The sequence below is a fragment of the Pseudoalteromonas sp. 2CM37A genome (genome assembly GCF_023161885.1).
Classification (GTDB): Bacteria; Pseudomonadota; Gammaproteobacteria; order Enterobacterales; family Alteromonadaceae; genus Pseudoalteromonas; species Pseudoalteromonas atlantica.
The window spans coordinates 115,343-230,685 of sequence record NZ_JALNTJ010000003.1 but is presented as its reverse complement, the minus strand read 5'-3'; the positions used below and the strand labels follow the sequence as shown (position 1 = coordinate 230,685).

The 115,343-nt window shown below is 39.4% G+C and carries 97 protein-coding genes and 1 tRNA gene (2 of these 98 running past the window's edge); 20 read left to right on the top strand and 78 right to left on the bottom strand.

Translation table 11 applies throughout. The features are described from left to right. Nucleotides 1–602, top strand: partial view of a prolyl oligopeptidase family serine peptidase gene (locus MTF68_RS08405; protein ID WP_248462230.1) — the 3' end only. 2,158 nt of this gene lie to the left of the window's left edge; only the last 602 of its 2,760 coding nucleotides appear in the window; the start codon falls outside the window, past its left edge; its stop codon occupies nucleotides 600–602. Nucleotides 603–708: 106 nt separating this feature from the next. On the opposite strand, the gene MTF68_RS08400 is transcribed toward MTF68_RS08405, so the two are convergent. From MTF68_RS08400 to MTF68_RS19760, 4 genes are all read right to left on the bottom strand, one after another. After that, the gene (locus MTF68_RS08400) at nucleotides 709–1,866 is read right to left on the bottom strand and encodes an ROK family transcriptional regulator (protein WP_248462229.1); all 1,158 of its coding nucleotides are present in this window, start codon (nucleotides 1,864–1,866) and stop codon (nucleotides 709–711) included. A 73-nt stretch (nucleotides 1,867–1,939) separates the two neighbouring features. Further along, a complete protein-coding gene (locus MTF68_RS08395; RefSeq protein WP_248462228.1) occupies nucleotides 1,940–3,181 on the bottom strand; it encodes a DUF4147 domain-containing protein in 1,242 nt (413 codons plus the stop codon). Between the two features lie 10 nt (nucleotides 3,182–3,191). Further along, nucleotides 3,192–4,772, bottom strand: coding sequence for a sodium:solute symporter (locus tag MTF68_RS08390; RefSeq protein WP_054982291.1), 1,581 nt, complete (start codon nucleotides 4,770–4,772; stop codon nucleotides 3,192–3,194). Nucleotides 4,773–4,957: 185 nt separating this feature from the next. Beyond that, a complete protein-coding gene (locus tag MTF68_RS19760) occupies nucleotides 4,958–7,399 on the bottom strand; it encodes a TonB-dependent receptor (protein ID WP_154944984.1) in 2,442 nt (813 codons plus the stop codon). Nucleotides 7,400–7,595: 196 nt separating this feature from the next. Here MTF68_RS19760 and MTF68_RS08380 point away from each other — a divergent pair, with 196 nt between their 5' ends. The 4 genes from MTF68_RS08380 (at nucleotide 7,596) to MTF68_RS08365 (ending at nucleotide 12,595) form a co-directional block, all read left to right on the top strand. Beyond that, on the top strand, nucleotides 7,596–8,897 hold the full coding sequence (locus MTF68_RS08380) for a trehalase family glycosidase (protein ID WP_004587937.1): 1,302 nt from the start codon (nucleotides 7,596–7,598) through the stop codon (nucleotides 8,895–8,897). A gap of 16 nt (nucleotides 8,898–8,913) precedes the next feature. Next, entirely contained in the window at nucleotides 8,914–9,891 is a 978-nt protein-coding gene (locus MTF68_RS08375; RefSeq protein WP_248462227.1) for a carbohydrate kinase, read from the top strand. Beyond that, the gene (locus tag MTF68_RS08370; RefSeq protein WP_248462226.1) at nucleotides 9,888–11,087 is read left to right on the top strand and encodes an AGE family epimerase/isomerase; all 1,200 of its coding nucleotides are present in this window, start codon (nucleotides 9,888–9,890) and stop codon (nucleotides 11,085–11,087) included. The genes MTF68_RS08375 and MTF68_RS08370 overlap by 4 nt, the downstream gene beginning before the upstream one ends. A gap of 236 nt (nucleotides 11,088–11,323) precedes the next feature. Beyond that, the gene (locus MTF68_RS08365) at nucleotides 11,324–12,595 is read left to right on the top strand and encodes a cytosine permease (protein ID WP_248462225.1); all 1,272 of its coding nucleotides are present in this window, start codon (nucleotides 11,324–11,326) and stop codon (nucleotides 12,593–12,595) included. Nucleotides 12,596–12,653: 58 nt separating this feature from the next. On the opposite strand, the gene MTF68_RS08360 is transcribed toward MTF68_RS08365, so the two are convergent. Continuing rightward, nucleotides 12,654–13,172, bottom strand: a complete 519-nt coding sequence (locus MTF68_RS08360; protein WP_024031376.1) for an Lrp/AsnC family transcriptional regulator — start codon at nucleotides 13,170–13,172, stop codon at nucleotides 12,654–12,656. A 196-nt stretch (nucleotides 13,173–13,368) separates the two neighbouring features. Here MTF68_RS08360 and MTF68_RS08355 point away from each other — a divergent pair, with 196 nt between their 5' ends. Then, on the top strand, nucleotides 13,369–15,513 hold the full coding sequence (locus tag MTF68_RS08355; RefSeq protein ID WP_248462224.1) for a TonB-dependent receptor: 2,145 nt from the start codon (nucleotides 13,369–13,371) through the stop codon (nucleotides 15,511–15,513). 114 nt (nucleotides 15,514–15,627) lie between these two features. Further along, entirely contained in the window at nucleotides 15,628–16,734 is a 1,107-nt protein-coding gene (locus MTF68_RS08350; RefSeq protein ID WP_248462223.1) for a DUF917 domain-containing protein, read from the top strand. Here MTF68_RS08350 and MTF68_RS08345 read toward each other — a convergent pair. Next, nucleotides 16,731–17,642, bottom strand: a complete 912-nt coding sequence (locus MTF68_RS08345; RefSeq protein ID WP_223230617.1) for a hypothetical protein — start codon at nucleotides 17,640–17,642, stop codon at nucleotides 16,731–16,733. The two genes, MTF68_RS08350 and MTF68_RS08345, sit on opposite strands and share 4 nt — an antisense overlap. 708 nt (nucleotides 17,643–18,350) lie before the next feature. On the opposite strand from MTF68_RS08345, the gene MTF68_RS08340 reads away from it, so the two are divergent. Both MTF68_RS08340 and MTF68_RS08335 read left to right on the top strand, forming a co-directional pair. After that, nucleotides 18,351–19,498 (top strand): IS3 family transposase gene (locus tag MTF68_RS08340; protein ID WP_248462222.1). Its coding sequence is split into 2 segments (ribosomal slippage): nucleotides 18,351–18,588 and nucleotides 18,588–19,498, totalling 1,149 coding nucleotides; the frame shifts between segments, so codons are not numbered across the junction. A 464-nt stretch (nucleotides 19,499–19,962) separates the two neighbouring features. Next, the gene (locus tag MTF68_RS08335) at nucleotides 19,963–20,271 is read left to right on the top strand and encodes an OmpA family protein (RefSeq protein WP_248462221.1); all 309 of its coding nucleotides are present in this window, start codon (nucleotides 19,963–19,965) and stop codon (nucleotides 20,269–20,271) included. A 237-nt stretch (nucleotides 20,272–20,508) separates the two neighbouring features. On the opposite strand, the gene galU is transcribed toward MTF68_RS08335, so the two are convergent. From galU to wecB, 17 genes are all read right to left on the bottom strand, one after another. Beyond that, complete coding sequence (gene galU / locus MTF68_RS08330) at nucleotides 20,509–21,390, bottom strand: UTP--glucose-1-phosphate uridylyltransferase GalU (RefSeq protein WP_248462220.1); 882 nt, start codon at nucleotides 21,388–21,390, stop codon at nucleotides 20,509–20,511. A gap of 154 nt (nucleotides 21,391–21,544) precedes the next feature. Next, on the bottom strand, nucleotides 21,545–22,342 hold the full coding sequence (locus tag MTF68_RS08325) for a TIM barrel protein (protein WP_248462219.1): 798 nt from the start codon (nucleotides 22,340–22,342) through the stop codon (nucleotides 21,545–21,547). Nucleotides 22,343–22,350: 8 nt separating this feature from the next. Further along, entirely contained in the window at nucleotides 22,351–23,430 is a 1,080-nt protein-coding gene (locus MTF68_RS08320; protein WP_248462218.1) for an NAD-binding protein, read from the bottom strand. An 18-nt stretch (nucleotides 23,431–23,448) separates the two neighbouring features. Beyond that, a complete protein-coding gene (locus tag MTF68_RS08315) occupies nucleotides 23,449–24,216 on the bottom strand; it encodes an NAD-dependent epimerase/dehydratase family protein (protein ID WP_248462217.1) in 768 nt (255 codons plus the stop codon). Continuing rightward, nucleotides 24,213–25,676, bottom strand: a complete 1,464-nt coding sequence (locus MTF68_RS08310) for a hypothetical protein (protein ID WP_248462216.1) — start codon at nucleotides 25,674–25,676, stop codon at nucleotides 24,213–24,215. The genes MTF68_RS08315 and MTF68_RS08310 overlap by 4 nt, the downstream gene beginning before the upstream one ends. 23 nt (nucleotides 25,677–25,699) lie before the next feature. After that, complete coding sequence (locus MTF68_RS08305; protein ID WP_248462215.1) at nucleotides 25,700–26,698, bottom strand: sulfotransferase family 2 domain-containing protein; 999 nt, start codon at nucleotides 26,696–26,698, stop codon at nucleotides 25,700–25,702. Next, nucleotides 26,692–30,375 (bottom strand): glycosyltransferase, encoded by a 3,684-nt coding sequence (locus MTF68_RS08300; protein WP_248462214.1) that lies wholly within the window; start codon nucleotides 30,373–30,375, stop codon nucleotides 26,692–26,694. Before MTF68_RS08300 ends, MTF68_RS08305 begins: the two co-directional genes overlap by 7 nt. Further along, complete coding sequence (gene rfbB / locus MTF68_RS08295) at nucleotides 30,369–31,463, bottom strand: dTDP-glucose 4,6-dehydratase (RefSeq protein ID WP_248462213.1); 1,095 nt, start codon at nucleotides 31,461–31,463, stop codon at nucleotides 30,369–30,371. Before rfbB ends, MTF68_RS08300 begins: the two co-directional genes overlap by 7 nt. A gap of 838 nt (nucleotides 31,464–32,301) precedes the next feature. Then, nucleotides 32,302–33,210 carry a dTDP-4-dehydrorhamnose reductase gene (rfbD, locus tag MTF68_RS08290; RefSeq protein ID WP_248462212.1) on the bottom strand — a complete coding sequence of 303 codons (909 nt, stop codon included), beginning with the start codon at nucleotides 33,208–33,210 and terminating at the stop codon, nucleotides 32,302–32,304. Between the two features lie 13 nt (nucleotides 33,211–33,223). After that, nucleotides 33,224–33,775: a dTDP-4-dehydrorhamnose 3,5-epimerase gene (gene rfbC, locus MTF68_RS08285; RefSeq protein ID WP_248462211.1), complete on the bottom strand. Its 552-nt coding sequence runs from the start codon at nucleotides 33,773–33,775 to the stop codon at nucleotides 33,224–33,226. An 11-nt stretch (nucleotides 33,776–33,786) separates the two neighbouring features. Next, a complete protein-coding gene (gene rfbA / locus MTF68_RS08280) occupies nucleotides 33,787–34,698 on the bottom strand; it encodes a glucose-1-phosphate thymidylyltransferase RfbA (protein ID WP_248462210.1) in 912 nt (303 codons plus the stop codon). 65 nt (nucleotides 34,699–34,763) lie between these two features. Then, nucleotides 34,764–36,239, bottom strand: coding sequence for a lipopolysaccharide biosynthesis protein (locus MTF68_RS08275; protein ID WP_248451572.1), 1,476 nt, complete (start codon nucleotides 36,237–36,239; stop codon nucleotides 34,764–34,766). A gap of 2 nt (nucleotides 36,240–36,241) precedes the next feature. Then, nucleotides 36,242–36,892, bottom strand: a complete 651-nt coding sequence (locus MTF68_RS08270; protein WP_248462209.1) for an ABC transporter ATP-binding protein — start codon at nucleotides 36,890–36,892, stop codon at nucleotides 36,242–36,244. An 18-nt stretch (nucleotides 36,893–36,910) separates the two neighbouring features. Beyond that, on the bottom strand, nucleotides 36,911–37,696 hold the full coding sequence (locus MTF68_RS08265; RefSeq protein ID WP_248462208.1) for an ABC transporter permease: 786 nt from the start codon (nucleotides 37,694–37,696) through the stop codon (nucleotides 36,911–36,913). Nucleotides 37,697–37,699: 3 nt separating this feature from the next. Further along, nucleotides 37,700–39,430 (bottom strand): polysaccharide biosynthesis/export family protein, encoded by a 1,731-nt coding sequence (locus MTF68_RS08260; protein WP_248462207.1) that lies wholly within the window; start codon nucleotides 39,428–39,430, stop codon nucleotides 37,700–37,702. 5 nt (nucleotides 39,431–39,435) lie between these two features. Next, nucleotides 39,436–39,828 carry a hypothetical protein gene (locus tag MTF68_RS08255; protein ID WP_248451576.1) on the bottom strand — a complete coding sequence of 131 codons (393 nt, stop codon included), beginning with the start codon at nucleotides 39,826–39,828 and terminating at the stop codon, nucleotides 39,436–39,438. A gap of 548 nt (nucleotides 39,829–40,376) precedes the next feature. Continuing rightward, entirely contained in the window at nucleotides 40,377–41,498 is a 1,122-nt protein-coding gene (gene wecB / locus MTF68_RS08250; RefSeq protein WP_248462206.1) for a UDP-N-acetylglucosamine 2-epimerase (non-hydrolyzing), read from the bottom strand. Between the two features lie 271 nt (nucleotides 41,499–41,769). Here wecB and MTF68_RS08245 point away from each other — a divergent pair, with 271 nt between their 5' ends. The 4 genes from MTF68_RS08245 (at nucleotide 41,770) to pssE (ending at nucleotide 44,758) form a co-directional block, all read left to right on the top strand. Further along, nucleotides 41,770–42,669, top strand: coding sequence for a glycosyltransferase (locus MTF68_RS08245; RefSeq protein ID WP_248462205.1), 900 nt, complete (start codon nucleotides 41,770–41,772; stop codon nucleotides 42,667–42,669). Next, nucleotides 42,666–43,724, top strand: coding sequence for a glycosyltransferase family 4 protein (locus MTF68_RS08240; protein ID WP_248462204.1), 1,059 nt, complete (start codon nucleotides 42,666–42,668; stop codon nucleotides 43,722–43,724). Before MTF68_RS08245 ends, MTF68_RS08240 begins: the two co-directional genes overlap by 4 nt. 105 nt (nucleotides 43,725–43,829) lie before the next feature. Next, nucleotides 43,830–44,312: a PssD/Cps14F family polysaccharide biosynthesis glycosyltransferase gene (pssD, locus tag MTF68_RS08235; protein WP_248462203.1), complete on the top strand. Its 483-nt coding sequence runs from the start codon at nucleotides 43,830–43,832 to the stop codon at nucleotides 44,310–44,312. Next, nucleotides 44,309–44,758 (top strand): PssE/Cps14G family polysaccharide biosynthesis glycosyltransferase, encoded by a 450-nt coding sequence (gene pssE, locus MTF68_RS08230; protein WP_248462202.1) that lies wholly within the window; start codon nucleotides 44,309–44,311, stop codon nucleotides 44,756–44,758. Before pssD ends, pssE begins: the two co-directional genes overlap by 4 nt. A gap of 16 nt (nucleotides 44,759–44,774) precedes the next feature. Here pssE and MTF68_RS08225 read toward each other — a convergent pair whose 3' ends face one another. The 9 genes from MTF68_RS08225 to MTF68_RS08185 form a co-directional block, all read right to left on the bottom strand. Beyond that, nucleotides 44,775–46,031 carry a hypothetical protein gene (locus MTF68_RS08225; protein ID WP_248462201.1) on the bottom strand — a complete coding sequence of 419 codons (1,257 nt, stop codon included), beginning with the start codon at nucleotides 46,029–46,031 and terminating at the stop codon, nucleotides 44,775–44,777. Nucleotides 46,032–46,090: 59 nt separating this feature from the next. After that, nucleotides 46,091–47,011: a glycosyltransferase family 2 protein gene (locus tag MTF68_RS08220; RefSeq protein ID WP_248462200.1), complete on the bottom strand. Its 921-nt coding sequence runs from the start codon at nucleotides 47,009–47,011 to the stop codon at nucleotides 46,091–46,093. Further along, nucleotides 47,011–48,156 (bottom strand): glycosyltransferase family 4 protein, encoded by a 1,146-nt coding sequence (locus MTF68_RS08215; protein ID WP_248462199.1) that lies wholly within the window; start codon nucleotides 48,154–48,156, stop codon nucleotides 47,011–47,013. Before MTF68_RS08215 ends, MTF68_RS08220 begins: the two co-directional genes overlap by 1 nt. 260 nt (nucleotides 48,157–48,416) lie before the next feature. Further along, nucleotides 48,417–49,679 (bottom strand): hypothetical protein, encoded by a 1,263-nt coding sequence (locus tag MTF68_RS08210; RefSeq protein WP_248462198.1) that lies wholly within the window; start codon nucleotides 49,677–49,679, stop codon nucleotides 48,417–48,419. Next, on the bottom strand, nucleotides 49,680–50,624 hold the full coding sequence (locus tag MTF68_RS08205) for a Wzz/FepE/Etk N-terminal domain-containing protein (RefSeq protein WP_248462197.1): 945 nt from the start codon (nucleotides 50,622–50,624) through the stop codon (nucleotides 49,680–49,682). Between the two features lie 109 nt (nucleotides 50,625–50,733). Continuing rightward, nucleotides 50,734–51,786, bottom strand: a complete 1,053-nt coding sequence (gene wecA, locus MTF68_RS08200) for a UDP-N-acetylglucosamine--undecaprenyl-phosphate N-acetylglucosaminephosphotransferase (protein ID WP_248462196.1) — start codon at nucleotides 51,784–51,786, stop codon at nucleotides 50,734–50,736. Nucleotides 51,787–52,313: 527 nt separating this feature from the next. After that, the gene (locus MTF68_RS08195; RefSeq protein WP_248462195.1) at nucleotides 52,314–52,607 is read right to left on the bottom strand and encodes a hypothetical protein; all 294 of its coding nucleotides are present in this window, start codon (nucleotides 52,605–52,607) and stop codon (nucleotides 52,314–52,316) included. Between the two features lie 28 nt (nucleotides 52,608–52,635). Then, a complete protein-coding gene (locus MTF68_RS08190; protein ID WP_248462194.1) occupies nucleotides 52,636–53,190 on the bottom strand; it encodes a hypothetical protein in 555 nt (184 codons plus the stop codon). A gap of 322 nt (nucleotides 53,191–53,512) precedes the next feature. Further along, complete coding sequence (locus MTF68_RS08185; protein ID WP_248462193.1) at nucleotides 53,513–54,661, bottom strand: polysaccharide pyruvyl transferase family protein; 1,149 nt, start codon at nucleotides 54,659–54,661, stop codon at nucleotides 53,513–53,515. Nucleotides 54,662–54,778: 117 nt separating this feature from the next. Between MTF68_RS08185 and MTF68_RS08180 the strand changes: the two genes are divergently transcribed. From MTF68_RS08180 to MTF68_RS08170, 3 genes are all read left to right on the top strand, one after another. Then, complete coding sequence (locus MTF68_RS08180; RefSeq protein WP_248462192.1) at nucleotides 54,779–56,086, top strand: flippase; 1,308 nt, start codon at nucleotides 54,779–54,781, stop codon at nucleotides 56,084–56,086. Further along, nucleotides 56,083–56,979, top strand: a complete 897-nt coding sequence (locus MTF68_RS08175) for a sulfotransferase family 2 domain-containing protein (RefSeq protein ID WP_248462191.1) — start codon at nucleotides 56,083–56,085, stop codon at nucleotides 56,977–56,979. The genes MTF68_RS08180 and MTF68_RS08175 overlap by 4 nt, the downstream gene beginning before the upstream one ends. A 214-nt stretch (nucleotides 56,980–57,193) precedes the next feature. Next, a complete protein-coding gene (locus MTF68_RS08170; protein ID WP_248462190.1) occupies nucleotides 57,194–59,050 on the top strand; it encodes an acyltransferase family protein in 1,857 nt (618 codons plus the stop codon). Between the two features lie 772 nt (nucleotides 59,051–59,822). Here MTF68_RS08170 and MTF68_RS08165 read toward each other — a convergent pair. From MTF68_RS08165 to MTF68_RS08085, 17 genes are all read right to left on the bottom strand, one after another. Next, nucleotides 59,823–60,410: a hypothetical protein gene (locus tag MTF68_RS08165; protein WP_248462189.1), complete on the bottom strand. Its 588-nt coding sequence runs from the start codon at nucleotides 60,408–60,410 to the stop codon at nucleotides 59,823–59,825. Between the two features lie 79 nt (nucleotides 60,411–60,489). Then, a complete protein-coding gene (locus MTF68_RS08160; protein WP_248462188.1) occupies nucleotides 60,490–61,992 on the bottom strand; it encodes a hypothetical protein in 1,503 nt (500 codons plus the stop codon). A 426-nt stretch (nucleotides 61,993–62,418) separates the two neighbouring features. After that, nucleotides 62,419–64,479, bottom strand: coding sequence for a secretin N-terminal domain-containing protein (locus MTF68_RS08155; protein WP_248451591.1), 2,061 nt, complete (start codon nucleotides 64,477–64,479; stop codon nucleotides 62,419–62,421). Beyond that, nucleotides 64,469–64,948 (bottom strand): hypothetical protein, encoded by a 480-nt coding sequence (locus tag MTF68_RS08150; RefSeq protein ID WP_248462187.1) that lies wholly within the window; start codon nucleotides 64,946–64,948, stop codon nucleotides 64,469–64,471. Before MTF68_RS08150 ends, MTF68_RS08155 begins: the two co-directional genes overlap by 11 nt. Next, nucleotides 64,945–65,508 (bottom strand): hypothetical protein, encoded by a 564-nt coding sequence (locus MTF68_RS08145; RefSeq protein WP_248462186.1) that lies wholly within the window; start codon nucleotides 65,506–65,508, stop codon nucleotides 64,945–64,947. Before MTF68_RS08145 ends, MTF68_RS08150 begins: the two co-directional genes overlap by 4 nt. Continuing rightward, a complete protein-coding gene (locus MTF68_RS08140) occupies nucleotides 65,498–66,607 on the bottom strand; it encodes a hypothetical protein (protein WP_248462185.1) in 1,110 nt (369 codons plus the stop codon). The genes MTF68_RS08145 and MTF68_RS08140 overlap by 11 nt, the downstream gene beginning before the upstream one ends. 1 nt (nucleotide 66,608) lies before the next feature. Beyond that, a complete protein-coding gene (locus MTF68_RS08135) occupies nucleotides 66,609–67,493 on the bottom strand; it encodes a type II secretion system protein GspK (protein ID WP_248451595.1) in 885 nt (294 codons plus the stop codon). Continuing rightward, nucleotides 67,493–68,194 (bottom strand): prepilin-type N-terminal cleavage/methylation domain-containing protein, encoded by a 702-nt coding sequence (locus MTF68_RS08130; RefSeq protein ID WP_248451597.1) that lies wholly within the window; start codon nucleotides 68,192–68,194, stop codon nucleotides 67,493–67,495. The genes MTF68_RS08135 and MTF68_RS08130 overlap by 1 nt, the downstream gene beginning before the upstream one ends. Continuing rightward, nucleotides 68,188–68,595: a prepilin-type N-terminal cleavage/methylation domain-containing protein gene (locus MTF68_RS08125; RefSeq protein WP_248462184.1), complete on the bottom strand. Its 408-nt coding sequence runs from the start codon at nucleotides 68,593–68,595 to the stop codon at nucleotides 68,188–68,190. The genes MTF68_RS08130 and MTF68_RS08125 overlap by 7 nt, the downstream gene beginning before the upstream one ends. Next, nucleotides 68,582–68,992: a prepilin-type N-terminal cleavage/methylation domain-containing protein gene (locus MTF68_RS08120; RefSeq protein WP_248462183.1), complete on the bottom strand. Its 411-nt coding sequence runs from the start codon at nucleotides 68,990–68,992 to the stop codon at nucleotides 68,582–68,584. Before MTF68_RS08120 ends, MTF68_RS08125 begins: the two co-directional genes overlap by 14 nt. Then, complete coding sequence (locus MTF68_RS08115) at nucleotides 68,976–70,175, bottom strand: type II secretion system F family protein (RefSeq protein WP_248462182.1); 1,200 nt, start codon at nucleotides 70,173–70,175, stop codon at nucleotides 68,976–68,978. Before MTF68_RS08115 ends, MTF68_RS08120 begins: the two co-directional genes overlap by 17 nt. After that, complete coding sequence (locus MTF68_RS08110; RefSeq protein ID WP_248462181.1) at nucleotides 70,175–71,833, bottom strand: GspE/PulE family protein; 1,659 nt, start codon at nucleotides 71,831–71,833, stop codon at nucleotides 70,175–70,177. The genes MTF68_RS08115 and MTF68_RS08110 overlap by 1 nt, the downstream gene beginning before the upstream one ends. After that, nucleotides 71,830–72,228 carry a type II secretion system major pseudopilin GspG gene (gene gspG / locus MTF68_RS08105; RefSeq protein WP_348983618.1) on the bottom strand — a complete coding sequence of 133 codons (399 nt, stop codon included), beginning with the start codon at nucleotides 72,226–72,228 and terminating at the stop codon, nucleotides 71,830–71,832. Before gspG ends, MTF68_RS08110 begins: the two co-directional genes overlap by 4 nt. Nucleotides 72,229–72,277: 49 nt before the next feature. Continuing rightward, nucleotides 72,278–73,321 carry a nitroreductase family protein gene (locus MTF68_RS08100; RefSeq protein WP_248462180.1) on the bottom strand — a complete coding sequence of 348 codons (1,044 nt, stop codon included), beginning with the start codon at nucleotides 73,319–73,321 and terminating at the stop codon, nucleotides 72,278–72,280. A 24-nt stretch (nucleotides 73,322–73,345) separates the two neighbouring features. Next, complete coding sequence (locus MTF68_RS08095; RefSeq protein ID WP_348983617.1) at nucleotides 73,346–76,063, bottom strand: SLBB domain-containing protein; 2,718 nt, start codon at nucleotides 76,061–76,063, stop codon at nucleotides 73,346–73,348. A 105-nt stretch (nucleotides 76,064–76,168) separates the two neighbouring features. Continuing rightward, complete coding sequence (locus tag MTF68_RS08090) at nucleotides 76,169–76,951, bottom strand: DUF481 domain-containing protein (protein WP_029773724.1); 783 nt, start codon at nucleotides 76,949–76,951, stop codon at nucleotides 76,169–76,171. 190 nt (nucleotides 76,952–77,141) lie between these two features. Continuing rightward, the gene (locus tag MTF68_RS08085) at nucleotides 77,142–77,960 is read right to left on the bottom strand and encodes a mechanosensitive ion channel domain-containing protein (protein ID WP_024032471.1); all 819 of its coding nucleotides are present in this window, start codon (nucleotides 77,958–77,960) and stop codon (nucleotides 77,142–77,144) included. A gap of 263 nt (nucleotides 77,961–78,223) precedes the next feature. On the opposite strand from MTF68_RS08085, the gene MTF68_RS08080 reads away from it, so the two are divergent. Further along, a tRNA-His gene (locus MTF68_RS08080) sits at nucleotides 78,224–78,299 on the top strand. Nucleotides 78,300–78,793: 494 nt separating this feature from the next. Here the strand turns inward: MTF68_RS08080 and MTF68_RS08075 are convergent. From MTF68_RS08075 to prlC, 12 genes are all read right to left on the bottom strand, one after another. After that, nucleotides 78,794–80,221 carry an NAD-dependent succinate-semialdehyde dehydrogenase gene (locus MTF68_RS08075; protein ID WP_248462179.1) on the bottom strand — a complete coding sequence of 476 codons (1,428 nt, stop codon included), beginning with the start codon at nucleotides 80,219–80,221 and terminating at the stop codon, nucleotides 78,794–78,796. 397 nt (nucleotides 80,222–80,618) lie between these two features. Continuing rightward, entirely contained in the window at nucleotides 80,619–80,957 is a 339-nt protein-coding gene (gene fdx / locus MTF68_RS08070) for an ISC system 2Fe-2S type ferredoxin (protein WP_004585776.1), read from the bottom strand. A 10-nt stretch (nucleotides 80,958–80,967) separates the two neighbouring features. Beyond that, the gene (gene hscA / locus MTF68_RS08065) at nucleotides 80,968–82,830 is read right to left on the bottom strand and encodes a Fe-S protein assembly chaperone HscA (RefSeq protein WP_248462178.1); all 1,863 of its coding nucleotides are present in this window, start codon (nucleotides 82,828–82,830) and stop codon (nucleotides 80,968–80,970) included. Between the two features lie 41 nt (nucleotides 82,831–82,871). After that, complete coding sequence (gene hscB, locus MTF68_RS08060; RefSeq protein ID WP_004585774.1) at nucleotides 82,872–83,399, bottom strand: co-chaperone HscB; 528 nt, start codon at nucleotides 83,397–83,399, stop codon at nucleotides 82,872–82,874. A gap of 96 nt (nucleotides 83,400–83,495) precedes the next feature. Then, entirely contained in the window at nucleotides 83,496–83,819 is a 324-nt protein-coding gene (iscA, locus tag MTF68_RS08055) for an iron-sulfur cluster assembly protein IscA (RefSeq protein ID WP_004585773.1), read from the bottom strand. Nucleotides 83,820–83,828: 9 nt separating this feature from the next. Beyond that, entirely contained in the window at nucleotides 83,829–84,212 is a 384-nt protein-coding gene (gene iscU / locus MTF68_RS08050; protein ID WP_004585772.1) for a Fe-S cluster assembly scaffold IscU, read from the bottom strand. 42 nt (nucleotides 84,213–84,254) lie between these two features. After that, the gene (locus tag MTF68_RS08045) at nucleotides 84,255–85,472 is read right to left on the bottom strand and encodes an IscS subfamily cysteine desulfurase (RefSeq protein ID WP_004585771.1); all 1,218 of its coding nucleotides are present in this window, start codon (nucleotides 85,470–85,472) and stop codon (nucleotides 84,255–84,257) included. A gap of 25 nt (nucleotides 85,473–85,497) precedes the next feature. Continuing rightward, nucleotides 85,498–85,989, bottom strand: coding sequence for a Fe-S cluster assembly transcriptional regulator IscR (gene iscR / locus MTF68_RS08040; RefSeq protein ID WP_004585770.1), 492 nt, complete (start codon nucleotides 85,987–85,989; stop codon nucleotides 85,498–85,500). 220 nt (nucleotides 85,990–86,209) lie between these two features. Next, a complete protein-coding gene (gene trmJ / locus MTF68_RS08035) occupies nucleotides 86,210–86,938 on the bottom strand; it encodes a tRNA (cytosine(32)/uridine(32)-2'-O)-methyltransferase TrmJ (protein WP_024032480.1) in 729 nt (242 codons plus the stop codon). Between the two features lie 99 nt (nucleotides 86,939–87,037). Continuing rightward, the gene (locus tag MTF68_RS08030) at nucleotides 87,038–87,793 is read right to left on the bottom strand and encodes a class I SAM-dependent methyltransferase (protein ID WP_004585768.1); all 756 of its coding nucleotides are present in this window, start codon (nucleotides 87,791–87,793) and stop codon (nucleotides 87,038–87,040) included. A 50-nt stretch (nucleotides 87,794–87,843) separates the two neighbouring features. Further along, entirely contained in the window at nucleotides 87,844–89,025 is a 1,182-nt protein-coding gene (locus MTF68_RS08025) for a response regulator (RefSeq protein ID WP_248462177.1), read from the bottom strand. A gap of 131 nt (nucleotides 89,026–89,156) precedes the next feature. Beyond that, a complete protein-coding gene (gene prlC / locus MTF68_RS08020; RefSeq protein ID WP_024032482.1) occupies nucleotides 89,157–91,208 on the bottom strand; it encodes an oligopeptidase A in 2,052 nt (683 codons plus the stop codon). Nucleotides 91,209–91,434: 226 nt separating this feature from the next. Here prlC and gorA point away from each other — a divergent pair, with 226 nt between their 5' ends. From gorA to MTF68_RS08005, 3 genes are all read left to right on the top strand, one after another. Next, nucleotides 91,435–92,796, top strand: a complete 1,362-nt coding sequence (gene gorA / locus MTF68_RS08015; protein WP_055254577.1) for a glutathione-disulfide reductase — start codon at nucleotides 91,435–91,437, stop codon at nucleotides 92,794–92,796. Between the two features lie 313 nt (nucleotides 92,797–93,109). After that, complete coding sequence (locus MTF68_RS08010) at nucleotides 93,110–93,694, top strand: hypothetical protein (protein ID WP_248462176.1); 585 nt, start codon at nucleotides 93,110–93,112, stop codon at nucleotides 93,692–93,694. A gap of 209 nt (nucleotides 93,695–93,903) precedes the next feature. Beyond that, nucleotides 93,904–94,740, top strand: coding sequence for a mechanosensitive ion channel family protein (locus MTF68_RS08005; protein WP_055254579.1), 837 nt, complete (start codon nucleotides 93,904–93,906; stop codon nucleotides 94,738–94,740). Between the two features lie 50 nt (nucleotides 94,741–94,790). On the opposite strand, the gene tldD is transcribed toward MTF68_RS08005, so the two are convergent. The 17 genes from tldD to MTF68_RS07920 form a co-directional block, all read right to left on the bottom strand. After that, nucleotides 94,791–96,230, bottom strand: coding sequence for a metalloprotease TldD (gene tldD, locus MTF68_RS08000; RefSeq protein ID WP_024032486.1), 1,440 nt, complete (start codon nucleotides 96,228–96,230; stop codon nucleotides 94,791–94,793). Then, the gene (locus tag MTF68_RS07995) at nucleotides 96,227–97,054 is read right to left on the bottom strand and encodes a carbon-nitrogen hydrolase family protein (protein ID WP_248462175.1); all 828 of its coding nucleotides are present in this window, start codon (nucleotides 97,052–97,054) and stop codon (nucleotides 96,227–96,229) included. The genes tldD and MTF68_RS07995 overlap by 4 nt, the downstream gene beginning before the upstream one ends. Further along, complete coding sequence (locus tag MTF68_RS07990; protein WP_248462174.1) at nucleotides 97,051–100,908, bottom strand: YhdP family protein; 3,858 nt, start codon at nucleotides 100,906–100,908, stop codon at nucleotides 97,051–97,053. The genes MTF68_RS07995 and MTF68_RS07990 overlap by 4 nt, the downstream gene beginning before the upstream one ends. Then, nucleotides 100,908–102,380, bottom strand: a complete 1,473-nt coding sequence (gene rng / locus MTF68_RS07985) for a ribonuclease G (RefSeq protein ID WP_004585759.1) — start codon at nucleotides 102,378–102,380, stop codon at nucleotides 100,908–100,910. The genes MTF68_RS07990 and rng overlap by 1 nt, the downstream gene beginning before the upstream one ends. Before the next feature lies 1 nt (nucleotide 102,381). Continuing rightward, nucleotides 102,382–102,951, bottom strand: a complete 570-nt coding sequence (locus tag MTF68_RS07980) for a Maf family protein (protein ID WP_248462173.1) — start codon at nucleotides 102,949–102,951, stop codon at nucleotides 102,382–102,384. Further along, nucleotides 102,951–103,430: a rod shape-determining protein MreD gene (gene mreD, locus MTF68_RS07975; RefSeq protein WP_004585757.1), complete on the bottom strand. Its 480-nt coding sequence runs from the start codon at nucleotides 103,428–103,430 to the stop codon at nucleotides 102,951–102,953. Before mreD ends, MTF68_RS07980 begins: the two co-directional genes overlap by 1 nt. Beyond that, nucleotides 103,423–104,265 carry a rod shape-determining protein MreC gene (gene mreC, locus MTF68_RS07970; protein WP_248443224.1) on the bottom strand — a complete coding sequence of 281 codons (843 nt, stop codon included), beginning with the start codon at nucleotides 104,263–104,265 and terminating at the stop codon, nucleotides 103,423–103,425. The genes mreD and mreC overlap by 8 nt, the downstream gene beginning before the upstream one ends. Then, entirely contained in the window at nucleotides 104,265–105,308 is a 1,044-nt protein-coding gene (locus tag MTF68_RS07965) for a rod shape-determining protein (protein ID WP_002958401.1), read from the bottom strand. The genes mreC and MTF68_RS07965 overlap by 1 nt, the downstream gene beginning before the upstream one ends. 136 nt (nucleotides 105,309–105,444) lie before the next feature. Beyond that, the gene (locus tag MTF68_RS07960; RefSeq protein WP_004585755.1) at nucleotides 105,445–107,484 is read right to left on the bottom strand and encodes a formylglycine-generating enzyme family protein; all 2,040 of its coding nucleotides are present in this window, start codon (nucleotides 107,482–107,484) and stop codon (nucleotides 105,445–105,447) included. A 176-nt stretch (nucleotides 107,485–107,660) separates the two neighbouring features. Next, on the bottom strand, nucleotides 107,661–111,341 hold the full coding sequence (locus MTF68_RS07955) for an H-type lectin domain-containing protein (RefSeq protein WP_248462172.1): 3,681 nt from the start codon (nucleotides 111,339–111,341) through the stop codon (nucleotides 107,661–107,663). Nucleotides 111,342–111,397: 56 nt separating this feature from the next. Further along, nucleotides 111,398–111,883 carry an agglutinin biogenesis protein MshP gene (locus MTF68_RS07950; protein ID WP_240452940.1) on the bottom strand — a complete coding sequence of 162 codons (486 nt, stop codon included), beginning with the start codon at nucleotides 111,881–111,883 and terminating at the stop codon, nucleotides 111,398–111,400. Beyond that, a complete protein-coding gene (locus tag MTF68_RS07945; RefSeq protein WP_064386209.1) occupies nucleotides 111,873–112,712 on the bottom strand; it encodes a type II secretion system protein in 840 nt (279 codons plus the stop codon). The genes MTF68_RS07950 and MTF68_RS07945 overlap by 11 nt, the downstream gene beginning before the upstream one ends. Then, nucleotides 112,712–113,254, bottom strand: coding sequence for a prepilin-type N-terminal cleavage/methylation domain-containing protein (locus MTF68_RS07940; protein WP_121636903.1), 543 nt, complete (start codon nucleotides 113,252–113,254; stop codon nucleotides 112,712–112,714). Before MTF68_RS07940 ends, MTF68_RS07945 begins: the two co-directional genes overlap by 1 nt. Beyond that, nucleotides 113,241–113,732, bottom strand: a complete 492-nt coding sequence (locus MTF68_RS07935) for a prepilin-type N-terminal cleavage/methylation domain-containing protein (RefSeq protein WP_121636902.1) — start codon at nucleotides 113,730–113,732, stop codon at nucleotides 113,241–113,243. The genes MTF68_RS07940 and MTF68_RS07935 overlap by 14 nt, the downstream gene beginning before the upstream one ends. 9 nt (nucleotides 113,733–113,741) lie before the next feature. After that, complete coding sequence (locus tag MTF68_RS07930) at nucleotides 113,742–114,269, bottom strand: prepilin-type N-terminal cleavage/methylation domain-containing protein (RefSeq protein WP_282448228.1); 528 nt, start codon at nucleotides 114,267–114,269, stop codon at nucleotides 113,742–113,744. A 22-nt stretch (nucleotides 114,270–114,291) separates the two neighbouring features. Next, a complete protein-coding gene (locus MTF68_RS07925) occupies nucleotides 114,292–114,876 on the bottom strand; it encodes an agglutinin biogenesis protein MshB (RefSeq protein WP_248451645.1) in 585 nt (194 codons plus the stop codon). Nucleotides 114,877–114,881: 5 nt separating this feature from the next. Further along, nucleotides 114,882–115,343, bottom strand: the end of a protein-coding gene (locus tag MTF68_RS07920; protein WP_248462171.1) for a type II secretion system F family protein. Its footprint extends 756 nt past the window's final position; the window shows 462 of its 1,218 coding nt (coding positions 757–1,218); its start codon lies beyond the right edge, outside the window; the stop codon is at nucleotides 114,882–114,884.

The following is a 115,343-nucleotide window of genomic DNA, read 5'->3' as shown; positions in this document are numbered from 1 at the left end:
TTGAAATAGGCCACCCAGGTAAATCGTCAACGCAAACCATGATCAACGCCACGCAAAAGCTTATAGACCTAGGCATTGCCGACCCTGATAAAATAGGCCTACAAGGGCATTCATGGGCAGGTTATCAAAGTGCGTTTATGATCACTCAAACAGATATGTTTAAAGCGGTTGTATCGGGCGCGCCGGTATCAAACATGACTAGCGCCTACAGCGGCATACGTTTAAAGTCGGGCCTTGCGCGTCAATTTCAGTACGAAACAGGACAAAGCCGCATAGGTAAAAATTTATTTGAAGCACCCGAGCTATACATCGAAAACTCACCAGTGTTTTTTGCCGATAAAGTAAATACCCCTATTTTAATTATGTTTGGAGACAAAGACGACGCAGTGCCTTGGCACGAAGGCGTGCAATATTACTTAGCCCTGCGCCGTGCGGGTAAAGACGCCACCTTTTTACAATACGAAGGTGAACCACATCATTTGAAAAAGTTTCCTAATCAGGTCGATTTTTCAGTGCGTATGATGCAGTACTTTGACCATTACTTAAAAGGCAAGCCAGCAGCTAAGTGGATGACAGAAGGTGAACCGTTCGTTGAAGAGTAAAACCCATTCGCAATAACACTTAGTTAAGGAGTAGGTTTAAATACTAAAAAAGCCGATATTGTATAAATCAATATCGGCTTTTTGTTTTAAAGTTTCTATTATTAAGCTACAAACACAGCTCTCTAAATGGCAAAGTGGCTGCACCAATGGAGACCGGAAAGTTATTAATGTTTGAGACCACCAGCTTAGGCATTGGGCGTTTAGCACCGCGTCTAAATTGTGCGTAAACCTCAGTACGCGCTATTACTTTTTCGGCCAGCTCTTTAGGTATATGGCCGCCAATAATAATGGCTTCTGCATCTAATAGCGCCGAGCAACAAGTTGCTACTAAATCAAACGAGTCTTGAACTTTAAATAGCCACTCTTCAACGCCTGGCCATTCTGGGTCAAAGTTATCGTGCAGATCGTAAATTGAATCAACCGCTACACCATTTTTTTTCAAAATACGCTTCAGTAACTCTAAATTGGGATGAGCGTATAACTTTGGCGGTAACATATCGCCAAGCTCGCCAGCATTACCGTAAGTACCGCGCAGTACATCGCCGTTATTTACGATTCCGCCCCCAAATGCCGCCGAGACAAACATATAAACAAAGTTTTTATACTCGCGGCCTATACCTGCAACCCCTTCGCCAGCGGCGGCGCCTGTGGCGTCATTCACCACCCACGTAGGGAGTTGAAAATGCTTAGAGACAATATCGATAATATCAACCTGCGACCACTCCTCTAGCATATGGTGGGTATTCATTTTCCCGTCCATAGAGCTAAAAAAGCCCGATATACCCACGCCCATTCCCAGTACTTTTTCGCTCGCAATGTTATGCTCTGCGCTTATATCGTCCACCAGCTTTTGCGCACTTTTAAGCACGTTATTAATACTCATGTCTGACATAAGCTGCATATGGGTGTAAATAACTTTGCCGGTAAAATCCATAACCGCTATAGAAATAGCATCAAGCAAAATAGCTAAACCAAAGGTAAAGCCGTATTCGGGGTTAAGCGCAATACCAAACCCAGGCTTACCCTTTTTATTAGGTATTAGCGTATCGGTTTGCATTATTACGCCATGCTGAGTTAACGATTTAAGTAAACGCGAGACAGTTTGCTGCGGAATTCGGGTGGCGCTCACAATATGGCTTTGTGTTACGCACTGCTCCCAAAACACCACCTTAATAATATCACGTTCAATGTCTTGAAAAAGTTTATCGCCTTTTCCAAGCTCAAATCCTGAGCGTAATAAGTTACTGTTATTTAGCGAAAACATAGCTATTAACCCTAATAAAATTGGAGCACAAGGTTACGTTAAACCACTTTAAAGAACAAGTAGGCGAGCCCGCCTACTCAATCACTATCACTCTAAAATCGTTAACGTTAGTATTGGTTGGCCCAGTAATAATTAAATCATCAATGGCTTTAAAAAACTGATGGCTATTATGGCCTTCTAACTGAGCGTGTAAGTTTTCGCCAGCATCAAGTGCGCGCGCAATCGTGCTGCTATTTATATACGCACCGGCAACATCTTTACTGCCATCTACACCATCGGTATCACACGCTATGGCATAAATACCAGCCTCGGCGTTAAGCGCCTCTGCCAATGCCATTAAGTACTCTTGATTAGGGCCACCATCGCCATAAACATCGGCTACCGTTACTGTAAGCTCACCGCCAGAGAACAACATAACGCGCTTACCTTGCGCTTTTTGCTCAAGGGCTATTTTAGCATGTGCGCGGGCAACCTCTTTTGCCTCACCTTGAATGTCGTACCCAAGTACTTGCGTATCCCAGCCTTGGTGCTGCGCTACATCAATAGCACTGTCAATCGCGTGCTGGGCATTAGCCACAATAAAGTGTTTGCCTTGGGTATCAGCCGCGCGTGGTTGCTCAGGCTTTAATAAATACGCTTCAATTTCGTTAATAACCGGCCAGTTGTACTTTTGTAAAATAGCCAGCGCATCAGCTTTAGTGCTGTTATCGCTAATTGTGGGGCCTGATGCAATATCACTTGGCTTATCCCCTACTACATCCGAAATAATCAGCGTGACATAATCCGACTTAGCCGCTTGTGCTAACTTACCGCCTTTAACAAGCGAGAGCTGTTTGCGCACAATGTTAATTTCATCAACGCTTGCACCGCTTTTAAGTAAAAACTGATTAAGCGCCTGCTTTTGCTCAAACGGTACATCATCTACCGGCAAACACATAAGCGACGAGCCGCCGCCTGATATAATAAACAAAATAGGAATATCGGCCGGGTTATTTTTTACAAGCGCCAATAACTCTTTACCTGCTGCTAAGCTGTTATCATCTGGCGTTGGGTGATTAGCACTAAGCACTTTAATGCGCCCAGTGTCGCCGGCACTTTCGTAACCATAACGTGTCACTACCGCACCAAAGCATTTATCACCATAAAAACGGTTAACCTCTGCGGCCATTTCGGCGGCGGCCTTACCGGCGCCCACCACACATAAACCATTACTGGCATCTATATTTTCCAAGTACTTACTCATACACGCACTGGGTTTACAGGCATTTACCGCCGTGGTAAATAAATCGATTAAAAATGACTTTTTAGAATCCATGGGTTAACGCTCACGAAAAAATTGATGGAATAGCAAGGCAAATTAATACCATCACAACAAACATGCTAAGCAGCATAACGATATCTTTACCGGTTAAAATTGAGTTTGAGATAGTCTCAGCGTTTTGCGCTTTAGCAACCTCGTTTACTTCGCGTGGAATCGCAATGCTTGTCGTAAGGGTAATCACCGCAGTGGCCACAAAGCCAATAAAGTTCCACCAAAACCAAAATACGTCTGGCGCAAATACCGACACCAACAAGTTAATTAACACACCACTAATTAGGCCTATATTTGCATGCAGCGCAGCACTGCGCTTACTAACTACGGCAATTAAAAATACCGCCAGTATTGGGCCATAAAATAACGAGCCTACTTTGTTAATGGCTTCAATAATAGTTGGCGCTATATCACCGGCATAAAGCGATAAAATTAACGTAATTGCACCCCAAATAAGCCCTAAGTATTTAGCCAATTTTAAGTAGGTTGGTTGGTCTAGCTCTTTATTTGAAATACGGCTGTAGTCTTCAATACTTACCGCCGAAAGCGAGTTAATAGCAGAGCTAAGTGATGACATAGCCGCAGATAAAATAGCCACCACTAATAAACCAATTAAGCCATGTGGTAAATAATCTAAAATAAAGATTGGCATCATCCAATCTGGGTTATCGGCTGGAATTTTGGCTAAAAACTCAGGATTGCTCATAGCCAGTGTGCCTACAATTAAGCCCGACACACAATATAAAATAGTAATAGGAAAACGTACTACGCCGTTGGCTAAAATCATGTAGCGTAAGTTTTTAGGATCTTTTGCACTAAGTGCACGTTGCGCTTGTGTTTGGTCACACCCATAGTAAGAGGCGTAAAGCACCACACCACCAAAAATCATAGGTAAAAAGCCAAAACCATCGCCACTAAATCCAAACGAATCAAATTTTATGGCTTCTAATCGGCTCGAATCAACATTAGCAATAAAGGTATCAACCCCACCTAAGTGATAAAGTCCAAAGCCAATACAAGCAATAGTACCTAGTACAATAATGATCATTTGAATTGCATCACCATACACTACGGCTTTCATACCGCCTTGCAGTGAATATAGCACCGTGATCACGCCGGTAAGCACAATGGCCTGCCATGCTTCTATGCCCATGGTGCCTTGGAGAATAAGCGATACCGCATAAATCATAATACCGGTGGCAAATGCGCGGCTAAACTGAAACACCACACTAATAAGCACACGGGTAGAACGACCAAAGCGCATTTCTAAGTAATCATAAATACTTACAATGCCGCTTTTATAAAGCTTAGGTAAAATAGTCGCTAAAATTAAAATCATCGCCAGCGGCACACCTAACTCATACGAGAGCCATTGCATACCACCGCCTTCACGCAAACCAACAAATGCAGGAGCCGAAATAAAGCTAATAGCCGAAAGCTGAGTGGCCATTACCGACAAAGCTAAAGGTTTCCACCCTAAGCTTTTGCCTCCTAAAAAGTAATCACTTTTATTGGTTTGTTCGCGTAGCATAAACCCCATTACCAATAAGGCACCAAGGTAAAGAGCAACTATTGAAAAATCTAATATATTCATAATTATTTCGCGTATTCACATTAAGAAAACACAGCGCCTTCTCAAAAATAAAAAACTAAACAGCTACATGCTTACTTCTAAAACAGTCCCTAAAAACAAGCCTATCGCTAACTTAGCTGAAAAATGCATCACAATGCAAAAAGCCTATTAACCCCAAAACAGGTTAATAGGCGTAAAGCATTTATTTAAAAGTCGTATTTGACTCTAAATGTAACGCGTCGTGGGAGAATTGGACGGCCTACAAAGTAAGGATTGTCTGACGTTTGGCTATTACCTAAACGCGGCGAGCCTTCGGTAACACCATCAGAGTCAAACAAATTAAATACCCCTACGCTTAAACGTACGGTTTGCTCTGGGGCGATTTGCCAGTTATAACCCGCATCAAATCTAAACAAGTGGAATGAATCAAGCTCTACAGAGTTTGCATCGTTAGCAAAGTTTTTACCTGTAAAGTTATGATACAAAGCAGCATCCCAATTATCTGCGGTGTAGCTTATAGAAGAGTTAAATAATACTTTTGGTTTACGACGTAACTCGTTACCAATAATAGAAGGGTCTGAGTCAAACTCAGTAAATTCGTGGTCAGTGTAGGTCATGTTGGCATCAATCGCCCACTCGTCGGTAATATCGTAGCGACCCGTAAGCTCCACACCCGTTGCTTTGGTTGATTGCATAACAGGCAGCTCTAATACCCCACCGTTGCCATCGTTAACAAAGTCTACGCTGCGTCTGTCTTTTAAGTCGGTTCTAAATAACGCGATACTACCGCTAAAGTCGTTATCAAAAAACTTAATACCAAGCTCGCCTTGTTCAACAATTTCGGCTTCGTAGCTGGCAGGCTCACCTAAATCATTAAACTGAATCCCTCTAATTTCTGGGAAGAAAAACCCGCGAGATGCATTCGCGTATACGTTTAAGTTATCGGTTAAGCGGTATAACGCTGCACCCGATACGGCAAATTCAGAGGTGTCTACTTCGCCGTAAGTCATTACACCACTGCCTGTGGTGTTTACCTGTAAATTAGGCGCAAGTGATGGATCATCAGAAATTTGTACAACTTGGCTGCCTTCACGGCTAATTTTGCCGTCAATTTCTTCATAACGAACACCAAAGTCGATAATCCAATCATCGCTTTCCATTTGGTCCGCTACATAAAGCGCACGGCGGGTAGCGCTAATTGTTTGGTTGGTGTAAGAAATACCTGGGCCACTAATACCATTTTGTGTGTACTGAACAACATCACCATCGGCATTGGTGTACGTTAAATCAACCAGTTCTGGGTTATTGTTAAATTCCCCCAAGTAGGTCGTAATAACGTTATCGTCATCGGCTTCACTGTGAGAGAAAAACGTACCTACGGTAATATCGTGGCTAAAATCGCCAACAAAAATACTTTTAACAATATTAAATTCGGCAGAGAAATCCTCTGCTGGGCGGTCTCTATCTAAAATACGGTTAGCAAATAATAAGTCATCGCTTGCCAGTGCCTGCCCCGATGCAGTGTAAGTAAACGCTGCATCGCTTACATCACCTAAGCCACGGTTAGCTAAAAACTCTTCTTGGCTCTCAGGTACATTAATAATACCGTCGCCATCTAAAAATAGATTAAATTCGTGTTGGTACTTTGCGTATTTACTGCGCATGTTAATAGCAAAATCGTTAGCGAGCTCTTTTTCAAACACCACTGAAATAGAGCCACCTTTAGTTACCACACCATCACTAATTGGCGATTCATAACGACCATTGGCAGTATCGTAAGAGAGGTTAGACACATTAGCAGTTTGTAATGACTCCACTTCGCGTCCATCGTTACCAGTTAAGCGTTCGCGGCTGTCGCCATCAAGCGGAATAGGCAGGTAAAACTGTGCTTGGTCATCAATGTATTGGCCATACACAGTAAATGAGCCAGAGCCGTCATCAAATTCTTTACGAATATTACCGCGCAGCTGAGTGCCTTTAGTCTCAAGCCCTGTATCTAACGGGCCTTCATCGTAACGGTAAAAGCCTGACAGCGCATAATAAAGGCCATCTTCGTTTAGCGGCCCGCTTGTAGCAAAATCTAAACGGGTACGGCCCTGATCAGAAAGCTCCATTTGCACAGTACTTTGCGGATCATCGCTGCCCGTTTTAGAAATATAGTTAATAATACCCGCTACAGAGCCTTGGCCAAATAAGTTAGACACACCGCCACGCACAAACTCTACACGCTCAATACCTAAGTCGTTTCGGTAGTACACATCAAACGCCGATGAGTTTAAGCCAAAAACACTCAAACTAGGTGAACCGTCGTACGACAGTGGCGTAAACTGAAACTGACCCGATGAAGGTAAGCCTCTTACTTGTAGGTTTGTTCCAACCTCACCACCGCCCCCTTCTACTTTAATACCAGGGATATAACGTAATACATCTGCTTGGCTACTTGATGAAAGCTTTATTAACTCATCTTCGCTAATAGAGGTTACTGACTGTGGGGTATCTGAAATAACGCGTCCTTTGCTGGTACCAGAGACGATAATACGTTCAACGTTATTTTCTTTTTTTGCTGTATCTGGCGCAGTCTCTTCTGCGGCAAACGCGCCTTGTGTGAGGCATAAAGATACAATAGAGGCGATCGTAGTTTTATTCACGGGTATTCTCCAATTGTGCTAGTTGTCTGTGTGTAATTACTCAGAGTGTGGCTAAGTAAGTGCGAAATAATCAAGTATACATGTTAGTTTTTTGTTACTTCGAACAGGATTTAAGCACAGAAAAAAAACATTTACAACCCATAATGAGTGCTTTAATATTATCCAAATCGAAGATAACACACAAAGAGCACCCAATATGACTACTACAATCAACGGTAAACTTGATGCAGCCACAGCGGCATCGCTTACAGAACTTGCTACTAAAACACTTATAGCAAACGATTTAGGTGGCTATACCGTCCCTACGCATGGCCTTTACCCGTTTCAGTGGAACTGGGATTCAGCGATTACAGCCCTAGGGTGGATGAAGTCTGACGAGAGCCGTGCGTGGCAAGAAATTGATGTGTTATTTTCAGGCCAGTGGGATGATGGCATGGTGCCACATATCTTATTTCATAAGGATTCAACTACCTACTTCCCTGGTCCAGATGTGTGGGGCTCTGATAAAAAAATTAAAAGTACGTCTATTTCGCAGCCACCCGTTGTGGCAACAGTGATGAAAGAAATGCTTGCCAGCGCACAAGATAAAGCCCTTGCAAAGCAAAAAGTTAAAGCATTATTTTCTCAAGTTGTTGATTACCATTTATGGTGGTACAACGACCGCGATCCTGAAAACACAGGCTTAGTGGTCACTTATCATCCGTGGGAATCGGGTATGGATAACAGCCCATCGTGGGATGATGCCCTTGAAGCTGTACCTGGTGTTGATTGGGAATACACCCGCCGCGACACCAGCCATGTTGATTCGTCGCAGCGCCCGCATAAAAGCGAGTACGACCGTTTCTTATACCTAGTAGACTTTTTTAAACGTAACAATTTTGATAGCAAAGTAATTTACGAAACCTGCCCGTACAAAATGAACGACCTAGGTATTATTGCTATTTTGCACCGTGCGACAAAAGATTTACTCAAAATGGGTGAACAACTCGGTTTAAACGATGCACGTACCGATTATTTAGCACAGCGTCTAGAACTTACTCAAACAGCAATTAACACGTTATGGTGTGAGCAAAGCGAATACTTTTACTGTAAAAACGTGTTAACCAACAGCCTAGCTAAAGTTAAAACATCGGCGGCACTACTAACCGTTTATGCTGGTTTAACAACTGACGAGCAAACGCGTATTATTAATACCGCGACAGAAGATTTTATTGAGTCGAGTCAATTTAGTGTGGCATCTACCCACCCTAAAGAAGAAAAATACGAGCCACAGCGTTACTGGCGCGGCCCTATTTGGTTACACATTAACTGGATGATAGCCATCGGCCTTAAAGAAGCAGGGTTTGTAACCACGGCTGATAAAATTCAGGACGACACGCGCGATTTAGTGCTTAAATCGGGTTACTACGAATATTTTAACCCAGAAACAGGCGCTGGCTGTGGTGGTAAAGATTTCTCATGGACAGCCGCTATTGCGCTGCATTGGCTACTTGATTAATAACTAAGGCAGCATTATGAAACACACAATATGTTTTGGTGAAGTATTGGTTGATTTACTCTCTGATAAATTAAGCCAAAACAACAGCGAGCACGAAGCGTTTACTAAGTTTGCAGGCGGTGCGCCTGCAAACGTAAGCGTAGCTATTGCAAAGCTAGGTGGTAACGCCTACTTTGCTGGCATGCTAAGCACCGACAGCTTTGGTGATTTTTTACATAACGCCTTAAAAAAGCAAGGCGTAAAAACCGACTTTATGCGCTTTACCGACCAAGCGAAAACCGCCCTTGCGTTTGTATCACTTGATAAGGACGGCGACCGTACGTTTGAGTTTTACCGTGATAACACCGCCGATCTGCACTTTACTAATAGTGACTTTAGCAGTGAATGGTTTGAGCAATGCGATATCTTTCATATTTGCTCAAATACCTTAACCGACGAGCGCATACGTAAAACCACCGCGTATGGGGTTGAATTTGCCAAGCAAAATAACTCAATTGTCAGTTTTGATATTAACTTACGCCTCAACTTATGGCCTAGTAATGCTAACCCGCGTGAACACATTTTACCCCTGTTAAAACACTGCTCTATTATTAAAGCCTCTAAAGAAGAGCTTGAATACTTAGCGGGTGAGCAAACGGGTGAAGAATTTATAGCCGACACTCTCAATAATGGCTGTGAGTTATTTGTGGTTACCGATGCAGGCAACCCGATGCATTGGTATACCAAAAATGCCAAGCAAACGCTTCACCCTAAAAAGGTTACTATGGTTGATGCTACCGCCGCAGGAGATGCGTTTGTAGGTGGATTGCTGTATCAACTAGGCTTACAAAACCTCACACCTAGCTCTTTTAGTAAGCTTTGCAATAACCCCGAAACACTAACAACTATTTTTGAATTTGCTTCGTTATGTGGTGCTCATGCAGCATCTTACAAAGGGGCATTTACGTCTCTTCCTAACGAAAAATCGCTTAACGATTTTAGGAGCGCACTATGAGCCTCACACCTGATAACTTTAAAAGCCGCGAATTTTTAACACAACATATTGCCGATACGCTGGCGTTTTACGAGCCAAACATAGACGACGAACACGGCGGTTTTTACCAAAACTTTTCGGATAATGGTGAGGTATTTGATAAGCAAACTCGCCACCTAGTAAGCTCTACTCGGTTTGTATTTAACTATGCACGTGCGTACCAAACCTTTAATGACGAAAAGTACCTAAACCGTGTTAAATCGGGTATTGAGTTTATTCGTAAGCACCACTTTGTTGAGCAAACAGGCGGTTACAATTGGTTATTAAGTGTTGAGCAAGGTAACGCCACTGTACTTGATGATACCAACCACTGCTATGGCTTTGCGTTCGTGATTTTAGCCTACAGTTGGGCATACCGTGTAGGTGTTACAGAGGCACGCGAATACCTAAACGATACATTTCAAACAATGGAAACGCATTTTTGGGATGCAAAAGCGGGTTTATATAAAGATCAGCACAACAATGATTTTACTAAGTGCGATCCGTATCGCGGGCAAAACGCCAATATGCATACGTGCGAAGCTCTTATTGCCGCTTATGAAGCAACTCAAGATAAGCTATTTTTAAATCGCGCGCTCACACTGGCTGATAACATGGTTAATCGCCAAGCTAATTTAATGGGTGGGCTTATTTGGGAGCACTACGATATAAATTGGCAGGTTGATTTAGAGTATAACAAAGACGATCCTAAAAATTTGTTTCGCCCATGGGGTTTTCAGCCAGGTCACCAAACTGAGTGGTCAAAACTATTAATGTTTTTAAATAAGCATAAGCCACAAACTTGGCTTGTTGAGCGCGCTCAAGCGTTATTTGATAATTCAATAGACGTTGCGTGGGATAAACAACACGGCGGTATTTGTTACGGATTTGCGCCAGATAAAAGCATATGCGATGACGACAAGTACTTTTGGGTGCAAGCCGAAACACTGTGTTGTGCGGCCTACCTTTATGAAACCACAGGGGATGAAAAATACCAGCAGTGGTATGACAAAATTTGGCAGTACTCGTGGCAGCACTTAGTTGATCATCAATACGGTGCGTGGTTTAGAATTTTAACCGTAGATAACAAAAAAATAGATACTATGAAAAGCCCAATTGGTAAAACGGATTACCATACTATGGGTGCCTGCTTTGATGTGTTGGCGTTATTAAAATAACCCAATAAGGTAAAACATTTAATTGTGTTGTGTAGACCTTTAAACCGCCTTTTTGGCGGTTTTTTTTGCCTAAATGATTACGCCTTTAACACCCTAAAAATAATCACCACAAAATATAATTTTGTGCGCCCCCTACTTTTTAAACCTCATATTTTGAATAAACACCTAATAATAAAAAATTTTGCACGCCAGCGGCGTATAGTAATATAAAAGATAATAAAAAAGAGAAACAGGCAATGCCAAACGGGAACGACCCCCACACTATTAATAGCAACGAACTTGTTGCCTGGCCGCGCATTGCAGCCATAGCCGCTATGCTCAGCTTTTCGCTGCCCACTTTTATCACCGGCCTAGAAATACATCAAAGTTCAAGTGTGAGTAATACACTGTGGGCGTTAGTTATTGGCTCACTTATATTAACCCTTATTGGTGGGGCTATGGGCACCATAGGTGTAAAAAGCCGCTTAAGCTCTTATTTATTGGTAAAAATAGCGTTTGGAAATGCTGGCGCGGGCATTGTTAATATTGCCTTTGCTTTATCATTAATTGGCTGGTTTGGCGTAAATATTGATTTGTTTTCTAATGCCGTGGTGCGCTTACTCAGTGTAGAATTTAATATTATTATGCCCGAATGGCCCATCGATATAGTCGCAGGTTGCGCCATGCTCATAACCACATTGTATGGGTTTAAAGCCATTAATGTGCTGGCCTCTATCATGATCCCTATTTTGGCTGCGGTCACCGCTATGATGCTTTTTGGCGCACTCGATAATATGCCACTGGTTGATTTTATTAATTTAGAAAAATCAGCAGCGCTTTCTCTTGAAGATGGTGTCGCTGCCATTGTTGGCGGCGTTATTATTGGCGCAATAATATTGCCCGACATAACCCGTTTTTCTAAGCAAAAACGTGGCGGCGTGTATACCTCATTTATTGCGTATATGGTTATTGAGCTTTTGGTTATTTTTGTGGCTGTGTTTGCCGCAGCCGCCATGCAAGAAACCGAAATATTAAGCTTAATGCTTGCGCTTAATTTGGGGTTTTCGGCGTTTTTTATTGTGATAGCAGGCAGCTGGATTTTAAATTCGTTAAACCTGTACAGTACAGCACTTAGCGTAGAGGCTACCTTCCCGCATTGGCATAAAAAGTGGGTTATTGTGTTATTAGGTTTGGTGGGAATTGGCGCCGCCTTTATAAATATTTTAGATATGTTTATAAGCTTTTTAGCGTTTTTGTCTGATATTTTTGTACCGGTAGCGGGCGTAATTATTGTTGATGCACTGTTTATTAAACCCCATGCTTATAACGCAGCGGCTTTGGTAAATAACGCTAACTTTTCACTTCCCGCGTTTAGCGCATGGTTTGTAGGCGCGGCATATGCGGTGTGTAATGGCGCTTTATTTAACGTATCAATGAGCGGTATTACCGTGATTGACGCTATTATATTAACGGCCGTTATTTATTCCCTGTTTGCAAAAGCCATTGCGCCCAAACCGGTTATTCAGTAATAACTTTAAACAATAAAAAGGCGCATAAAGCGCCTTTTTATTAATCTAAATTAGGGAGCTACTCTTCATCGTCTACTTTCATTTCGTCTCGCCATTTAAGTTTTTCCAACGGGTAGCCTAAAAAGAACTTAGCGCGCTCAAGCACTATGCGTGTAGTCAGCTTTTTAATTGCATACTGTGAGCTGCCGGTTAGCCTGTCGCACATTGCATTAAGCGCTTGAATATCGGCAAAGCAACAAAAAGAAATATAATCAATATCGCCACTTAATTGCATGCAATCCATTATTTCGGGAATGTTGTGTATGTCAGCTAAAAACTTACGCCGCGCTGCTAGGTTATTGTCCTCTAGGGTAAATTCCATATAGGCAAACACGTGCTCACAAATTTGCTCTAAATTTATATCAGCATGAAAGGTTCTAAAATATCCCGCCTCTTTTAATGCTTTTACTCGCTGAAAACATGCACTGGGCGACAAGTTAACTTGCTCGGCCAATTCAACGTTTGTTAAATCGGCAGTTAGGTGCAGAATTGCCAGTATTTTTTGATTGTACCTGTCTATTTTTATCGTTTTTTTCATAACCGGTTTCACATTTAATAATAATGAATTTTGTAAATTTAAGGTCAACAAATACATAAAATTACGCGCTTAAGCGTTATTTTCAGCAATTTGTGTGTGCTGTATTAAGGGTTTACAAAATATTATTTTGTCTGAAAAAGCGACAATGTTTATCACTAAGTAACATCACCATGATAGTCACATTAGGACATAGAACATGAGCAGATACAACAAAATACGCTTTCGTAAAACACTATTAGCATCGGCAGTCACCCTGTCGTGCATAAACTATGTGCATGCGCAAGAACAACAACAAACAGTAACTGACACTATAGGGAAAATTTCGGTGATATCGCGCGGGCGTATTGAGTCGATACAAAACGTGCCCGACTCTGTTACCGCATTTAGCGCCGAGACAATCGAAAAATCACGTATTACTAACTTTCGTGATGTTGCTAATTTAACTCCCAACTTATCGCAGCTCGATAATTTTAGACCCGGCCTTGCCCGTATTACTATTCGTGGCTTAATTACACCGCAGGTGGGCGATCCGCCATTAGCGTTTGTAGTTGATGGTGTTACCGCCCCCGATTTAGAGTTTATAAACCAAGACCTAGTTGATATTGAACGTATTGAAGTTATGCGTGGTGCACAAGGCGCACTGTATGGCCGCGGCGCCATTGGTGGTGCGGTTATTGTGACAACTAAAAAACCTATTGAAGACTTTGAAGGTAAAATTAAAGGCTCTGTAGGTAATGGCAACACGTATAATTTGAATGCGGTTGTATCGGGTTCGCTTAACGATGAAAACACCGCTTATTTTAGAGCCGGTGGTTACATTAAAGATACCGACGGACTGATTAAAAATACCTACACAGGCGATTACGCCGACCCGTTAAAAGAGCAATCGGTTTTTTCACAGTTAGAGTTTGAGCTAAGCGAAGACACCTCAATAAATCTTAAAGGTAAATACACCTCAAGCGAAGCTGGGTTTGCTTACTACCAAGGGGTGAGCGATGACACCATTGAAGACTTTTCAATTAATACCTCACAAAATATTATTAACCAAGATGAGCGTGATGTGTATGAGCTAAGCGCCAAGCTAACCCAACATTACGATTTAGGTAAATTTGAGTTTGTAACCGCGTACAGCAATTCAGAAAACGAGCACTTTTACGATGGCGACTACTCTGCCGATGCCACCTTTATTGACGAAGATAGCTTTTTTAGAGCCCCATTTGGTACTGAAGGGTTATACGATATTGAATCGTTAACGCTAGAGTCGCGCTTTATATCCCAGTCGGATCAGGCTTTTAGGTGGTCGGTGTCGGCGTTTTATCAACAGCGCGACCGCGATACTGCGGTATTATTTTACGATGATTTTACCGATGCCGAAATTTTAACGCGTGCAGATTTTGCCAACGACGAGCCCTACCTTTCAATTATCGACAACAACAGCAGCGATGCATGGGCACTTGCTGGGCAGTTTAACTACGATATAAACGAGCAGTTAGAGCTCACCGGTGCGATGCGTTACGATCACGATACTCGCGAGTCGTTCGACCCAACCAATAAAGACGCCACTTACGCTAAAAAATCGTTTAGCCAATTACAGCCAAAAGTTACCTTGGCGTACCAAATGAATGACGACCTACTGCTTTACACCGGCTACTCGCGCGGTTTTAGAAGTGGGGGCTTTAACGAGCCAGCCGACGGTATTAGCCGCACCTTTGATAAAGAAATTTCTGACAGCTACGAAGTAGGCTTTAAAACTGCTTTGTTTAATAACAAAGTTATCCTTAATGGCGCCGCGTTTATTATTGAGCAAGACGATGCGCAATTTACCCAATTTAATATAGATACCTTCACCCTTGAAAACCTCTCTATTGACGAAGTACAAACCAAAGGCTTAGAGCTTGAAGCCGCCTTTGCTGCCACCAGCAATTTAAGTATTAACCTCAGTGCAGGTATTGTTGATTCAGAAATTAAACACTTTGCACTGCGCCCCGAACTGGCTGGCAGGCCACAATTTTGGGTGCCTGAGTATAACTACGGGCTGTCGGCAAATCATAACTTAGCACTAAACGGTGAGTGGTCATTGTTCTCGCGCGCTGAGCTATTAATTGAAGGCCCTAAAACATTTAGTATTGATATTCCTGATGTTGAGTCGTCGCGTTATACCTACCTAAATGCCGGTGTAGGGCTTAAATCAGAGCAGTGGAGCGTTCAAGTTTACGTAGACAACCTTACGGATGAGCGCGCTATTGAAGATATTTTTCTACTGGCCGATGGGGTTACAGACCTAGTGCGCCAACCTAATAAGCCTCGTAGTTACGGTATTGAGCTCAGCTACCAATTTTAATTTTTTCACCTTCACAGCAGGTATTTTTTTAATCCCTGCTGTTTTTATACCAATCCGCTTAATTAAGTGATCTGTTTTGGGGATGGGTATGAGTTAACCAATAGCGATACACACATGCAAATTCTTAATCGTGACCAACTTATTGATATTTTATACGGCTGCGCCATTTTAGGCACTGGCGGCGGCGGTGAGTTAAGTGAAGGCATTGCCTATATTGACGAAGCACTCGCACAGGGTAAAAGCTTTAAACTAATTAGTGCCGATGAAGTCCCCGAGGGTGAGCTTGTTTGTACGCCTTACATGTTAGGGGCAATATCTGCTTTAAGTGAACAAGAAGAACGCGCGTATGCAAACCTGCCCCGCAGCACTAAGCACGCTATTTTAGCCGCTTACCAGCGCACCCTTGAATACACAGGTAACGATGCTATTTATGGCACTATTTGTTGTGAGCTTGGCGGCTCAAACACCGCAGTATCGTTTTACTTAGCTGCAATGTTTGACGGCTACATTATTGATGCCGACCCCGCTGGGCGCGCAGTACCGGAGATCACCCATTCAACCTATTATTTAAATAACTTACCCGCAGCGCCCATTATTACCGCGAATGAATTTGGTGAGTGCTTTATTTGCGAAAATGTAATGGACGACTTACGCGCCGAAACAGTCGTGCGAGCACTGGCTAAAATTAGCCGTAACGACATAGCAGCCATTGATCATATTTTACCTATTGAGCAAATGAAAAACGCGGTTATTCATGGCACCATTAGTAAAGCCCTTAAACTTGGTAAAGCAATGCGTGACGCCAACGAGCAGCACGCTAACACCGCACACATAATTGCCAAGCACGGCGGCGGCTTTATTGCCTTTGAAGGCGAGGTAAGCACATTTGAATTTAACACCTTAGAGGGGTTTACGTTAGGCGAAGTAACACTTAAAGGGTTAGGCGAGTTTATAAATAACAGCTACAAAATAACGGTTAAAAACGAAAACATGGCCGCGTTTTTAAATGATGAAGTGCACGTAACTATTCCTGATTTAATATGCTGTATTAACAGCCAAACAGGCACACCAATTACTAATCCTAATTACGAGGTAGGCATGAAAGTAGCCGTTGTAATTTTACCAGCGCCAAAGGAGTTTACAGGCCCTAAAGGTTTAGAAATATTTGGCCCGCGTTACGCAGGCGTTAACACCCCATATAAAGCAGCGATTGCAAATTAATTATTGCTAAGGGCGTGCTGCAGCTTGCTATACAATGCAGCATGGCCTTTACCAAACTCGGTGGCGTTTCTATCAATGCGACTAAGCCATTCTTTCGCTTGTACCTTTTTACCTATTTGTAAATATACCTGCGCTAAACGTAAGCTATAAATAGCATGGTAAATGCTTGAGGGCTCAGTAAATTTGAATGCGGTTTTATAATAATTTATAGCTTCTAAATACTCTTTATTTTGCTGATAACTGTACGCTAAGTTACCGCTAGCAAGCACTATTTTAGCAGCGTGGTTGGTGTTTTTTATGGCGTTATAGGCCATTAAATTACTTTTTACTGCGTGCTCGTATTGCTGCCACTTTAAGTAAATATGCGCTTTGTTAATGTGCAGCTCTAAATGAAAAATAGGATCGTTATTTTTTGCAAAGCGCTGCTCGGCATCTCTTAGTAATCGCATCGCTGCTTTTTTACTACCAAACACATAGTGTAGGTTAGCCAACTCCACTAATCTTAAAGGGTCACCAAAAGCATTATATATCCCGTCTAACTGGGTAAACGCTTTAGCGGCATACGTTTTAGCTTCTGCTTTTTTGCCAATATAGTTAAGTGCTTTCGCGTAATAAAAATACATTTGTAGCTTAAATACATCGGGCAGCTTATCTTGCTCTAAAAAAGGAGTAATAGCGTTGAGTAAGTTTTCGAACTGTTGGTAGTCGTAGTAGTAATCAAATTGGTAGGTTTTTATTTTGTACCACTGTGCAGGGTTATCTTTGACTTCATTAAGGCGCGTTTCAATATAAGTTAAACAGTGCGTTTTGGGCTGTTGCAAACAAAACGCTTCATGATCGCTGTAGTTTTCTGATGCTAATGCATTAAAACTTGTAGCGACAATACTTAACAGCAAAAATATACGCACCAATATTACACTCTTTAAAGCCACCTTTAATTAAGAGTGTAATATTTTTATCTCATCTATCACAATACGCTGAAATACTTATTGATTTATCATAATTAGACCGAAGCCAAAGTGAGGTTAAAACTCTTGCTACAACAGCCTCTTTTTAACATGAAAAATTAAATTACAACGAAGACAATCTTAACTCACTAATTTAAATTAAATTTTTTATTCAATTTCATTTCTTTAATTCATTAAACATAGTCATTTGAACAAAACTAACAATCAAAAAATTGGTGTTATATGAACAATTTAACGGAAGTATGTCCTTATACTTTAACGAAAAGAGTTAGGTAAACATCTAATAAGTGACAATACGTTTAAATTACCATAACCCATTGATTTAAATTGGACTTGACGAGATTTTCAGTGTTTACTAAAACCATTGCTATTTAGATGATAAGCAAAAGTTAACACCTGTAATTAAATAGTGCTTAGCCAAAGAACCTCTGAAGTAGAGAAGATTTGTATTTCAACAGATATATTTAGAGAGTACGCGTTCTAAAGAAGAAGTGATGGCGCTGTAAGGTGTATGTACTTTCGTACCACCAAACCGTACATCTTTGCATCAGTAGGGTTTGTGGAGCACTATAAAAGCGCTTGATGGACTTCCCATAGTTTACTAGACACCCAATGAGTTACATTGTAACTTCTAATTAGAGGTGTTTTATGAGCAAAGGCAAACGGTATACCCAAGAGTTTAAAGCAGCGGCTGTTAAACAAATTACTGAGCGTGGATATTCAGTTGCTGAAGTCGCTGAACGGTTAGATATTTGTACCAAAACGTTATATCACTGGCGAAGCCAGTTATCAGAGAAACCCAAACAAACCAAATCATCAGATGAACAGCTAAGGATCGCCAAATTAGAGGCTGAGTTAAAACGTGTCACGGAGGAACGAGACATTTTAAAAAAGGCCGCAAGGTACTTTGCCAGCAACCCCGAGTAAAGTACGGCTTCATTCGTGATCACCAAGATGAATTTTCTATCACTACGATGTGCCGCCTTTTTAAACTGCATCGCAGTGGTTTTTATGCGTGGTTAAAAAAGCCCTTAAGCGATAGAGCGCTTGAAGATAATCGTTTGTTGAAGCTCATTAAAGAGTTTTATGTAGCCAGTGGAGGCACGTATGGTAGCCCTTGGATACATGCAGACTTACGTGAAGCAGGTGAGCAATGCAGCGTAAACCGTGTTGCGAAGATCATGCGACAACATAAGCTTAAAGCGCAAATTGGGTATAAGCGTCGCCATCTTAAAGGCGGTAAGACATCGCGGATTGCAGATAACTTATTAGCGCGTCAATTTAACCCGCCAGCGCCGAACCTGTCGTGGGTGAGCGACATAACTTATATAAGAACTTATGAAGGTTTTTTATATGTGGCAACAGTAATGGATTTATTCTATCGGCGTATTGTGGGCTGGTCGATGGATAAAAATATGGACAAGCACCTTGTTATAAACGCATTGTTGATGGCTGTATATCAACGTCAACCGAAGGCTGAGGTAATGGTACATAGTGATCAAGGTAGTCAATACGGTAGCGCAGACTATCTCGCATTTTTGAAAGAACATAATCTTGTGCCTTCGATGAGCCGCGCTGGGAATTGTCACGATAATGCAGTTGCTGAAAGCTTTTTTGCGACAATTAAAAAGCGAACAGTTAAGCGTAAGATATACTCGACACGCGAAGATGCGAAAGCTGAGATATTCAATTTTATAGAAATGTTTTACAATCCAAAAAAGCGCCATTCACACACAGGCGGTGTTTCACCTGCTAAGTTTGAAGAAGCGTATTATTCTGAGTTAAAAACTGTCTAGTAAAAGCTGGGAAGTCCATACTTCTAATACAACAGAATCAACCTCCTCTGGAAAGTCCAAAACTTTGTTATTAAACCACTCCATTATACAAGCTTAAAAGCCCCTAAAAAGTAGAGGGCAAAGTTACCACCGTTAACTACCGTATAGACAAACAAGTAGGCCCCTACGCCGTATATAAAAACTATATGAACGCACTACAACAAGCAGGGTTTACCATATTGCATAACTGCAAGGCATCAACGTGTGGCAACATGGTTTTACGCGATAACTTAAAAAATACCGTATTTGCAATAAACCATAAAAGCGACATATACAATATTAGTAGAAAAGCCACTTCTATCTTTTTACAGCAGAGAAAAAGCCCCCGAAGGAAATATTTATACCTCCCTGTATAGCTTTCAGCGTAGGGGCAACGAAGAGGTAGAGCTGGTTGTTGATATAATTGAAGAGCACGAAAGAGTAAAGTGGCGCTAAATGTAGATGCCGACACCATAGGTAAGCAGATTCAAAGTACCGGGAGTATATCGCTATATGGTATTGAGTTTGACTTTGGCAGCCACACTCTTAAGCACAGTTCAAGCGAGCAACTCGCGCAAATTTCAGCATTTTTAACGCAAGCTAGCAATGTGAGTTTATACGTTGTAGGACTTACCGATAATAAAGGGGCTTACAGCTATAACCAAGACTTATCAGCACGCCGTGCTGCAGAGGTAGTAAAACAGCTTGTTAATAAGTACCAAATAGACTCAAGCCGATTACACCCCGTAGGTTAGGCCCCGTAGCGCTAGAAGCAATGAACGACACAGATAAAAACAGGCAAAAAAATCGCCGTGTAGAGCTGGTATTAAAATCGCCAGCGTATTTATAACTTGCTTTAATTGTCGCGCTTTTAATAGCAAAAAAGTCTTTATGGGCTCTGTATAATGCCCATAAAGACTTTTATTGAGGGCTAAATTGGCTCATTTTTTATTATTCATTACATGATGATCTGCATGTAACCTAACGCTAACTTATTTTGAGTATATTTTTAAGTGGTTTAAAAACTCTTTACCCATTGCTTCATCACGCAAAGTATATTCTACAACAGCCTTTAAATAACCAAGTTTATCACCACAATCATGTGAACGCCCACTCATATGAAATGCCTCTACAGTTTCTTGAGTAAGTAAAGTACCTATAGAGTCTGTTAACTGTATCTCACCACCAGCTCCTAAGGGCGTTTTTGCAAGTAGTGGCCAAATACTTTTGCTAAGTACATAACGCCCTACAACAGCAAGGTTGGAAGGCGCTAGATCAGTTGCTGGCTTTTCAACCATAGCTTTTATCGTAGCGCTGTTACCTGGCGTAAGTTGTATACCGCCTATATCAGCAATACCGTATTTACTTACATCATTCAGCGCTACAGGCTCTAACATAATTTGGCTTGCTTTGGTCTCTTTAAAGCGCTTGACCATAGCCGCCAAATTTTCAGTTTTTTGATCAGCCGTATAACTATCCAGTATCACATCTGGGAGTAATACAATAAAATCATCTTCACCAACAATAGGTTTTGCACATAAAATTGCATGCCCTAAGCCCCTAGCTTCACCTTGACGAACACTCATTATTGTCACCCCAGCGGGGCAAATAGACCGCACTTCTTCAAGTAACGTACGTTTAACACGTTTTTCTAGAGTTGCTTCTAATTCATAGCTTGTATCAAAGTGGTTTTCTATTGCGTTTTTTGAGCTATGCGTAACCAAAACAATATCTTCAACACCAGCAGCTGCACACTCACTGACAATATATTGTATTAATGGCTTATCAACTAAAGGGAGCATTTCTTTTGGTATAGCCTTAGTCATAGGTAACATTCTAGTACCCAGACCAGCAACAGGTATTACTGCTTTCATTCAATTCCTATTTAATTAAGTGTAATATACACATCTATATTCAAAGCCAATTTTAAAAAACGATTTACAATGATGTATATAAAAATTTTATACTACTCAAGTATCACTATATCTTAGAAATGCTGAGTTCCATATTTAAGAAGTTATAACCAATCTACTTAAAATTAAATATAAATTTTTCAATTGAATCTATAAAACCTTCTCTTGAAAAGCTTTTATCCCCCATTTCTAAAACACACCATTTCCCTTGATAATACTTTTTAACCACATCAGCAATATCCTTATTATATTTAGCGGGGTTAGAAAAATTATTAAGATCAACTTCTGATATATGTAGGTGTTTTGAGTTACTTATAAAATCAATACAACTATTAACATCTTCTAAATCACCTGAGAGATATTGACACCCAGTGTCAAAATGGCGTCCAACATGACTAAGCTCTATACGATTTAAAAAATTATCGGTGTCTTGAATATTATTTAATAAATTACAGCCGTAATAGTCAGGTACTGTTTCCCAAACAAAGTTAACCTTATATTTAGCAAAAATTAGATCTATTGCTTTGAATAAATTGATTAACTCGTTTTCGTCATAATTAGCATCTTTTCGCAAACCGGGGCTACCAAACACTGCATTTTCCCCACCTAACTCACTAAGTAACCAGGCTACCTTTTCCATATGGCGTAAAAAGTTATCTACTTTAGCTTCATCATTTAATAAAGCTAAATCACTTGCACCAAATGTAATGGCTTGAAATGAACTAATTTTCAAGCCTAAATCACTGTATTCTTTACATACTTTAGCTACGTTCTCAGTACTAATAGATTCCCAAGAGTCAAAAACTTTTAAAGGTGCGAGCTCTACTCCTTTAATACCGTGCTTTACCAACTGCTCTAAGCACCAACCAGCTTCTTCTAGAGGCCACGCTAAGTTACTTACAGATAATTTCATATATGTCCCTATTTATTTTTTACCAGCTTTTGCGGTGTTATTTCCCCATGTACATAACGCTCTAAATAGTCACATACTTTTTGCGCAGCAAAGAAAATAGTATCAATTTTGCCAGAGAAAACAGAAATCATTCTATCATCCGTTTTTACGTAACATGATCTGTCATCATGCTCACCTAATAATTTGGTTTTAATATTTAATTGCGGTGAGTCAAACTCAAAGTGATCACAAAAATCAGGGACAAAGCTTTTAACATGAGCTTCCATTTCGGCAATTTTTATTTTTAAGTCAGAATCAGTAAAATCACGCAGGCGCTGCTTTGCCTCAGCAGATGTATCATATTTGCCAAGCGGAGTATGCTTAACGCTCGAAAGGGTATATATCCCTTCTTTTTCTGTAGGGTAAATCGAGCATAATGGGCCATCAACCATAGTTATAGCTGGGTAATCGCCTTTACCTTTATAGCGGTAATACAGCAGTAATGTAGGTTCATAAAAACAATCGTAATCTATATCGCTTAAATGTCCCCAAGTTGCATCTATTACAAAATCGAACTTTTCGCCGTTTACTAATGCCGCATTACCCTGCTGACCTGCGCATTCTACCTTTGTATTTAAGCGTATTTTACCTGCCAGTTTTTGTTTAAAATGCTCGCGGGCTTTTTCAATTAATAGTACGTGTTCATCAACTTTTAAAACGCCATCTACATCTTTTAAATAACTAGGCCACTCATTTGGGCGCAGCTCCTGAAAATGAATACCTGATGAAAACATAATGAGCCTATAGGTATCAAAGTCGACCAGGCTATCAAACTTAGGCACCACATATAAATTGTTTTCAATAGGTTTAGAGAGTGTAGGGTATCGCTCTGTAAAGCGTGCATAACCATCGCGAGACTGTATACGTGTTCGGTTATGCCGCGCGTAGTGAAAACCTAAATGCAGCCTAAACTGGTTATTGCCAGATGCCTCACCCAAAATATTACTATTTTTTTCAAAAATGCTTACATCACAACCCATAGCATCCAGCATCATACCTAAATGACACCCATACCAACCTGCACCTATAATCGCTACTTTAGCGTCCATATATATTCCTAAACTTGTTTATGATTTAAAGTATTTTTGTATTTCAGCTAACGACTCTTCAGCACTTACAATATAACCATTTTTTCCATCAAACAGTTCAGCATACTTACTTTTTACATCGTAAAATGCTGGATTCATTGGTTTAGTGGATACAATTGCCTTTTCATCAGCGGTTAAAGGGGCAATATTGATAATGTCTTGCGTTTTTACTGGTTCAACACTTAAGTTAATTAACGGTATATTGTGCTCAATTACTTTTTCTATATCACGGTTCAAGCGGCTTAATGGGTACCACTGTAAGGCAGATTCCGGGTTTATAGTCTCAAGTATATTTTTATTTTTTAAATCAAAAACAATGTTTTTAGTTAAGTTATTCGCTACAAGTCCCTGCAATCGAATTATATGCACATCGTCAAATAACGACTTTACCTTTTCTTCTGCATATAAGCGATTTGCACCATATGCATGTATGTCTTTGTTACTTGGTGTATCTTCATCTGCATTTAGCGGAGGCTGATAAACATCAACTGTAGATATAAATACAACTTTATTTGCTTTTACTGTGGTTAAATGTTCAAACAAGCCGTCTATTAGTGCTTTGTCTTCTTCAGCATTTTGATTCGCCCACCACTTTTTTGCTTGAATAGCACATATATAGAGCACATCAAAATTTTCATTTATAATTTTACTTATATTTTTCGAATTAAAGCGTTCAAGCTTATTCTCAATGTCATTACTTAAGTTAGCACCAACAAAGCCAGTGTAACCTATCAAACCTAATTTCATATACGCTCCAATTCACTATTAACTAGTTTTAATAACCCATTCATATCAACATGAAAGTTTTCTTTCTGAGCTAAATCACTTTTTATCAGCTGACTTGATCCACCACTCGACTCACTAATATATTTACTTTCTAAAAACTTCAAATTGGGGATTTTTTCGAGATATTTAGAAGAGTTATAAATATGCAAATCTTCCCTATGCTCTAAATTCCAGCGATTCGTCATTACAATTCCATCTAAACCACAAGCCCAACTATACTTTGCTAGTCCGGCCCCCCATGGCGCAATAAAAAAGTTCGAGTCAGCTATGCGCTTAATATTTTCTCGAAGAGTTAAACCAATACAAGATATGACTTCCACATTACTAGGAGCTGTCGCCTTTAGCTCCTGGTATATATTCAGTTCTTTCTGTAAAATTTCATCATTATCAGATTCCCCACTACTTTTTAATATTTCGTTCAATGAGCTACTGTTATGACCATCTATATACACTATTACAGACTTCTTTTTTTTCGATAAAAGAGTAATCAGTTCTTTCCACCCTTGTAACTGATTGACCCACGTACGATTCTCTAACCTCAAACCAAAAGTTACCTTAAATTCTGTTCCCTTATTAGTCTTAGTTAGTAAACGTTTTTTCAATGATGAATAAATTAGGTTATCAGTAAGGCGTAGCCAGAAAAAGCTATTATAATAAAAGTTAGAAATTTGCTCATACCATTGCACATTGCTTCTTCGCACTATTCCAAGGTTACATTTTAGTTCAAATTCAAAAGGCACTAGCTCAAAAGGATCTGCCCCCTTCAAAATAACAACAGCTTTTGCTCTTTTTAATAAACCTCTCTGGTAACCCCTTTCTAAACCCGAAATATCATTCCAAAGTGAATGCCCGATATGCGCAGCACCTACAATAACTCCAATACCTTTACTAACTTGACTAAAGTACTTTACTAATTCAAATTTAAAATCTTCGATATGAGAATAGAATAAATTATTAAAATTTTCTCGAAATAACTTGTTATGTACTGGTGGCTTATTGCTTTTATCATGTATTACATCAACATAATTGTTAGTTTGGATGTTAATTACAGCTGTCAGTTTAAAATTGAAGCCTGTAAATAATAATAAATATACATTCTCCTCTACAAAAATTGGAACAACTATAGTATGTTGGTTTAAGATCATTGACTTGCTTGAAAAGTAAGTTTTTTCACCAATAGTAATCTTTACACCACCATCGATAATCATACTGTCTTGTGTATTACGTTCCCCTTTAACTTCAAAACTTTCTAAAATCGACTTTTCAATCGCAAGTTCACTTGAAAGAGTATTTTTAATACCGTAATAGTAGTTCCAGTATTTATATTTGAAATCGTAATTTTTAAATACGTAATTTAAAGCTTTTAGCTCTCCTTTAATTAAAGATTTAAGCTTTGAAGCACTACTTATATTTTCAGACATTATTGAATTACCATTATGGTTACTTAAAATTTAAATGAATAACTTTTTGAATTACTATTATCTGTAAGAACATTTATATCATCACTAAACAGACGGCTTAGTACTTTTCTAGATGAATCAGAAATAGGTAACTCACTTACCTTTTTCTTACTTACCATTTTCCTTGGTGGAGTAATTGACCTCTCAAGCCCAAGTCGTTTACTCACTAACTCCCCTAACCTATGAGAATCATTTAAGTCAGCAACACAATCATAAATATCTAAGTCATTAAAATACGCAGTCTGGGGGAGTACATGATGGAGTACATCATTGAAAACATAACAATACATATTCAAATTTTCTACAAAGTAGTCAAACGTAGGCTTAAGTGGTAAACCATACATTTCTTCTTTTTTTGTAAACAAGAGCTCCTCAAATAAACTTCCTTCTTCCTTGATATTTTTATTATAGTACGAAACAAAACGAGAAAGCGGCTCCCTTGTACTTATTAGCTTTAAGTCCTTTTCTCCTACCTCTAACTCTAATTGATTACTTTTAAAAAAAGGGTTACCAAAAACAGAGTGAGGATTGACATCAGCCTTACCATGCAGCTCCGCAAGCATCATACTCTTTAGCGAGGTTGAAGCATTCTTAGGGATTGAGGTTAAATATACCCCATTATATAACTTTTCAAAGTACACTTTAGGAAGTCTAGCTATGTAGTAAACCCACAAAGGTTCATCGCTGTTTATTTTTATAGCCTTGGAAGCGTATATTTTTGCAGCTTCATCATCTTTTTCTATAAAATAACTAAACCTCGCAATCTCTCTAAAAACTGCAGGGTTATTTATCGTAGATACTAAATGCAAAGCTAATTTGTAAAATTTATCCCTTTGCCTTGTTTTCCCATACATTCTCAAAAGATCAATGTTTGCTAAGTAAAACTCTTTTTCGGGTTTGTTTTTAATAAAACCCTCCAATAGTGAAATAACTTCTATCTCACACAGTTCTTTTTGTAGCTCTCTAACATTGGGCCTTAACATAAATATACCTCCGCTAACTCAGCAACTTGCTCATCGGCAATACGAATATCAACTTGCTGTATATTATTTTTAAATTGAGTGTGGTTAGTATCGAACTTATTAATAACTTCACTCAATGATTTTAATGTAGGGGTTACTTTAAAGCCGGTTTGGCCTTCAATAACATCTTCGCCTATCCCCCCTAATGTACTTGCCACTACCCAACAGCCACTTGCTGCAGCTTCACGGGTTACTAGGCCATAGCTTTCTGGCCACAATGAAGGAGCAAAAAGTACATCTATTTTTTGATATAGGTTTACCACACCTTGCTGATTAACTCGCCCTATAAAAGTAACAGGCACGTTACCCCAGTTGGTTTTATGCTCGTAGCCTTGCTCTTTTGAGTGATCAACTATTAGCATTTCTATGTTTTTAGGTTGCAGTTGCTCAATAGCCTGTTTTAACAAAAAGTACCCTTTATGATTAGCCATGCCGCCAATGTGAGCGCACACAACATTTTCGGTATAGTCTGTATTTTTAGGTTGCCACTGCACAGTTGAGCTAATACCATTTTTATTTACTACTATATTGGGGTAACCGTTTTGTGCATAAATGTCTGCAAAACACTCTGATACGGTCAGTAATTTAGTCGCACCATTCAGCAGCTCTTTGTAATAGTTTATACGTTCTATTGAATCACTTAACGATACGTTATTTGGTAAAACGCGTGGAGCAAACATATCTGGGTGACCATTAGGGTATACGTTGTCTTTTTGATCGATTAAAAATTGATGGTCCGATATCCACCACGCATCGTGCGCTGTAACAATATAAGGTATGTTGTTATTTTTAGTTGCTTCTACCACCGAGGCCGTTAACCGCTGCACGCAATGAAAATGCACTAAATCAGGTTGCTCAAGTTGTAAAAACTCTTCAAACAAATCGTACATGTTTTCATCTTTTGGGTGCCAATCCATATTTTCTCTAAACAATATGGTAGAGCGATATACAGTTACACCTTGATGCTGATAGGTTTCTAACTTGTATGGCGTGGCGCAGCGCTCGTCTGATGTAAATACAACCAGCTCAAAGTCATCGCCGTATTGTTTTTGTAAAATATCAAAGTTGTCTGATAGTACACGTGTTGCTCCGCCAATAGATTGCGGTGGAAAAAACACATTAACTAAGGCTATTTTCTTTTTAGGTTTCGCGGTAACACCAATTGTATGTGCAATATCATTTACCAGCTTTTCACCTAATGCCTCAGCTGTGTATTCGGTTTTAACACGCTCAAGTGCTTTAGTAGCAATATTTGCTCGCAGCTCTTTGCTGTTAATAAGCGAGGTTAACGCATCTGTCCACTCGCTTACAGTGGTAACCATTAGTGCATCTTCACCATGATTTATCACATCACGGTAATTTGCAGTACTACTTACAATTGATGGCACAGCTAAACACGCAGCTTCAAACCATTTAAGCTCGCTTTTACAGCCATTTACAATATCATCATTTAATATTGCTAGGTTTATGTCTGCTTGCTCTAACAGGTTCCAATACGCTTTAATACTTTTAACTGGTGGTACTGTTAATAGCTGTGTTTTAAAGCGCTGCTTAAAGCTTTGTGGTAACTCTAAATAACCAGCAATAATTAACCTTACACTGTTATTTGTACTCAATACTTGCTCAAGTGCAGGTAAGGCAAGTTCAATAAAGTCGGTATTATGAGCTTGTGTACCACTGCCATAAAATATATCGATAGTCTTTTTGTCAGGCTTCTTAAAGTTAGCAAAATAGTTATGCTCGTCTAAGCCATTACGATGCAATAAGCATATATTTGAACTAACTAGTTTAGCTAGTTTTTCACGAAGTAACTCAGTAGAGGCAATACCAAATCGGCAACGCTTGGCAAGTGCAGCAAAACTAGCAGGCGCTTTGCGCAGCTCTATATGGGTACTTATATCAACATAGCCACCAAAGGTTTCTATTGGTGCTGGGTAGCTAGGCTCAAACAGCAGGTCGTCAATTTCAAAAAATGACGCTTTACCATTTGCATTTACTTGCGCTAACGCTTTTAAAACGCTTGGTACTGCTGGAGTACGATAAAAAATAACAATATCGTGCAAGGCCACATGGTTATAGCTTTGCTCAAGCTCGGTCCAGTTAATTGTTGTAACTGTTTTACCTTGTGATTCTAATTGCTCTACTTTTTGATCAATCCGGTAACGAATACATTGCGGTATGTGGTAATCACCAATAATTAATACACGTTCAGTATTTAAATTGCTTTTTAGCGGAATATTTTGCTCTATTGAGTAATATTGATAATAAGCATTGTAAATATGGTCTGTGTATTTTTCGGCGCAATCTATTAAGCTTTCACGCTTGTCTAAATTTCCTAAAACTTGCATTTCGCCTAAGTTGTCGTCGTATAATTTTTTACAAAAATTATCTATCCACTCCAGTGCAACTGTTTGCTCTGGGTTGTCTTGGTTATATTTTATTAAAAAGCGTAGCCCGCTGGTTATATTTGTTAGCTTTTCAAAGCAAGCGAGTAACGACTCTAATGCACCAAAGCTCATTTTATTATTAATTGCATAGCCATGCTCATAAGCTTTTTGAGCCGTTCTAAAGTCGCTTTGCTCAAAGTATGTGCCCGCTATTATTTCCATAACTTCGTTAGACTGTTTAAAATAACAAGCAATTCTTAATGCACTACGCGCATTATGAAGCTTTGATTGATCACCCGTTGCTTTATATTGGTTGTAGATATTTAAACCTAAATGTTTATAAAACGTTGCGTTTTTTTCTGCTGACTCATAAAGCCTAATAGGCTTACCAACAACCCCTAACGCCATATCTAAAAAGTTAACAAGGGTTACTGCTAAATCCGTGTTGAGCGCTATAACACTTTCAAAATCGTACTCAACAACATCAAAAGCAAGGCCTACATGTTTATTTTTTTCAAACCAGTCTGTCAGGCTTATTAGCCTTCCTTCTTGCCGTCCAAAGTAAAACCAATGGAGTTTAGCATCATCTAAGGTAATTATACTTGCTTCAGCTAAGTCAGGATAAAAATTAGTATAGAATGCTAAATCTAGCTCAAATTGCATATCGGGCGATTGAGTTAAGAAAGCTTTTTTATTAGGGTAGCGCCCTTCTTTTTCCCCAAAGGTATACCAGTGTTCAATTACTCGCTCAGAGTTTAGTAACGATAGATCCTCATAATGACTTTGATAAAAGTCGACATCTAATTTAGCTCCCCCATCCTCTTTAGTTAGTTGCTCACCTTTTTCATTATTGTTTTTATCAACAAAAACTAACTCATTTATTTGTTTTCCACTTAACGCACATTCAATAACTTCAACTATTTCATTATCAAGTATAAACTCAGCTTTAAGAGTCAGAGTATCTAATTTTATCCATTCGGGCTTAATATCATCAGCCACTAAGTTATAGTTAAAACTTGCATTAGGGTTATTTAGTACGGCAGCTAAATCAGCCCTATAAATGCGGCAGGATACATTAGTTAATAGGTAGTCGTTTAGATAAATAGAAACAGTATCAGCATCCTGCGCCCACCCACCTATAACTTCATTGTGTAGACCATCTAAGACCGCTTTAGGTAGTTCTGGATTAATGACTTCCTTTGATCCAGTAGTACTAGTAGCTGACTGTTCCAACCCTTTTTTTTCTAGCATTTGCTACTTCCTAATAATGACTGCCACCAAGTTTCGTTATCTAGATACCAATTTAAGGTTTTTTCAAACCCAGTTTCAAAACTCTCTGCTGGTACATAGCCAAGCTCATTATTTGTTTTTGTAGCATCAATCGCATAGCGTCGATCGTGCCCTGCACGGTCTTCAACATAGGTAATTAGTTGCTCAACGTTAGTTTCTATAGCCGATTTTGCATTCGGGAAACGCTTTGCAAGTTCTGGGTTGTTTGCAAACTTTTCGCCCATTACTTTACATACCAATTTAACTATATCTATGTTGGCCCATTCGTTATTGCCACCAATGTTGTAGTTTTCACCAATGCGGCCTTTTTTAAGTACTAGCTCTATACCACGGGCGTGATCTTCTACGTATAACCAGTCACGTATTTGCTGGCCGTCGCCATACACTGGTAGTGGTTTATCGTTTAAAATATTAGTAACAATTAAAGGAATTAACTTTTCAGGAAAGTGGTACGGCCCATAGTTGTTTGAGCAATTAGACGTTGTTACCTCAAGCCCATATGTATGGTGATACGCGCGTACTAAATGATCGCTCGCCGCTTTTGATGCAGAATATGGTGAGTTTGGTGCATAAGCAGTTTCTTCGGTAAATGCAGGGTCTGTTGCGCTAAGCGTGCCATATACCTCATCGGTACTTACATGATGAAAACGATGCGCTAATGGCTCATTACTCGTAGCTTTTGGCTCGTCTATCCACTTTTTTTTAGCTGCTTTTAATAAACTGTATGTACCTAGTATATTTGTTTCTATAAAGGCATCTGGCCCGGTTATTGAGCGGTCAACATGTGACTCGGCAGCAAAGTGCACTATGGTGTTTAACTGGTGAGTGTCTATTAGGCTTTCTATTAATGCAGTATCGCAAATATCGCCGTGCACAAAGGTCATATTTGGGTTGTTTTCTACTAGGTCTAGGTTTGCTTTATTGCCTGCGTAGGTTAGTGCATCTAGTACAATTACTTTATCTTGCGGGTGGTTTGCTAACCAATAGTGTACAAAATTGGCACCTATAAACCCTGCGCCACCGGTTACTAATAGATTTTTTACTGTCATTTTTTATTCCATTTTATCTGGTTCTACAGTCCTACTTAATCATTACAAGTAGTAAGTTGCAAAACTACAAATTATTCAAAAACATTTACTTTACTCGCCTAAAAAGTAAGGTTTATAACTCATTCAAAAAACATTCCAGTACAGAGGCGCTTCGCGCTGCACTGAGAAAGATCTTCTCCTTCTCTTCTCTGTGTTCTCTGTGGTGATAATAATTTCTTAATCTCTTGAATGGGCTTAAACCAAAACAATTTTACCACCGAGAGCACAGAGGCGCTGCGCGCTGCACTGAGAAGTTACTAACGCCAGCAAGCTGCGCGTCTACAAGTAACTATTGCTTCTCTTTCTCTTCTTTGTGTTCTCTGTGGTAATAACAATCTCGTAATCACTTTATGCATTTAGCCCAAAACAATTTGACCACCGAGAGCACAGAGGCGCTTCGCGCTGCACTGAGAAAGATCTTCTCCTTCTCTTCTCCGTGTTCTCTGTGGTGATAATAATCTCTTAATAACTTTATGCGTTTAGCCCAAAACAATTTGACCACCGAGAGCACAGAGGCGCTTCGCGCTGCACTGAGAAAGATCTTCTCCTTCTCTTCTACGTGTTCTCTGTGGTGATAATAATCTCTTAATCACTTTATGCGTTTAACCCAAAACAATTTGACCACCGAGAGCACAGAGGCGCTTCGCGCTGCATAGAGGAAAAGCTCTTCTCCTTTTCTTCTCCGTGTCCTCTGTGGTAATAAAATCTCTTTCATCGCTTATTTAAAAACAAATCTACCACCGAGAGCACAGAGGCGCCGCGCGCTACACCGATAAGCTTTTAATAACGCGTCTACGGGTTAAATTTTTAGCGCTAGTTCATCTAACATATCACTTAACTGTGAACGCCAATGTATTGTTTGCACGCCACTCAACTGTTCTGCTTGCGCTTTATTTAACACGCTAAACGCGGGGCGCTTTGCCGGTGTAGGGTAGCTAGTTGCCGGTATAGGGCGTATTGGTATTGCTTTACTTAACAGCCCCTTTTCTATAGCAAGCTCTTGTATTGCTACAGCAAAGTCAAACCATGATGCTACACCTGCATCAGTCCAATTTAAAATTGTTGTTTTATTGCTATTTAGTGTTGAATTTATACCGCTTTTTTGATTTTGTTGAGTAGCTAATGCCCATAACATATTAGCAAGCCCTGCAGCCCACGTTGGTGTACCCACTTGGTCTGCTACTATACCTAATTGCTGTTTTTGTTGCATTAAATTCAACATACTTTTGACAAAGTTCCCACCAAAAACAGAGTACACCCACGCAGTGCGCACAATTATAGCTTGGCTGCCTAAAAGATTGCTCACAGCTTGCTCGCCCGCTAATTTAGATGCACCGTACACACTTAACGGGTTGGTTATGTCGTTTGCTTCGTAGGGGGTGGTTTTTGTTCCATCAAACACAAAATCGGTTGATATATGAATTAATTTAGCACCAATTGTTTTACACACAGTCGCTAAATTAGCAGCGCCCTGCTCGTTTACAGCATAGGCTTGTTTTATATCGGCTTCGGCTTTGTCTACCGCCGTATAGGCTGCTGCGTTAATCACCACATCTGGTGAGTGTGTAATTAACACCTCGTTTAACGCAGCCATATTGGTTACATCTAATTCTTTACTGCTAAATAACTCAAGCTCTACATTGCTAGGGCATAGTTTGGCAAGCTCATTACCTAACTGGCCATTTTTACCTGTTACTAATACTTTCATGCTTTGCTAACTTTTATTTATTAAACGTAGGTGCATTATTAAATGCAAGGCCAGCTTCATCTTTTGCTGAAAGCAGAGGCGCTTTACCATTTACTAGAGGCCAATCTATCTTAAGCGTTGGGTCGTCCCACTTAATTGACACCTCGGCATTTGGGTTATATACATCGGTACACTTATATACAAATTCAGCGCTTTCAGTGGTTACATAAAAGCCGTGAGCAAACCCCTCTGGCACCCAAAGCTGACGTTTATTTTCAGCAGACAGCATTACCCCTACCCATTGCCCAAAGGTAGGCGAGCTTTTGCGCATATCTACCGCTACGTCAAACACTTCGCCTTGGGTAACACGTACTAGCTTACCTTGGGTATTTTGTGTTTGGTAGTGTAAGCCACGCAGTATGCCATGCGCCGATTTACTGTGGTTTTCTTGCACAAAGGTGCGCTCGCCGCAGTGCTGGTTAAAAAGCGATGTGCGAAAGGTTTCCATAAAAAAGCCGCGTTCGTCACCAAATACTTGCGGCTCTATTATTTTTACCTCGGGGATTTTTGTTTCAATAAATTTCATTATTAACCCTATTAAAATACAGTTTGATCTAAAAGCCCCAGTAGGTACTTACCATAGCCCGACTTTTTAAGCGGTTTAGCTAACCTTTTAAGTTGCTCTGCATTTATGTAACCCATGCGGTAAGCTATTTCTTCTGGGCAATTAATTTTTAAGCCTTGGCGTTTTTCTATTGCACGAATAAAATTAGCTGCATCAAGTAGGTCATCTAATGTACCGGTATCAAGCCACGCAGTGCCGCGCCCCATAATTTCTACGTTTAGCTCTTTTTTGGCTAGGTACTGCTCTATTACATCGGTAATTTCTAGCTCACCGCGTACCGACGGCTTTACATTTTTTGCAAATTCAACCACGCGGTTATCAAAAAAGTATAGTCCTGGCACTGCATAATTTGATTTAGGTTTAGCTGGCTTTTCTTCAATTGATATTGCTTTACCGTTTGTATCAAACTCCACTACACCATATGACTCTGGGTTAGCGACATGGTAACCAAACACCGTGGCGCCATTTTCACAGCTAGTCGCATTTTGTAACGATACCGATAAGTCGTGGCCATAAAATAAATTGTCGCCTAATACTAAGGCAGCACTTTGGCCTTGTAAAAAGTCTTCGGCTAATAAAAATGCTTGCGCTAGGCCATCGGGGCTAGGTTGCTCTACGTATTCAAAGCTAATACCCCACGCACTGCCATCACCCAGTAGCTCTTTAAAGCGTGGCAGCTCGGTAGGGGTCGCAATAATTAAAATTTCGGTTATGCCAGCAACCATTAAGGTGGATACGGGGTAAAAAATCATTGGCTTATCGTATACAGGCATTAATTGCTTACTTACTACCTTTGTAAGTGGGTATAAGCGCGTGCCAGAGCCCCCCGCTAAAATAATACCTTTGCGAGACGACTTTTGTTTTGGAGCAGTTACTATGTTCATGATGTATCCGGTTTATTTACTTAGTAATTAAGTTTTTGCTAAGCCTACTCCCTTATAGCTTAACGTTATCTGAGTTCTTTTACTGTTGCTAAAATTATTTTACCAATACCAAAAAGCATAAGCTGTAATACTGCAAACAGTAAAATATTGTATAGCGTTTTAGGGTATTGATTATCTTGCGGTAGTGTAGGTGCCTCTACCACTATTAGGTATTTTAATTGGCGGTACGCCTCTATACGCGCTTTATCAAGCGATACCTCTGATGCTGTATAGCCTTTTATAGCCAGCTCAAGCTCTATTTTTAAATCCGAAAACTGCGCTAACACTTCGCTTACTGCAGTATCGTTTGTATTTAAAGGTTTAGCTGTTGCTGAATTACTACCTGTACCTTGCTGTTGCGAAAGTCTTTCTCGCTCAAGCTCTAATTGTATTTTTAATGCGCTAAGCTCGGCCTCTAGCATAACCACTTGAGGTGCTTTTTCGGTCATGGTTGAGCGCAGCCCTTTTAGTTGTGCACTTTTAGTGGCTATTTCGCTTTCTAACCCATATGTAATTTGCTGTAATGCTGCGCCTTCTGCCTCAGGGTCTAGTAAGTTGTTTTTTTGCTGAAAGGCTAAAATTTTACTTTGTGCGTTACGTAGGCGCTGCTCTACTTTAGTATGTTCTGTTTTTATAAATTTAAGCTGCGCATCTGCCAATTGGTGACCTATAGAGTTTATGTACCACTCTGCGCGGTTTACTATGGTTTGCGTTAATTGCTTTGCATACTCTGGTGTAAAACCCTGCACCAGTATTTTAATTACACCCGAATCTTCGTCAATTTCAATTGTGGTGTGCTCTTGGTAATATTTAAGTAAATCTTCAATACTTGCACTAGCACTTAATCGTGAAAAAATATCACCGCCTTCGTAATAGTGCTGCTTTATATTACTGTGGGCTTGTAAGTAGTTAAGCATGTCTTCTGAATGAATGTATGCTTTGGCTATTTCGGTATCGGCAGTCGAGCTAGAAGCAACCCCTAAACCACTTAGTATCGCCATAGAAGGGTCCATGGTTGCCATGCCATCAGGTTGCTGAATAATAAGCTGCGCTCTGCTTTCATACCGTGGTGCAGCCCACACAAGCTGATAAAACGCAAATAATATAAATGGCACTAACAATAGTACAAACCATGGTTGAGTGTATGTTTTAAAGTGTGGTTTTTTGCTTAACTCTGCATAAAAACTTTGTGCTTTTATAATATGTTTATTCTTATATAAATTATCAGCACTATTTTTTTCTGTAGATGAGCTTGTTTGTGTTTGCTTTGCCTTATTTGCTATTTTTGCAGAAAGGCGCTCAAGTTCTTTATTTATTTTCTCGCTTTGGGGTTTTAAGTTGCGGGCACGTTGCATAATTCGGCGAGCTAAATATATGTCGTTTGGCTCTACTTGTTTAGCAAGGCCAATTAATTTTTCGCCATCATCCCAAATAGCTTTATCGGTTTTTAAACCAATATCTTGAAAACGTTGTTCTATTTTATCTACCGCTTGTTGACTCATAATTATAATGCCTGGTAATGAGCAATTCCTTGCTCTAAATCGTTGTAAAAAGTGAGTTCGCCTTTATGGAGCACAATCGCACTGTCGCAAAAATGCCTTAATTCGTCCATTTCGTGGCTTACCATAATAACATTAGCGCTTTTACTTTTTTGGGTAAGCGCTTGGCGTGTTTTGTTTCTAAAATTAGCATCACCTACCGATGTAACCTCATCAATTAGGTATACGTCAAAGTCGATACCTATTGAACATGCAAATGCTAAGCGGGGTTTCATACCACTTGAGTACGTATTTACAGGTAGGTCAAATTTAGGGCCTAGCTCGGCAAATTGGCGCACCCTGCGAACATATAGGTCTAAATCGGCCACACCGTTGATCATGCCAATAAACCGAGCGTTCTCAGCGCCACTCATTTGCGGGTGAATACCTGTTGTAAGTGCTACCGGCCACGAAAGGTGTAAGTCGGTAATAATTTCGCCTTTATTAGGGTATTCGCTACCGGCTAACATTTTAAATAGTGTTGATTTACCCGCACCGTTTGAGCCTAAAATAGCAATATTGTGGCCACTAGGTATTTCAAAGGTTACGTTTTTAAAAATGTACTGGTTACCCAAAGTTGATGGGTAATACTTAGTTACATTACTTAGCTTAATCATTATTTAGCCTTATATCCGTCATCGGCTAATTGCCTGCTTCCACGACACATGGTAGATCGCCAATGCAAAAAAAAGTAACATTAAAACAGATACAAATAAGTAAAACTCACTTACCGCCTCAACGTTATAAGTAGAATAAGCAGCGTGGCGCGAAAGCTCTATTGCATGCAAAATAGGGTTCCAGTCTAAATAGGGCCAATATTCTTTTGGCACGTCTTGCAGTGAAAAAAACACTCCCGATATAAAAAATAAAGGGCGCGTTAAAACGGACTTAACTTTACCTATTTCGGGTATATAACATTGAGCTATAGCAAACAACATACCTAGCGACAACCCTATAATCCACACGCCAATAATATTTAAAAGAAGGTAAAGAGGATCATCAAGTCTAAAGTCAATATTTAAAAAATACATTATTAATATTAATAAAAAAAACACAGCAATTTTTACAAACAAGTAAAACCCGGCAACAGCTATAACACTACTAATAGGTTGTACTTGCCTAAAGGCAAATAAAGCTTTGTTTTTTTTAAAGGAGTTAGACACGTTCATGAGAGTATCTAAAAATAGCTGAATAAGCAGCATCCCATACATCATAAATTCAAATGTAGGCACTGTATGTGATTCACTACCGGCTATCATGCCCCGCAAGTAAGACAGCAAAAAAATAAAACTGAGCGGTTGAAAAACCGCCCAGGCTAATCCCAGCCTGTCGTTAAAACCTGTGCGTATTTCGCGTACAAACAGGGCAAATATAACATCACGCCATATTGCCCAGTTATTGCGTTTAATTACTGCAGTCATTGATTAGGTAGCTACATTTGCTGCAATAGCAATTTGATAAATAATTTGGGTAATATCTTTAACCGATTGCATTAGCTTAGTATCTACTTTAGGGAGCACTAAAATTTGGTCGCCCGCTTTTAGTGGTCCTGTGGCATCAAGGTCTATCATGCCATTAGGGTGAATTACCATTATTTGTTCATAGTTGGCTCGCTCGCTGTAGCCACCGGCCCACGCAACATAATCTTTAATTGTAGCTTGCTCGTTATAAACTAATGACTGTGGCATTAGTACCTCACCACTTACATGTACTAAATCGGTTTTTGCAGGTATATGAATAATATCCCCTTGCTCTAAGCGAACATTAGCCACTTTGCCACCATCAGAAATAACAACTTTACCTAATGGCACAGCTTTACGCGCTCGCTCGGTAAATTCCAATATCATTCGGCCTTCTTCAGCTCTTATTTTTGCTTCACCGTCTGATGATGCTGGCGCCGTAAATATACTACGTTCTAGCCTATCGAGAGATTGCTCAATCATTTCTTTTTGTTTAGCAGCCACACTTTTACGCTGAATATAAATCGACTGATAATCTGCAAGCTCGTTGTTAATTTCTATATTTGCAAGCAAATCGTGTAAGCGAGTGTCTTTTTTAACGGCATAGTAAGAAGGCCCTAAATAACTACCTGTGAGTTGTATATCAAGTACTTGAGCACGTATATCGTCATTAAAGATTAAACGATCACCATCTTTTAAAGTAAACGTTTTAAATTCACCATAGGGTAAGTACACCGAAAAGGGGCCATCAACCCTATCACCTACAATACCTACATGGCTTACTTTGCTCAAAGGAAGCGCAAAGTTAGCGAGTTGGGTACCGGTTGCTTGGGCATTTTTAAATTCGAACCTAAATGGGGCGCGTACACTTCCTGATACTACAACTGTTGCTTTTTGACGCTCGACCAATATTACATCGTTATCTTTAAAGTTAAATTTAGGCAGATAACCTTTTAAGATAAAATCGTATAAATCTATGTCTTGGATTACTTTATTGTCTCGTAGTACTTTTATGCTGCGGTAACTACCACGCTCTGAGTCTATACCGCCTGCACGTTTAAGGTAATATAATATGCTGTCTGATGCGATACCGGCATATTGCCCTGGGCGTGCAACACTGCCGCTTATGTATACACTTACCGGCGTTGCGGTAAGTAAATTTACGTATATTTCGACACTTTTTTTGTAAACCTGCTTAATTTTGTTGGTAACGTAACTATTAAGCTGACTCGCTTTTACATCGGCAACATGCACCGGGCCAATATTAGTTATGAATAAATTACCTTGGTTATCGACCGTGATAACTTCAGACTGGTTAATTGCACCCCATAACCATATTGATACTTTATCGCCCGGGGCTATTGTATAGTCATCATTTAATCCGTCTTGACGCTCACTTTCGTAACCGCCTGCAAATAAATTTGCGCCATAGGGGGGTGGCAAACCAGCCTCAGCTGAAGGTAACAGCTGCGAAGCAGACATTTCGCCTGGTAATAATGTGCCTGAGCGGTTTGCTTTGTTATAAGTGCCATTTTCAAGTGATGCATTTGAAGCATTTGCTTGTGCAGCCCCTGCTTGCTCTAACTGGTTAAGCGATACCGCTTGTGCTGCACTTGCCTGACTACTAAGCATTGCAATAGTTGCAAAAATTATTACCGTGCTTATGAGTCGATGACTGTAGTTTAATATGTTCATATTATTTAAACTCCAAAGCTTATGTGGCTATTTTTGTTATCGCTTACTTGAGGAGTAACTGACCATTGGTTTGAAGCTTGGTCTTTACATACTGTTCTGCGCTCTTTTTTAACTTTATTATTTTCGTTGCTTAAATAAAGTGCACGGCACTCCAATCCTAGAGCCGATGTGTATTTTTTTCCTAACGAAAATAGCACGCCTTTATAAATACTGGCATAGCCTTGAGGACGGGTTTGTAATGCCTCATTAAGTGCCGGCGGAAGTGTTAGGTTAGTTGGTTGTGATTGTATCGGCTTGTCAATTAAAGCAACAGATGCCTTAATAACTGGAGGTGACGAAGCACAGCCAAGCATAAAAACGATTGGTGAAAACAATATGATTAAACTATTTTTTTTCATATTAAAATTTTAATCCTTTGGGGGGGAACTAGAACCTAGTAACTTTAATTTTGACTTAAAATAACTTTATAACGTAGTACTAATAAGTAATACGACAGAGTTATTTATAGAATCCGTTCTTGAACTAAGCATATCTTAGCTACGATACCAACAAAGCCAATTATACTTATATTAGCCGTCTATATCTAGCCTTCCCCAAAATTCAAATAACACGTGCACTAGGTTACCGATACATCAAAAAAACGTTTAAAGTGAGTCACAGCATAATGAGGTGTGAGGTTCGGCATAAGTACAGTAATAAATAGGCAGGGTGTGCAAGCGCACGCGCTGTGAAAACTTGAGACCAAAAAGTACCCTGGTTGCAAACAAAATGAAATGGTCTTTAATAAGTTGCGAGAAGCGACTTAATTTAGTCAGTGGTGAACCTAGGACTTGAATTTGCGACAGTTTTAACCCTTTCGATTAAAACTGTCACTGTTAAACTAAAGCCTTTAGCTGCTTACTTACAACAATTTTTAATTAAAAATGTGCTGCTAATAAGGTTACTTTTACTTGTAGTCTTCAATTAAGCTTTCAATAATTCGCTGACTTGATAAACCATCTCCGTATGGGTTATGAGCAACACTCATTGTTTCATACAATTCGGGGTTTTCAATCAGTTCACTTACTGTGTTTATTATTTTATCAACCTCAGTACCAACAAGTTTTACGGTGCCTGCAGCAACGGCCTCAGGCCGCTCCGTTGTATCTCGCATTACTAATACGGGCTTACCTAAGCTAGGTGCTTCTTCTTGAACGCCACCAGAGTCAGTTAAAATTAAGTACGATTTATCCATTAAAAATACAAATGGGAGGTAGTCTTGCGGCTCTATTAGCTTAACATTTTCTTTATCTGCTAAAAGTCTATTTACAGGCTCTTGCACATTTGGGTTTAAGTGCACTGGGTAAACAAAGTTAAAGTTAGGGTATTTAGTTGCAAGTTGTGAGATAGATTCACAAATGCGCTCAAATCCTCCGCCAAAGCTTTCACGGCGGTGTCCTGTAATTAAAATAAATGGTTTAGCTATTATTTGTGAAAACTGAGCGTTCATTTGTTGCTGTATATGACTTTGCGGTAGTACATCTTGCTTTACTTTTAATAAAGCATCTATAACGGTATTACCCGTAATTGTTATAGCTTCACTTTTAATGTGTTCCCGCAGCAGGTTATCGGCAGAAGCCTGAGTTGGCGCAAAATGTTTTGCCGTGAGCACACTCGTTAAAGTTCGGTTAGCTTCCTCTGGCCATGGGCTGTATAAGTCACCTGTGCGTAAGCCAGCTTCAACATGCCCTATCTTTGCTTGTTTATAAAAAGCAGCCATTGACGCTGCAAAAGTAGTTGTTGTATCCCCGTGTACTAAAACCCAATCAGGCTTAAACTCGTCAAGAACATCACGTAAACCTAGCAATATTTTACTGGTGATATCGTATAGATCTTGACCTGATTTCATTATATTTAGATCATAGTCTGGTTTTATTTCAAATAGCGCTAGTACTTGGTCAAGCATTTCTCGGTGCTGAGCAGTTACACATACTTTAGACTCTATAGTGGGTTCTTGTGCTAAAGCTAACACCAAAGGTGCCATTTTAATAGCTTCCGGGCGAGTACCAAATACGGTTAAAACTTTCATGTGGTTTCCTAAATATCAACATGGGTCATCAAATGGCGATCATTGTTACAAGTTGTGCAATAAAATGCCTTTGATTAAATATCAATTTATGTAAGTAGAATAGCCTATTATGGTAGCCCAAAATAGCTGTTACATATGAGCTTGCGCGCATTCTACTATGAAGTTATTTAATTTAAAATGAACCCGAGTTATTAATGGCAAACTTTGCTATTTAAGCGCTAGGTAAGGTAAAATAAAACGCAATTCAAGGAAAATGCAGTGTAAGGAAAAAATGCAGTCTAAGATAATGAGCAACAGTGGACCATTGCCCGAAAAGCCGCTAGTAACAATTTACCTACCAACTAAAAATCGCTTAAATTTATTAAAACGCGCAGTGCTTTCTATTTTGAATCAAACCTACACCCGTATCGAGCTAATTGTTATTAATGACGGTTCAACAGATGGCACACAACAGTGGCTTGAAGCGCTAAGCCTTAATGAACCAAGGTTGGTAATAATTCAAGAAGTAAAAAGTATAGGTGCATGCGCCGCTCGTAATAAAGCGATTAACAAAGCAAGTGGCGTCTTTATAACGGGATTAGATGACGACGACGAATTTTTACCCATGCGCATTAAAACTTTTTTAGATAGTTACAATCCAAACGATTCTTTTATATCCCATGGTGTACTTTGGTATTATGGCCGCAAAGGTAAGGTAATTGATGCTCAAGCTCGAAGGCTTACTTTAGCCGACATGCTCAATTATAATTACGCTACTAATCAAGTTTTTACCGAAACATATAAACTTAGAGCTATTCAGGGATTTGATACTGCATTTAAAGCCTGCCAAGACTACGATACATGGACACGTTTAATTTTAAAGTTTGGCGATGCAAGAAAAATAGAAGGTTATTCTTACATTCAACACCAAGGGCATGAAGAGGAGCGCATAAGTACAATAAAAAACAAACTGCTCGGTTACTCTCAGTTTTATAAAAAGCATAGCCAATTAATGGGAAAAGAAAATAAAATAAACCAATCTTTTATGCGTGTTATTGCGAGTAAAAAAAGATACCCGCTGTTTCTTTATCTTATCCATTTGCAGGGCGGCTTTTTTATTAGAAAAACACGCTACCTCCTTTCAAGTAACTTTCCCTTTTTGGCTAAATTAAGAACTAAGGCTTTAAAATGATTGAAGCACTGATTTATGTAGTTGGCACTCATTCAACTGAAACTCAAGGTGGTATTAGCAGTGCGTTAAAAGCTTATGAAGAGGGGTTTAATAATTTAAACCAATCTTTTAAACGAATTAACACTCATAATGATCATAGAAATAGACTAGTTTACTTTTTTACCGCGTGGGTTAAATTAATGTGTCATTCGATAACACATTTAAGATCGCGCAGAGTCTATTGGTTACATTGCGGCCCTTGGTTTTCTATGTTGAGAAAGTTTATTATTGCTTTATCAGCTAGGTTACTCGGAGGCGAGGTTGTTATTCATTTTCACTCTCCGACCCTATATAAATATACAGAAAGTAAATGGGGCATGTTATTAATTAAATGTTTTCTTTTTCCTGCAAATAAAATAGTGGTCGTTACCCCATGGTGGGAAAAGCTATTACTAAAAAAAGGTATAAAAAAGAAAATATTGGTTGTAGCAAATCCGCTTTCATACAAGCTATTCAATTTTGCAAAGCAAAATAACAGTCATAAGAAACCGATTGGCAATGTCGTTAAGTTAGTCTCAATGGCACGGCTAATTGAGGGTAAAGGCATTGAATTAACAATAAAAACAGTCGCTTTATTACCTAATGTACATTTAAAAATAATTGGTGACGGACCTTTAAAGCATCAGCTTAAGCAACTTACTGAAAACCTCAACATACAATCGAGAGTAGAATTTTTAGGTTGGCTTGACGAAGAAGAAAAAAGCAGTGCGTTGATTGATAGCGATATATTTTGCTTACCATCAATATATGACTCATTTGGCGTGGTATTTATAGAAGCAATGAGTTTAAATTTACCTATCGTAGCATTTAACAACGGACCTGTTGCAGATATAGTAAAGCCTCATGTTGGCATTGTTATTAATAAATACGATGTAGAACACTTAAAAAGGGGCATTGAAAAAATAGCCACCAATTCAAGTGAATACTACTTAAATGGCAAACCCGAAGTTATTAATAATTACGACCCTACACTCTTAGCAAAGCAGGTTATTGAATACCTACTAAGAGCAAAATAATGTGCTTTACGGCTTTGCTAATTATCACTTTATTTGTAGCCAGCAAAACCGCTCTCGATTATAATATTATCGTATTTTAGTTGTAGTTAAAGCTTTGGAGTTTCTTTGAAAGACAAATCTATTACCCTAATAATTTATGGGCGTGGCGGACATAAAGAGCAAATGAAAAGGCTTTTATCTTTGATGAAGTCTCATGCTGACTTCGATTTCATATCTATATCAGATACAGAGGATCACTTTGACTCTCTAAAGCATTTTCGCTGCTCTGAACCACGAGACAAGTTTAGTGTTTGGAAAGCACCTTTTCAGTTAACTAACAATGCTATAACGACTTTAATGCAATGTGTAAGCATATTAAAAAACTTTAAAGTACAAGGATTGGTATCAACGGGCCCAGGAATGGTCGTTTTTCCTGCATTAATATTTAAATTACTTGGCAAAAAAGTTATTTTTTTAGAGTCATGGTCACGCTTTTACACCCCTTCATTAACAGGAAGAATTATGTATCATATTGCTGATACCTTTTATATTCAAAATGAAACGCTACAAAGCGCTTACCCTAAAGCCGTTTTTGCAGGTAGGTTATGAACATTTTTGTTACAGTGGGTAGCACCCGCTATGACTCACTATTTTATGAGATAGAAAAGGCCTTAAACGATAACCATAACGCTATTTTTCAAATAGCGGATGGTGAGTATACTCACCCAACAATAACAACTATTCGATTTGTTAAAAATATTAATGAGTACTATGAAAATGCTGATGTTGTTATTACCCATGCAGGCGCGGGCAGTGTATACACCCTTTTAGAAATGGGTAAAAAAGTGATTGTAGTGCAAAATACCGAACGAGTAGACGCACACCAGCAAGATCTGGTTAGGTTTGTAGAAGAAGAAAAATACGGTTTAGGCTGTTATGATGTTTCGCAAATTGCTGAAAAAGTAAAACAAATAGAACACTTTGAACCTATTACATACGTAAAGAATGAGTTTAATAAAGCTAAAGAGATATGTGAAGCTCTTCAGCTAATTTAGCAGCACTTACGCCAAGTTATTGTTTTATCAAAATATCCCGCTCTCTTAACGTCCAGTACCAATTGTTAAATAATGACTGCACAGCCAAAGATATAATTACTGGCGTTAATAGAGTTAAGTACCCTAATTCCAATGCGGCCAATATCATGATGATTGACACTGCGCCTGAAAAAACAATCGCCTTATAAAATGGAATGTGGTTTGTCGCAGCAATTAGGTTCATTGACAGCTGCCTGTTTACATCTAAAAACACCATGAGACTAAAAAAGGCGAGTACATAAATATTAGGAAGATTAGTTTTGGAGTTGATTAGACTTAGCAACTCAGGAACAATTATAAGAACAGATGCACACCCCAACAAACATGTGGTTAAACACACTAACCTCACTTTAAACTGTAGCTTTCTTACCTTAGAGAAGTCAGCATCTTGAATTGCCCTATTTAATATTGGGGTGACAACCGTCATGTATAATAAGCTAACCGAGGTGAGTATACCAAATAGATTGAGTGCTAAAGAGTAGCTTGCAGACTCTGAGGCTGAAAAATAGTACGCAACAATTAAAATAGTGGTTTTTGTTAATAAAAAATTCCCAAGAGACACAATCCCAATTCGCCCCGCGTTTGGTATTAATAAGCTAAGTGTTGTTTTTGTATCTTGCCAACTCGTTTTAACGTAGCCATAAAGCATTTTTAGCTTATTAATTTCGTAATTAGCGCATAAATAATAGGCTATAGCAGAGAGCAACCTAGCAACAGCTACAGCCATTAATGTGTAATCGTAAAATATTAATGTAATAGCAAAAACAAAAAACGCTAAGTTGCTAAAGCTAACAACCTTATAAATACTCGCCACATTGTTGGTACCAAAAAATAAGGCGTTATAAAGTAAGCAAAAAATATTTATTATTATTGCTAAGCTGTAAAATAACCATTCTAAGGAGATATCTAAGCCCGATTTAGCCGCTATAGAGCTTAAAAAGAAGAAGTAAGTAACGAGCAGTATTGCAGTGGTAATAATTGCAATAAAGAAAAAGACACATTTTGCGCTATTAATAATTTTAGAAAAAAGGAGGTAGTTAATGCTATTTTTATTAACTTCTTGACTAACCCCTACCTTAATAAGACTTTGTGCTCCAGATAATACGTAGTTGATTTGTCTTGAAAATGTAGTACTTAAACCAAAATCAAATACAACTATCAAAGCATAAAATGCAACAAAGACCATCCACAAAGAAAACTCAGCTTCAGTAAAACTCACCAAAGCAAAAGGCATAATAATCAAACTACTAGCAATACTAGATAATCGAGAAAAATATCCCCAAAATAGCGCCATTATTTTTTAATCTTGTCTAAAAATGCCAGCGCTGAGCCAACAAAAAAACTAGCAAACCAACTCAATTTAAAAAATTTAGACACCTTAAAATAAGCCTTGCAGGCTCCAAAGTAACCACTTCGATGAATTAAATAGCGCATGTAGTTGCTATAAAACTTTGTTTTATTAAGCCCTGCCGGGAGCTTAATTAAGTTATAGTTATTTAATACAACTTCAAACCTAAGTGCCATACCTTTAGGGTTTTTAATAGCTAGTGCGTTATAGTTATTAGTTAACCCGCCTGCTTGGTACTCTATTTCTTTAAATGCTAAATTAGTGCAATGATATTTATAATCTGCATCCAATAAAACAGTTACTACGGCTTCGGGCATAAACTTTTCATCTGGATAAACAGGAAAAGTTTTACCTTTAAGTAAAGACGTCCTGATAAAATCACAACGATCGCCTTTCATATTGTATTTATGAGCATTTTCTAAAAGTGTGGATTCTATCGGATCGTCAAAGAAACGTTGAGCGCTTGGTTCTTTAGTGGCCATATCTAAACATAAACCAATAATACCAGCGATATCTTTTCGCTCAGATAAAGGTGTCCAAATGCCTTTAACTTGTTTTAACGCACTTTCGACGAGAATGTCGTCCGAGTCTAAAATTAGCATTAGCTCGCCTTGCGCTTGCGCAAAAAATACATTCATACATGAGTGCTTGCCTTCGTTGGCTTTTTTTATATATTTGATATCAAGCTTAGCATCTGCTTTAACCATTGATATAAAAGCAGCTATATCATCAGTGCTCCCATCATCAACAATAAGCCACTCAAACGTTAGAGTTTCATCAATATTTAGCAGCAAGCTTGCATATAAACGAGGCAATAAGTGAGCTCGATTAAATACTGGTGTACAAATAGAAAAATCAACACTCATTAGTCTGCTTCCAACTTAGCCGTAAGCTCTTGAGTGGAAGTTTTGACTATATCTATATCAACCATAGATTTATGTGCATTAATTGCGAGCTTTTCAAATAAACTTCTATTTTCAGCCAACTCGCTAACTAACGCGCTATATTCATCCATATCATAAGGCTTAGCCATTAAACCCGTTTTGTTATGCTCGATAAATTCAGGTATTGCACACGTAGAAAAAGACACTGTAGGTAAACCTGAGGACATTGCTTCGCACATAGACACCCCTTGTGCATCCATACGTGTAACACCTAAATAAATACCTGCCTTTTGGTGCACTTTAGGTATTTCTATAGGCTGCAAAAAGCGAGAATTCAAGGTAAAGCGATCTGTGATATTTAAGCTCTTAGCGATATCTTTTATTTTTTCTTCGTCAGGGCCCATACCATAAAGGTCGGTTTGAATATTTGGTGGCATTCTTTTTGCAGTTTCAAGTACTAAATCCACAGCGTATTTACCACGATACGTTAGTGGTCTGATGCTCAATAATTTATCTCTATCAGCCCAACGATCAGTAAAATTAAAGTTAGTTGTGTCAATGCCGTTAGCAATCACAAGGGATTTTTTACTTAAATCTACCCCTGTGTTTTTAATTGCTTCATTTAGCATCCATTTAGATGGCGTTATAAATTTAACTGGAATGTCGGATTCAACAAACTCTGCAAGTGTGTTGATCATTCTTTTTATTAAGTAGTAATCTCGATATAACCAGCGTGCAATACTTTTAGGCGAACGCCAAGAGATATCATCTCGTCTATCGCTCCAAATTGTTTGTGCTTCAACACCGTGGATAAAAAACAAGGTCGGTATTTTATTATCCAAAATAAAGCGGTAAAGCACTCCCGCGTCTATCGTTTTGCTAAAACGGTGTAATAATAAATGTATCATTATACGCTCAGCATCTAACAGGTACTTAACGAGCTCATTAACGGGCCCTAAAACAACCGTTACACCATCAATGTTATATGATTGCGAACTCTCACTTGGAACTAATACAGTTACCCTATGACCCTGCGCAACATACTGTTTAGAGCGTGTATGCACAAACATATGGCTATAAGGGCTACTTTGAGATGGGTAACGCCCAGTGAGTATGACTAAATTCATATTATAAATATCCTAATGCTTTTTAAAGATAGTGCTTTAACTTAATAAACATTTTTATTACGACAAGCCCGTTGTGTTAATTAAAACAGGCAATATTTTAAATAGCGGCTCAATTTATATAATTTACGTAGTGGTATTAAATTGTATAAATAAAGCCAAATTGCATAAATTTATTTCACGTTAATGAACAAAGTAAGCTTTTCTACAAAATCGAATAGCGGAGTATTATACAACAAATAATGATAGCGCCACAAATTTGACTAGCTACTTTGATCTTTAATGTTTAAAGCCCCAAGCATAACCCCAACTAAAATACCTGCCGTACCTGACCCCCAAATATGCCCGCTTAATTGCGATAGCACTAAAAGGGTGAAACTTGCGAGTAAAATAAAAGGAGATAAAAAATTTATATTTTTAATTGTTTGTCTGTGTGCTTTAAAAAAAGTGTAGATGTAAAAACTTAAAACAGATAAAAACGTAAATATTCCATAAAAGTTGAATATATCAACTCCGTCTATCTCTGAAGTTGCAGAGCCGTCTGAACGCTTTAAGGATAACGCTTGACCTTGACCAAATAATTGCTCAAATAAACTGCTATGATGAACAACAGCATTAAAGCTGTCGGCAGCCATAATATCGCGTCCCGATAGTATAATCCCCAAGAATCCTGCTTTTTTATACAAAAAGACCATTCTGCCGTATAAACCTAAAGACTGTAGCAGCTCTACAACTAAAATTACGCCTACAACAATAATGATAATGACGGGCAAAAATATATTAATTTTTAGTAATGTGATGGAGTAAAGCTTTCGACGCTCATTTACTATTGGTACAAAAAATACAATTAACAAGGATGCTAAAATAGTCGTTTTAGTCGAAACAGTTAATCCGCATAAAACGGTAAATATGGAGAGTAATAAATACCATTTCTTACTCTTATAATTCCAGCACATATGAAGCATATAGGTAAATACGACTAAAAAAGCCCCACCTAATTCATTGCCAGCCATAATTAGCCCGGTCGAACCTGTTGTTTCTCCTTGACCAAAATCATAAGTGCTTTTGCCTAAACCCAACGCACCAATAATAAAGTTTATGCTTAAAATAACAAACCCATACTTTAAGATTTTATGGGTACTTGCTAATGCAAATTTGGGGTCGTTCTTATACCACTCTCGGTACAAGAAAAAGACACAAACGGGTGTCAAAACTTTTATCGCCGATGAAAAATCAATAATAAAAAAGTCTATTCGTGCATGTTCATAAAATTGATAAAGAGGGCCTGCGAAAATGAGGAAAATAAAAAAAAGTAAAATATTAAATTTAAATATATCCTGTTGGGCAATTAAGCCCAATATTAGAATTAGTAAAGGTACTTTATAAATAAGGGACGCTTTTATATCTATACCTAGGTATATGATAGAAAAACCCGAGAGCATATCTGTTAATAAGTACAGCGACATCATAGAAATGGCTAATTGAGACCAAAATTTGTGATAGCTCCCTATGGTAAGATCTCTCATTTAATTACCGTACAACTCGTCTCGCTTTTTGTTAATACCTAATATCAATGAAACTATGCATGCAAAAAAACCGCTAAAAATAAAACCAACAATACACAGTAGTGCCCTACTTGGTGCTGACTTTCCTTCAGGAACAATCACTTTACCAACAGTTTCAAACATGGTCTCATCTGTAGCTTGAGCTAATAAACTTGATTTGGTTTTTTCTGCAATCAAGTTATAAAATATTTCTTTTAATTCACTTAATTGCGTGTTTTGTGCTTTTTTAGAAAGTATTTCAATATACTTTTCACTTTCATTGATGGTTCTTTGCTGCCAAAAGTAATTGATATCTTTAACTAGTAGCTCCAACCATTCAGCGGCTAAATAAGGCGAGTAATATGTTAACGAAATTTTCACAATGCCCTTTTTAGACTCAAACTCAATATCAATATTTTTTTTAAGAAACTCATAAGCTTCCCAAGATGTTGGCTCAACAGCTTTACCTGGCGGCGCTTCTCTTACCCATACGCCATTTTCAACATCATAAAGCTCTGGGTTGTAGATTAATTGGTTGGTTTGTTCATCCCACTTTTCGGCGGCCATTAAAGGCGCCGTTAGGTTGTGGCGTTCTATAAAAGATTGCAAAAATGAACGTGACTTTAGCAACTCAATAGCCACTTCGGTTTTATTTTCACCGCCACCACCTAAACTCACACCAGCTAAGTTTGCGATACCACCAAACTGCCCTGCTAGTTTTGACAGTCCACCTGCAGAATCATCTGCTTTAGGCATATATATTCCCTTAGCTTCATATTCATTTGGTTTATTTATAGCGTAAAAAACAGTTGCTAAAGAGCAAATGATTGTAAACAAAATTATAAATAGTTTGTAGTTCCAGAGGATCTCGATTAGGTGAGATAACTTTATATCATCTGACTCATGAGCTTGATTTTGATCAGTCAAATTTATATCCATTTATTTAATTTTTAAGTATTGGGTGTATTTCGTAGCATATGTATTTAAGTACAATTACATGAAGCTGCACTTTAAATAGTCAAGCGGTAAGAAAGCGCTACTTTATATTTAAAAAGCGCCTAATTCTGACACTTATTCTCCATATTCTTAGCATAAAAAAATAATACAATACCGTGAGAAGAATAAAGGTATAAAACATGATGTATTCAGGCACGTTATAGGTATCACCTAACACACCGAACACTGCAAAAATCACCGAAATAAAGCAAATTACAGCTAAAGCCTGTCGGCTTGAAAAACCAAGACGCAAAAGTATATGATGCAAATGCTCTCGGTCAGGCTTAAAAGGTGATAAGCCCTTTTTTACACGCCTTAAAATAGTGGAGATTGCGTCAATAATAGGCACAGCAGCAAGCCAAAGCGCTGTTATTGGACTAAATGCACGTTCAGTTGACTGAGAGCCCTCTAATAGCAACCATACTACGGTGAAACCTATAACAGTACTGCCGGCGTCTCCCATAAAAATCTTAAAGCGCTGCCCTAAAGGAATGCCTAAATTCATTAAGATATAAGGGATAGTTGCCACAACAATAGCAGCACAAAACGCCATTAATTCGCTTTGCCCATTTAAATAAAACAAAACACCTAAAGAACTAAATGTGATTGTAGCTAATGCACCAAGTAAGCCATCAATACCATCAACCATGTTAAAGGCATTAATTGCCCCCACTACACAAATGACAGTCATAAAATAGCCAAAGTATGACAAATTAACATTTCCTCCGCCAAATATAGCGCCGACATTGGCAAGAAATAGCTCTCCAAACACCATCATTAAACCTGAAATCACAATCTGTAAAATCAAACGAAATCTGAAGCTTATATCATACAAATCGTCTAAAACACCGACAAAGAGCAGTACGCTTGCACAGCTTAAATACAGCATTGCAGATGATATTGTATTTGGGAAAATAAATAGATAAGAAAATACGACTATAAAAACAGCTAAGCCGCCAACAAGAGGAACAGAGCCATTATGATGCTTACGAGCATTAGGCTGATCGACTAAATTAATTAGAATTGCAAATTTTCGAAATGCGAAAAGGCTCATAAATGAGCAAATAAATAAAGCACAAGCTGTTAAAATCACAAAAAACAAACCTTAAACATCGTACGACTCCTGATTTTTCCTTAACGCCACTATAGATGCTTATAAAGTTAGCCATTTATTAAGCTATACCAACTTAAAATGTTCTAACAGTACATAAACTTCTCGTTTTCTACTCCATAGAGAACGCCTAAACGCAGTAAAATAAGCGTCGCAATAATATAAGAATTACCTCTATTATACAAGATTACATATACTTAAACTGCAAAACGTAAATATCATACGAGGCAGCACACAACATCTAACTAATGCGGCTTTGACGCTGCAGCTCAATTCGTATGTTATTTACAGCGTTCACCCATCATCCTAAATATTACTTTTTAGTCGAATAATTTTGAAACTTGGCACGTAATCAATCAATAATCTGTATAGCAGTACCAGCTTGGGCATCATAAAACTGGATGTATTTTAGTTGTATCCATTTTCGAACTTTTTAGTTTTGTAGTAACTGCCTACATTTTGCCATATTTTTTTAGGCTTTTAAAAGCCACCGCATCACAATAATTTTGCTATGCAAAAACACTTTGTAAATCGGGCGACATAAATACAGGCACTACTTGTTTAAAACAGCCATTAATAACTAGTGCCTCACCAGATATATAGCGACGACCTCTCGCAAAAAACGCTTCATAAAGCGTTACTTTATTATAATCGCAAAGATTTAGGCTATCGGTTTCAAGCTTAAAATCCTTGTACAAAGCGTCAAACTCGAACTCATAGAAATTGTTAAAATTACGCTTGAACTGTCTTGCAATAGGTCTATCTGCACTATTTTGCAGGTCATAACAATACCCATCTTGCATGTCACTTTGGCTTAAGATTAAGCGAGAATCAAGTCCCCCCCGACAGCGCAAGCGATCTTTTTTGCTTAGGTATAGATTCAATCAGTGACTTTATTTGGCTTGGTATTTGCTCAATCTGATTGCTGGTAGGTTTGATAAGATCATCCAAACTTTTCTTTGCAATAATTTCTCCATTTTGCAACGAGACAACACCGCCTGGCGGTATACAAACAACATCTTGATACTTGGTAGAAGTACCAAAGAGGTAGCGTCGTTTTTCTAAAATAGATTCATGCAAGTTAGAAGTAGTTAATGCAAAATTTTCTTTAATTGTTTGCAGTGTAGCTGAAATAACAACTTTACCTTGATGTTTATAAAGAAAATGAAGGCTTAGCCCCATTTTATCTATAAAAAAGTAATCATTTTTATCTAAAGTTAGAGCGTCCGAATAAACACCAAACTCGATACTTTCGATAGCCTGTAAACCTAACGCCTTAATATCATTCGACAAGTTTTCAAAATTATTAAGCTTGCCAGCATAAATGAACCAACCAGCAATCTGTATCGTGCCAGAAAAAAATAGATACTCAGATTTATGGACCACCGTAAGATTATCGCTTATCTTTGTTGAAAACAGAGACTCTTCAAAGGTTGATGAGATACTAGTGGACAAACATTAATGTAAAACCCTTTCATTTTTAATCCTGAACGTTTAAAAAAGGGCATGCATATTACAATGTCCACACAAAAAAGCGGAACTTAATATTGCAAGAATTTTTTTGTGTATAATAGCTTAATTACAAACACTCAAGACAAACCGCATAACGCTATAAACCATATACAAAGCTAGATATGTTTTAGGTTTGATGGATGTAAAAACCAAAAAAACCTAGCGAATATAATACCGCAGTGATATGAAACCCTATTTATTTTATTTCACTGAACACTTTTTCCCACATTTCCTTACTTTGCTGTTTATAAGTTACAGCTACCTTTTCTAATTCAAGCTTTTTGAACTCTAGATTATCTAAGCTACTTTCTAGTAATTGTTCAACGTCTTGTGTCGATATGCCTGAGGGCAGTAGTAGATCAGTCATTGCGTACTCTGAAAAAAGCTCTTGATATTTATGGCTCCAACCAGTAGCTATGCATGGGATTCCCTGCGACAAAGCACTTACACAGCCATGAAAACGTGAACTAATGATGAACTTACCACGCGCAATTATTGATTTAACTTGTATGGCCCCTTCTGGCTCTACTATTTGCACTTGTGTTGTTAAACTATTTGAAATTTCAGTGCATAGTTGTGCGTCATTCGCGCCACTGTGATTTAGGATTAGTACTTTTTCACCTAATGCGATGGCTTTATTAGCAAGAGAAGTTAAAGTAGCTATGTAATTATCACGCCACCATTGATCTTTATTTCTTTTACTTAGCATTTTAGAATTTGGAACTATAATTATGTAATCTTGGAAATGTGCAAATTCGTCACAAAGTGTAGGTTCTAGTAAATTAGTAAAATCAGGCGCTTGATGAACGTGTTTAGTATTTTCAAGTAATTCTGTGACGTGATTGAATGAAGGTATTTCACGCGCAAACACTAAACTTGCGTTAGAAAATGCTTTTTGAGCGTATTGCTTGTTTTTCTCTCGTGTGAATGGCCCTAACGACTGTGGCAAAAATATGTATTTTTTATTGTGTTTTTTTAGCCTAGCTACTTCATTAGCCACTTGGTGTATTATTACATCTGACCATTGATCTCCATAACTAAAGCCTGATGCATCGAGTACAACATTAACATCAGCTTCAGTAACAATACCAAAGCGATTTTTAAAGTAATGGCGAAGTTTCAGCGGCAAAAAGTAGAAGAGTTTATTAAAATCAAAAATATTTTTTCGTATATTTATTTTTTGATAAGCGCCTACCTTTGCTCTTTTTCTGTAAGGTGAGTATAAATTATGCGCTAAACAAATTTCGGCTTCAGGAACAGTTATAGCCAGTTGCTTTATGATTGCACAAAGCATTAACTCAGCCCCTTTGTTTACAAATTGAACGCCTTTAATTTCAATTAACATAATTTCCTTTTACCTAAAAGTTGCGAAGCATATACGGCAACCCTACTGCTTTCAACCTTTTATAGTCTTTTTTTATACGCTACAATAATCTGGCTTCAATTTAACTTCTGAGAAATCATGACTACCTCTTCAGGTGCAAAAAATAGTGCATTACTTATTCTAGAAAAATGTATTTTATTGGGTTTAAGCTTTTTAAATAGTGTACTTCTGGCACGTATAGCGGGTCCAGAAATATTTGGTCAATATACATACATATTATCGATGGCTGGGCTATTTTTACCTCTAAGTGTTATGGGGCTTAATAATATAGTTACTAAGTACATAGTAAAAAATCCTACTAACGCCCATTTCTATCTTAGAAGTGCGATTATTGTTCGCTTATTTGGTGCATTGCTTTCAATTATCTTAGGTATATTACTTATATTTTTTTTAAATAGTGAAAATAATATAAATATTCTTTTACTTATATTATTACAAAGCTTTAGTGCATTTTATGTAATTGAGTTTTATTTTTTAGGCAAACAACAAGTTAGTATACTTTTAAAAATCCGCCTACTAATTCTACTGATGTTAAATATTTTAAAATGTACTGCAATCTTAAACGGCGCACCTTTAAGTATACTAATTCTTTTGCAGGGGCTAGAGTATGTACTTATTGGTCTTAGTTACATATCGATTTATACCTTTGGGAAACACCATCACTTTATAAAGCGCGCAACCAATAAACAGAGCTACTTGGCACTTGCGCAAAAAGGAAAGTGGCTATTGTTTTCAGGAATTGCTGCGACTGTTTATCTAAAAATTGATCAAATCATGCTTGCCAATCTAATTGATAATCAAGCGGTAGCTTACTATGCTGCAGCAGCTAAATTATCTGAAGTATGGTATGTATTCCCTGTTTTAATTGCGAACGTATTTACGGCTCAGCTAAGCAAATTACGATTCAATAGTTACCCAAAATATCAGCAACTTTTACAACAGTTAATAAGCTTACTCGTTTTAAGTGCATTAGCACTGAGCATCTCTACATATTTTGTAGCGCCAATTATAATTAAATTAATATATGGTCAGGCGTACCAATCAAGCGCAGCAATACTCAGCATCCATATATTTGCAAGTATATTTATTTTTCAAAGAGCTGTTTTATCTAAATGGTTAATTATTGAAAAATTGTATAAATACAGCTTAATTTCAAGTCTATCTGGAGCTGCTGTTAATATTACGCTAAACGCTATTTTAATCCCGCACTATAGCGGTGTAGGCGCAGCCTGGGCAACAGTGATTTCGTACATGGTTGCTAGTTATGGTTTTTTGTTTTTTCAGCCAAAGACAAGGCGCTACGCCCTAATACTGCACCAGTCTATGATAAACTCCCCTGCAATTGTTAAATCATTATTACATCAACGATGTGCGAACAAAAAATGACTACATTCTTTAAAAAAAATATAAAACAGCTTATCAATAACCTAGGTTACGATATAAAGCTGCATCGCATAGGTAAATCACAGCAAGATCAACCAGGTTTTGTATTTATACACATACCTAAGTCAGGTGGCATTTCTATTGATTTAGCCATGCGCGAGCAGTTTGCAAAAGCGGGACAGCCAAGATTCAGCCGCGAAGGTGCAATTGAAATGAGCTTAGCTACTTTCAATCAAAAGGTTAATGATTTAGATAGTATTGCTAAATTTAGCGATCATCACGCGAAACAGTTAAGTGGGCTGCTAGCCTATTACCTATCCCAAGATTGGCAATATATAAGCGGCCACGTATGCAGTAATAAATATTTACTTGAGCAATACGGGCAACAAAAGAATTTTGTTACGGTTCTAAGAGAGCCTATATCAAGATTCATATCTAACTATATATATAATAAGTTAACCAACCCACTTCCTTTAATGGCCCCTAATAATATTAACTCTGACAATCTAATTGGCGAAGTAGATAGAATTTTAGAACATCGTAGAGGTTGGCAAATGGCTAATGTAATCAGTATGTGTATTACAGGGCGCTTTGCTAAAGATGAAACTGATGCGACTTACATGCAAACAGAGTTTTTAAATAATCTTGAAAAATTTAAAGTTGTAGGCTTTTTAGATGATTTAAATGGGTTTAGTGAACAAGTCAAAACAATCTCTAAAAAAGAGATTCTGATTGGCAATCACAATACAACAGATAGCTTTTTAGATGAGAAAAAACAGGAAGTAAAAAGCACCCTGCAAACGTATTTTAATGAGCCAAAAATAAAACAAAAAATCGAGCATTTGTGTCGTTTTGATACGCAAAATTATTTACGCGCAGAAGATAAGTACAAATAACCCTTAAGTAAGATCATCGCATGTTCTACTATTTTATTTCTGTATTAGTTGTGTAGTAATACTATTGATTTAAGGTCGTTAGTTGTGCAAAGAAAACCCTATAAATACCTGTTACATACTTCGTATATTATTGTTTTAAAATATTTATAAGGCAATTTAATGTTATTGCCTAATCGTTAGCTTGTATAATCTGGCTTCTTCAAATTAGATAAAGGTGGTTGTTTTGCAGTTTAGGAAAGATATAAATGGACTTAGGGCTTTAGCTGTTATCGCCGTTGTTTTGTACCATTTTAATGAATCTTGGATGTCTGGCGGGTTTGCCGGTGTTGATGTCTTTTTTGTTATTTCTGGTTTTTTAATGACCGCTATAATATTTAAAGGAATAGAGCAGCAAACTTTTTCTATTATTAAGTTTTATAAAGCCCGTGCAAATAGAATAATTCCACCGTTGGCCGTGCTATGTATAGCGCTATTAATTTTTGCTTGGTTTTTTGAGCTTAACTATTCTTTTTCCACTATTTCTAAACATATAATTTCTTCGTTAGGCTTTGTTTCAAATATAACCTATTGGAAAGAGTCTGGTTACTTTGACGCTGTATCCCATGAAAAGTGGCTATTACATTCGTGGTCACTCTCTGTCGAATGGCAATTTTATATACTTTACCCCTTAGTATTAGTTGCAATGAAAAAATTCATGCCTGTAAAAGTAATGAAAGCAAGTATTTTAGTTGCTACGGTTTTAAGCTTTATTTTATGCATTATTGCATCTAACAAATGGCCTACTGCTGCTTATTATTTATTGCCAGCAAGAGCGTGGGAAATGATGCTCGGTGGGTTAGCTTTTCTATACCCTTTGCAATTAAAGGTTGAGCGCAAGAAACTACTAGAATATTTTGGTTTATTGTTGGTGATCAGCAGTTACGTTTTGGTTTCAAAAGAAAGTATTTGGCCCGGTTACTTGGCATTGTTCCCTGCCCTTGGGACGTTTTTTATTATTATTGCTCATCGTGATGATAGCCGATTAATGAATAACGCTGTATTTCAAAAACTAGGTACATGGTCTTACTCTATTTATTTATGGCATTGGCCTTTAGTTGTTTTTATGAATGGCTATTTAATTTATAACACCAAAAATATTCTTTTATTGATACTGTTATCACTTTTGTTAGGTATGATCTCTTATAAATTAATAGAAAAGAAAATATCTGGCTACACCACTGCTGTATTACTGCTAACTACTTTAGGCGCTGCTTTTACCGTTAATATATATGATGGTAGCTTTGACCTGCGGGCAAAATCTCAAGGTCCAGACAATCAGTTTATAGAAACCTACAAAAATTATGAAATGGATCCCTCCGGTTTATTTTTAAAATGTAATGCTTCATACCGGATTCTTAAGACTAAAAAGCCCAACGTTGGAAATGATTGTATCAGCTCAGAGCAAGGTGGTATTTTTCTGTGGGGAGATTCACATATAGGATCAATTTCAACCGGTTTAAGAAAGTCTCTTGGGGATAGTATGCCCTTTAACCTGTTAACCTCCTCAGGTTGCGCTCCTTCTTTTGTACACCGCAAGAATGGCTTTGACCGCCATGATGTTGGTTGTGATTACTCTAACGATTTAGCATATCAGGTTGTTTTAGATAATAAACCTGAGATTGTAGTATTGGGACAACGAGGTTGGCACGAAAAAAACGATTGGGGAAATACAATTAAACAATTACATTCAATGGGTGTATTAAAAGTTGTAATAATAGGTCCTTTACCGCAATGGAAGCCTTCATTACCCGCCATTTATTTACAAAGGCATAAGGGTGAAGTCTTTATTTCAGACCCTAACTTTGATAAGAAAATTTTAAAAAGTAACGCTTATTTAAATGAGTTCCATGCGCAAAACAAAAACTTTATCTTCATAGATATGCTAAAAAACTTATGCTCTTACCGAGAGAGCAAACTTAACTGTAGAGCTAAAATCGATGATACATTGATAACATTTGACTATGGGCATTTAACAGTTGAGGGTTCTAACTTTGTAGCCGAAAATTACATTTACCCTAAAATTATCAATTAAAATCAGCCAGTTAAACTTTCAACCTTTATATACTATAAACTAAGGCGTTACTTAATGATTTGAGCAACGCCAATTTTCTAATTTATACCAATCCACTTAATTGAGTGATCTATTTTGAGGCTGGAAAAGCATGTTGATAATTAGGGGACGCAGGCCTTTACAGGTTAAAACTCGTTCAATCCAGGGCAATTAAATCGCGGCGCTAGGTTTGTAACCTAGTGGGCTCGATAACTGCTCCTGCGTTATTCTAGTGACTTACATCCTTGTAAGAATAAGTAAAAACCGAGCAAAGCTTTCGCGTCCCGCTCACGCCCCTTACCTACGTCATAGAAATAACCTAGAGGGCTGCGCATGTTTGGCATTTATGCTGCGTTATCGCCCATTTATGGGGAATAACCATACTACATAGACCCCGTATTGTTCAAAAACCAAACACAACACTGTAAATGCAACCATCATAGTTCAACACGCCCTAGGCAAAAAAGTTGCTATTTAGTTGTTCTCGGCAATTGCTACTGCATTGCTCTACCTTCTGTATCCATGCAGTCGTAAATGAGAATTTTTTAACGCGGTAGCGACGCGTTTAGCTCATAAAAATGATTAAATAACCTGAACTCTGGATAATAAATCTATCTCTAGCAGCTATTTTAAGTGCTAATTGCGTTGAATTTACTTGCAATAGGCTAAATAAAATATGCTAAAAACCTCGTAGCCAGAGTTTAGGTTAAGTATTATTACGATTGGTATTACTTGCTATATAAGACAGTAAAAACTAAAGGCTAAATGAATTAATAAGTTGCTGGTAATCAGATTTAATCTCACTTTCTACTTTTTCATTTCCGCTCACTGAAAAAGTGATTACTTGATTATTTTTTTTATCAAGTACTGCTAGGTTATGAATAATCTGCTTATTTCCACCTATATCACCTGTAAAGGTATACTCAAAATTGGGGTATTGACCCTTATAGGCAGCATCATCAGTGCCTACTTTAGTAAATTTTAAGTCTTTAAAGCCATGCTGCATCATGCCTTGTACTGCAGTATTAATAAAACCTTTCCATTCTTCTTGTGAGCCTGTGTACTGCTGACCTACCAAATGTTGGCATATCACATTACTCGCAATGTTGGCGCCTCTGTGTGTACGTACAGCAATATATTGCTTAAGCTTTAGCTCAACGCCTTGAGAAACATTCATGGTTTGTTCTTTTACTTGCGGGTCTGTATTAAAACTCACATCAAATTTGCAGCTATTGTCGCTGCTACTTGCTGATAATACTTTTGCATTTGACGCTTGTACATAAGCAGCATTCAAGTTTGCAAATGCTAGCGCACATAATAATAAACTTGTTTTTAATTTCATGGTTTCACCTTTTAAACACAAATACGAAAGACAAAAAACCCGGCCTAAGCCGGGTTTTTAACATATTGACTAAGCAATATTATTTTTGTTGTGAGCTAGATACTTCAGTACGACCTTGGTCGTTTTGGCTAACTGCGTATACGCCAACATCATTTTTGAATGCATCAAGGTTGAATGTAAGGCTTAACTTAGTAGATTGACCACCAAGACCAAATAACTCATCCATGTACTTCATAGATAGTTTTTCAACAGTGTCTGGGCGAAGGTTGAAGCCTAAGTCCATTGGACCGTACTCAACACCGTTGTTATCGATAGCAGTTACGATAACATCAACTTCACGATCGATTTCGTTTGCGAAGTGGATGAATGAGTTAGTGCTAGGTGCATTAATTGGCATGTATGGTACGTTTACGATAGTCGCATCAATAGTCCATTTACCTGCATCAACATCATTGTATAGTGGGTAACCACCAGTTGGGATAGCTTTTAAGTTGTTATCAGCATTGTAAAGTGTAACAGTTGCTTTAACATCACCAGTTACTGGGATTTCAGATGCTTGACGAGCATCAGGGTTAGCAGTGTCGTCTTCATTAGTAAATACTAATTGCTCATCAGCAGCAAGCTTAGTACCTTCAGCACCTGCAGCTGTAGCATAACGCATATCTACAGCAATTGTTTTACCTGCATCGTTAGTTACAAACGGCGCTCTAGCACCTAAAGTTCTGCCTACTGCTGGAACACTTACGTAATCGATAGCAGGACGAGAAATACCGTTAAAATCTTCAACGCCGTCAAAGTTACCAGTAAACTCTACTTTAATATCTGCACCTAAAAGTGCTAGACCCATAGTCTCGTCATTAGTAAGAGTGTACTCTAGCTCATCAGATTCAATTGAAGTAAAGTTAGTTTCTGACCAGTCAGTTTGATCAGTACGGCTGATGATACCGTCTAATTTTTCATCAATTTTAAAGCTAAACTGAGAAACTTCTTTAGCAAGCTCGCCAACACCAGTTTCGATTACTGAACCATCTGGCTTCTTCGAGATGTAGTTGATGTTCGATACACCAGCAATTGTAACTTCATCTTTAGATGGGCCAGCTGTAACAACATTACCCTGATCATCACGCTCTGCATCTAGTTGGTGTGCACCTAAAGTTACACGGAATGCTGAGTTTGCTGTAAGTGGGTTACCAAGGTTTACTTTGAAGCTAATTGCATCAGTTTCGCCTTTAGTTTGGTCACGATCAAAAACTTTTACGTCATCGAACGTGAAGCTACCAGTACCGTAGTTAAATGCTACGTCACCAGCATAAGCTGTACCGCCACCAACTGTTTGAATTACATCACCACCAAGTAAGTCGTTTACATCAACGTTTTTGTCGAAGTTAATAGTGATTACAGATGCTGATGGGTGATCTTTATCTACAACAACATCAAACACTACAGTTTGTTCTGTTGGGATAACGCCTAGTGCTGCACCTTCTTTAGAAAGGTTTAGTGCTTCGCTAGAAATAGTTGCAGCTTGTGCACCCATTGTACCCATGATAGCTGTTGCTAAAAGTGCTTTTTTGAATAATTTCATTTTGTTTCCGTTCTCCATAGTTCCATGAAACAGATGTATAACAAAGTTTGCAATACATCGAGATTTTATTGTTCTGACAGCAGGTTGCCAGATCAATGCAAATTTAAGGGCTTATTCAGGTTATGTCAAGTAAATTACCTAATATAGTGAATATTTTATGATTAAAATTAATACATAACATTAACCGCTTACTTACAAAAATAAAGCAGCAAATATATGTATTAAACCCTTATTTAAACTGTACAAATAGCCTAGCAGCTGCTCGTTTATATTAAACCAACGCCTTGTGACTATTTCATTACAGAATTCTTTTTAGCTACTCCATAATAAGTAGATATTCGCCTATTGAATATACACTTAAATGTGTAGTTTTTAATTTAAAAGCTAAAAGCCCAATACTCACTAAAATTGAGGTAGAGTAAAAAATTAAAAAGAAATATTTTCTAAACCTTTAAGAAAACTCCCTTTAACACGCTCCCAATCTTCGCTATTTTGGACAATTTTAGGCGTTACTAAAATTACTAATTCAGTTTTGTCTGAGCTACTTGTATCTGATCTAAACAAATGCCCAAACAATGGTAAGTCCCCAAAAAATGGTACTGACGACGCACCGTTAGATTTATTTTCGCTGATAAGGCCACCCAACATAACAGTTTGCCCATTCCCGGCTACAACCTCTGTACTTAACGTTCGTTCAAAAATTGATGGATTGCCAGCAACGCCTGAGCCATCTGTTGAAACATTAGAAATATTTTGTGAAATAGACATAATAACCGTGCCTTGCGCATTTATAGTTGGTGTTACCGTTAGATCAACACCTGTTTTTCTATAAGTTACTTCCGTGGTTTGACGATCACCGCTTATTGGATCGGTTGTAGTACTTCCTACCGTAGGTATATCATCACCCACACTTATATTTGCAGCCACACCATCACGCACAAGTAATGTAGGGCGAGATAACACATTAACAAGACCATCTGTCTGTGAAAGATTTACGCTAATATTCCCCGGCAAGCCTACAATTGAGTAGTTAAAGCCTTCTTCACCGTCAAAGCTAAAGCTTTCTGTACGACTAGACGCTTTTCCGCTCTCAATAGCAAATTGAACACCTTTAGAGAAAGCGCCAGTCAGTTTTACCTCAGCAATAACGACCTCCATCATTACTTGTTTAGGCATAATATCGAGCTGACGAATGATTGGCTGTAACTCTTGAAAGTGCTGCCCCGTGGAGTAAAAAATAAGGGCGTTAGCTCTGCTATCAACCACTAGGCGAACATTATCGCCTTCTATTGTTTGAACGCTATTGGCTTCGCCTCTATTACTATTAACAGTACTCGCGCTAGATGTTTCTGAGTTAGTAGATGAGACTCTAGGTGAGCTTGAGGTACTCCCCCCTAGCAAAGGTGCTAAGCTCTCACCTAAATCTGATGCTCTGGCATAGCGCGGATTGTAAATATAAAAACTTTGCTCTGCCCCTGCAACAGGTTTATCTAGTTGCTTTAACCAAAATGTAACTCGGTCAATAACTTCATCGCTACTAGCAAACACAACCACTTTACCTAAATGTTCTAGTGGTACAAATTTAACATTGGTTGAGCGTAACCCACCTTTAGAAACACTAATACCTTCTTGGGCAAGTATTTCTGATACTTTTTCGGTAAACGTTTCTGAATTTATGTATTCAAAGCTAAGAAGCGCGCTTGATTTGTTATACATAAATGGGCTGTCGAGTAAACCAATCAATGATAAAGATCGAATAACTTGTTCGCGCAAACCAACTATAGTTAGTAAGCCTTGGGATGCATCATAGTTTGTTTTTGCGTCAACTAGTTGGTTTATGATACTTCGTAAGCCTGCCTTCATATCATAAAGGATAGGAACAAGTTGGACAATTTCACCTGAAACGTTAGGTACAGAGTCTTCTGTTCTACCAAAACCAAATGCTTTATCCGTTTTAGTATTTGCGTTGTTAGTATGCAAAAAGAAAATACGATCATTTTTTACAATGTTAATATTATTCTGAGAAAGGATTTGTTGAGCCAGTAAAAATAGCTCTTTTGCAGGTATTTCTTGTTTTAGGTCCAAAGTTACAGGTGTAGCATTAGCTTTAACACTCGCTTCAAGTAGATATGAAACGTCTAGCAGCTCACCAAAGATATAATGAATAAAATCATTAAGTGGTAAAGCATTAACGGATACTTGAAAAGTTTTATTACTCTTTATGCTGTCAGATAAATCTAATTCTAAAGTTAAGCCTTGCTTAGTGCCCGATAAACGCGTCAGATACTCAACATTATTACCTTCGTGTTTATTTTCCGCCTTATTAACTTCCTCAGCTTGAACCTTAGCTTGTGGTTCATCAAGATAAGATGCGTTTACGGTGACACGCTCGGCCTGAACATGCGATTTAGGCTCCAACAATGCACAGCTAGTTAGCCCTAGCATTAACGGAAGTATAATTGTTGTTTTAAATAATCTATTCGACATGGTCACTACGTTCAAAAAGTTTAAATTTTATTAGTTCATCACCTTGAGATAAGGTAATAGCGGAAGCAGTTATTGCTTGAAGAACGACCCCTTCAGAAAGAGCCGCTCCTTCTTGTAACTCGATTAATTCTGAATTAACCGCTTTTAATAATACAAAGGGGTGTTTATCTTTTTTAAAAATCCCTAGTAACTGATAATTTTTTTCACCAATAGTAATTGTTGGATATGGTGGTTTATCAACCTTGTTATTTTTTGCTGCTTCTGGGGCCGGTTTTTTCTCTTCTTGCTCTTGCAAATAAGCCAACCATTCTTTTTCAACAGGTAAAATTTCCTGCTCTTTTACAGGGTTAATACTTTGTGAGGAAGTATACTTATGCTTTTTATCAGAAGAAGAATGCGCTGATAGCGAAAGACCGTCGAATAAAAGATATACCGTTAATAAGCATAAGAAGCCAATAAACCACTTCATAATGCAACCTCTTTTATGTTTTGCCACATTACTAAATTTATTTGAATAACCATATTGTTTCTTTTACTACCAGATACTTCTCTGCCGCCAAGAGAGTACTCAGAAATATTAATCACGGGTTTTTGGTGTTCAAATGTTCGTATAGCTTTTAATGCACACTCTGCATTGCCTTTATACCTTGCCTCTAATGTCCAACGAATTAGGCTTTGTTCTACTTTTGAACGACTTTTCCACCCTATGCTATCAATGTTGCAATTTGCATCAGATAATACTGATTCAACTTTTCCTTGTGCTAAAAGCTTAAACTCAGATTCCGAACTTGCAGGAAATAAATATGGTTGAAGCTGCAATAACTTAGAAGAGATTAATTTATCTTGTTCATCTATCTGCTCTTTGACTGAAAGCAAACCTGCAATTTTGTCTGCTTTTTTTTCCATTAACTGGATTTTACTCTGGGTATCAAGCCCATGCTGCCACAGTGGCTCTAAAATAAATTGGGTTATTATAAGAGCCAGAATAAGCAACAAGTAATGCTGGTATTTTATTATTTCATTTTTCATTGGTTGTCGCTAACTTTAACGTCATTACAAAGTAGTCTCTTTTTCCTGATTTTCTTACAGGGCCATTAAATTGCGCACTCGATAACTCTGGTAACTCACTTATTGCAGATAATACCGTTGACGCAGAATTAGCAAAGCCTCGTATCATTATTTCATTAGCGCCGCCTTTAAATTGCTGTATTTCCATACCGGCATTGATTGCCTCATATGCAATTTGAAAGTGACTTAGTACTCTTGGCACGCTTGTTAGTTCATTAGATACATCTGATACGTATCTGTTGGTTTCATCAATATGCTTTTGTTTGGCTAACAAAGTGGAGATTTGTTGATTTTTAGCACTAAGCTTTTCTTCTAAAGTATTATGCTGCAACATAAAGTAGCCATTCATAATCAAAATGAAGAGTGTTGCAGTAATCATTGGAGCCCAATAAATCGCGTGCAACATATTTAGGTTTACGCTTTTTGTGAAGTCGCTAGAGATTAACTTATTAAGCTTTGATAGAGGATAGTTTTTTAACGTGCTCAGTAACGCTTTACTATACTGGCTACTTTCTAATTGAACCCTTTTGGCATTATCAGATAAACCTACACTGAGAGAGAAAATATCTAGTGAGGAAACTAAACCTCTTTTATACGTGCTACGTGCTTTACCTTCAGCTTGCGCATAAAATAATACCCCCGCTGGCGTATTTAGTTCCATAGCGATACTTTCGCGCTCGTAACTATGTGCTATTAAATCAGTTTCGGGGATTAAAAAACTTTGCGAGAACCTCGTTGATATGAACTCATTGAACTCAATAGTTTTGACATCAAAGCCTTCTTGCTGCTCATTTTTCGAGTAGTTTGTTTTAGTTATTTTATTCTGTTTGTTGCTATTTTGAAGTTTTAATAACTCTTTCAATTCTTTTAACGAGATAGAAGGGTATGTTTGCCATGTCTCTGTATAATACTGCCTGGCAACTATAATAACTTTTGGTGTGTTCTGTATCTCAGAAAAGCCTTTATCTGTTAGTGAAAAAAGTGTTTCGTGGAAGTATGCAACATGGTGATTAAGCCAATCCTTAGATTTCAATTGTTGAATTAAATTATAACTTTTCATATTAATTCCATACTACATTCGTAATTACGACTGGACGAGTTAATGAACGGGCTCTCAGCTTAACAGTAAAGGTTTTTGTGGTTTTTTGTTGCTGATTTTTGGCTGTGAGGGTGATTCTGAGGTTATCACCAGTTAGAAAGCTTAGAAACTCATCTGAATCAATCCCTGTTTCATTGTAAAATACATGTCCATTAAGTTGCTTATTATTACGCAGTTCAATAAGTTTAGCTACCTTTGTATCGTTTTTAATGAAAGACTTTAGTATTTGCTCAGGAGAATGCGCAGGGTTAAAGCCGTTAACATTAGCAACTGTGAAATACTTATACCAATCTTCCTCGGGCAGTATGTCATGGTTTTTTATATAAAAAACTTCTTCAACAGATTGTAACAATCCATTTCTTGGGCCTGTTAGTCCCATTTTTTCGTAATAGGCGCGCTCTGCACCGTTATATTTTATATTATCGTCCTTATCAATCCAATCGGTTAATGAGGCTATAAATTGTTCGCTTAGATTTTTGTCCACTCCATATTGCACAAAAAAATCGTCTAAGGTTGACTTATTCACTTCGTTTAAACTAATTAAGCCATTTAAGTCTTGGATTTGCACACTAACATTGTCTAACGTAAAAGGCTTATTGTGAAAATTCCATTGTCTAACAATCTCATTTTCACTTTGTAAGTTTTTAATTCTAAACTCACTAAGTAAAGTATGAAGAATTTTTGATTCTGCATTTTCAATTTCAATTCTTTGATCTAAAGCTATTTTGATAGCGTCGGTAATAGCTACCTGGTCTTTGCTCGACTGTAATATGTAGATTCCTAAAATACTTAATATCATCGCAATAATAAGTACCTGTATTAATGCAATCCCGCGCTGTAGAAACATTAGACTTCTTCTTGTAGATAGTCGGCTAAAACACTGGAAGCTTGCGTAGGAAGTGAAATTAAAAATCTACTTTGCTCTCCTTCTTTAGCTTTTATATTAATGTATACGCTCACTGGCAGTACTCTTCGCTCTTCCATAATATGTTGTTGATAAAAGCTTGGAGCCCCTTTTCTTTCGTCTTCATCGCCAATTATGTTGGTAAATACTTCTTGCAGGTTTTTCCAGCCATAATACTCAAATGATATATTTTGTAAGTTTTCGAGAAGTATTATTTGATGCTGCCATCTAATAGTATCTGATTGATTTAATAATAAATTACCTCTCATTGACGCTTCATTATAGGCAAGTGAATATGTATTTTCGTTTTGTAATATTTTAAACTCTACAACAGACGTTTCTTTAGTAAATAAAGGTGAAGTAGTAACAAATATCACTCGATTTTGGTCCCCCGAAAAATACTGTGCTGGTTCATTATTATCAGAGTTAACAATATATGGGAAAGTGGATTCAAAAACCCGAGAAATAGCATCAAATGCTAAAGTTTGCTGAGTTTGTTGCCAATAAAATTGAGTTCGCTTTTGCCACTTATCAGTAAATAGGCCATACCCATAATAGCCAGCAAACAGCACTAACATAAGCAAGGTCATTGCAAGCATTAACTCTATTAGTGTAAATCCTTTTTGTCCCTTTTTATTTACCATGTTGAAACCTCAAATGAAAAGCTTCTTTGTTTATCTCTTTGCTTGGCTGTGACTTGAACATCATATATGGAAAAACGAGGCTCGGGCGTATAGTCATCAAGCTCGCTGAAGGCAATTCGCTTAAAGGAGGTGCGATTCGCTTTCCATTCGTAACTAATATTAAAGAGTGTCATTGCGCCCTCTGCAACTTGAATATTTTTGCCGTTAACCTTTTCGCGTAGACTCGCTTTAATGGCACTAATTGCTGAGGTCGAAGTTTGGTAGTATTGCGAGTTTGAAACAGCTTTAGATGATGAAAGCATTGCGCTTTTAAAAATATCACTTATTAATGCTAAAGCCGAAAATAAAATAATTGCAGCAATAAGCACTTCTATTAATGTAAATCCTTTATCTTTGCTCATAGGGCTTAAACATTCCAATTATTTCATGCTCTTGTTCATTGCCATTTACGACTATTTTAAAATATTTAGGAAACACTGTTGAGCGTGTAGAAACCAGAAAACTAATATTTTGAAAGTGTAACTCTTTAAAATTAATGACTTTTGTTACACCATTAATTTCAATCGTTAAGGCGTTATCGTGTGTTTTTACGTGTATTGGATACCCTTGATAATAGGCTTTATAAGCCAGCATTTTAAAAATATGCTGAGTTTTTTCTATTTCGACCAATCGTTGTTGTTGGTTTACATTTTTGTTTAGTAAGGCTCCAGTCAGTCCCATTAACGTTGCTACAATGGCCATTACAACCATCAACTCGATTAGTGAGAAGCCTTTTTGTTTACTAAAAAGGGACATCATTTATAGAAACCATACTCATTAACATGGTTATCACTATGCCACCGACAAAGCCCCCCATAAAAATCAACATAATAGGTTCTAGCATAGTTGTTAATTTTTTTATAACGCTTTCAAGGTCAGCTTTACTGCGCTGGGCTATTTCAGAAAACACACGCGGTAAACGTCCAGTTTCCTCTCCAACTTTAATTATGGATAAAAAAAAGTCAGGAAAAATTCTTGTTTTAGCAAGTACTGCACTTAATAACTTACCAGACTTCAATTGCTTTAAAGCAAGCCTGGCATCACGTTTTAATTCTGGATGTTTGAGAGTATTCGCTGTCAATTCTAGTGTCGTATCTAGTTGTAGCCCAGCCTCCAGCATCATAGCCATCGACTGAGCAAACCGTATTCTTTCTGCCGTGAGTATAACTTTACCGATGCCAGGTAAGTGAGAAACCTTAACATAGAACCAATTTTTTACGTTCGGGCGCTTTAAAGCATACGCTAATCCAGTTATTACAGAAATGACACCTGAAATAATAATCACTTGATAATCAACAAAAAAGTTACTTACGTTAATGATCATTTGCGTGTACCAAGGTGCTTGGCTTAAGTCAGTAAAAATACCTGACATTTTTGGTACAATGAATGTAAGCACAAAATACACAGCCATGATACAAACAAAAAATATTACGCTTGGGTATGTAAGCGCTGTACTTATCTGACTGCGTAAGTCTTTTTGAAACTTTAAATCATTAGATAACCTATTCAATACCTCAGGTAAATTCCCTGAACTTTCACCTATTTTAAGTAAGTTGATGTATAAAGGCCCAAATAGATCTTCGTGCTCTGAAAATGCATCACTCAATGAAGCACCTTTTTTAAGTGCTGACGAGATTTGACTGAGTAAACGACTCAAAGCAGGGTGAGCATTGGCCTGTTTAATAATATCTATACCACGGTCTACTCTTATTCCACTTTCTAATAATAGTGATAGCTCGCTGGTAAAAAACTCTAGCTGATCCAGTGTGACCTTTTGCCCAAATAAACTAGCTAAACTGTTTTCTTTTGCTATCGCATTTATAGATAAAGCATTTAACCCCTGTTCTAGAAGCTTTGAATAAGCATCAGATTTACTATTAGCAGAAATAGCCCCTTGGTGCCTTGCCCCTTGACTATCTATAGCTTTGTATTCAAATTCCATTAGCCTGCTACTCTGAGAACTTCATCTATCGTTGTAACGCCGGTTATTACTTTATACAAACCATCTTGCATCAAATTACGACGCTTTAATTTCTGGTTATGTTCTTTGGCTTTACTTATAAATTGATCGTTTTTAGGTATTTGCTTTATTGTATCATCACAACTTAGATATTCATTTATTGCTATTCGGCCCTTAAAGCCAGTGTGATTACACTGTTCACAACCTACTGGTTGTTTAATATTTATCTCAATACCTGCATTAAGTGCAACTTCCTCTATAGGGTACTTATCAAATAGCGTTTGAGCTCCCTCAAGAGGAGTAGCGCAGTGCTGACATAACCTTCGGGCTAGACGCTGAGCAACTACCGACACTAACGCTGCATTTAACAAAAACTCTTCTACACCTAAATCTAATAATCGAGTATATGCACTAGCCGCATCATTCGTATGTACTGTACTAAATACAAGGTGACCTGTAAGAGCTGACTGAAGAGCTATACGTGCTGTTTCAGCGTCACGAATTTCACCCACCATTATTATGTCTGGGTCTTGGCGTACTATTGAGCGTAAACCTGCCGCGAAGTTAAATCCAATCTCATTATTTACTTGAACTTGGTTTACTCCCTCTAGTTGGTATTCTACAGGGTCTTCTAAGGTTATGATCTTTACATTTGGGCGATTTAGTTCATTTAAAAAAGTATATAACGTTGTCGTTTTACCTGAACCAGTTGGTCCTGTAAGTAAAATCACCCCTGTGGTTTTTTTTAAATCTTCTTGTATTAAATGCTGTGTGTCATTAGATAGTCCTAAAACCGACATGTCATAGCGTATTGATTCTTTGAGTAGGAAACGCAGAACAATACTTTCTCCATCATTTAAGGGAAGTGCCGAAACACGTATATCAAGCTCTTGGTTTGCTATCCGCATTTCTATTTTACCATCTTGTGGACGCCGCTTTTCAGCTATATCCATCCCTGATAGTATTTTTAATCGCGTGGTTATTGGCAATTGCATTTTGGGAGCTAACTTATCTACCTCATGCAAAACTCCATCTATTCGATAACGTACCCTAAAGTGCCCCTTATGTGGCTCTAGGTGCATATCAGACGCACCACGAGCTAATGCTTTAGTAATTAAAGAATTAAGTAAATTTACAGTCGGCGCTTCTGAGGCTAGCTCTCTTAATCTAGCCTCCTCGTCTCCGGTAAGCTCATCATCATCTATATTTGATTCTGTATGACTCTGAATTTCATAGAAGTAGGTCTGTAATTGTGACTCTGTAGCGACAAATATTTCAAAGTTAGTATCATATCGTTGAAGGTATTGCGCTAAATTTAAAGATAAAGGGTCTTTACATGCTAGCAACCAAACACCGTCAACTTCACCTATAAGTAAACAATCCAATGCTTTGAACTCTTGCAATGTAGAAAGCTCAGTGAAGTCAGGTAGTTGCCAGCTAGGGTATTTATCAGGTACGAACAGGGGATACCCTAAAAGCTGGCTATATAGTGGTGCTAAATCCTCTTCAGTTAAGCAACCCATATTTACCAAAATTTGCTCTAACCTACCGTCATATCGATTCTGGTAGGATTTCGCCTTATCCAAGTCAGCTTGTGTTATCTTAAACTGAGATGTTAATAGTTGCGCCAAATCTATCATTTGTGGACGATATCCGCACTTTCATCTGTACCACCTGGCTCACCACCCAGACCATAGCTCATAATGGTATAAAGTGAATCATTATCTCCTGGCGCTTTGTAAACGTAACTATTGCCCCAAGGATCTAGAGGAATGTCTTTAGGTAAATAAGGGCCGTCCCAATTTGGCTCATCGCTTTTTCTAAGCGCATCCAGCGTAGGTGGCACTGTCCCCATATCTAAACGGTAAGTATCTATTGCAGTTTCAAACATTTGCATTTGGGCAATTGCTGTTTTAATTTTAGACGAACTAACCTTGGAAAATAGTTTAGGTGCTATCAACGAACCTAATAAACCTAAGATAATTAGTACAATCATTAGCTCCATCAAGCTAAATCCCTTATTTTTTTTCATCATATACTCCATTAATTTTCATTGTTCTAAAAGCGTGAACTTAATTATCAATTTAAAGTGTTATAACTGTACTCTCAAAAGGTTTTTTTTCAGAATACGCTATATGCCCTGATTCATCAGGATAACCTACAGCCATAAACATAACTACACGCTTATATTGTGGTATTTCTAGTAGCTGACTAACTTTATGATCAAGCGTATGTAATTCAGGCCAATTAATAGGGCAACTACCTAGACCTAGCGTTTCAACAGCGAGCATAAATTGCATACTTGCTAGCGCCCCATCTATATATATTACATGTCTATCGCGAGCTTCAGGATAATATGATAGATCACCTACAACAGCTATTAAACATGGTATATTCCCTGAAAAACCAGCAGTTCCACCTGGCAAATCTACCAATTTAGATAATAGTGGCTGACTTTTAATAACATAAAACTCATATGGTTGCCTGTTACAAGCACTCGGAGCCTGAAGAGCAATAGCTGCTGCTTTATTGATTTTATCACCCTCAACACTTTGCGGCTTAAACCACCGTGTTGATCTTCTCGCTGAACACAGTTTCATTAGTTGTTCGTAGCTAATATGGTGTTTAGCTTTGTTAGCCTGAATATAAGGAAGCTTAACTGTATGATTATCTCCTACGACAGTCTTTACACCTTGGTAAAATTCATACGCATATGCAATTTGGGGATGAGTGCAATCAACAACTGTAAAGTACTCATTGAGTACTGACTTAGCCCACTCCAATTCGACCTCACTAAACCCTTCGACTTCGTTTGCGCTTTTGTATACTTGCAAAGTCTCTAGTAAGTAATCTAAAGCAAAAATATTTCTCCTTGGGCGCATAATTAACCCTTTTTCAAGACGATGAATATTTCTTCTTAATAAAGCACTGCTTTTACCATGTATCCCCTTATTTTTTGAGTAAGCTAATTTAGCTTTTAAAATAGCTTTATGCTCGTAATAAAAGTCTCTTGAAAAAAATGTAAAGTAAAAACTTGCAGCAAAACCACTACGTGAGCAACTTGGTAATACTGCGCTCTGAAAAAAATCTATTAGCCGTTTTATTATGTTAATAAAAAAACGTTTCATGATAATTCAACTAGTTTATTCATTCTATAATGAACCAACAGCAGCTACCGCTATACCCATTTGGTATAATATTTGTGTCGCTGTACTCCACAGAGTTAAGTTGTCTACATGCTCAGTGTTAAGAGGCACTACAATGGTGTCTCCAGGCTCAAGCATATCAGTGCGATTAACAGAGAACCATGAGTTGTTTTTAGGAATACTAACCAATCCACTTGCTTTAATAATATAGATGCGGTCTTCATCTGCCCGTTGTTTAAGGCCCCCACTACGCGCTATGTAGTCTTCGTAAGATAATGATGCATCAAATAAATGAGAACTTGAAAAGTTAACCTCTCCGACTACATTGATACTGTTTTGCTTGCTTGGGATATACAGCATATCATTATTTTCTAATGGTATATCGATATTACCATCTACAACAGCAGGTAAATCAATAACCAAACGACCAACCGCTTTAACTTTAGCTAAGTCATTAATTAAGTTCGTCATATCTTGATAGCTTAATGCAGAGTCTGTCACCGAATTATTAAAGCTTTTAGATGCTATATCCCTGCGTAAATCTTCGGACAGTTTATTTAATTGCTGCTGTTGCTGGAAGCGCAGTTTTTCACGGGTGAATACGGCTCCCTTTGAATATGAATATTCAGTTAAGCCACCCGCACGTTTTATTAATTCTCGTAAACTTTCGCCCTTACGGATGTCGTATTCCCCAGGGAATTTAACCTCACCGTATAAACTTACTTTCGACTCTTTTTGCCAATTTGGTATCGGGTATATATTGATAGAATCTTTACTTTTAACAATAAACTTTTCATCATTAGGTTTAGCCACAGCTTCATCTAAATTCACGTTGATATGATCTAGCGTACCTTTATTTGTTGGTGTAAATCTTGTTATCTCTGCACTTTCAATATAAGCAGACTCTTTTAATCCACCTGCTGAAATAATTGCCTTATCTATATTCGCATTCATTGGGAGAGGATAAAGACCTGGGTGATACACTTCACCACGAATTGCATATACCTTTAGCGTACTCTTGTAGCCAGCTTGCTGATTTAGCTTGGAAAGAATAGGTTTTAACAAACGTTCCCTACTAAAGTAAGAAAACTCATCCTCTTCTAACTCATTTTTTTTGCTTACCATCTGACCTATTGGTGATAGTTTCTTATTTTCTTCTTCAAGCTCATTTTCAACTTGTTCTCCAAATGCTTTGTCTAACGAAGAACCTAGATCAATAAATTCATAAAACTGTTTCTTTTCGTATTCGCTCCACATTTTCATTCTTTCTCGGAGCTTTATTTGCTCCTCAGTTAATGCAAGTGAATTTAAAGCAATTTCTTCATCTTCAATAGATTGAAAACGACTAAATATGATTATTTTGTCACGTGCTTGAAGACTTATATCTTCATTCTTGTCATGAGTTGCGGCTTTTACTGGAGAAAACTGGTGAATCTCAATGTCACCTTTGAGGTTGGTCTCTCTAACAACAATCCCATATTCGTAATCAGCTATTGGTAATAGGTCACTTTTTATCGAGGTGAACAAACGACTAACTTTATCGCCTTTTTTCCACGAATAGTTACCCGGATATGTTACCGCACCAATTAAAGTAACGGCTTCATTTAGCTCTTCGCTTGATGAAGGTACTTTAAGTTTGTCTCCATTTTTTGCAATATAGTTTAAATTGGGGTCAGTTAAATCAACCTGCAATATGGTTTTAAAACTGTTCCCAGTGTAGCGTTCAACTATCGTTTTTTGAGGGTATGCTGCACCTTTAAAGCCACCGGCCATTGTGATTAAATCTTTTGCTGTTTCGCTACTTTTTAATTCAAAAATAGCAGGTCTATGAACTTCTCCATCAATGCTAATCTGCTTACCCACTGTTGGGATAAATACCACGTCACCTGGTTTTAAAATAACATCATTCGTGCTATCACCTCTGATGAGCAGGTCGTATAAATCAAGGGTTTGAACTATTTTACCTGCTCTTTTTAACTGAATATTACGTAATGAGCCTATTTCAGAGATACCCCCACTTACAAATAATGCATGCGATATCGATGATAACGCGGGAACAGTATAAGCGCCGGGTAGATGCGCTTCCCCTAAAACCATAATTCTTATATTTCTTGTTTTACCCATAGAAACAAACGACTGCACACCAATCATTTCTCTTTCGACCTTTGTCTCTATAAGGTCAACTACTTCACTATATTGCATACCATTAACGGTGACAGGTTGTAGCTTATTAATAACTAGCCGACCTTCTCTATCAACTTCAACCTCTTCATTTAAAGATTCTTTACCGTACAAATTAATAGTGAACGTATCTCCAGGCCCTACTATATAGGTACTTGGTACTAATGCATTTTCTGAAGGTGTAAAAGTTGTCGGTTCGCCTGAAAAAAGTTCATAACCAAAGGGTTTTAGCTCGTCAAGCTCAGGTTTAAATTTATCTTCATCTGATTGAAGCTCTTCGTCATCGGTTTCGTTTTCACTATTACGAGGAAGCACAGAAGGTATTGAAGCGTTATTTTTTGTATTTGTATCACTTGATTGCTTTAGGGTACTTAAATCAATACCATACTTTTTTGCTAACGCATTTTGTTGAGACTTAGGCAGTTTTTTAAATTGCTCTAGCTGTTGCTCTGTAGGTTGTACAGTCTGCTCCGCACCCAATACTGAGAAAGAAAGTAATGCATTAAATAGCAGCATCGCCGAAAAAAATTTAATTAACTTCACAAAGTTCCCTTCCTAAAAATAAAGATAGCCGCGGCATACTACACCATTTTTTAGGTAAAAAAAATGGGTAAGCAAAGCTCACCCATTATTAAAGTTTTGTGTTTTTTAAAAACTATATACTAACGTTAATGACGTCTCTGTATCTGTGCTTTCTTCGTCATCAGCAACATCTGAGTTGTTGGTAACATTAAAAGCGACTTTCATTTGCAGCGAGCCATTTATTTTTGCTAGCAATGCAGTTTCTGAACGCGTTTTGGTGTTTGAGTCACCGTACTCAACTGATACAAGTTGAGTAAAACGTGCACTGTCTGAAATCTGCCAGTTGTAATCAAGTTTACCTAAAGCAATTACTTCACTGTCGCTTTCGCCTGCAAGTAGGTTACCGTCGTCATCAACTTGCGTGCTGTCGTCTGAGTATTCAAAAAATTTGTAACCCGGACCAAACTCTGCATTTAACCACATATCTGGTTGGTCAATTAAACGTAAGCCGTAACCAGCAGAAATTACAGATTCAGTTCTATACGCGCCAAAGTAGTCTGAAACGTGTGAACCATAAATGAATAAATGAGAATTCTTTTCATTTAATTTGTAATTACCTTGCGCAGATGCAGAGTACTTTTCGTTCGTACGCTGCTTGTCTTTATCGCCGTTGTCATCTTCTACTTCATCTTCTTTATAGATGCCGTCGATTTTGTACTCGTTATTCCAGTTTTCTAGGTGATGTAATACCTTTAAACCGCCTTTTAACGTTGTAGTTTCAGTGTTACCACTAGTGACAATAGCACCTAGCTCGCTTGTTACTTCCCACGTTTTTTTCTCTGCGTCTTCAGCGAATGCGTTAGTTGCAGCAGATGCTGCAACTAACAGTGTTAAAAGCTTTAATTTCATTAAAAATAACCTATTTAATCCTAAAAATTATACTAATTCGCTTAATTAAGTAATCTATTTTGAGGCTGGAAAAACGTGTTGATAGCCAGGCAAAAAATTCGCTATTTAGTTGTTCTAAATGAGAATTTTTTAACGCAGATAGCGACACGTTTAACCCCGCAAAATGATTAAGTATTATTGCGGATTTGTATTAGTCTTGCTTGTGTAAATGTACATCCATTTGTGGAAATGGGATTGTAATGTCTGCATCATCTAATGCAATTTTAATGTTCTCTAATAATGCCCAGTACGTTGGCCAGTAATCACCAGAATTTACCCAAGGACGCACAATAAAGTTTACGCTTGAGTCTGCAAGTTCAGAAACTGCAACAGTGTATGCTGGATCTTTAAGTAAACGAGTCTCTGCGTCAAGTACTGACTGTAATACTTCTTTTGTTTTACGTAAGTCAGCATCGTAGCCTACACCAATTACTAAATCGATACGGCGAGTAGACTCACGCGAGAAGTTAGTAATAGCACCAGACATAATTTGTGAATTTGGTACGATAATTACTTTGTTATCTGGAGTGCGAAGCTCTGTTGAGAATATTTCGATTTTTTTAACTGTTCCCATTTTACCTCCAGCTTCAACAAACTCACCAGATTTAAATGGACGAAGCAATATAATAAGTACGCCAGATGCAAAGTTAGACAGCGAACCTTGCAGCGCTAAACCAACAGCTAGGCCAGCCGCACCTAAAATAGCAATAAACGAGGTTGTTTCTATACCGATTTGCGAAAGTGCCATTAAAATAGTGGCAGCAAATACGATGGCATAAACTATACTCGATACAAATGAGCCTACAGCTTTATCAACTTTCTTTTTATCGAATGTTTTTTCTGTTAAACCTGCACAAAACTTGGCAATACGGCTACCAAGTAAAAAGATAACAAGCGCAATAACTGCTTGAATACCGTAGTGTAAAATTAGGCCTGAGTTTTCGTTTAGCCAAGTAAGTATTGAATCCATAGTAACTCCAAATAGTTTTTATTAAGCAATTTCTCGCAAGTGAGTATACATTAATTTACATTTTATTCTCATTAAATAGTAAATTATCACTACAAAATAATTTTTATTGTCAGCGCTATTACGCTACACACTCTTTATGAACCTTTACTGATAGTAGGCAATTTTATGAAATATTTATTTTTTTTGATTTTTTTTAATTTTAGGCTTCACAACATTTATAATATTATGTATTATGCGCGCCACACCAAACGAGGTGTGTAGTGGCGGTTGTAGCTCAGTTGGTAGAGCCCCGGATTGTGATTCCGGTTGTCGCGGGTTCAAGCCCCGTCAATCGCCCCATTTTTTCTCTTCTTATTTTTTCATATAAACTTCCTAGCAATATTTAAAATAAATTATTAATTTATTACCCTCAATGAAATAACTTTTCACACACCCATTTTTATTTATATTAATTTTTGTTTTAAAATAGCATCCAATCTAAAGTGCGTTTAGATTTTTATTAAAAATGTATCGAAGTAATACTATAAAAATAGGCGAGTTTGAATCTGCGGTATAATTAAAAATGCTTATCGAGGGCGTGGAGTTTAATCATCAAGCTATAAAAAATGCCACCTTGCGGTGGCATTTACACACGGGTTATTTCTACAAGTAGAAATTCTTTTTATTTTTGATTATTTTTAAACAAAAATTATGCCGTAAATGTAGCACTAAGGCCTATATCTAGCAATAAAAAGGTAACCTGTAGTTATAGATCACTTAATTAAGCAAATTGGTATTAGTAACCTAAATCTTACTGGGTAATCAATTTTTCATGGCTTATGGTGTCATCGTTTTTAAACTTTGATACACACATATTTTTCTTCAAGGTATTCATCAAGCCCTTGATGGCCGCCTTCTCGGCCTAAGCCTGATTGCTTAACTCCACCAAACGGTGCTACAGGGTTCGATATAGCCCCTTCGTTAACACCAACCATGCCAAACTCAAGCCCTTCGCTAATACGATAAATCTGCTTGATATTTTGACTGTAAAAATAAGCCGCTAAGCCATATGGAACATCGTTAGCAAGGGCTAGTACTTCGCTTTCCTCATCAAAAGGAATAACCGTTAATACCGGGCCAAATACTTCTTCGTGGTATATATCCATTTCGGTCGTTACGTTAGTAACAATGAGCGGTTTTTGAAAGCTGCCGCCTAAGTCGCTGTTATCCCCTATTAGGTCTGCGCCTTTATCAAGTGCATCTTGCACAAGCTGCTGCACTTTTTCTTTCGCTTTTGGGTAAATCAGGGGGCCAATGTCTACATCCTCTTCAAACCCATTGGCTACTTTTAATGCGGCTACTTTAGGCGTAATTTTACTAAGCACTTCATCTAAAATACTGCGCTGTATAAAAACCCGGTTTGCGGCTACACATGCTTGGCCACTGTTTCTAAACTTAGCCGCCATGAGGCCGTCGATTGCTTCGTCTATATCGGCATTATCAAAAATAATAAAGGGGGCGTTTCCGCCAAGTTCCATTGAGGTACGTTTAGTCGTACCCGCACACTGAGAAAGTAACTGCTTGCCTACGCCTGTTGAACCTGTAAAAGTAAATTTGCGCACCACTTCTGAGTCTGTAAGTATTTGTCCTACTGTTTTTGCGTCTTGCGAAATCAGTACGTTAAAAGCCCCTTTTACAAACCCGGCTTGATCGGCAAGGTATGCCAACGCCAAAGCACATAAAGGTGTATATTCAGAAGGTTTTAGCACAAAGCTACAGCCTGCAGCGTATGCTGGCGCCACTTTACGTGTCACCATAGCAACCGGAAAGTTCCAAGGAGTAATGCCAGCCACAACGCCTACAGGTTGTTTAAAGCTCGTTAATCTATGTGTATCGTCGGTTGGGGGGATCACATCGCCGTAACTGCGTTTAGCTTCTTCTGCAAACCATTTTATAAACCCAGCGCCATAGTCTATTTCACCTAACGACTCTTTAAGCGGTTTACCTTGCTCTTTTGTCATTAGCTCAGCAAGCGTTTGCTTGTGTTTTATTATCAGCTCATACCAACGCATTAGCGTATTACTTCGCTCAGTGGCATTGGTTGATTTTAACTTAACAAACGCACCTTGCGCTGCCTTTATTGCGCTATTAACGCCTTGCTCGTCTATATCACTTACTTCAACAATACTTTTTTCGGTCGCGGGGTCGTCAACGCTAAAACGTTTATTGGTTTTATAAAATTCACCATTAATAAACGAGTCACAAAAAATTAGATTACTCAAAATAGACCTCCGAAATAGTTTTATGGGTTAGGTAAAACGCGTAGCAGCGGGTTTAGCCAAAAGCGATAATTCCTTGACTGTAATTCGACCTGTAAAACGTGATCACTTTAGATCTAGGCCTATTTTAAAAACGCGACATAAAGTCGCTGCTACGGTGTAAGATGTAGCTGCGGGTTTACCCCGCGATTATGATTACGTGGTCATTCATTTAAAAACGCGACGTAAAGCCGCCGCTACGGTGTAAATGTAGCAGCGGGTTTACCCGGCGATTATGATTACGTGATCATTCATTTAAAAACGCGACATAAAGTCGCTGCTACGTGCTTATACAATCTCTTAAACAAAAAAGCCGCTGTAAAAAACAGCGGCTTTTAAAAAAATTCTCGTTAATTAAAAACTAGTGCTCTTCATTAACGATATTGAGATTGTACTTAGGTATTTCAACCACTAAGTCTTCATCTCTAATAACTGCTTGGCATCCTAAGCGAGATTCTGACTCTAAGCCCCATGCTTTATCTAGCATGTCGTCTTCTAGCTCATCGCTTTCGTCTAGTGAGTCAAAGCCTTCGCGGATCACTAAATGGCATGTAGTACATGCACACGATTTTTCACATGCGTGTGGAATGCTAATGCCGTTTTTAAGGGCCACATCAAGGACTGTTTCGCCCGCAGGCGCTTCAAGTGCTGCACCGTCAGGACATAATTCCGGATGGGGAAGAAAAATAATTTGTGGCATTCTAACCTCTTTAAACGTTGTCTACTGACTGCCCTGTAAGGGCCTTTTTAATTGATGCATCCATTCTGCGCGAGGCAAAATCGCTGCTAGCGTTATCTACTTTTTCAATTGCGGCTTTAATATCACCTGGCTGCTGTGCGGTTTCGCGCACTTTAGCAAGCTCGCTTATTTCAGCTTTTAAATTAGCAAGTTGAGTATCGTCGAGCAAGTCACCGTCGCTAGCAAGTGACGCCTCTAGTGCTTCTATAACACGTAGCGCTTCTACTTGTTGCTCTTTAAGCATACGTGCTTGCATGTCGTCTTTAGCGTTACTCATTGACTCTTTAAGCATGTTAGCTACTTGGTCATCAGATAAGCCAAACGATGGTTTAACTTGGATTTCAGCTTGCACACCCGTTGATTTTTCCATTGCTGATACACTTAACAAGCCATCGGCATCCACTTTAAAGGTAACACGAATATGTGCAGCACCTGCTGCCATAGCCGGTATGCCTTTTAAGCTAAATTTAGCCAGCGAGCGGCAATCGTCAACCAGTTCGCGCTCACCTTGTAGCACATGTAAAGACATTGCCGTTTGGCCGTCTTTAAAGGTAGTAAATTCTTGCGCACGAGCAACAGGAATAGTGGTATTACGCGGAATTATTTTTTCAACTAACCCACCCATCGTTTCAAGGCCAAGTGACAGTGGCAATACATCAAGTAATAGCATGTCAGAATCGGGCTTGTTACCTACTAATACATCAGCTTGTAATGCAGCACCTAATGCAACAACACGATCCGGGTCGATTGATGTTAACGGCTCTTTTTCAAAAAAGCCTTCAACTTGACTGCGAACCAGTGGCATGCGAGTTGAACCACCTACCATTACAACTTGCAGCACTTCTTCGTTTTCGATGCCAGCATCTTTAACTGCACGACGACACGAACGAAGTGTTTTTTTAACAAGTGGCATAGCCAGCTCGTCAAAGGTTTCACGTGTCACTTCTACGGTGTGTTTTTGCTCGTCAAATTCAAGCACTACATTTACTTTTGCATACTGGCTTAGCGCTTCTTTACACGCTTTTGCTTTATTGATGAATAAACGTAAAACTGAGGGTGATAATGATGACACACCTGTTTGCTGCTTAAAGTAATCGACTAATAACGAATCGAAATCATCGCCACCTAAGCTCGAATCACCGCCAGTTGCCATTACTTCAAACACACCTTGGTGTAAGCGAAGTATAGAAATATCAAAGGTGCCGCCGCCTAAATCGTAAACAGCAATAATACCTTCTTGGCCCGAGTCTAACCCGTAAGCGACTGCCGCAGCGGTTGGCTCGTTTAATAAACGTAATACGTTAATGCCAGCAAGCTCGGCTGCATCTTTAGTGCTTTGGCGCTGTGCGTCATCAAAGTACGCAGGCACGGTAATTACTGCACCTAAAATGTCTTGATTACCAAAGCTTTGCTCTGCACGCGCTTTTAGAGCCGCTAAAATATGGCTAGAGGCTTTAACAGGGCTGATTTTTCCGGCATCGGTTTGAATGGCAAGCGAGCCGTTATCTTCACAAAACTGGTACGGTAATTGGCCGTAGCTTTGCTCTATTTCGGCTTGGGTTTTACCTAAAAAACGCTTAACTGAAATAAGGGTATTGGCTGGGTCTTGTGTTGCAGCTTGTGCAGCATCGGTGCCTACCGTGATGCCGCCAGCTTGGTAACGCACAACCGATGGCAACATGGCTGCACCAAGGTCATCTGTTAATGTGCGGGCTTCGCCACTTTGTACCGTTGCAACCAATGAATTAGTGGTACCTAGGTCAATACCTATTGCTAATTTGTGTTCATGTGGTGCCGCGCTCTGCCCCGGCTCAGCAATTTGCAATAATGCCATAATGCTCTTTAAACTCGTGTTGCTCGCTTTACAGCAAGTAATTAATCGTCAAATAAACTGTCTTCAATGCGCTCAAGTTCGTCTTCTAATTTATATACAAACTTTAATTTGCGAATGTTGTCAGCAGCTTGTTGATATTGCGCCTCGTCGTTACTTGCAAGTTGCTCGGCAAGTTCATTACTGTATTGGATTTTTAATTGCTTTATTTGTGATTCAAAATTGGCGATAGCGGCCTCAGGATTACTTGCTGAAGCGAGCTCTTCAAGCTCTTCACGCAGTTCCATTTGCTGCATTAAGAACATTGGATCTTGCAATGTTTGTTGCTCAGCTCGAATATCAACACCTAGTTCGCTGAGCATATATTCAGCTCGTTTTACTGGGTGTTTTAGCGTTTGTAGCGCATCGTTAATTTCAGCGGTACTTTGTACGGCCATTAACTTATCACGGCTGCTCGCATTAGCGTGGCGATCTGGATGCACTGCGCGCTGCAGCTCTAGGTAATGCTTATTTATTGTTGCCAAGTCAATGTTGTAATCAACTGGTATTGCAAATAACTCAAAGTAACGCATAGCTTCAACCAATAAAATTTAGAAATACAAATTTCACAAATAACAAAGCCCTACAATTACTGGCAGGGCTTAAAAATACTACAAAGGTAGCTGAGCTTAAACAGTAAAGCTTTCGCCACAACCACACTCGTCGGCTTGGTTAGGGTTATTAAATTTAAACCCTTCATTTAAGCCTTCTTTGGTGTAGTCAAGCTCAGTGCCGTCAATGTAAACCAAGCTTTTAGCGTCAACAATTAAGGTAACGCCTTTAGCTTTAAAGGTTTCATCGTCTTCGTTAAGCTCATCAACAAACTCGAGTACATAAGCAAGACCTGAACAGCCCGTCGTTTTAATGCCAACGCGCAGGCCTAAACCTTTACCGCGGTTTGCTAAAAATGATTGTACGCGGTTTGCTGCCGCATCTGTCAATGTCACTGCCATGAATTTCTCTTACTTCGCTTGTTTGCTTTTGTAATCAGCAATTGCTGCTTGAATTGCATCTTCAGCTAAAATTGAACAGTGAATTTTCACTGGTGGTAATTCAAGCTCTGCACTGATATCAGTGTTTTTAATAGTTGATGCTTCGTCTAGTGTTTTGCCTTTCACCCACTCTGTTACAAGTGATGATGAAGCAATTGCACTGCCGCAACCGTATGTTTTAAATTTTGCATCTTCAATAACGCCTTCAGACGATACTTTAATTTGCAATTTCATTACGTCACCACATGCTGGTGCGCCAACCATACCCGTTGCCACTGACGGATCATTTTTGTCTAAAACACCAACATTACGTGGGTTTTCTACGTGGTCGATTACTTTATCACTATAAGCCATAATTCTATCCTCATTACCTGCTACGGTAGGTGCTCACTCGTATTAGTGGTGAGCCCATTCAACTGAATCTAAATCAACACCTTCTTGATGCATTTCCCATAAAGGAGACATCTCGCGTAGGCGACCGATAGAGTTTTTCATTAATTCAACGGTGTAATCAATTTCTTCTTCGGTAGTAAAACGGCCAATACTAAAACGAATTGAGCTGTGTGCTAGTTCGTCGTTACGGCCAAGTGCGCGTAGTACATATGAAGGCTCTAAGCTTGCCGATGTACACGCAGACCCTGATGATACCGCTATGTCTTTTACTGCCATAAGTAACGACTCACCTTCAACAAAGTTGAAGCTGATGTTTACAATACCTGGTACTGATTGGTCTTGTGCGCCGTTAAAGTATACTTCGTCCATATCAGCCATAATGCCGTCAATTAGGCGTTTACGTAATGCGCTGATGTGTGCGTGATCTTTTTCAAAATCTTGCTTAGCAATTCTAAATGCTGCACCCATACCTACTAGCTGATGAGTTGCAAGTGTACCTGAACGCATACCACGTTCATGGCCGCCACCGTGCATTTGCGCTTCTAGGCGAGCACGTGGTTTACGACGAACGTAAAGTGCGCCAACACCTTTAGGGCCATATACTTTGTGGCCTGAGAACGACATAAAATCAACTTTAAGCTGTTGTACGTCGATTAATACTTTACCTGCGCTTTGTGCTGCATCTACGTGGAACATAATTTTACGTTCGCGACACATTTCGCCAATAGTATTGATATCTTGAATTACACCTAGCTCGTTATTAACGTGCATAATGCTGACAAGAATAGTGTCGTCACGCATAGTTTCTTCAAGCTTTTTAAGATCTAATAGGCCGTTTTCTTCAACGTCCATGTAGGTTACTTCAAAGCCTTGGCGCTCAAGTTCACGACACGTATCGATTACTGCTTTGTGCTCAGTTTTAGCGGTAATAACGTGCTTACCTTTCTTTTTGTAAAACTGCGCTGCACCTTTAATTGCAAGGTTATTTGATTCTGTTGCGCCCGATGTGAAAACAATTTCACGCGGGTCAGCATTAATTAAATCGGCAATGTCTGTACGCGCTTGGTCAACTACTTCTTCAGCTTGCCAACCAAAACGGTGCGAACGTGACGCAGGATTACCAAAATTACCGTCCATTGTCAGGCATTGCATCATTTCTTTTGCAACACGCTCGTCAACAGGCGTGGTCGCTGCGTAATCTAAATAAATCGGTAACTTCATTTCTCTCTCCGCTGCAGGTCAACTTTTATAGTTGACAGCTTACTTGAATGTTTTCCAACTGCTTAATTGCATTATTGATGCTGTTATCTTGGCGAGATGCGATTTCTTTCACATCTGATTTTTCCACCAATTCAGCTAAGGTAATATTATTTAAAAACTCTTCGATACGTGCGCTTAAATCAGACCATAGGTTGTGAGTTAAACAACGCATACCGCTTTGACACCCGGTATCGGCACCTTGGCAACGTGTTGCATCTACCGATTCGTCTACGGCGCTAATTACATCGCCAACAGAGATAACCGCGGCTTCTCGGCCTAGCAAATAACCGCCACCAGGACCACGAACCGAGCTCACTAAGCCATTTTTACGTAAACGGGCAAATAATTGCTCAAGGTAAGACAAAGAAATTTCTTGTCTTTGTGAAATATCAGCAAGGGCCACAGGACCTACACTCGCATGTAGTGCAACATCCAGCATAGCTGTTACGGCATATCTGCCTTTTGATGTTAACTTCATAACGCCCCCCGCACAAAAGAGTGCAAATTTTAATTACCAGAGTAAAATAGTCAAGTATTATCACTTGATAAAAATTTGATTAAAGAACACTGTTCTATTAACAAATTTTTAATACCTGACCTTTTTGGTCAAGTATTAGGTGTATTGTAATTACTTGAGTGTTTTAGTCAAGTATTAGCTCGTTATTTACCCGCAGGTTTTTATAACCAATCGCTATACCTTACTTAGGAATAGATTTATTAATTGAGGTAAGAATGCCACGCAGTATGTTCAGCTCAGCCTCTTCTGGACGTGCTCGGTTAAACAAGCGGCGTAGCTTGGTCATTACTAAACCTGGATGCTGCTTAATAATAAAACCGGTGTTATCGAGCGTCTCTTCTAAATGATCGTAAAATAACTCTGTTTGTTTTGAGCTTGGGTAAGCAGTCTCATCGTCTGCTTGCTCAGCCTTTGGCTGCTGATTTAAAAACGCCATACGCGTTTCGTAGCTTAGCGTTTGTACCGCCATAGCTAAATTAAGCGAGCTGTACTGTGGATTTGCAGGAATACATACATGGTAATTACACAGCTGTAGTTCTTCGTTAGTTAATCCGCTGTTTTCACGGCCAAATACAAGCGCTACAGGACCGTTTACAGCCTCAGCAACTAGCTTTTCACCGCATTCACGTGGCTCAACCATAGGCCAAGACAGCGTGCGTGAACGAGCACTCGTACCAATAGTTAATGCACAATCGGCAATCGCATCAGCCACGGTATCAACAATAACCGCATTACCTAAAACATCGGTTGCACCGGCTGCTAAGGCGCTTGCATGGCTGTCTACTTCACAAGCAGGGTCCACTAAATACAGTTTTGATAAACCCATGGTTTTCATGGCGCGAGCCGCCGAACCAATGTTGCCAGAGTGTGAGGTATTAACTAAAACGATGCGAATATCATCTAAGATCATTGCTGTGCTACTTTACTATGCCAAAAAATTGTGCGAATTCTAACATAAAAGCGCGCTAAGATCCTAGATCCTTAAAGCCGATCAATACGCTAAATACCGTTAAACCATGGCCGCTTTTACATACACATCAAAACGGTTCTTTTTTGTTTTAATTTGCATGCTGGGGGTTTGATTGTTTAAAAATGGGGCGTAATCGGGGCGTTTAACTACCACACGCTTACTGGCAAGTGGGTAGGCAAATTCAAGTAAGTCATCGGCGTCGGTATCTGCGCCTACTAATGCCTGAAATACGCGCATTTCTTTTTTAACTAACGCTGATTTTTCTCGGTGTGGAAACATAGGATCTAAATACACTACATCAGGCATGCTCTCGCACTGCTCTAATAACGTGTGGCTTGAGCCAAACACTAAGCTCATATTTTGCTGCATCCATGAACCAATCTCTGCATCTTCGTAAGCGCGTTTTAAGCCATCAAACAATAAAGCCGCTACCACAGGGTGGCGCTCATGCAGTATAACCTTACAGCCAAGTGACGCTAGCACAAAGCCATCTCGGCCAAGCCCGGCAGTGGCATCAAGTACAACAGGCGTTGCGCCTTTATTTAACCCTACCGCTTTTGCGATTGATTGGCCTTTGCCGCCGCCAAACTTCCGCCTGTGAGCAACAGCACCTGTTACAAAGTCTACGTTTATTGCGCCAAGTTTAGGCTCGTCGCTTTTTAAAAGGCTAAGGCCCTTATCGTCGTAATGCAGAGTAAAACCGCTACAACTTTGCGCCCATTGGGCTAAGTTAAAACGCGTTTCTAGCTCATTTAAATATGGGCGACACTCTTTAAAAGCACACTGAATAACCACTACACACTCCGACGAAAAATTTCAGCTGCAGTATAACAAGCGTTAAAGCACTAAAATAGCTCTATATCGCTTTGATGCGCAAGACTATGTGAGCTGGCCTCCTCTACTTTAGAGCGTAAGTTGCACAATAATTCGTTGCGGCTCTCGGTCACTTGTTTAAGCTGGTACTTTATAAACGCTAAATCACTATTTGCGGTTACTAGCAGCTGCATAGTTTCGTCTAATTGTGACATGTATAAAGTTAAATCAGCTGGATTGGCGTATGCTTGTGTTTGTTTAATTGCACAGTTGAGTTCATGAAGCTGCTCTATAAACTGCCTTGTGTAGTCGTTTTGTACAACATTTTGGCTAGTAAGCTGCTTTACTATATCTTGCAAAGCAGTGCTAATTTGGGTGGCTTGTTCAAAGCTATTTTCGTTTCTTTCCATAGCAACGACCTTTTCGTTTGTCACTTCGAGTATGTGCGGGAATAAGTCTTTATAACGGCCGTATAAAGCACGATTATCAGCCGGCATATTCTTAATTAATAAAGATATTTTGGGGTAGTTAATAATGGTGCTGTTACCAATATCCACAAATCGACTGGCATTACGGTGCTGCTCTAAAAGCTCCTGCTCGAGCGGGCATACACCACTTTCTAAACTATAAAAATAGCTCCCCCCCTGATACCAAAACACAATAACCACGTCTAAATTAAACGGGCTAAAAAAGGCAAGTAAGTGCTCGCTTAACGAGTGAAAGTTATGACAGTGATAGCTTTGCCCCACAAACCTAACAATACGCCCCATATCTCCCGACTCCGCCAAAGCCATTGCGGCGGTATCTTGCGCTTTAGCTACATCAAATTTTAGCTTTTCACATTGCTGCCGGTACTCATAAAGCACTTTAATGCGTGCCATTAGCTCTTCGGTGTTGAAGGGTTTTATGATGTAGTCAGACGCGCCTACGCTATAGCCTTTTACTCTATCGTTAAGCTCCACCTTAGAGGACAAAAACATAACGGGTATATCGTGTGTTGACTCATCTTCTTTTAATGCTTGGCATACTTGATAGCCGGATTTACCGGGCATTTCTATATCAAGTAAAATTATGTCGGGCGTGTGCTTTTTGGCTAGCTTAAGTCCTTGTTCGCCATCTTTAGCGTGAATAAGCTTACAAAAGCCCGCTAAAGCCTCTTCAATAATTCGATGAACATACAAATCGTCATCAATCGTTAGTACCAACTTTGCCATGCCCTAGTCCATTTTGCTGCGTATACACAAAGCATAGTACGGGAGGTTAAAATTACTAAAAACAATTGGCCAATATATTAAAAAACATAAAAAAAGCGCCATATAGGCGCTTTATAAGGTTAAGTAGTTGTTTATGCAGCTATACCACTGTGACGCAGTAAGGCATCAACGTTTGGCTCGCGACCTCGGAACTTTTTAAATAACTCCATAGGTTCTTCACTGCCGCCTTTTTCTAAAATATTTTCTAAGAAGGCTTTACCTGTTTCGGCGTTAAAAATACCGTCTTCTTCAAATTTAGAAAATGCATCGGCAGAGAGTACCTCAGCCCACTTGTACGAGTAGTAACCGGCGCTGTAGCCACCTGCAAAAATATGACTAAAGCCATGTTGAAAACGATTAAACTCAGGCGGGTTAACCACCGACGTGCGGCTACGTACGTCGTTTAAAATTGCTTGAATTTGGCACTCTTGGTTTGCCTGGTAGTCGTGGTGGATTCTAAAATCGAACAACGAAAATTCAATCTGACGCAGCATTTGCATGCCAGAATTATAGTTTTTAGCAGCCAGTAGCTTATCAAGTAGCTCTTTTGGTAATGGCTCACCACTTTCAAAGTGGCCTGAAATAAAGCTCAGCGCTTCTTCATCGTAACACCAGTTTTCTAAAAATTGGCTTGGTAGCTCTACGGCATCCCATGCAACGCCGTTAATACCAGCAACAGGAGCAGCATCAACTTGGGTAAGCATGTGGTGTATACCATGGCCAAATTCGTGGAAAAGCGTGGTTACTTCGTCATGTGTAAATAGCGCCGGTTTGTCGCCTACCGCTTTATTAAAGTTACACACTAAGTATGCCACGGGTGTTTGCAATTCTCCGCTGGCGCGCACTTTACGCCCCATACAGTCATCCATCCACGCGCCGCCACGTTTGCGCTCGCGTGCATATAAATCAAGATAAAAACGACCGCGCAATGTATTACTGCTATCAAAAATTTCAAAAAAGCGAACATCGCTGTGGTAGCTATCAAAGTCGCTTACTTCTTTTACCTTAATACCAAAAAGGCGGCTAACGGTTTCAAATAAACCGCTAAGTACTTTATCTGCAGGGAAATAAGGGCGCAGTACTTCATCTGAAATTGCGTATTTTTCTTGCTTGAGCTTTTCGCTGTAGTAACCAAAATCCCATGCTTGAAGCTCAGTAATACCATGGTGTTGCTCAGCATAGGCTTTTAGCTCTGCCACTTCTTGCTCTGCTTGAGGCTTAGACTTAGCGGCTAAGTCTTCTAAAAATGAGAAAACTTGCGCTGGCGACTCAGCCATTTTAGTTGCTAATGATTTTTCAGCGTAGTTATTAAACCCTAACAGCTGCGATAGCTCATGGCGTAGTGCAAGCTCTTCTTTCATAATGGCTGAGTTATCAAACTCACCCGCATTAGGGCCTTGATCTGAAGCGCGCGTACAAAATGCCGTGTAGGTTTCTTTGCGCAGTTCGCGGTCATCTGCATAGGTCATTACCGGTAAGTAAGACGGAAAATCAAGCGTAAATACCCAGCCGTCTAAACCTTTGCTTTTAGCTGTTTCGCTAGCAAGCGCTAATGCCGACTCTGGCAAGCCTGCCAATTGGCTTTCATCGGTAATGTGTTTATGCCATGCAAGCGTTGCATCCATTACGTTATTGCCAAATTTAGAGGCAAGTTCAGATAAACGCGTGCTAATTTCGCCGTAGCGCTTTTGATCTTCTGCTGATAATGCAATGCCTGAAAGTTTAAAATCACGTAGGGCGTTGGTGATGGTTTTTTGCTGCGCAGTGCTAAGTGTTTTAAATTCATCGCTGTTATAAAGCGCATTATACGCTTTGTACAGGCCTTGATGCTGCCCGACAAATGTTGAGTACTCAGATATAAGTGGTAAACATTGCTCGTAGGCTTCACGCAGCTCGTCGTTATTCATGACTGAATTAAGGTGCGATACTGGTGAAAACATACGCGAGAGTTTATCGTCGGCTTCTTCAAGGGGTAATACTAAATCGTTCCATGTATACGAGCCTTTCGCTAACACGTCATCTATGGCTTTACGACATTGCTCTATACCGTGCTTTAGTGCCGGTACTACGTACTCTGGCTTTATTTTTGAAAACGGGGGTAAGCCTTCTAGGCCAATGAGTGGATTTGTTTGTGCTTCGCTCATGAATTTTCTCAATTTAATTGACTATGAATTTGAAGTTGGGGCAAAACGGTGAAATACAAGCCTCCATTAATGGGTCTAATATAGCTTAGGATGAAACTGATCGGCATAATAAACAATTTCGTTTGTTGTATTTATCAGCTTTTTAGCGCGCCGCGCTGGGTGACTTGCACTTAGCATATGCTATCATCGGCACATTATAGTTAAATATATTTTTTGAGGATAAAACATGGCTCAGCATTTTGATTACATTGCGATTGGTGGTGGTAGTGGCGGTATTGCCTCTGCTAACCGTGCGGCAATGCGTGGCGCTAAAGTAGCGCTTATCGAAGCAAAACACATGGGCGGCACCTGTGTTAATGTAGGCTGTGTGCCTAAGAAAGTAATGTGGCATGGCGCACAAGTTGCTGAAGCAATTAACTTATATGCACCTGATTACGGCTTTAACGTAGAAGTAAAAGACTTTAACTGGAGCAAACTCGTTGAGAGCCGCGAAGCGTACATTGGTCGCATTCATAAAGGATACGACAACGGTTTAGCGAACAATGGCGTAACCGTAATTAATGGTTTTGCTAAATTTGTTGATAGCAAAACCGTAGAAGTAAACGGCGAGCATTACACGGCCGATCATATTTTGATTGCAGTAGGTGGACGTCCGCATACTCCTAATATTCCAGGTGCTGAGTACGGTATAGACTCAAATGGCTTTTTTGAATTAACAGAGCAGCCAAAGCGAGTAGCGGTAATTGGCGCAGGTTACATTGCTGTAGAACTTGCCGGTGTACTGCATGGTTTAGGCACAGAAACTCATTTATTTGTACGCAGACACGCGCCGCTTCGTAATTTTGATACGCTACTGGTTGAAACCCTAGTAGAGATCATGAAAAAAGAAGGCCCAACACTGCATACCGAATGCTCGCCTAAAGAAATTGTTAAAGAAAGCGATGGTAGCTTAACCATTCATTTTGAAAATGGTTACAGCCAAAACGTTGACCAAGTAATTTGGGCTATTGGCCGCGAGCCAAGCACCGACGTAATTAACATTGCAGCAGCAGGGGTTGAACTAAATAGCTCTGGTTATGTAAAAGTAGATGAATATCAAAATACAAACGTACCTGGTATTTATGCTGTGGGCGATATTATTGAGCACGGTATAGAACTTACGCCTGTCGCTGTTAAAGCCGGCCGTACCCTATCAGAGCGTTTATTTAATAAAGACCTACCTGATGATTTAAAAATGGATTACAGCCTTGTACCTACTGTGGTATTTAGCCACCCACCTATTGGTACTATTGGTGAAACCGAGCAAGAAGCCATTGCTCGCCACGGCGAAGAAAATGTAAAAGTGTACAAGTCTGGCTTTGCCGCTATGTACACAGCCGTTACACAACACCGCCAACCGTGTGCAATGAAGCTTGTATGCGTAGGCCCTGAAGAAAAAGTAGTTGGCTTACACGGTATTGGTTTTGCCGTTGATGAAATGATTCAAGGCTTTGCTGTTGCTATGAAAATGGGCGCAACTAAAGCTGATTTTGATGCCGTTGTTGCTCTGCACCCTACAGGCTCAGAAGAGTTTGTGACGATGCGCTAAGCAAATTCTGCTTATAACGTTAAAAGCCCTTACTATGTTTTAGTAAGGGCTTTTTTATGCTTAACGCATTTAACCCTATACAGCACAACTAATTAACTCAACTTATTACAAAAAACACATCATAAATACATAATATAAAAACATAACCCATTAATTTAACAGCAAAAAACTTAGACCGATAAATATATAAAAAGTTTCTATAATGTTTTGGCTTTTAGCCATTTTTATAATTAAACTGCCGCGCATTGTTTTCTATTTGAGCTTTTATATGTTTTTACTGCGATCTTTTATTTACTTATTATGCTTAGCAGGTGTGGCTTTTTTAATTCAGCTTGAAGGTTTTGATTTACAGCAAAATGCACTTTACAGTGAAGAAACACTAACCGAACACATGCAAGATATTTTAACGTTTTTAAGTTGTATGCTGTTTTTCTACGCCTCACGTATTCACTCTAATCTTAAAATAGCCGCGCTGTTACTGGCTGCTTTGTCGGCTGCTATGTTTGTTAGAGAATTTGACACCTACCTAGATATGTATGTGTTTGATGGCGCATGGCAAGCAATTGTATATACGCTGTTAGGGAGCGTACTACTTTACTTAAAAGCCCAACGAGGCTTTATTTACAGCTCGTTAAAAGCCTATGCGCAAACACCGAGCTATGGTATTTGCCTATCTGGCTTAGTGACCTTACTCGCTTTCTCGAGAATGATGGGCAAGGGCGAGTTTTGGCACTCAGTTATGGGAGAACAATACGTTCGGGTCGTTAAAAATATTATTGAGGAAGGCATAGAAACCCTAGGTTACACGCTTATTTTTATCGCTGCCATTGAGCTTGTATTGTTTTGCCAAAAACACGCTAAACACACGCAGGTCTCTATTACAGAGCAAACAGCCTAGCTGCTAAGTAATACCGGTTTAATTAAGTATTAGCCATTCTAGCGTACAAGATAAAGCGCTAACAGGGTTATAACGCTATTCAGCTATTGCTATAAATGGCTCATAACTTAATACAATTGGTATAAGTGATTTTATGTAGCTTAAATTTGCTAATTGGTTTGTTTACTCAATATACTTAGCGTGCCTATTGCTACTCGTATTTGGAAGTTATGATTAAAGACATACTCATGCACCCTTTTTTAGTTTCTGTGCTCGTGCTTGCCATTGCATTTGTGCTTAAAGTACTGGTTGATAAACTAGCAAGAAACCGCGCAGAAAAAAAAGAAAAAGACATTCGTTACATCACTCATAACATTAAGCACTTTATTAATTTTGTTATGGTGCTGTCTCTGCTATTTGTATGGTCGACCGAAATACAAAATTTTGCGCTGTCTATTGCTGCGTTTGCAGTGGCTATAGTGCTTGCAACACGCGAGTTTATACAATGCGTTATAGGCTTTTTTTACCTGGTTACCACCCGCCCGTTTAGAGTAGGTGATTGGATACAAGTGGGTGACTATTTTGGCGAAGTAGCCGAAACAGACTGGGTAAAAACCACCATGCATGAAATAGACATGCACACTTATCAGTTTTCGCGCAAAACAATTTATATTCCAAATAACAAGCTGATCACCAGCTCAATTAAAAACCTTAATTATGTAAAGCGCTTTGTTACTCATCATTTTACTATTGTACGCAGAGAGAGCTTTAACCCTTATGTTATCCATGACGAATTAGTCAATCAGGCAAAACTATACTGCGAAGAGTTTCACGATGTAGCAACACGTTATAATTCGATGATAGAGCGTAAACTCGATGCCAAAATTTCGGGTCCGGCACCGGTTATTCACTTTGGCACTACAGAGCTTGGTGAGTTTAAAGCAAGCTTTACGCTATTTTGCCCAACCAACAAAGCACTTGAAATAGAGCATAAATTAACTGAGTGTTTTATGGCTTTGTGGTACGAACAGGCGAAGAAGAACAAAGAAGAGCAAAGCGAGGCGTAAACCTCGCATTGGTAACCTATAAAGCGCGAATTGCTTCGCGCTTTATTGTTTTATGCGGTGCCACCTACTGTAAGTTGGTCTATTTTAAGGCTTGGTTGACCTACCCCTACAGGAACGCTTTGGCCATCTTTACCGCAGACACCTACGCCTTTATCAAGGGCTAAATCGTTGCCTACCATAGAAATATGCTGCATCACCTCTGGACCATTGCCAATCAGTGTTGCACCTTTAATTGGCTGGGTAATTTTACCGTTTTCAATTAAATACGCCTCTGATGCGCTAAATACAAACTTACCTGAAGTAATATCTACTTGGCCGCCACCAAAGTTTGGTGCAAATACCCCTTTTTTAACTGAGCTTATAATATCGGCTTGGCTATGCTCGCCCCCTAACATGTAGGTGTTGGTCATACGCGGCATAGGTAAATGCGCATACGACTCACGACGTGCATTACCCGTTGGGTTTACACCCATTAAACGCGCATTGAGCTTATCTTGCATGTAGCCTTTTAAAATACCGTTTTCGATAAGTACGTTATAAGCTGCAGGTGTGCCTTCATCGTCAACGTTAAGTGAACCACGGCGATCGGCCATGGTGCCATCATCAACTACTGTACACAGCTCAGATGCTACTTTTTGCCCCACTTTACCGCTGAATGCCGAAGCTCCTTTACGGTTAAAGTCGCCTTCAAGGCCATGGCCTACCGCTTCGTGTAAAAGCACGCCAGGCCAGCCATTGCCAAGTACAACTTCCATCGTACCTGCTGGTGCATCAATTGCCTCTAAGTTTACTTTAGCTTGGCGTACTGCTTCTTCGGCAAAGCCCATCCAACGTGGCTTGCCTTCAACTAGTTCTTTAAAGTAACCATAATCTAAGCGTGCGCCGCCCCCTGCACCACCGCGTTCACGGCGGCCATTTTTTTCAAGTAAAACGGAGCAGTTTAAACGAATAAGCGGGCGTATATCGGTAGCAAACGTGCCATCGCTAGCAGCAATTAATACTTCTTCGTATACAGCCGACATTGAACTAATTACTTGCTCAGCATCAGGGGCGAGTTCGCGTATGTAGTTTTCAAGCTCACGCAATAAACTCACTTTATCGCTGTCACTCATGCTTGATATTGGCTGATGCGGGGCAAATTGCTCTTTTGCTTTCACATCACTAAATACTTTAATGGTTTTATCTTCGCCTGCATCGGCAATGCTACGAGCTGCCGTTGCGGCTTTGTTTAACGCTTCAAGGTTAATGGCATCAGAGTAAGAAAATCCTGTTTTTTCACCACTAACGGCACGTACACCTACTCCGCGCTCAACATTGTACGAGCCTTCTTTTACTAAGCCGTCTTCAAGCACCCATGACTCATGATGGCTTGATTGAAAGTATAAATCGGCGTAATCCACTTTATGCTGATGAATATACCCAAGCGTTTTTTCGAGTTCTTCTCGATTTAGCTGGCTGTCGTGTAATAAATGCTGTTCAACCGAATTCATAATAAATGCTCTCTAAATCGTTGATGAGATTGCACGGGCATATCTCTTCTAATTTTATTTAACTGGTTTAGGTCGGCGTAACCGCTTATAAACCCTACCCCACTTTCAAGCGTTGCTATTTGCTCGCCCCATGGTGAAATAATAATACTGTGGCCGTATGTTTGGCGGCCATTTTGATGCGTTCCATACTGCGCCGCTGCAATAACGTAACATTGTGTTTCTATTGCGCGTGCTTTTAATAAGGGTTGCCAATGTGCTTGCCCAGTAGGGAGTGTAAAAGCACTGGGCACTAAAATTATTTCAGCCCCTTGGCGCGCCAGTGCGCTAAATAATCCGCTAAAGCGCAAATCATAACATACTGTTAAGCCAATTTTACCAAACGGTGTAGCAACAACCACCACATCATCGCCTGCTTGAGTAAAGTCTGACTCTCGATAGCTGGCGGTTTTATCGGCCACATCAACATCAAATAAATGCATTTTATTGTACGTGGCTACGCATTCACCTTGGCTATTAAATAAGTGCGAGGCCGCAAAGTATTTATTATTTTTGTGTGGCTCAGGGATAGTGCCCGCATTTAGCCAAATATTATGCTTTTTACACAATGCACTTAATTGCTGCTTATAGTGTGTAATACGTTTAGCAACCGCTAGCGTATCATGGCCACTTTTACTAAATACTAAAAACGCCTCGGGTAAACATACAAGCATTGGCCTGGCTGTGGGGAGTTTATTTAACGCCTCGCCAAGGGTTGCCATGTTTTCGTCGGGGTTGGTGCCTGAGCACATTTGCAAAGCAATTATATTGGCGTTTAGCGTATTCATTGTGTTGCTGTTACCGCGGCATCTTTAAGTGTGAGTGTGCTGGCCGCTTGCGGCTGATTTTGCGCAGCTTGCGGTAAGGTAACTTCCTTACTTTTACGCTCAAGCTCTTGTACCACAGGGTCATTCATTTTGCCGGTTACTTTAAAGTTAATTTCGGAGATCACCCTTGCTGAGTGAATAACCTTATCAAGCGCTAAAGCGGCAAGCCCTGTGACGGGATTAACCATCCAAGCCACTATAACCGGAATACTAGATGTTACTTGTGGTGCCACAGCTAAATCGTAATCTATTTCAAGGGTGTTTAAATTAGCATAGCCGTTAATCGTTAAATCGGCTGGCACGCCATCCATTTTGGTATCTTTTGTGTAGGCTATACCTTTATCTAGCTGCATAGAGCCTTTTAAGCTGTTATAAAAAAAGCCTTTTGAAAATACATCTCTAAAATCGAGTTTTAATTTACGCACTAGCGAGTCAAGGCTAAGTAGCGAAAATACACGTGCCCCACCATCACTTATTTCAGCAATGTGGCCTTCGCCTAAATCCCACTTAACTTCACCGCCCAAACTAGGTATATCAAAGTCATACGGGGCGCCTTGCCAAGCAAGGTTGTAGTTAATATCGGCTTTTGAATCTTTTATAGCGGTGGTGATATCAAATTCATCAAATAGCGCGCCTATATCGTCACTTTTAAGTTCACCATTAAATTGCGTAAAGCCACCTTGCCATTGCCCTTTGGTACGTAAAATATGGTCGCCCTTATCAACCACAAGCTCAGAAATAGTAAGCTTGTCGCCTTCACCGACCAGCGAAGCGCTCACTTTATCAAGCTGATAACTTGCCACTTTACAATCTGCACATTCAAATTCAATGGCAGGTACTGTGTTAAGCCACGCTAGGTTTTGCTCTGGCAGTACATCGGTGATCTCAAGATCTTCTTCTACTTTAGGTGCAAAGTTAAGTCTTAAGTAATCGCTATTTATACGTATCGGCTGGCTTGGCTGAGAGCTAGGAATAAACACGTCAGCACGCAGTTCTTTGGCATTAAGTTTTAAATATAAGTCGTTTTGCTGGGGCGCTAAGCGCATTTCAAAATCGTTAAAAATAATGTCGCTAGCATTAACCTTGTCAATATGCGCAACCACTTCATTTAATGGCGGCATAATACCCTCAGACTGCTGGTTTGGCTTAGCTTGAGCGGCTTTAATTATTTGGTCTATTAATTCAAACCATGCTTCTAGTTGCGTTTGTTCAAGGTTGATATTAACGCTTAAATCTTTTTGATTTAGCCCTAAATCTTGCTCACCAAGTACAATATGCATATTACTAAATTGCGGCTGACCGTTTTCTAAAATCGCATTAAAATATAGCTGCTGATTAGCATTAGCCGTAATAAGATTTGAAATATCATCGCCTTGCACTATGCCCGTTAACGGCCAAACCTGTTCACTTGTTTTGCCATAGGGCGCTGGTAGCGTGCTCGTCAAGCCACGTAGCTCTGAGCTAACCTGAGCGCGGTAATTAAAGCCTTGCTCAGTAAAATTAAGTGCAAGGCCTATATCAACTTCACTTTGCCCACTCAGGTACCCTTTCAGTACACCTTGCGCCTGGGTTGTTAGTGTATCTGCATTTAGTAGCGCCGTTATATCAATATTAGCGGTGTACTGCTGTGCTTCGCTTGCACTATTATAGTTAATGCTAAGCGGCATACCCAACCATGTAGCACTGGCGTTTTGCATGCTAATTGTATCGTTTTCAAAGCTGAGCTCGCCGCTTAGTTTTTCAAGCGCAATGCCTGGTGCTGCAATATAAACAGGCAAATCGTTTAGTTTTACTTTGCCGCTGACACTGGCTCCACCTTTAAATTTAGAGCCAATCAAAAGTGTTACGCTTGCATCGGCTTGACCTTTGCCCTGCACCACTTCAAAAATATTGGCCAGTGGGTTTGCAATCGGGGTGGCTGCAAAAAAGTCATGCAGTTTTTCCATTTGCGCGCGTTTATCTATTTGTACAATGAGTTCATCAGCGTGCATTAAATCGGCAATACTCACTTGCACGCTATCGCCTACTTCTAAATTAACTAACTGGCCTTGCTGGCTATAAATATCCATTCGCTCGTTGGCAAAATGCAGCTGCACATTGGCGTTAGTTACTGCCGGCCAATTGGGGTCAAACGCGTATGTTGCATTATCTATTTGCGCGAGTACATCAAATTGGCCGCTGCCTTCGGTGAAAGGAAAACCTGAAAGCGGACCTGCAAATAATACTTGCGCCTTAGCCACTTCGCCCCCTTTTATTGCACCGTTTAAGTAGCTTACAAGTTGAGGGCTCATTGCCTTTAACGGAAAGTAGTGCCCAGCTACTGTGGCATCTTCTGCATAGGCTTCTGCGTATAGATCTAAGCGAGGATCGTCGCTAAGGCTTACATTTAGCTCAGCCGCTAAGGTAACTTCGTTATTATCAAACCAAATATTATTACTGCTTACATTCCAGTAATTATCTGTTTTTGCTAAATCCAGATCGATATTAATTTGGTTGTAATCAATATTTTTACTGAAGCTGTCGCCGGTTATTAAAGTCCCGTTTTCGCCAAATAGCTGCACTCGCCCGCGCTGCTGATTTATAAGCCCCGAGACTCTAAGCGCCTGCGCTGCAGGAATACCAGACACTTCTTGCCAGCCAATATTATTAGCTGAAAACCATAACTGCCATTGCTCATCTGGATTAAGTTCTAGGTAGGCTTGATCGATAAAACCACTTGGTTTACGGTTTAAAAGTGGCTGTAATGCTTCAAAATTAGTTAACGACGCCAAGTTACTCAGTAAAGAAAGATCAACCTGCTGCAGCCACACTTTATTTTGCTTACCTAAGTTTGCCTCAAATTCTAGACTTGGCCAGGTTGTGTCGTTATTACTAAATGTTAGGCCCGTGCTTTTTAAGTGCCAAGCGTTTGCCTCAGGAAATAAATGAAATCCCCCTTCGCTTAAGCTTACTTGTTTAGCTTGTTGGTTGTTTTGCCAGAGTACAAAGCTAGGTAACCACTGCATTTTTACATCACTGATAAAACCATTTTCGAGCTTAAGCCAAGACTTTAAGTTTATGTCTGTGTAAAGCTGTTGTTTTTCAGTATTAATATATTGCGCCAACCAATTAGACACATCTACGCTATTTGCTTGTACGTAAATATCACCCGCAATTTGCTCTATAGTTTTGCCACTAAGTGCGATACGTGCGTCAAAGCTACCCACACTAATGCCGGGCAAGGCGAGGCTGCCGCTTCCTAAATGTTGTTCATCTTGGTTTTGCCATACTATGTTTTCGAGTAATAGCTTGCGCTCTCTACCATCTTCTAAAATGAAATTAATACTCGAATTTTCAATAGCAAAATGCCCTGTATCTCCCAAAAAAAGCTCTTCAATTAGCTCTTTTTGTTCAAACGAGACATCATCGTTATTAGTATTATTAAATAAATTTTGAATATTTACACTGGTATGAAAGCCATTAATAACAAAGTAATTAGACTTTAACTGAAAGGCTTTAATGCTCTCCCATAGGTTAAGCTCTAGGCTTGTTTTGGCAATAGTAAGCGATATAGGCGCAGTTTCGTTATCCTTAAAGGAGAGATCTTCTAATACCAAGGCAGGGCCGGCGCCATGCCAACTGGCAGAGATTGCGCCTATAGAAAGACTAATGGCAAATTTATCGTGCAGGTAGGTTTCTATATCGCCTTTGTAGTCGTTTGCATAAGGTAAGGTGTACTTTAAAATAGAAACAATCACGGCCAGTAATACTAAAATTATGGCGCAGGTTTGCCATAACTTTCTAAAACAAAAAAAACAGACCGCTTTCGTTTTCATTACATCATTACCACATCAAACTGCTCTTGGCTGTATAGGCTCTCTGTTTGAATATTGACCTGCTTACCAATGAATAGTTCAAGTTCGGCAAGGTTATGATACTCATCATTGAGTAAGGCTTCACTTACTGCGGGCGCCGCATACACCATGAATTTATCGGCATCGTAGGCACGATTAACGCGCACTATTTCGCGCAGTATTTCATAGCATACGGTTTCGACTGTTTTTTGTGAGCCACGCCCAGAGCAAGCCGGACACACATCACACAAAATATGCTCAAGGCTTTCGCGGGTGCGCTTACGGGTCATTTCTACTAAGCCTAATGCGCTTAAGCCGTTTATATTGGCTTTTGCACGGTCTTTAGATAGTGCTGACTCTAGAGAATGTAATACTCTGCGTTTATGATCTTCGCTGATCATATCGATAAAATCGATAATAATAATACCGCCTAGGTTACGCAGGCGTAGCTGCCTAGCAATGGCTGATGTGGCTTCCACATTGGTATTAAAAATGGTTTCTTCTAAATTACGATGCCCTACAAATGCACCTGTATTCACATCAACTGTGGTCATCGCTTCGGTTTGGTCGATAATTAAATAGCCGCCCGACTTAAGCGTGACTTTACGATGCAATGCTTTTTGAATTTCGGTTTCAACGTCAAATAAGTCAAAAATTGGGCGCTCACCTGGGTAATACTCAAGTGCTTGCGAAAGCAAAGGCACAAACTCTTCAGTAAACAGCTTTAGCTCTTGATAGGTTAGCTTAGAGTCAACCCTAATGCGCTCCATATCTTCACCTACGTAGTCGCGCAGGGTTCTAAATGCAAGCGTTAAGTCTTCGTGTAATATACTGGCTTTATTGGTTTTTTTACGACGTGATACAATTTTTTGCCACAGTTTTCGTAAAAATTCAGCGTCGTGTCTTAGCTCCGCTTCACTGGCGCCCTCTGCCGCTGTACGAACAATAAAACTGCCATTATCGTCGCCGTATTCTGCCACTATTTTTTTAAGTCGCGCACGCTCTTCTTCGGTTTCAATACGCTGACTAACACCTACATGCGTAGCGTCTGGCATAAACACTAAATAGCGAGAAGGAATAGTGATATCGGTAGTAAGCCTTGCTCCTTTAGTGCCTAGTGGGTCTTTAACCACTTGCACCATAATGTATTGCCCTTGGCGTACTAGCTCACGTATGTCTTGTACTTTTTTTATTGGCTCGTCGTCTACACCCTCAACTATTGAGGCGCTATTGACTATGTCTGATGCATGCAAAAAAGCGGCTTTTTCTAGGCCTATATCAACAAAAGCAGCTTGCATGCCTGGCAGTACGCGGCTTATTTTTCCTAAATAAATATTGCCTACAATACCTAGGTTGCCTATACGCTCTAGTTGAATTTCTTGTAATACACCGTTTTCGATTAGGGCAACACGGCTTTCACTTGGCGTGACATTTATTAGTAATTCTGTACTCATGTTACCTTCTTAGGAATGCTTGTAATAATTGTTCGGTCTCGTATAAAGGTAAGCCTACAACAGAAAAATAGCTACCCGCAATGTGTGTAACAAAGCGACCACCTAAACCTTGAATGCCATAACCACCGGCTTTATCTTGTGGCTCGTTTGACTCCCAATAGCTATTTATTTCTTCATCGCTAAGGGTTTTAAAGGTCACATCGGTACTCACTACACAACTTAGTACATCTGTTTGTGTGGCAAAAGCAACGGCAGTAAGTACTTGATGTGTATTACCAGATAAACGTTTAAGTGTTGTTATGAAATCGTTTTTATCGCGTGGTTTACCCAACGATTCGTTATCAATAACAACCACAGTATCGCTACCAAGCACTGGGCGGTCTGTGTAACCAAGCGCTACGCCTGTTTGCGCTTTTAAGCGGGCTAAGCGCTCAACCAATGCATGAGGCTGCTCGTTTGCAAGTGGGGTTTCGTCTGCATCTACACTGAACTGTTCAAACTCAATGCCTAACTGACTCAACAACTCTTTACGTCGCGGGGAGGCTGATGCCAAATATACTGCGGTTGTCATTACCTGATCCTAAAATGTCTACGGTATTTGCGAAGAAGTAAAAAGACCCAAAACCAGCTAACCATACCGGTCGCCACTGGCCACAGGTATTGTGGATTAAAATAAACACCTAATAAAAAGTGATTTAACCAAAATTGCATTAAGTGGTACAAGGTTAAAAATAAGCCCACTAATAAGCTTTGCTGCCAAAGCGAAAAGTTACGTATTTTTTGAAAGTTACTTGCGGTCACAAATATACAAATAGAATACGTGAGTGAGTTAACCCCTAATGGCGAGCCTAAGGCTAAGTCCATGAGTAGGCCAACAACCCACGCGGTACCAATATTTAATCTATGCGGCACTGCCAGCGACCAGTACATTAATACCAGTAACACCCAATCAGGTCTGAAGGGCTCAAACGAAAAAGGCAGTGGCATTAATGCCATAATTAAAGCAAAAAAGATGCTTAGGGCAATTAACAATGAATAACGATTAATCATCGCTGATTTGCTCCTGTTGATTGCGCCATAAAATAACCAACAAACGAATACGGTCTAGCTGTGCAATAGGCTCTGCAAATACTTGAGCAAATGGGCGCCCTTCATCGCGGTTTATTTCGGTGACAACAGCCACCGGGTAACCTTCAGGAAACGTACCGCCAAGCCCCGAGGTCACGAGTACATCGCCAATGCGCACATCAAGGCTATGAGGTACATGCGAAAGCTTAACAACGTTAATTTTACCTATGCCTTCAACTACCGTGCGTACGTCGTTTCGTAGTATACGTACCGGCGTAGCATGGGTTGTGTCGGTCATTAGTAACACGCGCGAAGTGGTAGAGCCTACTTTTGTTAATTGACCAACAACGCCCATTTCATCAATTACCGCTTGGCCTTCGCTTAGGCCGTCGGTGGTACCGCGGTTAATAACCACTTGATGACTATAAGGGTTTGAATGTACAGAAAGTACTTGGGCTATTTTTTTACGATTAGATTGCTTAGCCGATGAGCCAAGTAAAGCGCGTAGCTTTTGGTTTTCGCGGGCTAAAAATTGGTATTGCTGCAATTGCTCGCTTTGTAGCATTTGCTTTTTTTTCAGCGCTTCGTTTTCACTCAGTAACTGATCGCGGGTATGCAGGCTTTTAGCACCTAAGCTAAATATTTCGTAAGGTAGGTTGGCAACGTAAATTAATGGGCTGACAAGTGTATTGAGGCTTGTACGTACAACCGTACCGCCTTGTGTAAACTTATCGCCTGCAATGAGCACTATGCTCAAAAGCACTGCGACAAAAAGTCGCAGTTGCAAAGAGATGGGTTGTCCAAACAGTAATTTCATTAATCGTAACTAAAAACGTCACCACCATGAACATCAATCATTTCAAGTGCTTTACCGCCACCACGTGCTACACACGTAAGTGGATCATCGGCAACAACCACAGGAATGCCTGTTTCTTCCATTAATAAACGATCTAAATCTTTTAATAGTGCACCACCGCCAGTCAGAACCATACCGTGAGCTGAAATATCTGATGCAAGCTCAGGTGGAGACTGCTCAAGTGCAACCATTACGGCACTTACAATGCCCATTAGCGGCTCTTGGAGTGCTTCTAAAATTTCGTGCGAGTTAAGTGTAAATGAGCGAGGAACACCTTCGGCTAAGTTACGACCGCGTACTTCAATTTCAATTGGTTCGTCAGTTTTAAAAGCAGAGCCAATTTGATGTTTAATATTTTCAGCCGTTGCTTCACCAATTAGACTACCAAAGTTACGGCGTACATAATTAATAATGGCTTCATCAAATTTATCGCCACCAATACGCACAGACGATGAGTAAACAACACCGTTTAGTGAAATAATAGCAACTTCGGTAGTACCACCACCAATATCAACAACCATAGAACCAGTTGCTTCTGATACTGGTAGCCCAGCACCAATTGCTGCGGCCATAGGCTCTTCAATTAGGTACACTTCGCGCGCGCCGGCACCCATTGCTGATTCGCGGATTGCACGCTTTTCTACTTGGGTTGCACCACACGGTACACAAATAAGTACACGCGGGCTTGGGCGCATAAAGTTATTGTTGTGCACTTGTTTTATAAAGTGTTGTAACATTTTTTCGGTTACATAAAAGTCGGCTATTACGCCATCTTTCATTGGGCGAATCGCTTTAATATTACCCGGTGTACGCCCTAGCATTTGTTTTGCTTCTGTACCCACAGAAGCAACACTTTTAGGTCCACCAGCGCGTTCTTGACGAATAGCTACAACTGAAGGTTCGTTAAGTACAATACCTTCTTCTTTTACATAGATAAGGGTATTGGCTGTACCCAAGTCGATCGATAGATCGTTTGAAAAAATACCACGGAGTTTTTTAAACATGAGGCTGGATGACCTTTGAAATACGTTCTTATGTTAGCTGCACTCACTTTAACATGCCTAATTAGATGAGCAATATAAAGCGCAACTACCTTTGTTAATTTGTGAAAAAAGGAAGCTAGGCTTCCTTGGTTAAATGCTATCGTTCGCGGACTAAGCGAAAGCCAATGTAGTTAGATCTAAAATCTGGCGCTAAAATTAATCGTGTTGAAGCACGTGCAAGGCTTGGTGCAAAGTTCCACGCCCCGCCTCTTACTGCAACATCAGATTCGCCCGACTCTTTAGCTGTCCATTCCCACACATTGCCTACGGTGTCGTATAATCCAAATGCGTTAGGAGAAAAAGAACCCACCGGTGCTGCACGTTTGTTTGACCATTCGCTACCACACCAACCACAGTTAGCTAAATTTTTACCTATTTCGTTACCCCAAGGGTATTCTGTTTCTGTACCTGCGCGAGCGGCGTATTCCCATTCAACTTCATTAGGTAAACGGTACTGCTGGCCGGTTTCGCCAGAGAGCCATTCGGCGTACGCTTTCGCGTCGTTAAATGTTAAACACACAGCAGGAAAATCGCTGCTTTGCTCAAAACCTGGGTTACGCCAGTTTAAATTAGCTTCCCATACGGGTTCGCCATTTAAATAATAAGCACACCCTTTGCTTTGCTCTGCTTGTGTTTTATACCCAGTACTTGCTACAAACGCTTCATAGGCACCTACGGTAACCTCTTTGGTTTGCATAGCAAATGAGCTGGCTATCACTTTTTCAATAACCGGGCGTTCATTTGCTAAACCATTGCCGTTAATATCGCCCATCTTAAATTTACCGGCGGGCACAACTACAACATTATTTTGTACATCAGCAGAGCGATTAGTGCTTGCTGTACGACTTACAGGTTTTGGTTGCTCGCGAGTGTAAGCCGGTGCAGCAATCGACTCAGACTTTTTTACTAAGTTAGCATGAATAGTCTGTGCTTTAGTTAAATCAACTCTTACTTTGTAAGGCTTATAACCTAATTTACGTATTTCTACGTTATGCACACCACGCGGTAAACGCGTAACTAAACGCGTAGAGCCAAAGCTCACCCCATCAATAAACACTTCATCATCGTAAACATTTGAACGTAAAGTCAGCTCAACTTGCTGATTTTTCTCTTTATTTATAATTGATGGATAGTTTTTTTTTGTAGGTGCAGCTTTCACTGAATAATCGCGCACTGGCTGATTGTTCATTCGCGATACAGACACAGTGTCAGTATTATCCGCGGCGTTGCTGAATGTTAACTGACTATCAGAGTAGGTTGTACCGTAACCAGGCTGATAGGCTGTCGCGAGTGGCGAGCCATATTCAGAACAATAACGGTTATCTACGTTTAATAAGTTACATAGGCGGCTGCTGTTTACTTCGCCGCGCATGGTTACGCTTAAGTTAACGTTGTAATTGCCTTGTCCGCTAAATGCACTGTTAACTACATGGCTACTTAAAATTTGTACTTGTGCGCCTGCCATGTTGCGTTTTGGTTCAACAATTCGCTCTTCTGTTAAATTAGCAAATATTTGATCAACAAAGCGCTTAGTGGCTTTTTGTAAACCCATTTGCTGGCCGCGTTGCTCACAAGCTGCGAGCGTTTCGGTACGCTTACAGTTAATTGTGTGGTTTACTTCAAGTGTACCTTCGCGGGTAAACTCATTACGTAAACGCTCTACTCGGGCTGTAGTTAATTGCTCTTTTAAGCTTTCTAAGGTGTTTAAAAGCGTATGTTTTGCAACACGAATTTGCTCTATATCTTTACGATGAGATGCAATTGCCGCCAACTGCATTGAGATGTCGTCTTTATTTTGCTTATGATCAACCACGGCTTTTTGATAGCGCGATTGGGCAGCACTAATATCAAGCGTAGGATCGTCAATTAAGCGGCGATACATTTCGTTCATCGCATCAAGTGCTTGGTTTTTCTCTTTATCAAGCTCTGTAGAGCGAGAACGAAGTAGTTCAAGTTGGTTTTGTAACTGACTTTCTTCTTTTAAGTGTTTTTCAAGTATTTGTGTCGAGTTATCGTATTCTGTTTGTTTAATACTAATCTCTGATTCAATTCCGGTTACTGTTGCTGTGTCTTGTGCAAATGCACTACTAGCTAACAAACTAGCGGAAATTAACAGAGATAAAGGAGCAATTCGCATATATTCCAGTCCCAAAAAGCGGCAATTATTTGGTCGTTATTATTGTTTATTAGAGTGTACTCACTTTTGAAAGCTGAACATTTTTCAACCATCAAAAATCAATACACCCAATGCCTTATGCTATGTACTTGAAGCACAAAACACAAGCTTTGTTCAATTATTATCTTAGTTTACAACTATTCTCTTGTTTCACGCCAGTAAATAACCCGATCATTTCCTCTAAAGCGACCAAATTGCAAAATAGCATGGGGATCTTGCTGTGAATTATCACCAAGCCAATCCCACTTTAACCAATTTTCTGTTTCGTATTCTAATGTAAATGTACCACTGCCATTTGGTATTGCATAAATAGCATTGTTTGTAGGGTAGCTGCCTGCCTCTAATGAACCCGCTGCACCTGCACCATACTCATAGCTTAATATTGGCGTTGAAGGCGATATTTGGGATAACTGCGGATGCTCAAATACACTGCAGTTATCTTCGGTATTTAATACAAAGCCTGTTCCATTAAAGTACTGAGCCTGCATTGGCACACGTAATGAGTCTAAATCTGAGCCCGCATTGTTGCCTAGCACTAAGCGTCCAAAGCGAAAGTCTATTGGCACATCGTTTAAACGCACACTATTGCAATCAGTGCTGCAGCTTGCTTGCGTACTCGGCTCATCGTTAGCATCAATTAACGTAGCGCCTTCTGTATTAGTAACGGTGGCCATAAGATTAACCATAGTAAATGGGCCGTCGGGGTTATTTATAGCCAAGCGCGTTAACATGGCAGTGCTGTCGCTCATTTGCCACTGTCCATCGGCTAGGGTGTTCCAACTATTGCTGCTTATATTGGCTAACCTGCTGGTTAGCGTTGTTGCTGGTACATAATTACCAGCTTGATTGTTTTCGGCATTTATTTGTACTTGGGCTTTTTCAAAGCCTTGTTTGTAATTAGCCATTAGCTGATTGTTATGATTAAGTGCTTGTACCGTAAAACCAAGCTCAAAGGGCTGATCTAAATAGGTTAAATTACTGCCTAACTGTGTACATTGCGCAGCAGCTTGAACACCTAATACTTGATAGTGCGATGGAGCAAACCGCCCTACGTTGTTTAGCTGCCCTTTTACATCGCCCACACCAAAATAATCGCCATCTTGTAAACCCGCAAATACGTTTATAATACCCACTTGGTCATAAGCGTACTGCGATATGGATTCACTTAAGCTTCCTGTATCAGTAAAGACAAGGGTACTTAGCGCTTCAATTTGCCCCTCATTACCAGAGCTGGGTAATACTAAGCTATGTGTTACTAAAGGAGACTCGCTAATGAAGTGTTTGGCAATGGGATTACTATGAATAGCGCTATAGTTATCAGGTATCCCATCGTTGTTATTGTCTTGCCCTGCGCGCCACTGTACTGCATTCATTTTTAAATCAAATGACTCACCCGTTAATCTAAATAAACTATCGTTTGCTGTTTGAGCATAGCCGTCACTTGCAACTTGCATCGCTAATCCAAAGGGCTTAACTACATATTCGTTAGAACTGCCGGTTAAGCTTACTGATAAATTAGTTACTGGGTCTAATACAATTGTTGCCCGTGCATTTAAACTTAATTTAGCCGCATCGGGGTAGTTAATAGCAATAGGGGCTTTTGAGTCTTGATCAAAGGTGAGCGAAAAAGTTTGATATGCTTGCTGCACGCTATAAGTTTTCGCATTATTACTAAGTTGTATTGGATCTGAACACGTAGCGCCGGTACTGCAGGTATAAGCTAAATCTAAATCAACTTGACCACCTGCAGGGAATGCGGCTTCGCATACGCCTGTTGTGGTATTTGTTTTAACCACTTGAATGGATAGCTCGGCGGCATTAAAACCCTCGTTAGAGGGTTTACCAGATAATTGAGTGGGGATACTCGCTGTATTGGCTGTGTCGTTATTAAAAATAAACCCTGCATCAGAAAAAACCACTTTGCACCCGCCCAGCCCTACGTTATTACCATTAATATAACAACGCAGCGGTGCAGATGGGTCGGCGGTATTATAGCCAAGTGTGACGGTGCCTGTGGTACGCTTTGCAAGCGCTACTGTGGCAGAGCCTGTAAAGGTAATATTTTCACCGCTTACCCAGCTTTGCTGGCCACTGTTATCTGGAGACAGGTCAAGTGCGGAAGGCTCATCATACAGTAAATCACATGCATCGTTTGCACAGGCGGTTAATGTCATTTCTTTTGCTTGGCAGGTTAAGCCTTGGTTATCACTTAATGATATGCGGTAGTGATCAAGCAAAACCGGCGTAAAAATACCGCAAAATCCAGGAATACTCTCTGGCACTGTTAACGCATCAAACGTAGAGCTGCCCTCGGTTATTACTTGTGTTGCAGCGGTTATAGAGCCCTGGTACGTGACATTTTGGGCAATTCTTACCTCCCCCGTTGCGACAATGTATGCAGCAATATTTGCATCAGCCGCAATGGCAACATCACCATCGACATATATAGCTAAATACGCTCCTTCCTCAACCGCAATATTCGTTTTGCCTATGTTCAAAAATGCGCTAGAAATTAGCGACGATGTATCTTTTAAAAAGATACGGGTGGGGGCTGTTACCTTGTACTCATCTTCCAATAAGTTAAGTGCTAGTTCGTCATAAAAATAATCACCAGCTAACGATACAGGCACATCACCGGTAGAGCTTCCATCGTTTGTGACCGTGGGTACTTGCGCAGCTTGATTTGGCTCAAGGGAGTTATACCCAGTGGCCACACAGCCTTGGCCATTACACAAAGGCGGGTTGGTGAGTGCCGTTGATATTAAATTAGTGGTGGTAATAAATTGTGCATTGCTATCGGTTATTTCCACACCTTGAACAAGCTGCACTTGTCCATCATTGTAGGTAGAAATAGCGCCAGGAAATAAAGTATCGCAATCTAAAATATCGCCATTAAATACAAACGTACTGGTCATGGCCAATATAGAGGCTTCTTCTTTTACGTGGTTACGCTCTCTGTCGCCATCACGGTCTTCATCAACCACCAGCCCTAACCGATCCGCTCTTAAATTACAGCTGCGTAGCCACCCACCGTCTTCTTCAAGTCGGGAATTTTTACTTGCCACCACCAGCGGTGCCTCACTAAAGTTATTGTTAAAATTAAAGTAGTTACACCCATCATTCCAACCATCAACTTCGAATCCTGTAAAAAAGGTCTCCCACGACACTTCTACCCCATTGTCATCGGTAAAGGTGCGATTACTGCCAGGCTCTACAGCCATGTAGGCCACCGTTTCAGTTTGAATAACACCTAATGCGGTTTCTGAGGCCTCTAACGCTATATTTACCCCGCTTGTAGATAAGGAACCACTTTGCACTGCAATGGTTAAAAAAGGCACAAGCGCTTGAGACGGCGGGTTACTATCTAAACTATTTAGTGTTTGTAACGAATGAAAAAAGTTAGGCCTTACGGCAAACGGTTTATTAAAAGTCAGTGATTTGTAACCTTTAGGCGTGATGGGGGCAAACCCCGACTTATCACCGTATTGTAGTTCAAGGCGTAAGTCGGTGTTTCCCACTTCCATAATGGTCCCATCAGGAAATTCATGCACTCCATATTCTACCGCTAAATAGTGCGCGCCCATGGTTATATGCTCACCATCTTCTCCTGATGGCTCAAGTGGCAATGCTTCAAACCCTGTGGTTGTTACATTGCGTATTCTCACTATAGCGGGGTTACCGCCTTGATTAGTGGACAACATAAATACCGCAGGAGGGGTTATGTATTGCTGCTGAAAATTTATTTTTGTCCATATGGGTGAAGTGTACGTGTCTTGTAGCTCTATAAATCGCCCTTCAATTTTAGGCGGTACACCCATAGCGCATCGGCTTAGTAGCAAACTTATTAGACATAAAATACAGAGGGTATATTTGCTCATGGTAATGTTTTAGCCTCCACACTTAGAGTACGTTGGGTTTGCCAATATTCCTTTTGACATGCTGCACCGGCAGCACAATCATTGGCGGCGCACGTTGCAGAGCTTTGTAAGTAGTAAATATTAACGGTGCCAGAGCGGGTGCTGCTATCGGGTAAGGCTATGTATTCACTACAGCTCAGTTCAACTTCACAATTGGCTAGATAGAGGGTGCTAAAACTCCTACTGGTGGTTACTGCACTGCATGTTTGCGCAGTGCTATTTAGTGCAAAAATTTCGCTTAAGCCGGTTTCTAATCCACTTTGGGCTGCCATGTAAGCGCGCGCGCCGTAATACTCAATGGTATTTTGCTGCGCCGCACCCGATAACACTTTAGAAAGCGCCAGCCCTAGTGCCAGCAAAGTGACAATGATCACCAACGTAATTATGAGCAAATTACCCTGCTGCTTTTTAGCAAAACTGATGTTTTTTATATTAAGGGACATTAGGCACATGCACCTCATGGCTAATACTTATTTGTTCGGTGTCGTTAAACCCCATTTGCGCAAACACATTAACAACCGCGCTGCGCTGTAGCGAAATCTCACTTAACGTAAAAAAGGCTCTGCTCGTTAAGTTATTGGCAATATAATTACTCATTAAATCGCGTTTAACGCCCGAGCTAACCTGTAAGCTGGCGGCGTTTAATTGATTTGTAGTAAAGCCGTAGTTGCTATAGCGATACAGTGAATTACTTTCTACACAAAAGCTAACGGGCTGATCTAATAAATAAAGACGCTTACTCGGTGACTCTTGAGCAAATGCTTTGCTAAATTGCCATGTATCTAGCTCACTTGTAACGGCGCTGTAGCCGCTAACTTGTAGGCGTTTGTTTTGACTTTCATCGTATATATCGCTGCTATTTAATGGATAAATACTTGCCCAATCATTTATTTGTGGCTCAGTTAAATTATTAAGCGCAAAATTCACGGCGGTAATCTCAAAAGGGGCACTAGTGGGTAAGTAATCGGTATAATGAGTGGCAGATAAAAACGGCGTAAATTCTAAACATTGCTGCGTGCTACACGCTCCATTGCTGGCGTTATCACAATTTAAGCGCAGTGAGTTAGGGGTTGCGTGGCGAAGCTCTTTACTTAATCGGGTTAAAACAAAGCGACTTTGCGCCACCGCTTCTTGACGTTTCACGCCTTGGCTGTAAATATTAAATCCAGCGCTAATAAACGAAAATGACGCTACGGCTAAAATACCAATAATTACCATCACAAGTAATAGCTCAACTAAGGTAAAGCCACGCTTTTGCTTTGCTCTATTCATTAGTAATTACCTTTATATGCACTAAAGCCGTACACTTGCCCCAAGGGTGAGGTTACTTCAATGGTAATTCGTTTAAAGGCAACGCCATCGTTATTGGTTGCCTCGTTTAGGTCGCTGTCGTATTGCACGTTCACAACCAGTGAAAAGTCGCTGTATTGCGCTAATGTATTCCCTAAACTATCACTAATAGGCTGCCCTGTGAGCGCAATGTAATCATCAACATCGTTAAAATCAGCCCGTGCTTCACCGCTATCAGCACCAAGCTCAGAATGAGTACTACAAGGCTGGGCGCCTAAGCTTGTTTCGGAGCAGCGCCTAAATGGTGGCGTGCGCTCGCTATGTTCATCAAATGATTTAGCTAATATTTCGTTCATTAATGCTTGCCCAAGCTCTGAGGCCCTGAGTGCGACAATAGGCTCGGCACTTTGCTTTGCTTGAGGTGCTATAAGCGCTGTAATAATACTTAGCGCAATAGCAAACATCACAATGCCAATAATCAGCTCAATCAAGGTAAAACCTGATTGTATTTTAGGGGCAGGCATAAATAAGCCCTTCACCGCTAATGCACACCGCGGCTAGACCCAGGTCAATTTTACATTGTACTGTGCAATTTTGATCTGCTCGCCCAAGTGGGTCAAAGTTAATTTGCGTAAACACATTAGCATTGCTATCTAAGGCATTAAATCGTACGTCGCTGCGCTCGGTATTGATAGCAACAACTAAATACTCGCTATTATTGGTACTTGGGCCGCCAGTACAGGTTTCTGGCTCTGGCCCCGCAACCAAGGTAGGTGAAATATACAGTTTATGGCAGCTGCTTGTTGCAGTATTTTGCATCGCGCGTAATTGTACTGTGCGCAGGGCGTTTAATACCCTATCTCTGTATGAGTATGCTTGCTCTGTTGAACTTCCTAGCAACTTGGGCACTGCCGTTACCGACAGTATGCCCAAAATAACTAAAGTAATAATTAATTCAACCAGTGTGAAGCCACGCAATCGTTGATTACTACTGCTATTCATTTATATAAATTAACACCCACTCGTGATAAGCGTAACAGTAGGAGGCGTAACAGATACAGGCGGCGTACCGGCGTTTGCATCTGCTGCTTGTGTATACTCAATACGGCAATCATCAGTTTGCACGTAGCTATTAGGGAAAATAATTGCTTTTTCATCAGCAGCAACTGCTACAAGGTTAAAATCTGCAGAGTCATCTGATTCAAATTCTACATCTAAAAAAGCTTCAAAAGCTGCTTCTGTCGCTGCAGGGTAGCCATAAACTATAGGTACTTCATCGCCGGTATCAACAGTAACCGCTGCACTCGCTTTTTTGTGGTCACTTGCGATAATAGATTTACCATTTACGATGTTCATACCACTGCGAATTGAGCCTTGTAAACCTTCGAGTGTAGAAGCGTTAGCATCACCCTGCAGGTTTAAAAAACGAGGGGCAGCGGTCACCGCTAAAATACCTAAAATTACAATTACAATTATTAGTTCAACAAGCGTAAAACCTGCTTGCTTATTCATTGGTTGTTTTAATGACTGCGTTTTCATAAGTAAGCCTCTTTATAATTACTTAGTTTTTAAAAATTTGCACTTTGCCTGTTGTTGGAAAGTACGAAAACCCTACTTTTTTAGCCATAACGGCGCCATCAGTAGGTAGGTTATTGGTGTTTAAATTATGAGTTAAATAATAAATACACTGGTTGTTTTTAGTGTTATAACGCACTAAATAACTCACCTTGGTTATTATAGAAACCTCGGTACTTAATGTGCTTGTAGGCGCATCTTGTAAAATTACACTTAATACTTTTTGGCATTGCAGTGCAGTCATTGCGCTGGCCCGCGTATCAGTATTAGTCGTTTTATCACCCGTTGGTGTGCCTCTGTGTCCATCGACACCAACAATGACACCTCCGTAATTAATATGTGTTGTATTATTAACGCCCTTTGGACGCCCCGATAATTCCCACTGACCTTTGACCATCAACACCGCAGAAGCAAATTCACCAGCCACCACATCCACACTCGCATTGTGTGCCTGATTTTTAATGCCTATGTATTGAGGTATAGCAAAAGCCATAATAACTGCCAGTAAAACAACTACTAAAACGAGCTCAAATAACGAAAAACCTGTTGCACGAACACGACAGTTAGTCACAATGGCTACCCTTTAATAGCCGACATCATGTTCCACATCGGCATAAAAATACCGAGTGCTAAAATAAGCACCATAATGGCAACAAACACCGTCAAAATGGGCTCTATTTTTGCGGTTAAACTGCGTAAATCGTAATCGACTTCACGTTCATAAAAATCAGCCGCTTCTTGTAGTAACTCATCTACGCGACCGGTTTCTTCACCCACTGCCACCATTTGCAGTACCAACTGTGAAAATAGCTCGCTACTTCGTGAAGCCCGCAACAAACTGTCGCCTTTTTCGATATCTTGACGCATGGTGATAATGGCTTTTTCCATGTAGCTGTTATCAACTGCATGGGCCGTTAACGACAGCCCTGTCGTCATAGGGACGCCCGAGCGCAGCACCATGGCTAAGCTTTGGCTATAACGGCCAAGTAAGGTGCGTTTTAAAATATCGCCTACAAATGGAATTTTGAGTTTGTGGTG

Excerpts from the sequence above, each read along its gene's own strand:
- MTF68_RS08120 (WP_248462183.1), bottom strand. The coding sequence starts at position 68,992 with ATGATGTCCCTTTTTAGTAAACAAAAAGGCTTCTCACTAATCGAGTTG.
- MTF68_RS07995 (WP_248462175.1), bottom strand. The coding sequence starts at position 97,054 with ATGAATACGCTAAACGCCAATATAATTGCTTTGCAAATGTGCTCAGGC.
- rfbD (WP_248462212.1), bottom strand. The coding sequence starts at position 33,210 with ATGAAAGTATTAGTAACAGGTAAAAATGGCCAGTTAGGTAATGAGCTT.
- pssE (WP_248462202.1), top strand. The coding sequence starts at position 44,309 with ATGAACATTTTTGTTACAGTGGGTAGCACCCGCTATGACTCACTATTT.
- MTF68_RS08260 (WP_248462207.1), bottom strand. The coding sequence starts at position 39,430 with ATGAACATATTAAACTACAGTCATCGACTCATAAGCACGGTAATAATT.
- MTF68_RS08225 (WP_248462201.1), bottom strand. The coding sequence starts at position 46,031 with ATGCCTTTTGCTTTGGTGAGTTTTACTGAAGCTGAGTTTTCTTTGTGG.
- gspG (WP_348983618.1), bottom strand. The coding sequence starts at position 72,228 with ATGATGAAAAAAAATAAGGGATTTAGCTTGATGGAGCTAATGATTGTA.
- MTF68_RS08085 (WP_024032471.1), bottom strand. The coding sequence starts at position 77,960 with ATGGATTCAATACTTACTTGGCTAAACGAAAACTCAGGCCTAATTTTA.
- MTF68_RS08360 (WP_024031376.1), bottom strand. The coding sequence starts at position 13,172 with ATGAAAAAAACGATAAAAATAGACAGGTACAATCAAAAAATACTGGCA.
- galU (WP_248462220.1), bottom strand. The coding sequence starts at position 21,390 with ATGAAAGCAGTAATACCTGTTGCTGGTCTGGGTACTAGAATGTTACCT.
- MTF68_RS08255 (WP_248451576.1), bottom strand. The coding sequence starts at position 39,828 with ATGAAAAAAAATAGTTTAATCATATTGTTTTCACCAATCGTTTTTATG.
- MTF68_RS08220 (WP_248462200.1), bottom strand. The coding sequence starts at position 47,011 with ATGAGTGTTGATTTTTCTATTTGTACACCAGTATTTAATCGAGCTCAC.
- MTF68_RS08305 (WP_248462215.1), bottom strand. The coding sequence starts at position 26,698 with ATGTTAAGGCCCAATGTTAGAGAGCTACAAAAAGAACTGTGTGAGATA.
- prlC (WP_024032482.1), bottom strand. The coding sequence starts at position 91,208 with ATGAGCGAAGCACAAACAAATCCACTCATTGGCCTAGAAGGCTTACCC.
- MTF68_RS08370 (WP_248462226.1), top strand. The coding sequence starts at position 9,888 with ATGAGCCTCACACCTGATAACTTTAAAAGCCGCGAATTTTTAACACAA.
- MTF68_RS08210 (WP_248462198.1), bottom strand. The coding sequence starts at position 49,679 with ATGAGAGATCTTACCATAGGGAGCTATCACAAATTTTGGTCTCAATTA.
- MTF68_RS08310 (WP_248462216.1), bottom strand. The coding sequence starts at position 25,676 with ATGTCTGAAAATATAAGTAGTGCTTCAAAGCTTAAATCTTTAATTAAA.
- MTF68_RS08125 (WP_248462184.1), bottom strand. The coding sequence starts at position 68,595 with ATGAGCAAAGATAAAGGATTTACATTAATAGAAGTGCTTATTGCTGCA.
- gorA (WP_055254577.1), top strand. The coding sequence starts at position 91,435 with ATGGCTCAGCATTTTGATTACATTGCGATTGGTGGTGGTAGTGGCGGT.
- iscU (WP_004585772.1), bottom strand. The coding sequence starts at position 84,212 with ATGGCTTATAGTGATAAAGTAATCGACCACGTAGAAAACCCACGTAAT.
- MTF68_RS08185 (WP_248462193.1), bottom strand. The coding sequence starts at position 54,661 with ATGTTAATTGAAATTAAAGGCGTTCAATTTGTAAACAAAGGGGCTGAG.
- MTF68_RS07960 (WP_004585755.1), bottom strand. The coding sequence starts at position 107,484 with ATGCGAATTGCTCCTTTATCTCTGTTAATTTCCGCTAGTTTGTTAGCT.
- MTF68_RS08380 (WP_004587937.1), top strand. The coding sequence starts at position 7,596 with ATGACTACTACAATCAACGGTAAACTTGATGCAGCCACAGCGGCATCG.
- MTF68_RS08355 (WP_248462224.1), top strand. The coding sequence starts at position 13,369 with ATGAGCAGATACAACAAAATACGCTTTCGTAAAACACTATTAGCATCG.
- hscA (WP_248462178.1), bottom strand. The coding sequence starts at position 82,830 with ATGGCATTATTGCAAATTGCTGAGCCGGGGCAGAGCGCGGCACCACAT.
- MTF68_RS08215 (WP_248462199.1), bottom strand. The coding sequence starts at position 48,156 with ATGAATTTAGTCATACTCACTGGGCGTTACCCATCTCAAAGTAGCCCT.
- rng (WP_004585759.1), bottom strand. The coding sequence starts at position 102,380 with ATGAGTACAGAATTACTAATAAATGTCACGCCAAGTGAAAGCCGTGTT.
- MTF68_RS08350 (WP_248462223.1), top strand. The coding sequence starts at position 15,628 with ATGCAAATTCTTAATCGTGACCAACTTATTGATATTTTATACGGCTGC.
- MTF68_RS08275 (WP_248451572.1), bottom strand. The coding sequence starts at position 36,239 with ATGAGTCAACAAGCGGTAGATAAAATAGAACAACGTTTTCAAGATATT.
- MTF68_RS08240 (WP_248462204.1), top strand. The coding sequence starts at position 42,666 with ATGATTGAAGCACTGATTTATGTAGTTGGCACTCATTCAACTGAAACT.
- MTF68_RS08005 (WP_055254579.1), top strand. The coding sequence starts at position 93,904 with ATGATTAAAGACATACTCATGCACCCTTTTTTAGTTTCTGTGCTCGTG.
- MTF68_RS08140 (WP_248462185.1), bottom strand. The coding sequence starts at position 66,607 with ATGAAAAGTTATAATTTAATTCAACAATTGAAATCTAAGGATTGGCTT.
- rfbC (WP_248462211.1), bottom strand. The coding sequence starts at position 33,775 with ATGAAATTTATTGAAACAAAAATCCCCGAGGTAAAAATAATAGAGCCG.
- MTF68_RS07965 (WP_002958401.1), bottom strand. The coding sequence starts at position 105,308 with ATGTTTAAAAAACTCCGTGGTATTTTTTCAAACGATCTATCGATCGAC.
- MTF68_RS08195 (WP_248462195.1), bottom strand. The coding sequence starts at position 52,607 with ATGCAAGATGGGTATTGTTATGACCTGCAAAATAGTGCAGATAGACCT.
- mreD (WP_004585757.1), bottom strand. The coding sequence starts at position 103,430 with ATGATTAATCGTTATTCATTGTTAATTGCCCTAAGCATCTTTTTTGCT.
- MTF68_RS08400 (WP_248462229.1), bottom strand. The coding sequence starts at position 1,866 with ATGTTTTCGCTAAATAACAGTAACTTATTACGCTCAGGATTTGAGCTT.
- MTF68_RS08325 (WP_248462219.1), bottom strand. The coding sequence starts at position 22,342 with ATGAAATTATCTGTAAGTAACTTAGCGTGGCCTCTAGAAGAAGCTGGT.
- MTF68_RS08160 (WP_248462188.1), bottom strand. The coding sequence starts at position 61,992 with ATGAAATTATTCAAAAAAGCACTTTTAGCAACAGCTATCATGGGTACA.
- MTF68_RS08175 (WP_248462191.1), top strand. The coding sequence starts at position 56,083 with ATGACTACATTCTTTAAAAAAAATATAAAACAGCTTATCAATAACCTA.
- MTF68_RS08265 (WP_248462208.1), bottom strand. The coding sequence starts at position 37,696 with ATGACTGCAGTAATTAAACGCAATAACTGGGCAATATGGCGTGATGTT.
- mreC (WP_248443224.1), bottom strand. The coding sequence starts at position 104,265 with ATGAAATTACTGTTTGGACAACCCATCTCTTTGCAACTGCGACTTTTT.
- MTF68_RS08365 (WP_248462225.1), top strand. The coding sequence starts at position 11,324 with ATGCCAAACGGGAACGACCCCCACACTATTAATAGCAACGAACTTGTT.
- MTF68_RS08375 (WP_248462227.1), top strand. The coding sequence starts at position 8,914 with ATGAAACACACAATATGTTTTGGTGAAGTATTGGTTGATTTACTCTCT.
- MTF68_RS08300 (WP_248462214.1), bottom strand. The coding sequence starts at position 30,375 with ATGCTAGAAAAAAAAGGGTTGGAACAGTCAGCTACTAGTACTACTGGA.
- MTF68_RS08180 (WP_248462192.1), top strand. The coding sequence starts at position 54,779 with ATGACTACCTCTTCAGGTGCAAAAAATAGTGCATTACTTATTCTAGAA.
- MTF68_RS08025 (WP_248462177.1), bottom strand. The coding sequence starts at position 89,025 with ATGGCAAAGTTGGTACTAACGATTGATGACGATTTGTATGTTCATCGA.
- MTF68_RS08130 (WP_248451597.1), bottom strand. The coding sequence starts at position 68,194 with ATGGTAAATAAAAAGGGACAAAAAGGATTTACACTAATAGAGTTAATG.
- iscR (WP_004585770.1), bottom strand. The coding sequence starts at position 85,989 with ATGAAGTTAACATCAAAAGGCAGATATGCCGTAACAGCTATGCTGGAT.
- MTF68_RS07945 (WP_064386209.1), bottom strand. The coding sequence starts at position 112,712 with ATGAATAGAGCAAAGCAAAAGCGTGGCTTTACCTTAGTTGAGCTATTA.
- MTF68_RS08395 (WP_248462228.1), bottom strand. The coding sequence starts at position 3,181 with ATGGATTCTAAAAAGTCATTTTTAATCGATTTATTTACCACGGCGGTA.
- MTF68_RS07990 (WP_248462174.1), bottom strand. The coding sequence starts at position 100,908 with ATGAAAACGAAAGCGGTCTGTTTTTTTTGTTTTAGAAAGTTATGGCAA.
- MTF68_RS08135 (WP_248451595.1), bottom strand. The coding sequence starts at position 67,493 with ATGTTTCTACAGCGCGGGATTGCATTAATACAGGTACTTATTATTGCG.
- trmJ (WP_024032480.1), bottom strand. The coding sequence starts at position 86,938 with ATGATCTTAGATGATATTCGCATCGTTTTAGTTAATACCTCACACTCT.
- MTF68_RS07980 (WP_248462173.1), bottom strand. The coding sequence starts at position 102,951 with ATGACAACCGCAGTATATTTGGCATCAGCCTCCCCGCGACGTAAAGAG.
- MTF68_RS08145 (WP_248462186.1), bottom strand. The coding sequence starts at position 65,508 with ATGAAAAATGAAATAATAAAATACCAGCATTACTTGTTGCTTATTCTG.
- MTF68_RS08165 (WP_248462189.1), bottom strand. The coding sequence starts at position 60,410 with ATGAAATTAAAAACAAGTTTATTATTATGTGCGCTAGCATTTGCAAAC.
- iscA (WP_004585773.1), bottom strand. The coding sequence starts at position 83,819 with ATGGCAGTGACATTGACAGATGCGGCAGCAAACCGCGTACAATCATTT.
- rfbA (WP_248462210.1), bottom strand. The coding sequence starts at position 34,698 with ATGAACATAGTAACTGCTCCAAAACAAAAGTCGTCTCGCAAAGGTATT.
- MTF68_RS08110 (WP_248462181.1), bottom strand. The coding sequence starts at position 71,833 with ATGATAGATTTGGCGCAACTATTAACATCTCAGTTTAAGATAACACAA.
- MTF68_RS08115 (WP_248462182.1), bottom strand. The coding sequence starts at position 70,175 with ATGGAATTTGAATACAAAGCTATAGATAGTCAAGGGGCAAGGCACCAA.
- MTF68_RS08090 (WP_029773724.1), bottom strand. The coding sequence starts at position 76,951 with ATGAAATTAAAGCTTTTAACACTGTTAGTTGCAGCATCTGCTGCAACT.
- MTF68_RS08155 (WP_248451591.1), bottom strand. The coding sequence starts at position 64,479 with ATGTCGAATAGATTATTTAAAACAACAATTATACTTCCGTTAATGCTA.
- wecB (WP_248462206.1), bottom strand. The coding sequence starts at position 41,498 with ATGAAAGTTTTAACCGTATTTGGTACTCGCCCGGAAGCTATTAAAATG.
- MTF68_RS08390 (WP_054982291.1), bottom strand. The coding sequence starts at position 4,772 with ATGAATATATTAGATTTTTCAATAGTTGCTCTTTACCTTGGTGCCTTA.
- MTF68_RS07940 (WP_121636903.1), bottom strand. The coding sequence starts at position 113,254 with ATGCCTGCCCCTAAAATACAATCAGGTTTTACCTTGATTGAGCTGATT.
- hscB (WP_004585774.1), bottom strand. The coding sequence starts at position 83,399 with ATGCGTTACTTTGAGTTATTTGCAATACCAGTTGATTACAACATTGAC.
- rfbB (WP_248462213.1), bottom strand. The coding sequence starts at position 31,463 with ATGACAGTAAAAAATCTATTAGTAACCGGTGGCGCAGGGTTTATAGGT.
- MTF68_RS08100 (WP_248462180.1), bottom strand. The coding sequence starts at position 73,321 with ATGAAACGTTTTTTTATTAACATAATAAAACGGCTAATAGATTTTTTT.
- MTF68_RS07950 (WP_240452940.1), bottom strand. The coding sequence starts at position 111,883 with ATGTCCCTTAATATAAAAAACATCAGTTTTGCTAAAAAGCAGCAGGGT.
- MTF68_RS08270 (WP_248462209.1), bottom strand. The coding sequence starts at position 36,892 with ATGATTAAGCTAAGTAATGTAACTAAGTATTACCCATCAACTTTGGGT.
- MTF68_RS08320 (WP_248462218.1), bottom strand. The coding sequence starts at position 23,430 with ATGGACGCTAAAGTAGCGATTATAGGTGCAGGTTGGTATGGGTGTCAT.
- MTF68_RS08315 (WP_248462217.1), bottom strand. The coding sequence starts at position 24,216 with ATGAAATTAGGTTTGATAGGTTACACTGGCTTTGTTGGTGCTAACTTA.
- MTF68_RS07930 (WP_282448228.1), bottom strand. The coding sequence starts at position 114,269 with ATGAAAACGCAGTCATTAAAACAACCAATGAATAAGCAAGCAGGTTTT.
- MTF68_RS07935 (WP_121636902.1), bottom strand. The coding sequence starts at position 113,732 with ATGAATAGCAGTAGTAATCAACGATTGCGTGGCTTCACACTGGTTGAA.
- MTF68_RS08150 (WP_248462187.1), bottom strand. The coding sequence starts at position 64,948 with ATGAAGTGGTTTATTGGCTTCTTATGCTTATTAACGGTATATCTTTTA.
- MTF68_RS07955 (WP_248462172.1), bottom strand. The coding sequence starts at position 111,341 with ATGGGTGTACCGCCTAAAATTGAAGGGCGATTTATAGAGCTACAAGAC.
- tldD (WP_024032486.1), bottom strand. The coding sequence starts at position 96,230 with ATGAATTCGGTTGAACAGCATTTATTACACGACAGCCAGCTAAATCGA.
- MTF68_RS08245 (WP_248462205.1), top strand. The coding sequence starts at position 41,770 with ATGCAGTCTAAGATAATGAGCAACAGTGGACCATTGCCCGAAAAGCCG.
- fdx (WP_004585776.1), bottom strand. The coding sequence starts at position 80,957 with ATGCCACAAATTATTTTTCTTCCCCATCCGGAATTATGTCCTGACGGT.
- MTF68_RS08045 (WP_004585771.1), bottom strand. The coding sequence starts at position 85,472 with ATGAAGTTACCGATTTATTTAGATTACGCAGCGACCACGCCTGTTGAC.